At 56.2% G+C, this 115343-nt stretch carries 109 protein-coding genes, 1 tRNA gene and 3 pseudogenes (1 of these 113 running past the window's edge); 47 read left to right on the top strand and 66 right to left on the bottom strand.

The window, feature by feature from the left end; all coding sequences use genetic code 11:
* A protein-coding gene (locus AUC61_RS16890) for an amino acid ABC transporter permease (protein ID WP_243247338.1) crosses the window boundary here: on the bottom strand, positions 1-233 show its 5' end (the start). The gene continues 430 nt to the left of window position 1, outside the view; only the first 233 of its 663 coding nucleotides appear in the window; the start codon lies at positions 231-233; its stop codon lies off the left edge, out of view.
* 59 nt (positions 234-292) lie between these two features.
* On the bottom strand, positions 293-1126 hold the full coding sequence (locus tag AUC61_RS16885; protein WP_243247337.1) for a transporter substrate-binding domain-containing protein: 834 nt from the start codon (positions 1124-1126) through the stop codon (positions 293-295).
* 367 nt (positions 1127-1493) lie between these two features.
* Here AUC61_RS16885 and AUC61_RS16880 point away from each other — a divergent pair, with 367 nt between their 5' ends.
* Complete coding sequence (locus AUC61_RS16880) at positions 1494-2390, top strand: LysR substrate-binding domain-containing protein (protein ID WP_243247336.1); 897 nt, start codon at positions 1494-1496, stop codon at positions 2388-2390.
* Positions 2391-2399: 9 nt separating this feature from the next.
* On the opposite strand, the gene AUC61_RS16875 is transcribed toward AUC61_RS16880, so the two are convergent.
* Positions 2400-3479, bottom strand: coding sequence for a polyamine ABC transporter substrate-binding protein (locus AUC61_RS16875; protein ID WP_243247335.1), 1080 nt, complete (start codon positions 3477-3479; stop codon positions 2400-2402).
* Positions 3480-3682: 203 nt separating this feature from the next.
* Between AUC61_RS16875 and AUC61_RS16870 the strand changes: the two genes are divergently transcribed.
* A complete protein-coding gene (locus tag AUC61_RS16870) occupies positions 3683-3901 on the top strand; it encodes a hypothetical protein (protein WP_243247334.1) in 219 nt (72 codons plus the stop codon).
* A gap of 154 nt (positions 3902-4055) precedes the next feature.
* On the opposite strand, the gene AUC61_RS16865 is transcribed toward AUC61_RS16870, so the two are convergent.
* Complete coding sequence (locus AUC61_RS16865) at positions 4056-5297, bottom strand: PrpF domain-containing protein (protein ID WP_243247333.1); 1242 nt, start codon at positions 5295-5297, stop codon at positions 4056-4058.
* A gap of 480 nt (positions 5298-5777) precedes the next feature.
* Between AUC61_RS16865 and AUC61_RS16860 the strand changes: the two genes are divergently transcribed.
* The 4 genes from AUC61_RS16860 (at position 5778) to AUC61_RS16845 (ending at position 11470) form a co-directional block, all read left to right on the top strand.
* On the top strand, positions 5778-6563 hold the full coding sequence (locus AUC61_RS16860; RefSeq protein WP_243247442.1) for a transporter: 786 nt from the start codon (positions 5778-5780) through the stop codon (positions 6561-6563).
* Between the two features lie 649 nt (positions 6564-7212).
* The gene (locus tag AUC61_RS16855) at positions 7213-9240 is read left to right on the top strand and encodes an alkyl/aryl-sulfatase (protein ID WP_243247332.1); all 2028 of its coding nucleotides are present in this window, start codon (positions 7213-7215) and stop codon (positions 9238-9240) included.
* Positions 9241-9368: 128 nt separating this feature from the next.
* Entirely contained in the window at positions 9369-10037 is a 669-nt protein-coding gene (locus AUC61_RS16850) for a DUF3313 domain-containing protein (protein WP_243247331.1), read from the top strand.
* 185 nt (positions 10038-10222) lie between these two features.
* Positions 10223-11470: an OmpP1/FadL family transporter gene (locus tag AUC61_RS16845; protein WP_243247441.1), complete on the top strand. Its 1248-nt coding sequence runs from the start codon at positions 10223-10225 to the stop codon at positions 11468-11470.
* Positions 11471-12195: 725 nt separating this feature from the next.
* Here AUC61_RS16845 and AUC61_RS16840 read toward each other — a convergent pair.
* Positions 12196-13242: a GlxA family transcriptional regulator gene (locus AUC61_RS16840; RefSeq protein ID WP_243247330.1), complete on the bottom strand. Its 1047-nt coding sequence runs from the start codon at positions 13240-13242 to the stop codon at positions 12196-12198.
* Between the two features lie 24 nt (positions 13243-13266).
* Positions 13267-14187: pseudogene (locus tag AUC61_RS16835) on the bottom strand (MmgE/PrpD family protein); the annotation flags it as partial.
* Between the two features lie 31 nt (positions 14188-14218).
* On the opposite strand from AUC61_RS16835, the gene AUC61_RS16830 reads away from it, so the two are divergent.
* Positions 14219-14434 carry a DMT family transporter gene (locus AUC61_RS16830; RefSeq protein WP_243247329.1) on the top strand — a complete coding sequence of 72 codons (216 nt, stop codon included), beginning with the start codon at positions 14219-14221 and terminating at the stop codon, positions 14432-14434.
* A gap of 111 nt (positions 14435-14545) precedes the next feature.
* On the opposite strand, the gene AUC61_RS16825 is transcribed toward AUC61_RS16830, so the two are convergent.
* Complete coding sequence (locus AUC61_RS16825; protein WP_243247328.1) at positions 14546-15553, bottom strand: NAD(P)-dependent oxidoreductase; 1008 nt, start codon at positions 15551-15553, stop codon at positions 14546-14548.
* A 257-nt stretch (positions 15554-15810) separates the two neighbouring features.
* Between AUC61_RS16825 and AUC61_RS16820 the strand changes: the two genes are divergently transcribed.
* Positions 15811-16059 (top strand): hypothetical protein, encoded by a 249-nt coding sequence (locus AUC61_RS16820; protein ID WP_243247327.1) that lies wholly within the window; start codon positions 15811-15813, stop codon positions 16057-16059.
* Positions 16060-16639: 580 nt separating this feature from the next.
* Here AUC61_RS16820 and AUC61_RS16815 read toward each other — a convergent pair.
* The 10 genes from AUC61_RS16815 to thrS form a co-directional block, all read right to left on the bottom strand.
* Complete coding sequence (locus AUC61_RS16815; protein WP_243247326.1) at positions 16640-16897, bottom strand: DUF1652 domain-containing protein; 258 nt, start codon at positions 16895-16897, stop codon at positions 16640-16642.
* 1113 nt (positions 16898-18010) lie between these two features.
* Positions 18011-18087: transfer RNA gene (locus AUC61_RS16810), tRNA-Pro, on the bottom strand.
* Positions 18088-18172: 85 nt separating this feature from the next.
* Positions 18173-18529 carry a MerR family transcriptional regulator gene (locus tag AUC61_RS16805; protein ID WP_243247325.1) on the bottom strand — a complete coding sequence of 119 codons (357 nt, stop codon included), beginning with the start codon at positions 18527-18529 and terminating at the stop codon, positions 18173-18175.
* Positions 18510-18812 carry an integration host factor subunit alpha gene (gene ihfA, locus AUC61_RS16800; RefSeq protein ID WP_002553164.1) on the bottom strand — a complete coding sequence of 101 codons (303 nt, stop codon included), beginning with the start codon at positions 18810-18812 and terminating at the stop codon, positions 18510-18512. Before ihfA ends, AUC61_RS16805 begins: the two co-directional genes overlap by 20 nt.
* A 3-nt stretch (positions 18813-18815) precedes the next feature.
* Positions 18816-21194: a phenylalanine--tRNA ligase subunit beta gene (gene pheT / locus AUC61_RS16795; RefSeq protein ID WP_243247324.1), complete on the bottom strand. Its 2379-nt coding sequence runs from the start codon at positions 21192-21194 to the stop codon at positions 18816-18818.
* Positions 21195-21273: 79 nt separating this feature from the next.
* Entirely contained in the window at positions 21274-22290 is a 1017-nt protein-coding gene (pheS, locus tag AUC61_RS16790; protein ID WP_122664527.1) for a phenylalanine--tRNA ligase subunit alpha, read from the bottom strand.
* A gap of 107 nt (positions 22291-22397) precedes the next feature.
* Positions 22398-22754: a 50S ribosomal protein L20 gene (gene rplT, locus AUC61_RS16785; RefSeq protein WP_007905879.1), complete on the bottom strand. Its 357-nt coding sequence runs from the start codon at positions 22752-22754 to the stop codon at positions 22398-22400.
* Positions 22755-22782: 28 nt separating this feature from the next.
* Positions 22783-22977, bottom strand: coding sequence for a 50S ribosomal protein L35 (gene rpmI / locus AUC61_RS16780; RefSeq protein ID WP_002553160.1), 195 nt, complete (start codon positions 22975-22977; stop codon positions 22783-22785).
* 60 nt (positions 22978-23037) lie between these two features.
* Positions 23038-23589, bottom strand: coding sequence for a translation initiation factor IF-3 (gene infC, locus AUC61_RS16775; protein WP_172435341.1), 552 nt, complete (start codon positions 23587-23589; stop codon positions 23038-23040).
* Positions 23589-25511, bottom strand: a complete 1923-nt coding sequence (gene thrS, locus AUC61_RS16770) for a threonine--tRNA ligase (protein WP_243247323.1) — start codon at positions 25509-25511, stop codon at positions 23589-23591. The genes infC and thrS overlap by 1 nt, the downstream gene beginning before the upstream one ends.
* Positions 25512-25892: 381 nt before the next feature.
* Here thrS and AUC61_RS16765 point away from each other — a divergent pair, with 381 nt between their 5' ends.
* Positions 25893-26195, top strand: a complete 303-nt coding sequence (locus tag AUC61_RS16765; protein ID WP_243247322.1) for a hypothetical protein — start codon at positions 25893-25895, stop codon at positions 26193-26195.
* 294 nt (positions 26196-26489) lie between these two features.
* Positions 26490-26702: a cold-shock protein gene (locus AUC61_RS16760; protein ID WP_003179963.1), complete on the top strand. Its 213-nt coding sequence runs from the start codon at positions 26490-26492 to the stop codon at positions 26700-26702.
* Between the two features lie 67 nt (positions 26703-26769).
* Here AUC61_RS16760 and AUC61_RS16755 read toward each other — a convergent pair whose 3' ends face one another.
* Positions 26770-27084 (bottom strand): I78 family peptidase inhibitor, encoded by a 315-nt coding sequence (locus AUC61_RS16755; protein ID WP_243247321.1) that lies wholly within the window; start codon positions 27082-27084, stop codon positions 26770-26772.
* A 309-nt stretch (positions 27085-27393) separates the two neighbouring features.
* Between AUC61_RS16755 and AUC61_RS16750 the strand changes: the two genes are divergently transcribed.
* Entirely contained in the window at positions 27394-27600 is a 207-nt protein-coding gene (locus AUC61_RS16750; protein ID WP_243247320.1) for a hypothetical protein, read from the top strand.
* Between the two features lie 20 nt (positions 27601-27620).
* Here AUC61_RS16750 and AUC61_RS16745 read toward each other — a convergent pair whose 3' ends face one another.
* The 8 genes from AUC61_RS16745 to AUC61_RS16710 all read right to left on the bottom strand — a co-directional run bounded on the left by AUC61_RS16745 (position 27621) and on the right by AUC61_RS16710 (position 35190).
* Entirely contained in the window at positions 27621-28661 is a 1041-nt protein-coding gene (locus AUC61_RS16745) for a nucleoside hydrolase (protein WP_243247319.1), read from the bottom strand.
* Positions 28662-28700: 39 nt separating this feature from the next.
* Positions 28701-29105 (bottom strand): D-ribose pyranase, encoded by a 405-nt coding sequence (gene rbsD / locus AUC61_RS16740; protein ID WP_243247318.1) that lies wholly within the window; start codon positions 29103-29105, stop codon positions 28701-28703.
* Positions 29102-30025 carry a ribokinase gene (gene rbsK, locus AUC61_RS16735; protein ID WP_340163298.1) on the bottom strand — a complete coding sequence of 308 codons (924 nt, stop codon included), beginning with the start codon at positions 30023-30025 and terminating at the stop codon, positions 29102-29104. The genes rbsD and rbsK overlap by 4 nt, the downstream gene beginning before the upstream one ends.
* 49 nt (positions 30026-30074) lie before the next feature.
* On the bottom strand, positions 30075-31088 hold the full coding sequence (locus AUC61_RS16730; RefSeq protein WP_243247317.1) for a LacI family DNA-binding transcriptional regulator: 1014 nt from the start codon (positions 31086-31088) through the stop codon (positions 30075-30077).
* A gap of 1 nt (position 31089) precedes the next feature.
* Complete coding sequence (locus tag AUC61_RS16725; RefSeq protein ID WP_422765425.1) at positions 31090-32085, bottom strand: ABC transporter permease; 996 nt, start codon at positions 32083-32085, stop codon at positions 31090-31092.
* The gene (locus tag AUC61_RS16720; RefSeq protein WP_243247315.1) at positions 32085-33635 is read right to left on the bottom strand and encodes a sugar ABC transporter ATP-binding protein; all 1551 of its coding nucleotides are present in this window, start codon (positions 33633-33635) and stop codon (positions 32085-32087) included. The genes AUC61_RS16725 and AUC61_RS16720 overlap by 1 nt, the downstream gene beginning before the upstream one ends.
* Before the next feature lie 55 nt (positions 33636-33690).
* The gene (locus AUC61_RS16715; RefSeq protein ID WP_243247314.1) at positions 33691-34653 is read right to left on the bottom strand and encodes a sugar ABC transporter substrate-binding protein; all 963 of its coding nucleotides are present in this window, start codon (positions 34651-34653) and stop codon (positions 33691-33693) included.
* A 147-nt stretch (positions 34654-34800) separates the two neighbouring features.
* Positions 34801-35190, bottom strand: a complete 390-nt coding sequence (locus AUC61_RS16710; protein ID WP_243247313.1) for a hypothetical protein — start codon at positions 35188-35190, stop codon at positions 34801-34803.
* 195 nt (positions 35191-35385) lie between these two features.
* Between AUC61_RS16710 and AUC61_RS16705 the strand changes: the two genes are divergently transcribed.
* From AUC61_RS16705 to AUC61_RS16690, 4 genes are all read left to right on the top strand, one after another.
* Entirely contained in the window at positions 35386-35637 is a 252-nt protein-coding gene (locus AUC61_RS16705) for a DUF1654 domain-containing protein (RefSeq protein ID WP_422765423.1), read from the top strand.
* Between the two features lie 4 nt (positions 35638-35641).
* Complete coding sequence (locus AUC61_RS16700; RefSeq protein ID WP_243247312.1) at positions 35642-36343, top strand: endonuclease; 702 nt, start codon at positions 35642-35644, stop codon at positions 36341-36343.
* Positions 36344-36654: 311 nt separating this feature from the next.
* Positions 36655-36897, top strand: coding sequence for a DUF6555 family protein (locus AUC61_RS16695; protein ID WP_243247311.1), 243 nt, complete (start codon positions 36655-36657; stop codon positions 36895-36897).
* Between the two features lie 67 nt (positions 36898-36964).
* A complete protein-coding gene (locus tag AUC61_RS16690; RefSeq protein WP_243247310.1) occupies positions 36965-37219 on the top strand; it encodes a hypothetical protein in 255 nt (84 codons plus the stop codon).
* A 43-nt stretch (positions 37220-37262) separates the two neighbouring features.
* Here the strand turns inward: AUC61_RS16690 and map are convergent, their stop codons facing one another.
* Positions 37263-38054 (bottom strand): type I methionyl aminopeptidase, encoded by a 792-nt coding sequence (map, locus tag AUC61_RS16685; RefSeq protein WP_243247309.1) that lies wholly within the window; start codon positions 38052-38054, stop codon positions 37263-37265.
* Complete coding sequence (locus tag AUC61_RS16680) at positions 38051-38305, bottom strand: ParD-like family protein (RefSeq protein WP_243247308.1); 255 nt, start codon at positions 38303-38305, stop codon at positions 38051-38053. Before AUC61_RS16680 ends, map begins: the two co-directional genes overlap by 4 nt.
* A gap of 222 nt (positions 38306-38527) precedes the next feature.
* Between AUC61_RS16680 and AUC61_RS16675 the strand changes: the two genes are divergently transcribed.
* Positions 38528-38722: a hypothetical protein gene (locus tag AUC61_RS16675; protein WP_243247307.1), complete on the top strand. Its 195-nt coding sequence runs from the start codon at positions 38528-38530 to the stop codon at positions 38720-38722.
* Here AUC61_RS16675 and AUC61_RS16670 read toward each other — a convergent pair.
* The 3 genes from AUC61_RS16670 to AUC61_RS16660 form a co-directional block, all read right to left on the bottom strand.
* The gene (locus tag AUC61_RS16670; RefSeq protein ID WP_243247445.1) at positions 38673-38870 is read right to left on the bottom strand and encodes a hypothetical protein; all 198 of its coding nucleotides are present in this window, start codon (positions 38868-38870) and stop codon (positions 38673-38675) included. The genes AUC61_RS16675 and AUC61_RS16670 overlap by 50 nt on opposite strands.
* 126 nt (positions 38871-38996) lie before the next feature.
* Entirely contained in the window at positions 38997-40025 is a 1029-nt protein-coding gene (locus AUC61_RS16665; RefSeq protein WP_243247306.1) for an Ldh family oxidoreductase, read from the bottom strand.
* 92 nt (positions 40026-40117) lie between these two features.
* Positions 40118-40549, bottom strand: a complete 432-nt coding sequence (locus AUC61_RS16660) for a GNAT family N-acetyltransferase (RefSeq protein WP_243247305.1) — start codon at positions 40547-40549, stop codon at positions 40118-40120.
* Positions 40550-40748: 199 nt separating this feature from the next.
* On the opposite strand from AUC61_RS16660, the gene AUC61_RS16655 reads away from it, so the two are divergent.
* Positions 40749-41780 (top strand): FecR family protein, encoded by a 1032-nt coding sequence (locus AUC61_RS16655; RefSeq protein WP_243247304.1) that lies wholly within the window; start codon positions 40749-40751, stop codon positions 41778-41780.
* A gap of 124 nt (positions 41781-41904) precedes the next feature.
* On the opposite strand, the gene pvdQ is transcribed toward AUC61_RS16655, so the two are convergent.
* A complete protein-coding gene (pvdQ, locus tag AUC61_RS16650) occupies positions 41905-44238 on the bottom strand; it encodes a bifunctional acylase PvdQ (RefSeq protein WP_243247303.1) in 2334 nt (777 codons plus the stop codon).
* A gap of 222 nt (positions 44239-44460) precedes the next feature.
* Here pvdQ and AUC61_RS16645 point away from each other — a divergent pair, with 222 nt between their 5' ends.
* Positions 44461-44850: a Fe2+/Zn2+ uptake regulation protein gene (locus tag AUC61_RS16645; RefSeq protein ID WP_243247302.1), complete on the top strand. Its 390-nt coding sequence runs from the start codon at positions 44461-44463 to the stop codon at positions 44848-44850.
* A 29-nt stretch (positions 44851-44879) separates the two neighbouring features.
* On the opposite strand, the gene AUC61_RS16640 is transcribed toward AUC61_RS16645, so the two are convergent.
* The gene (locus AUC61_RS16640) at positions 44880-45068 is read right to left on the bottom strand and encodes a hypothetical protein (protein WP_243247301.1); all 189 of its coding nucleotides are present in this window, start codon (positions 45066-45068) and stop codon (positions 44880-44882) included.
* Positions 45069-45315: 247 nt separating this feature from the next.
* Here AUC61_RS16640 and AUC61_RS16635 point away from each other — a divergent pair, with 247 nt between their 5' ends.
* Positions 45316-47124 carry a monovalent cation:proton antiporter-2 (CPA2) family protein gene (locus AUC61_RS16635; protein WP_243247300.1) on the top strand — a complete coding sequence of 603 codons (1809 nt, stop codon included), beginning with the start codon at positions 45316-45318 and terminating at the stop codon, positions 47122-47124.
* Positions 47125-47471: 347 nt separating this feature from the next.
* Here the strand turns inward: AUC61_RS16635 and AUC61_RS16630 are convergent, their stop codons facing one another.
* From AUC61_RS16630 to moaB, 3 genes are all read right to left on the bottom strand, one after another.
* A complete protein-coding gene (locus AUC61_RS16630) occupies positions 47472-48398 on the bottom strand; it encodes a glycosyltransferase family 2 protein (protein WP_243247299.1) in 927 nt (308 codons plus the stop codon).
* A gap of 99 nt (positions 48399-48497) precedes the next feature.
* Positions 48498-49700 carry a molybdopterin molybdotransferase MoeA gene (locus tag AUC61_RS16625; protein WP_243247298.1) on the bottom strand — a complete coding sequence of 401 codons (1203 nt, stop codon included), beginning with the start codon at positions 49698-49700 and terminating at the stop codon, positions 48498-48500.
* A 7-nt stretch (positions 49701-49707) separates the two neighbouring features.
* Positions 49708-50247, bottom strand: coding sequence for a molybdenum cofactor biosynthesis protein B (gene moaB / locus AUC61_RS16620; RefSeq protein ID WP_027898187.1), 540 nt, complete (start codon positions 50245-50247; stop codon positions 49708-49710).
* Positions 50248-50324: 77 nt separating this feature from the next.
* Here moaB and mobA point away from each other — a divergent pair, with 77 nt between their 5' ends.
* The gene (gene mobA, locus AUC61_RS16615) at positions 50325-50918 is read left to right on the top strand and encodes a molybdenum cofactor guanylyltransferase MobA (protein ID WP_243247297.1); all 594 of its coding nucleotides are present in this window, start codon (positions 50325-50327) and stop codon (positions 50916-50918) included.
* A gap of 95 nt (positions 50919-51013) precedes the next feature.
* Positions 51014-51238: a YgdI/YgdR family lipoprotein gene (locus tag AUC61_RS16610; protein ID WP_122664558.1), complete on the top strand. Its 225-nt coding sequence runs from the start codon at positions 51014-51016 to the stop codon at positions 51236-51238.
* Between the two features lie 73 nt (positions 51239-51311).
* Here the strand turns inward: AUC61_RS16610 and AUC61_RS16605 are convergent, their stop codons facing one another.
* The 5 genes from AUC61_RS16605 to AUC61_RS16585 form a co-directional block, all read right to left on the bottom strand.
* Positions 51312-52202, bottom strand: a complete 891-nt coding sequence (locus AUC61_RS16605) for a pseudouridine synthase (protein ID WP_243247296.1) — start codon at positions 52200-52202, stop codon at positions 51312-51314.
* Between the two features lie 94 nt (positions 52203-52296).
* On the bottom strand, positions 52297-52818 hold the full coding sequence (sodC, locus tag AUC61_RS16600; RefSeq protein ID WP_243247295.1) for a superoxide dismutase [Cu-Zn] SodC: 522 nt from the start codon (positions 52816-52818) through the stop codon (positions 52297-52299).
* 205 nt (positions 52819-53023) lie between these two features.
* On the bottom strand, positions 53024-53260 hold the full coding sequence (locus AUC61_RS16595; RefSeq protein WP_243247294.1) for a glutaredoxin family protein: 237 nt from the start codon (positions 53258-53260) through the stop codon (positions 53024-53026).
* 95 nt (positions 53261-53355) lie between these two features.
* On the bottom strand, positions 53356-53982 hold the full coding sequence (locus AUC61_RS16590; protein WP_422765418.1) for a hypothetical protein: 627 nt from the start codon (positions 53980-53982) through the stop codon (positions 53356-53358).
* 33 nt (positions 53983-54015) lie between these two features.
* Positions 54016-55107, bottom strand: a complete 1092-nt coding sequence (locus AUC61_RS16585; RefSeq protein ID WP_243247293.1) for an acyltransferase family protein — start codon at positions 55105-55107, stop codon at positions 54016-54018.
* Positions 55108-55552: 445 nt separating this feature from the next.
* On the opposite strand from AUC61_RS16585, the gene AUC61_RS16580 reads away from it, so the two are divergent.
* The 8 genes from AUC61_RS16580 to AUC61_RS16545 all read left to right on the top strand — a co-directional run bounded on the left by AUC61_RS16580 (position 55553) and on the right by AUC61_RS16545 (position 64591).
* A complete protein-coding gene (locus AUC61_RS16580; RefSeq protein WP_122664563.1) occupies positions 55553-55867 on the top strand; it encodes an ElaB/YgaM/YqjD family protein in 315 nt (104 codons plus the stop codon).
* 5 nt (positions 55868-55872) lie between these two features.
* On the top strand, positions 55873-56265 hold the full coding sequence (locus AUC61_RS16575) for a phage holin family protein (protein ID WP_243247292.1): 393 nt from the start codon (positions 55873-55875) through the stop codon (positions 56263-56265).
* Positions 56262-56600 carry a hypothetical protein gene (locus tag AUC61_RS16570; RefSeq protein WP_122664565.1) on the top strand — a complete coding sequence of 113 codons (339 nt, stop codon included), beginning with the start codon at positions 56262-56264 and terminating at the stop codon, positions 56598-56600. The genes AUC61_RS16575 and AUC61_RS16570 overlap by 4 nt, the downstream gene beginning before the upstream one ends.
* Before the next feature lie 131 nt (positions 56601-56731).
* A complete protein-coding gene (locus AUC61_RS16565; protein ID WP_243247291.1) occupies positions 56732-57889 on the top strand; it encodes an EAL domain-containing protein in 1158 nt (385 codons plus the stop codon).
* A gap of 63 nt (positions 57890-57952) precedes the next feature.
* On the top strand, positions 57953-59284 hold the full coding sequence (locus AUC61_RS16560) for a deoxyguanosinetriphosphate triphosphohydrolase (RefSeq protein WP_243247290.1): 1332 nt from the start codon (positions 57953-57955) through the stop codon (positions 59282-59284).
* Between the two features lie 270 nt (positions 59285-59554).
* Complete coding sequence (locus AUC61_RS16555; protein WP_243247289.1) at positions 59555-59953, top strand: response regulator; 399 nt, start codon at positions 59555-59557, stop codon at positions 59951-59953.
* A 352-nt stretch (positions 59954-60305) separates the two neighbouring features.
* Positions 60306-60932, top strand: coding sequence for a response regulator transcription factor (locus AUC61_RS16550; protein WP_243247288.1), 627 nt, complete (start codon positions 60306-60308; stop codon positions 60930-60932).
* Positions 60933-60940: 8 nt separating this feature from the next.
* Entirely contained in the window at positions 60941-64591 is a 3651-nt protein-coding gene (locus tag AUC61_RS16545; RefSeq protein ID WP_243247287.1) for a transporter substrate-binding domain-containing protein, read from the top strand.
* 54 nt (positions 64592-64645) lie between these two features.
* Here the strand turns inward: AUC61_RS16545 and AUC61_RS16540 are convergent, their stop codons facing one another.
* A complete protein-coding gene (locus tag AUC61_RS16540; protein ID WP_122664571.1) occupies positions 64646-64990 on the bottom strand; it encodes a YggL 50S ribosome-binding family protein in 345 nt (114 codons plus the stop codon).
* A gap of 316 nt (positions 64991-65306) precedes the next feature.
* On the opposite strand from AUC61_RS16540, the gene dacB reads away from it, so the two are divergent.
* Positions 65307-66773, top strand: a complete 1467-nt coding sequence (gene dacB / locus AUC61_RS16535) for a D-alanyl-D-alanine carboxypeptidase/D-alanyl-D-alanine endopeptidase (protein WP_243247286.1) — start codon at positions 65307-65309, stop codon at positions 66771-66773.
* 164 nt (positions 66774-66937) lie between these two features.
* Here dacB and AUC61_RS16530 read toward each other — a convergent pair whose 3' ends face one another.
* Positions 66938-69340 (bottom strand): sensor domain-containing diguanylate cyclase, encoded by a 2403-nt coding sequence (locus AUC61_RS16530; RefSeq protein WP_243247285.1) that lies wholly within the window; start codon positions 69338-69340, stop codon positions 66938-66940.
* Between the two features lie 151 nt (positions 69341-69491).
* Positions 69492-71762, bottom strand: coding sequence for a bifunctional 23S rRNA (guanine(2069)-N(7))-methyltransferase RlmK/23S rRNA (guanine(2445)-N(2))-methyltransferase RlmL (rlmKL, locus tag AUC61_RS16525; protein WP_243247284.1), 2271 nt, complete (start codon positions 71760-71762; stop codon positions 69492-69494).
* Between the two features lie 565 nt (positions 71763-72327).
* Between rlmKL and rmf the strand changes: the two genes are divergently transcribed.
* Entirely contained in the window at positions 72328-72543 is a 216-nt protein-coding gene (rmf, locus tag AUC61_RS16520; protein WP_002553055.1) for a ribosome modulation factor, read from the top strand.
* Positions 72544-72672: 129 nt separating this feature from the next.
* Here rmf and AUC61_RS16515 read toward each other — a convergent pair whose 3' ends face one another.
* Positions 72673-73698, bottom strand: coding sequence for a quinone-dependent dihydroorotate dehydrogenase (locus AUC61_RS16515; protein WP_243247283.1), 1026 nt, complete (start codon positions 73696-73698; stop codon positions 72673-72675).
* 789 nt (positions 73699-74487) lie between these two features.
* Here AUC61_RS16515 and AUC61_RS16510 point away from each other — a divergent pair.
* The 7 genes and pseudogenes from AUC61_RS16510 to cobA all read left to right on the top strand — a co-directional run bounded on the left by AUC61_RS16510 (position 74488) and on the right by cobA (position 84767).
* Entirely contained in the window at positions 74488-75699 is a 1212-nt protein-coding gene (locus tag AUC61_RS16510; RefSeq protein ID WP_243247282.1) for a CmpA/NrtA family ABC transporter substrate-binding protein, read from the top strand.
* A 13-nt stretch (positions 75700-75712) separates the two neighbouring features.
* The gene (locus AUC61_RS16505; RefSeq protein ID WP_122664634.1) at positions 75713-76288 is read left to right on the top strand and encodes an ANTAR domain-containing response regulator; all 576 of its coding nucleotides are present in this window, start codon (positions 75713-75715) and stop codon (positions 76286-76288) included.
* Between the two features lie 505 nt (positions 76289-76793).
* Positions 76794-78005: a nitrate/nitrite transporter gene (locus tag AUC61_RS16500; protein WP_243247281.1), complete on the top strand. Its 1212-nt coding sequence runs from the start codon at positions 76794-76796 to the stop codon at positions 78003-78005.
* A gap of 8 nt (positions 78006-78013) precedes the next feature.
* The gene (locus AUC61_RS16495; protein ID WP_243247280.1) at positions 78014-79672 is read left to right on the top strand and encodes a bifunctional protein-serine/threonine kinase/phosphatase; all 1659 of its coding nucleotides are present in this window, start codon (positions 78014-78016) and stop codon (positions 79670-79672) included.
* 373 nt (positions 79673-80045) lie between these two features.
* A pseudogene (locus AUC61_RS16490) lies at positions 80046-81245 on the top strand (NAD(P)/FAD-dependent oxidoreductase); the annotation flags it as partial.
* A gap of 29 nt (positions 81246-81274) precedes the next feature.
* Entirely contained in the window at positions 81275-84004 is a 2730-nt protein-coding gene (locus AUC61_RS16485; RefSeq protein ID WP_243247279.1) for a nitrate reductase, read from the top strand.
* A gap of 13 nt (positions 84005-84017) precedes the next feature.
* Entirely contained in the window at positions 84018-84767 is a 750-nt protein-coding gene (gene cobA / locus AUC61_RS16480) for a uroporphyrinogen-III C-methyltransferase (RefSeq protein WP_243247278.1), read from the top strand.
* Positions 84768-84856: 89 nt separating this feature from the next.
* Here cobA and AUC61_RS16475 read toward each other — a convergent pair whose 3' ends face one another.
* The 8 genes from AUC61_RS16475 to ppsA all read right to left on the bottom strand — a co-directional run bounded on the left by AUC61_RS16475 (position 84857) and on the right by ppsA (position 92948).
* Positions 84857-85891, bottom strand: coding sequence for an OmpA family protein (locus AUC61_RS16475; RefSeq protein WP_099268666.1), 1035 nt, complete (start codon positions 85889-85891; stop codon positions 84857-84859).
* Positions 85892-85998: 107 nt separating this feature from the next.
* Positions 85999-86589, bottom strand: a complete 591-nt coding sequence (gene sigX / locus AUC61_RS16470; protein ID WP_122664582.1) for an RNA polymerase sigma factor SigX — start codon at positions 86587-86589, stop codon at positions 85999-86001.
* Between the two features lie 86 nt (positions 86590-86675).
* Positions 86676-87500 carry a mechanosensitive ion channel family protein gene (locus AUC61_RS16465; protein WP_087265063.1) on the bottom strand — a complete coding sequence of 275 codons (825 nt, stop codon included), beginning with the start codon at positions 87498-87500 and terminating at the stop codon, positions 86676-86678.
* Positions 87501-87502: 2 nt separating this feature from the next.
* Entirely contained in the window at positions 87503-87751 is a 249-nt protein-coding gene (locus AUC61_RS16460; RefSeq protein WP_122664583.1) for a CrfX protein, read from the bottom strand.
* Positions 87752-87840: 89 nt separating this feature from the next.
* Positions 87841-88836, bottom strand: coding sequence for a zinc transporter ZntB (locus tag AUC61_RS16455; protein WP_243247277.1), 996 nt, complete (start codon positions 88834-88836; stop codon positions 87841-87843).
* Between the two features lie 11 nt (positions 88837-88847).
* Positions 88848-89336: a ribonuclease E activity regulator RraA gene (gene rraA / locus AUC61_RS16450; protein WP_243247276.1), complete on the bottom strand. Its 489-nt coding sequence runs from the start codon at positions 89334-89336 to the stop codon at positions 88848-88850.
* A gap of 146 nt (positions 89337-89482) precedes the next feature.
* Positions 89483-90475 (bottom strand): alpha/beta fold hydrolase, encoded by a 993-nt coding sequence (locus tag AUC61_RS16445; protein ID WP_243247275.1) that lies wholly within the window; start codon positions 90473-90475, stop codon positions 89483-89485.
* A 97-nt stretch (positions 90476-90572) separates the two neighbouring features.
* Complete coding sequence (gene ppsA, locus AUC61_RS16440; protein WP_243247274.1) at positions 90573-92948, bottom strand: phosphoenolpyruvate synthase; 2376 nt, start codon at positions 92946-92948, stop codon at positions 90573-90575.
* Between ppsA and AUC61_RS16435 the strand changes: the two genes are divergently transcribed.
* Together AUC61_RS16435 and ppsR are read left to right on the top strand one after the other, a co-directional pair.
* A complete protein-coding gene (locus AUC61_RS16435; protein WP_243247273.1) occupies positions 92895-93104 on the top strand; it encodes a hypothetical protein in 210 nt (69 codons plus the stop codon). The two genes, ppsA and AUC61_RS16435, sit on opposite strands and share 54 nt — an antisense overlap.
* Before the next feature lie 39 nt (positions 93105-93143).
* Positions 93144-93962 (top strand): posphoenolpyruvate synthetase regulatory kinase/phosphorylase PpsR, encoded by an 819-nt coding sequence (gene ppsR / locus AUC61_RS16430; RefSeq protein WP_243247272.1) that lies wholly within the window; start codon positions 93144-93146, stop codon positions 93960-93962.
* Positions 93963-94096: 134 nt separating this feature from the next.
* Here the strand turns inward: ppsR and prpD are convergent, their stop codons facing one another.
* The 6 genes from prpD to AUC61_RS16400 all read right to left on the bottom strand — a co-directional run bounded on the left by prpD (position 94097) and on the right by AUC61_RS16400 (position 102811).
* Positions 94097-95581 (bottom strand): 2-methylcitrate dehydratase, encoded by a 1485-nt coding sequence (gene prpD / locus AUC61_RS16425; RefSeq protein WP_243247271.1) that lies wholly within the window; start codon positions 95579-95581, stop codon positions 94097-94099.
* 252 nt (positions 95582-95833) lie between these two features.
* The gene (gene prpF / locus AUC61_RS16420; protein ID WP_243247270.1) at positions 95834-97015 is read right to left on the bottom strand and encodes a 2-methylaconitate cis-trans isomerase PrpF; all 1182 of its coding nucleotides are present in this window, start codon (positions 97013-97015) and stop codon (positions 95834-95836) included.
* A 139-nt stretch (positions 97016-97154) separates the two neighbouring features.
* On the bottom strand, positions 97155-99749 hold the full coding sequence (gene acnD / locus AUC61_RS16415; RefSeq protein WP_243247269.1) for a Fe/S-dependent 2-methylisocitrate dehydratase AcnD: 2595 nt from the start codon (positions 99747-99749) through the stop codon (positions 97155-97157).
* A 158-nt stretch (positions 99750-99907) separates the two neighbouring features.
* Positions 99908-101035, bottom strand: a complete 1128-nt coding sequence (gene prpC / locus AUC61_RS16410) for a bifunctional 2-methylcitrate synthase/citrate synthase (protein ID WP_243247268.1) — start codon at positions 101033-101035, stop codon at positions 99908-99910.
* A 133-nt stretch (positions 101036-101168) separates the two neighbouring features.
* The gene (gene prpB / locus AUC61_RS16405; RefSeq protein ID WP_243247267.1) at positions 101169-102062 is read right to left on the bottom strand and encodes a methylisocitrate lyase; all 894 of its coding nucleotides are present in this window, start codon (positions 102060-102062) and stop codon (positions 101169-101171) included.
* Positions 102059-102811 (bottom strand): GntR family transcriptional regulator, encoded by a 753-nt coding sequence (locus AUC61_RS16400; RefSeq protein WP_243247266.1) that lies wholly within the window; start codon positions 102809-102811, stop codon positions 102059-102061. The genes prpB and AUC61_RS16400 overlap by 4 nt, the downstream gene beginning before the upstream one ends.
* A 335-nt stretch (positions 102812-103146) precedes the next feature.
* On the opposite strand from AUC61_RS16400, the gene rloA reads away from it, so the two are divergent.
* The 4 genes from rloA to pabB all read left to right on the top strand — a co-directional run bounded on the left by rloA (position 103147) and on the right by pabB (position 107678).
* A complete protein-coding gene (rloA, locus tag AUC61_RS16395) occupies positions 103147-103683 on the top strand; it encodes a retropepsin-like aspartic peptidase RloA (RefSeq protein WP_122664594.1) in 537 nt (178 codons plus the stop codon).
* A 4-nt stretch (positions 103684-103687) separates the two neighbouring features.
* Entirely contained in the window at positions 103688-105241 is a 1554-nt protein-coding gene (gene rloB / locus AUC61_RS16390) for an osmotic stress tolerance membrane protein RloB (RefSeq protein ID WP_122664595.1), read from the top strand.
* Entirely contained in the window at positions 105241-106218 is a 978-nt protein-coding gene (locus tag AUC61_RS16385; RefSeq protein WP_243247438.1) for an alpha-L-glutamate ligase-like protein, read from the top strand. The genes rloB and AUC61_RS16385 overlap by 1 nt, the downstream gene beginning before the upstream one ends.
* A 107-nt stretch (positions 106219-106325) precedes the next feature.
* The gene (gene pabB, locus AUC61_RS16380; RefSeq protein ID WP_243247265.1) at positions 106326-107678 is read left to right on the top strand and encodes an aminodeoxychorismate synthase component I; all 1353 of its coding nucleotides are present in this window, start codon (positions 106326-106328) and stop codon (positions 107676-107678) included.
* A gap of 85 nt (positions 107679-107763) precedes the next feature.
* Here the strand turns inward: pabB and thrH are convergent, their stop codons facing one another.
* Positions 107764-108381: a bifunctional phosphoserine phosphatase/homoserine phosphotransferase ThrH gene (thrH, locus tag AUC61_RS16375; protein WP_243247264.1), complete on the bottom strand. Its 618-nt coding sequence runs from the start codon at positions 108379-108381 to the stop codon at positions 107764-107766.
* Positions 108382-108513: 132 nt separating this feature from the next.
* Here thrH and AUC61_RS16370 point away from each other — a divergent pair, with 132 nt between their 5' ends.
* Complete coding sequence (locus AUC61_RS16370; protein WP_243247263.1) at positions 108514-109248, top strand: phosphoadenylyl-sulfate reductase; 735 nt, start codon at positions 108514-108516, stop codon at positions 109246-109248.
* A gap of 136 nt (positions 109249-109384) precedes the next feature.
* Here the strand turns inward: AUC61_RS16370 and cysB are convergent, their stop codons facing one another.
* From cysB to AUC61_RS16345, 5 genes and pseudogenes are all read right to left on the bottom strand, one after another.
* Entirely contained in the window at positions 109385-110359 is a 975-nt protein-coding gene (gene cysB / locus AUC61_RS16365) for an HTH-type transcriptional regulator CysB (protein ID WP_122664599.1), read from the bottom strand.
* 122 nt (positions 110360-110481) lie between these two features.
* Positions 110482-110994 (bottom strand): universal stress protein, encoded by a 513-nt coding sequence (locus tag AUC61_RS16360; RefSeq protein ID WP_243247262.1) that lies wholly within the window; start codon positions 110992-110994, stop codon positions 110482-110484.
* A 93-nt stretch (positions 110995-111087) separates the two neighbouring features.
* Positions 111088-111174, bottom strand: a pseudogene (locus tag AUC61_RS16355) (5'-nucleotidase); the annotation flags it as partial.
* An 8-nt stretch (positions 111175-111182) separates the two neighbouring features.
* Positions 111183-112139 carry a putative 2-dehydropantoate 2-reductase gene (locus AUC61_RS16350; protein WP_243247261.1) on the bottom strand — a complete coding sequence of 319 codons (957 nt, stop codon included), beginning with the start codon at positions 112137-112139 and terminating at the stop codon, positions 111183-111185.
* A gap of 38 nt (positions 112140-112177) precedes the next feature.
* The gene (locus AUC61_RS16345) at positions 112178-112513 is read right to left on the bottom strand and encodes a YbbN family protein (protein ID WP_243247260.1); all 336 of its coding nucleotides are present in this window, start codon (positions 112511-112513) and stop codon (positions 112178-112180) included.
* A 243-nt stretch (positions 112514-112756) separates the two neighbouring features.
* Here AUC61_RS16345 and AUC61_RS16340 point away from each other — a divergent pair, with 243 nt between their 5' ends.
* Positions 112757-113833 (top strand): 3-deoxy-7-phosphoheptulonate synthase, encoded by a 1077-nt coding sequence (locus AUC61_RS16340; protein ID WP_162874239.1) that lies wholly within the window; start codon positions 112757-112759, stop codon positions 113831-113833.
* A 73-nt stretch (positions 113834-113906) separates the two neighbouring features.
* On the opposite strand, the gene AUC61_RS16335 is transcribed toward AUC61_RS16340, so the two are convergent.
* Complete coding sequence (locus AUC61_RS16335) at positions 113907-114188, bottom strand: GNAT family N-acetyltransferase (protein WP_122664603.1); 282 nt, start codon at positions 114186-114188, stop codon at positions 113907-113909.
* 605 nt (positions 114189-114793) lie between these two features.
* Between AUC61_RS16335 and AUC61_RS16330 the strand changes: the two genes are divergently transcribed.
* Complete coding sequence (locus AUC61_RS16330; protein WP_027902232.1) at positions 114794-115045, top strand: Lpp/OprI family alanine-zipper lipoprotein; 252 nt, start codon at positions 114794-114796, stop codon at positions 115043-115045.
* Positions 115046-115343 lie beyond the last annotated feature (298 nt).

The raw sequence follows: 115343 nt of genomic DNA, 5'->3' as shown, positions 1-115343 counted from the left end.
GCGTAGTAAAACCAGATCAGCTGCACCAGCACGGGTGTGCAGCGAAACACTTCAGTGAACATCAGCGCGACGGCGCGCACCGGCATAAAGCGCGACAGCAGGCCCATCGCCGCCAACAGACCAATAACCAGCCCTCCAACCACGATGGCAGCGGTAAAAGATACCGTCAGCCCCAGGCCTTCCAGCAACAGCCAGCGGTATTCCCAGAGTGCAGAGAAATCCCACTCATACATGTCAAAACCCCACGTCACATAACCAGGTTTGCAAACGGCCCATCAGCAATGAGGGGTTATCAGATTTCGAAGCCTTCAGGGAAATCCTTCTGGGTGACATTAACCAACGCCATGTTGCGCATGATCGCGTCCTTGATGAAGCCGTTTTCACGGTGCTCGGTTATCCATGCATCAACGAACTCGCGCCAGGATGTATCCTCCTCACGACGGAAGCCCGCGTTGGAGGTCGTGGAGTTCAATGGGGTTGGCACGATCAACTGACCGATCGCCGGGTTCTTCGCGCGCAACGCAAGCGCGAGCACCATCACCAGACACTGGGCGTCTACACGACCGGATTGCAGGGCCGCCGTCGCATCACTGGCGGTTTTCAGACGGGAGACCGTAGCGTTCGGCGCCAGGCGGGTCACGGCGCTATCGTGTGAAGAGCCCGCATCGACACCTATGCGCATCTCAGCGGTATTGAAGTCTTCCCACGTCTTCGCAGTCACCGACTTTTTGGCAATAAAGGTGAACGAGTTCTTGAACACCGGACCCGAGAAATCGATGACTTTCTGGCGCTCTGGGGTGGGGTTCAACCCAAAGAACACATCAATCTTGCTGGCCTGCAGGTCCAGCACCGAGTTGCCCCAGGTGGTTTCCAGAATCGAGAGTTTAACGCCCAGATCATCTGCAAGCTTCTGGCAGATGTCGATGTAGAAGCCGCGCCATGGCCCCCCGGTCAGGCTTTTCTGATAGTAAGGCGCGCCATCGGCGATGGAGCCGATACGCAAGACGCCCGACGACTTCACACGCTCAAGCGAACTGGCTGCTTTGGCACTCAGTGAAACCAACCCCGTCGACGCACTGATGACAGTCGCCCCAAAAAGCTTGGTAAATCTTCTGCGCGTAATCATGAAAACGTTCCTTTTTTCTGGGCCACTTGTGATGTTTTGGACTCATCATCTCGCGAAAATCTGGTTGGCAGTCGAAAAAAGACAGGTGAAGCAAATGTCGATTGGACAACGCACCTGACCGAAACCAGGTGCTGTTCGACTTATTGTTGGCAGATGACTTCTGCTCAGTGCAACGCAAGAAAACTGTACTCAAGGTCGCTGTTACCGGACACCGTAGAATGCTGCATGCACGGCGTATGACGAAGCGTCCTAACCAGATGCAGATTCTTACGACATATTGATGACACAAAGCTTTTTACAACTGAAGCCTTGAAAAATGGGGTCGTCATGACTAAAAATCATGCCGCCCTCACTCAGGATCAATGCCATGCGCCGATTTCTACCCTCGCTCTCCGCGCTTCAGGCATTCGAAGCCTCGGCACGGCATTTGAATTTCACTCGAGCAGCGGAAGATCTGTCCGTGACGCAAAGTGGGGTCAGCCGCCAGATCACCAATCTGGAACAGTTCCTGGGCATGCGCCTGTTCGAGCGCTCGGGTTCGCGCCTGATCCTTACCGATGCAGGCAGCAAGTACGTTCAGGACGTGGTGCCTATGCTTAACCGGCTCGAAGAAGTCTCCATCGATCTGGTCCGCGGGCGCAAAGCGGATGCGTCGCTGATGATTGGTGCCAACCCTACATTCGTCTCGCGCTGGCTAGCGCCGCGACTGGAAAACTTCGTTCAGCAGGCGCCTGAGATCCCCGTCGAGGTTAACCCGATCGAAGCCGACGTTGACTTCAAAACGTGCGGTTTCGATATCGCCATCATGCGCGGCGCGGGTGCGTGGAACGACGCCAGAGCGCTGGAGCTGTTTGCCGAGGAGCTTGTGGTAGTCGCTTCACCCAGGCTGATCAGCGTGGGTGACAAGCGTGATCAGCTGGATTTTTCCACAATCCCCACCCTGCAGAACGCAAGCCGACCGAGCCTTTGGCTGCAATGGCTGCGCGCCTCGGGATGCGTCGGCACGGGGCTTATTCAGGGCGTACGGTTTTCTCAGAGCGAAATGCTCATCAGCGCGGCGGTCAGCGGCCTGGGTCTTGCGGTCGTACCCATCCATTACGTCGAACGAGAGCTGCAACGCGGCGAGCTTCATATGCCGTTTGGCAAACCGGTGCGTTCGGGGGAGTCGTATTGGGTGGTCAGCCCAGAGCGCAAATCGCAAAAGCAGCATGCGCTGCTTTTTCGCGACTGGCTGATGCAGCAGACGCGGCAGAGTCGAAGCTGATCCAGCGTATCACTGCTCTGCTTTGACTTCCGCCCACACCTGCGATCTGAGCGTTTCGATATCGGCGGGGATGGCCTGGAGTGCGAACAAGGTACTGAGCGTTTCCGCGTCGGGATAGATTGCGGTGTCGTTGTGAACGGAAGCCTCCACCAGCGCCTCAGCTTTCTCATTGCCATTCGCGTAATGCAGGTAATTAGAAATGCCGCTGATCACCTTGGGGTTAAGCACGTAGTTCATGAAGGCATAGGCCGCTTTTTGATTGGGCGCGTCTGCGGGGATGGCCATCATGTCAAACCACATAGGTGAACCTTCCCGCGGTAGCGCGTAGTTGATTTCTACGCCCTTGCCTGCTTGCTGCGCCTGATGCTGCGCGAGCATGACGTCCCCGGAATACCCTACCGCCACGCAGATCTTGCCGCTGGCCAGATCCGTTATGTAGTCGGTGGAGTTGAAATAGCGAACGTAGGGCCGTACCGCGCGCAAAGCTGCTTTGGCCTTGGGGTAATCCGCAGCGTTTGTGCTGTCGGGAGGAAGGTTCAGATAGTTAAGCGCAATCGGCACAACGCTCGCGGCACTGTCGACCATTGCCACGCCGCATTGAGAAAGCTTTTTCAGGTTTTCGGGTTTGAAGATCAAATCCCAGGAATTCAGGGGCATGTCCTTGCCCAATACCGCTTGGACCTTGGCCGCGTTGTAGCCGATGCCGGTGGTTCCCCATAGATAAGGGAACGCGTATGCATTGCCGGGATCGACGTTTGCCAACGCCTGAAGTAAAACCGGATTAAGGTTCTTCCAGTTCGGCAACTGGCTCTTGTCCAGTTTCTGCAGGTTGCCGCGCTCAATCTGGCGAGCCAGAAAATGACTCGACGGCACCACGATGTCGTAACCGGAATGTCCCGTCTTCAGGATTTCGTCCAGCGTCTCGTTGCGCTCGTAGGTGTCGTAAGTGGCGGCAATACCCGTTTCTTTCTGGAAATTAGTCAGCGTGTCTGGTGCGAAATAATCCGTCCAGTTGAAAATCTTCACCGTTGGCGCAGCCTGACTCATCGACGTAACCAACATCAGCGGAACGAACGCTTTGGCGAACATCTTGTAGTCCTTGTTAAGTGTGAGAGTCCCACTGCGCGTGGCTGCACCGATGCTAACCGATTGACCTCATGCGGGAGGACAATATTTTAACTATCGCGGGGTGTTAAATAGCAAATACAGGCCTGATGCCGGGGCTCTCCTGCTTCTACTGGAGTTACAGTAGGGTTTTTAAAGCTGATCAATCGCGAAGGTAAGCTGAGCAGATGGCCGAATGGGAACGTAACAGAGGGACGAAAAGGACTCAGAATTGGGCGTTGCTGATTGGCCTGCTGATCATCGGTTTTTTCATTGATGGACCATGGCCCGACAGCGACTCATCGAACCGCAAGCGGGTTTTCAGCCCGGGTTTCATATCGCTGTGCGTGATCGTGGCGACACTTGAACTGGTGATCTTGAACGGGATGTATGGCGAGGGTCGCTAACGGATTAAGGCTTACCAGAAAGAAGTGAAGACATTTGCCGTTTTCATTCACGTTTTTTTCACGCCCTGCCCCGTATGGTTAACCCAGCTCCTTCATGACTTTAAGCCCGTTGATCCCCATCGCGGGCTTTTCTTTTGCCTAAAATTCGGCTCTTTCAGCCCGGAATAACACTCTCCAGTGCCTCAATCAGCTGGGCGGAAGCTCTGTACAAGGGTGCGTGCCCGCGCATCAGTATTTGCGCGCTGCGACGGTAGGCAGCAGCCTTGACTTCGATATGTCGGCCTTCAGTTCTCACACTGACGGTGGTATCCAGTTTGCCCGCCGGATTCTCGATGCTCACCTCGATATCTGAAAACGAGGCAACAGGCTCAGCAATACCCACTGCGATCTTATGAGCAACAGTCCCCGGTAACAGACACGCAGCGGCAAGACAGCAGCCGCCTGAAACAGCCATCGACGCATGCCCCGTTTGCGGCGTGAAATATCGCACCGCAATATTGCCTCCATGACGTGGAGCGCCAACGATACAGACCTTGGGTATGGTCTCGCTTCGCTCCAAATCTGCAAGGCTCATAAGCTCACCATCACGGCGGCGCAGGCGCATCTTGAGCCCTGCCTCAATCCAGACTTGACGTAGCTGCGCCATGAACGTTTTGTCAGCCTCAAGCACCGAAATGGGCTCATGCCCCGTTTTGCCAAAGCCCGCCGCATCAGCGATGACCATCGGCACCGCGACATCGACGCACGAAACGTCGTGCCCGGCGACCCTGTCGAGAACATTTCCGGTCGGCAAGAACGCGCCAGTCTTGTTCCCTACGGGCGACTGCAGAAACAGATCGACGCTGGGAAAGGCGCCATGAACGCCCGGAATTTCAGCATTGATGAAACGCCCTTGCTCATCGCGATACATCCGCGCAAGCGTCACGACGCCAGTGTTGGTGTTCTTGATTGGTACTTCAAAGGTTCCGCTGGCAGGTGCCGGTATAAGCCCTGTATCAAGAGCCCAGAGCGGCAACGCAGAAGACATGTTGCCGCAGTTCACACTCCAGTCGATAGCGCTATGATCGCTCGCCAGCTGGGCAAGCGTGCTGATGATCTGTGGCCCTGCCGACGTTTCTTCGATCCGGGCCAGGAACACTTTATTGCTGGTGGCCGGGCCTCTGCCGAGGCCGGTGATCTGCCGATTCCCTGGCTGATCGCCTGACAGTGGAACGCCCATCAGATGACGCAGCACCTCTGCACGCAGTTCTTCATCGCGGGGCAACAAAGGCTCCCAAATCACTACGCCAGTCGAAGTGCCGCCACGCATGTAGTGCACAGGCAGCTCGACGACGCCGCACCGAAGGTGACTGCGAAGCGTGAACTGACTGGAAGGTGAGGATCGGGATTCGTGCATGGAGTACTCCATAGCTATCGGTGCGTACGCTGAATGAGCAGCCTTGTTCAAAGACTCGCGCCCGATCATCTGACCGGACCTGAACAAGCGCTGAGATAGCGCATCCTACAGACTTGTACCCCTGAAAATCGAGTCTCCCCCGACGTCCAGACTGCTTTAAATATGGAGTTGAATTATCTGGCCGCCGAGTGCGTAATTGCATTTAATTGACCATTTATTTCCAATCTAACCAGTCAATTGCATTCGACTTGACCAGTAACGCTAATAGTAGCTATGTCGTAATGGGTACCAAGTTGATGTCTGATGGAGCGTCTTGATGAGCACATGGCGACCAGGGGCGTTCTAAAATCGTTTCATTTCAAGCTTCACCGCATTTAGAGGCCTACGCTATTGAGGGTAGAAAATTGACTTAGCGCAGCTATCCGGACTTGCCGGACAAAGGAGCGAAATGTGTTCAGTAAACTCAGCGCATTCGTATTACTGGCCTCTGGCATTTTGTCGCAGAGCACTTGGGTTCATGCTGAAGATTCAGCAGAACTTGCTAAACAAGCCCTCAACCCCGTTGCAGCGATGTACAGCCTGCCTGTGCAATACAACTGGGACCAGAAAATGGGTCCTAGTGGAGGCGGCATGCGCAGTCTCACAAACATCCAGCCTGTGCTGCCTTTCACTTTGAACGACGACTGGAACCTGATATCTCGCACGATTCTGCCGGTCATTGATCAACATGGACTCGCGCCTGGAGGCGCAGCTGATAAATCCGGGGTGGGCGATGTCACTCAGAGCTTTTTCTTTTCTCCGAAGAAGCCAACCGACAGCGGGTGGATACTAGGCGCTGGTCCAGCTATTTTGATACCAACCGGGAGTGACGACCTACTGAGCAGTGAACAATGGGCCTTGGGACCAACAGTCGTGGCGCTCAAACAATCTAATGGATGGACACGCGGAATTCTCGCCAATCACCTATGGGGCTTAGACGACAGCCCGCCAGACGAGAAGGACAAGGTTAATTCAACCTTTCTTCAACCCTTTCTGTCATTCACAAACAGCCAGTTCACTACCTACGGAATCAACACTGAGTCGACCTACAACTGGCAGTCTCGTGAGTGGTCGATACCAATCAACCTGATGGTCACCCAGCTGTTGAAAATCAAAGGCCAGCCTCTGACTGTGCAGGCTGGCCCCCGCTATTGGATAGAGAGTCCCGATGATGGCCCGCAGGGCTGGGGTTTCAGGGTTGCGGTAACGTTCCTGTTCCCAAGGTAAAAACCAGTAACCATTTCATCAGCCCTATAACTAGTGTCGTTGTGGCATCTACTAAGCTCGTCCCCTACTTATTGTCACCTGTTATGAGCATCACACAGGCTTAAGTTCATTAAAACAAGCAACCGGTGCTTACACTGTTTTATGCCAAAGGTATTAATCCCTGACATAGTGTGTCTCGCAGTTGAAACACCGGAATACTGGCTAGAAACATATTAATCAGATAGTTGACCAACGGACAGAAACGCAGGTGACGTACTGCTGCACCTGCGTTTTATATGATTATTAAAAATGTGAAATATTTACCACTCGTCGATTAAATACAGAGGCGCAAACGCTACGCATTTGATTTGTTCACTCATGACTGACGAAAGCTGAACCGCTTTAGCACTCCTGCACAACTTTGCGATCTCAAGTGCAACCGTCTAAAAAATATCGGTAAATAGCCGAAAGATGGCTAACTGCTCTCATTCGTAGATTTGATAGATATTAAAAGTTTATTAGCAAGCTAACTAACAGCCTCTTCCTCTTTCAACCTCCGTGAATTGATTAAGGGCTCTCGACTATTCCCCAATCGCTACTACTTTTATTTTTGCTTGTCAGTAGCGCTTATGGCCCTAGCGCGTTCCGTCGTATAGAAGGAGCTTGGAAAATGACGTCCAAAATGAAGTTAGGTGGGCAACTGTTTGCCCCTAGCAGTCGGCGAACCCTGAAGTCAGTCGGTATCTTCTCACTCGTCGCAGCAATGGCAATGGTTAGCCACGCGTTAGCAGCAGAGGTGGACAAACCCAAACCCGCCTCCGTCGCCACCAAGGAAGCTAATGATGCCCTGCTCAAGGAACTACCGTTCAACGATAAAACGTCTTTCGAGCTTGCGCACAAAGGATTCATCGCCCCACTACCTTCCACGGTTATCAAGGGTTCTTCGGGCAACGTCATTTGGGACCCGGCCAAATATTCTTTTATCAAGGAGGGTGAGCAAGCGCCGGACACGACCAATCCAAGCCTCTGGCGTCAATCTCAGTTGATCAATATCTCTGGTCTGTTCGAGGTCACAGACGGTATTTACCAGGTGCGTAACTACGACTTGTCGAACATGACTATCGTTGAGGGCAAGGAAGGCATTACAGTTTTTGACCCGCTGATTTCTACTGAAACCGCTAAAGCGGCATTGGATCTCTACTATCAGCACCGGCCGAAGAAACCAGTCGTGGCAGTAATCTACACCCACAGCCATATTGACCATTACGGCGGCGTACGCGGAGTAGTCAACGAAGATGATGTGAAGGCCGGTAAGGTCAAGATCTACGCACCGCTGGGCTTTTTAGAGCATGCGGTAGCCGAAAACGTCATGGCGGGCACAGCCATGAGTCGCCGTGCCAGTTACATGTACGGCAACCTGTTGCCACCAGCATCGACCGGCCAGTTGGGTGCGGGACTGGGAACCACGACTTCAGCAGGTACCGTGACCCTGATCCCCCCGACTGACATCATCAAGACGACCGGCGAAACGCACATCATCGACGGCCTGACCTACCAATTCCTCTATGCGCCAGGCAGTGAAGCACCGGCTGAAATGCTCTATTACATCAAAGAGAAAAAAGCGCTCAACACCGCTGAGGACTCGACGCACACGCTGCACAACACCTACTCGTTGCGTGGAGCAAAAATACGCGAACCGCTCCCTTGGTCGAAATACCTTAACGAATCGCTGAAGTTATGGGGCGACGATGTCCAGGTGATGTACGCCATGCACCATTGGCCGGTCTGGGGCAACAAGGAGGTTCGCGAGCAATTGTCGTCGCAGCGCGACATGTACCGCTACATCAATGACGAGACACTGCGCTTAATCAACAAAGGCTACACCATGGTCGAGATCGCAGAGCAGTTCAAACTGCCCAAGGAGATCGCTAACAAGTTCTCCAACCGTGGGTACTACGGCTCGGTGAATCACAACGTTAAAGCCACCTATGTGCTGTACCTAGGCTGGTTCACCGGCAACCCTGCCTCGCTGAACGAATTGCCTCCAGAAGAAGGTGGCAAACATTACGTCGAGATGATGGGCGGCGAAGAGGCGGTACTCAAGAAGGCCAAAGAGTACATGGACAAGGGTGAGTTTCGTTGGGTCGCTGAGGTGGTCAACCATGTTGTGTTCGCGAACCCGTCGAATCAGGCGGCCAAGAACATGCAGGCCGATGCACTCGAACAGTTGGGCTACCAGGCTGAAAGTGGTCCATGGCGTAACTTCTACCTCACGGGCGCTAAAGAACTTCGTGAAGGCGTAATGAAGCTCCCCACCCCCGATACAGCTAGCCCCGACACTGTCCGTGCTATGGATCTGGATCTGTTTTTCGACTTCCTTGCAATGCGCCTGAACGGCCCGAAAGCTGACGGCAAGCGTCTGTCATTGAACTTCGATTTTACCGACCTTAAGCAGCAATATTCGGTGGAGATGGGGAACGGCGTGCTCAACCATACCGAAGGTGTTGTAGCAAAAGATGCCGACGCCAAAGTAACGCTGACACGCGACACGCTTAACAAAATCGTGTTGAAGGAAACCTCTTTGAAAGATGCGCTGGCCTCTGGAGGGATTAAGGTCGACGGCACGCAAGGCAAGCTGGAAGAGCTGGTCTCTTACATGGATGACTTCGACTTCTGGTTCAACATCGTCACGCCATAAGCAATGCACCGTCGCCGCGCCACGGTGAACGAATAACGGTTCGCAATCCGCTTCCTGCCTGGCCGATACCACTTCAGCTTTGGCATCGACTTATGGGTGGCTTTAGCCGCTAGAAATTGGAGCATCCAATGCAAACAAGAATTCTCGTTGCATCAGTATTTGTATTGAACTTGGCGCTGTCCGGCTGCGCCAACAAATATGTAGAACCTGACCAGTACTCAGGATTCCTCAAGGACTACAGTGTACTCAAGGAGGAGAAATCACCTTCCGGGGAAGCGGTCATGCGCTGGATTGATCCCGACGTGAAAGCAAACCAATATACCGGTGTTTACGTCGAGCCAAGCCAGTTCTATCCCAAACCTCAACCCACCGCGAAGATTCCGCTGAAAACCCTTAAAGGGATTACGGACTATTACGATCAAACCTTGAAAAACGCGTTCTCCAGGGAGCTGCCACTGGCGACCGGGCCCGGGCCTGGAGTATTGGTCGTTCGCCCAGCCATCACCGCAGTGAGTGCCAAGACCAAAGGCTTACGTCCCTACGAGGTAATTCCTATTGCACTGGTTGCCGCAGGCGTCAGCGCGGCTACCGGTATACGCGATCAGGATACGACACTCGCGACCGAAGCGGCGTTCCTCAATAGTGACGATAACAAGGTCGTGGCCCAGGTAGTCCGTAAAGGCGCCGGTGATGACTTGGATGGTGCCTCCCAAGAAATGGAAGCAAGTGATTTCAAGGCGGTGCTCGATGTCTGGGCAAAAGACATTGCCAACTCATTCCACCAACTAAAGAAATAGTCGTAAGCCGGACTGGCTGAAAGGATTGTTTCCACGCCGCTTGGCTACTAGCTTAGCGGCGGGGGGATGATCCTGACGGCTTCGGTTGAACTTCAATATCGGTTTAATTGACCTGACGTATCGCAAGAGGAAACGGCATGTATCCACGCGCCCCCTTTCACAGATACTTCGTCGCCATCCTGGCTATGAGCTTGGGCTTGTTTGTTGGCAAGGCATTTGCCGGAGGCATTCTCATTTACGAAGCAGGACAAGAGAGTAACGGCCTTGCCAATGCCGGTTCCGCTGCATTGGCTATCGACCCCAGCGTGCTGATGAGCAACCCAGCGGGTATCACCGCACTGTACGGCACTCAATTAAGCGCTAATGCGCAGGTGATTTTGGGTGACATGCGCTTCTCTCGAAACAGCAATAATCAGTTCGAGGGCAATGAGGGCGGCAATGCCCTGCAATACCTACCGGGAGCCAGCCTGTTTATTAGTCATCAGATTGACGAGAAATCGGCCATCGGTTTTGGCATGTACGGAAACTTTGGTCTCGCCCTTGATTATGATGATGACTGGGCCGGTCGATACTTCAATCAGGAAGCGGCGATTATCGGTGTTTCATTCCAACCGACTTTGGCGCATAAGTTTACTGATGATCTGTCGATTGGCATCGGCCCGCGCATCATGTACGCCTACTACCGCAATGAAACGGCCATCAACAATAATCTGCTTGGTCTGCGCGATAGCCCCGACGGGCAACTCGAATTCAAAGACACTGACGTCGGTGTGGGAGTCAATGTCGGTCTACTTTATCAATTAAGCGAACGCACCCAGCTCGGCTTGGCCTACACCAGTAAAATTGATCTGGAGTTCAAGGACAGTCCCAAGATACGTAATGTCGATAATCCTCTCATCAACGCCGCGCTGCGTCGCCTGGATGTGGACTCTTTGGAGCTGGATATGTCGGTACCTCAGACCGTCTTGTTCAGTGTTGCCCACGACCTCAATTCAGAGTGGAAGCTACTGGGCAGCCTAGGTTGGCAGGACTGGAGTGAATTCGGGGACATTGGCGTTGAGATCGACGCCAATGCTGCTGACGTCAGTCGTACGGCCGACCGCAAGTACAAGGATACGTGGCACGTGTCCGTCGGGACACAATACCAAGCTTCGCCGCGTCTTCGCTGGAGCATGGGGTTAGGTTATGACAGCTCTGCGGTAGACGACAAGGACCGCACCGTTGACAACCCGATGGGAGAAGCCTGGCGATTTGCAACCGGATTCAATTATAAGATCGACGAAGGGCTGGACGTACATGCGGCCTACACTTTGGTCTGGCTGGGAGACATGGATGTCAACCAAACGAAAGCACGCTCGGGCGATACCCTCTCTGGGACTTATCGTAACGCAGCCTTACACATCATAGGCGGCGGAGCCACTTGGCGTTTTTGACCCCTCATGACTCTGATCACACAAGTAAAGTTAAGCCTTCAAACCATCGACCTGTCAGGCGTTAGCTTTGTGGAAACACCGGCCTTTGGCTGCCGTCCTTAGCACTTACCAGTATTGTTTTGATAAGCCATTCCAAAGGGTTCAATGGATGGCCCGGGCTCCACAGAATCACGAACCTCCCACAACGCGGATTTTCCAGAATATCAGCATGAAGGCATCAGATAAGCATCGACACTACCTAAACTGATCAATACGCGAAGGGAAGAAAATGCGAACCTCCACAGTTTTACCTGTGTAGAGGACGGCCCTGAGCTTGTCACCGGAATGAGCGAGCACTTTGAAGGCGCAGGGTATCGAAAATAGAATGTCGAGCTCAGGTATCGGGGCTGGACATGCATATACGATGGAAATCCACAGGTCACGCCACCAGCTTGAATTTAAACATCACCATTGGGCGACTCACAGGCTTTTCTTCTCTAGCGTGAGCCTGCTAAACCACGCGTGCCGAGCGGAGGTGGTCAGGTAGAATGCAAACCACTGGTCAGTGGTAATGCAATCGGGGGTCAGGTACGGTGCAATTTCCTAACGAAGGCTGCGGTGGCGATATGTCAGGGTCAATGCTTCGCAGCCTTCGGCAGCTCCTACAGAAAAGCATTCCAATTATGGAATTATTCTTTGATAGCAGCAGAAGCATCAAAACATTCGTTTTTTCAAGCCGGGCGATGCTAACCGCTCGCTCGCTTGCGTAATTCGTATGTCGCCCGGTAACTGCCGGGGGCGGCGTCAAAGAAGTCTCGAAAGCGTTTGTGAAAATGCGGCATGCTCACAAAACCGGTGGCCATGGCAATATCGGTGATGGATCGATTGGTCTGCAGAACAAGCTGTCGAGCCCGGGTCAATCGCAGTTCCAGGTAATACCGACCGGGAGCGGCTCCGACAAAGCGAAAGAACCGGCGCTCAAGCTGGCGCTTTGAAATTCCGGCGCAAGCAGCTAGGTCATCGAGGCTCAACGGCTCTTCTATGTTGTTGTGCATCAATTCCAGCGCCAGCTTCAGGGCTTGCGGCAGCGTCGGATCAGAGTCCACCGACACAGTGGACACACCGCTTACACGCTCATACTCGTCACACCCGAGAATTTCCTCCACTGCCCGGGTCAACGAACTGCCTTGGGTGCCGCGGATGTACTCCAGCATCATCCGCAAAGCGCTGCTCGCGCCTGCACACGTCATCCGCTCGGAATCAACCACATGGCTCCGGTCACAGATACGCAGATTGGGAAAAGTATCCGCCATCATTGCGCGCCCGTCAGGGTGGAAAGCACAGAGGTACCCGTCCATTACCCGGGCATCTGCAAGAAAGTAGGCGCCATTCCACAACCCGCCCATGCTCGTGCCGCAGGCCGCGGCGGCAATCAGCTTGCGTCGCAGACACGGGTTGCTTTTCAACTCGACACGCAAGCCGCCAACCACAACAAGCAAATCATGGCGCGCACGCAGTTCCGAAAGCTCCAGGTCAACGGGAACGACGACCCCCAAATCACTCAAGACTGCATCGCCTTTGAGGCTGATTTTCTGGATATCGAAAATCGGCGCCTCGCTCATCAGGTTTGCAGTCACCAGTGCGTCCATCGCGCCGCTAAACGACATCAGGGAAAAGTTATCCAGCAGGATAAATGCAACCCTTACCACTGACTGCGGCTTTGACAGGGTTTTGGCAGAGGACGAATAACGCAGGTTCTGATCCCTGAGCACGCTTTCAAAAACGTAAGTCATCAATTTCCCCCCTTGGCTGGGCGTTCACTTGTAAGCAGCTTCAGTGCAGGGAGACAGAAGAAGGTTAAGCAGCCCTTCGCAATCAGTCTTTTCTGCCAGGCTGGCGACTGCCTGCTCAAGCAACCGGCTGCGAGAGCCTCCGAGGCTTTGCTCTGAATACAGCCGATATTTTTCGATGAACTCGGCGGCAGACATCGGGTTGGCCGGATCCCCCTTGGCAGAGGTCGTCGGACTGACAATGCGATTGCCGTTTTTAAGTTCAATCGTGACACGAGACAGGATCTCTTCCGGAAAACGCGCAGATAGATCAGCCGCCTCACTGATGCTGACTTTCTCGCTGATAGCCAGAATATCCGGAGCATCAATAGCCGTACCTGTCACTTCATCTGCAGTGACGCGACCCCGCGCCACCAGGGCGGCAACCGGAAATGCCAACGCGTATTGCGCTTCATCGGCATTTTTGGGGAAATGCCCCTGCAAACGCACTGATTCGTGAAAGGTCTCAATCTGGATCGCTTCGATGTTCCCGGGGGCGATCTCCGGGTGCACGCTCATCAGCTGCGTCATGGCAGTCAATGCTGGCTGGGCCCAGCGACAGACCGGCCAGGGTTTGAAGTATTGCTCGTCGATTTCCCAGGTTTCGCCCAAGCCCTGCCAGTAAGGGAGCCCTCCCACCAATTCGATGGTTTCGGCGGGAGCACCCGTGACGCCAGCCTGGGCCATCAGCAGCGCATGTATGCCCGCATGAGCGCCAGCGCCATGGGCATCACGCAGCATCGACGGGTAATCCACCACGCGCATCATCGGACAGCGCGGGCCAAAATATTCCGCAATACCGAGGGCGTGCCTGAAGGTTTGCTCGTCCAGCTTGAGCAGGCGCGCGCCGGCACACACCACCCCAATCCCGGCGAAAGCCCCTGAGGCATGATTACCCGGCTGGGTAGATCCAACTGTTGACCAATGGTTGTTGATTGGCGTGCTCTCAACGACCGGCATCGTCGCCCAGCTACTGCTCATTCAGTCACTCAAACTGGCCACGGCGGGCAGCCTGCAACCGTTCAACTACACCCTGCTGGTATTCGCCACCCTCATCGGTGTTTTTGTGTTCGGCGAAGTCCCGGATGCGTGGACGATTGCAGGAGGTTTATTGGTGATTGCGGGCGGGTTATATGCGATCAAGGCCAAATCCTGACGGCGCAGTTACCGGCGTGGCGTCCTCCTCCACAAGGAGGACGCGTTAGCTTACGCATTGGTATTGCCACCCTCGATCAAGAACGCCACCTACAGTGAGCGTCGCGCTGACTCATTCCGATTGCAGTTCGCGCAATTCGCCGCCCTCTCGCTCCAAACGTTGCAGATACGTTTTGGCGTCGAGAATCTGATAAGGGAAGTACAGACCGGGCGGAGTCGGTATCTGGCCGTCCAGCCCGAGCAGTCGCTCAAGAATCATTGCCACACTAAGCCCTGTCAGCACAGCAGCGCCTGCCGGATGCACAACGGCATGACGCGTACGCAGTGGCTTGCCCTTCAGATCCTCGCCAGCGAGTTCAATGACGATCTCCGTCGACATCGCCCCACCCTGACGACGGGTCGAACTTACGCCGGTCGCCAGGTTGAACTGCACGTTGGACGCCCCCGTTGCAGTCGCCAAACCAACGACATCAATTGAGGAAAATCCAGAGGATTCGAGAACCGTACCATCCACAGCGTGGAAACTGGCCTTTGCATCATCTCCTTCACGCCAGACATACACACCTTTCCGGCGAGTCAGCGCAGCGGGCAACATTCTGTTCAAGTGTTCAAAATCGGTGGCAACGGTCGGCCCGCCGGTGTCCTGCTCATCGACCAGTGCGTTGATGCATATCTCGTCCACCCGGCCAAACGACCGGGCGACTTCAAGCGTAGGCACGGTCGTGGCACCCACCAGCCATTCGTAACCGAGAACGATGGGCGCAGCATCAGGCGTGTGCATGTAGGCGGCTATTTCCGGTGCAATCTCGAAGATGCCTGAAGAGATACTGAGGTGCGGCACGCCACGCTTCTGCGCATAACGCAGCCCGGAAAGCGAGTGATCCATGTAAAACACCACCACGGCGCTGACCTGACGGTCGCCGAGCCCGAGGTCCTCTGCACCGGAATCAATCTGCACGCCCTGCGCGCCACCCATCTGCTCCGCTGCTTGCTGAGCTTTGCCAAGGTCTCGGCCGCCGATCAGCAGCGGGATATCGGGATGGGCCGTGCGCAATGCCTGCGCGGCGCGATGGCCAATAGCGCCAGAGCCGCCCATGAACAAAATAGGATTGAGTGACATCATCGGTTCTCCTTTAGGGGTTTACCTACCATTCGTAGATAGCCTAGCAAGAACCTTATTCGTCGTAACCTACCATTGGTAGGTTTAGTGGTTTCGAACATTTCCAGGTCGAGCAGCCAAATATAAGAGAGGTATCGGGCAGCTCAAGCACACGGATGTCCCGTTTCGCGGATAGGGCTTTGTGAATGGCTGGAGCAGTCGCCCGAAAAAGAACGAGCTGAAGCTCAGCCATAAGAAAAATCGCCGATGGGGCGGGAATGACGCCGGCTGCCGTGAACTTGTATTTCAAGGGCATCAATCCCCTGAACACCAAGTTCGCAGCCGGCCTGTCGCGCATGCTCCAAGAGCCAATGGAGAAATTCAGCAAGCGCCTGGCTGATGAGATCGAGTCACTCACCAGCACTGCGAGACCGATTGCGCCCCAGTCATCCGCGGACATCGTTCAGCAGATGCTGGCAGAGCACGGGGAAAAACCTGTCAGACGACGCTCGGCAAAAGATCGCTGACGCAGCCGAGGAAGTGGCTTCCAGCACCAACGGCTCGAACGTCATTACCGTCTGGGGAAATACCTACGACTTGACCACCCAGCATAGCCTCTGACCGACCATTTCCATCTCAAGATGATTACCGCTGGGGTCATTCGATGGCTCCGAGGGCTAAGGACCGCGCCCCCCTGCTGGTTGACGGATCGCTTGACCCAGAGGAGATCCGGGTCGACGATACCCACCTCTTGGGTCGGGTGCTGTATGTGTAGAATGGCCAGTCGGTGTGAACCAGTGCTACGCGCGGATATCGAGTTGTAGCAAAAGGGAGAAATTGGCATTGCGTGCAGACATCGGAGATGTTTTTGAGCTGCTAAGGATTCTGGACCTTTGGGATTGGTGGAAGGATGCCAGGAACGCACCTGAAGGGACCCGCCTCTATCGCTGGAGATACCTTGTTCAGGGTTTAGTCCTGCTCGTCGGGGTGCCTTTGGTCCTCGCCCTCCCATTGTGGGTAATGTTTCTGTTTTTGAAGCCATGAGTTTGGATTATCTGAGGATAGGGATTTGTAGGAGCCAGTTTGCCGGGCTTGTTCGTGTCAGCCCTACCCCAATCGCTTCATGGACAGCTCCATCTTACCCATAAGGTCCCTCTGTTCTTTCAGCGAGAGCACCAGCTTGGCGATGGACCTGCTGGTGGAAAGCTCAGACCAGGAGATCGCTGCTACATACAGCTCGATATCACCTGATGCGGGATTGATGAGCTTCACCGAGAAACTGTCGTTTGCACTGACAACGCATTCGCACTTCGAGGGCAAAAACGCTGTTTCAAGAATTCGCTGGATATCTGGTTTTGAATACATCGTGCGCCCTCTGCTGACCCGATAGTTTCATGAAGAGTAGACAAGCTTGGGCGGATTTGTTGCAGATTTTGGTGCGGCCAAGCCTAGCGCCGAACATTTTCAGTCAGACCTTCACGCTTTTTTCACGAGCAGCCTCGTAATTTGAATGCAGGCACTATCAGGCCTTAGCCCGCTCCCCCATCGCGGGCTTTTTCATGTCTGAGATTTGGCTCTGAGGCAAGCGGAGTGTGCTCGCCAGTGGTGGCAAGGTAGAATCACCTTTCACCTATGGAGGGGATATGAAGAACGTAATTCAGGGATTTTTAGCTGCCGCGCTTGTTCTGGGGATTGGCGTGTTTGGCTGGACTCGCTACGAGACTCAATCTGAGGTCGACGCGGGGGCTGCGTACGCCTTCGCATTGAAAGGCACTCAGAAGAGGTCAAAAGCGAAAGGGCATTAGCGGCGATATCCAAACGCAAAAAGCAGCTATGAGATTGAGCGGCTAACCAAGCGAGCGACCGAAGCTTTCGACGAAGAAATGAAGGGTATTGAGCAAGAAATTACCAACATGCCGCAGAATCGAGAGCGCGTTCAAGCCATGCTGGTCGCAGATTCCCGCGCCGTCCAGGTGCCAGGAGTGAACGGCTTGAACCAAGATGTAAGATCCCTGCTTGGAACCCTATACCCAGAATAATAGGGTATCCCCCGCCAAACGAGGCCCGCCACTAAGTGGCCTTTTTTTATGCCTGATCAGAAAGGCACGGACTCCTCTTCCCTCTCCTCGACAGCTTCAATCGGGCGATCTCCGAGCGATATCGGTTCCCATCTCACCGTCACCGCGCCATCGTCTTCGAAGGGAAAATCCAGCTCGTCCGTAGCGCATAGCCCCCCCATCGCTGCATCTGTACAGAAAGGACGGGAAGAATGGTCGGAAGATCGCGGGGCACGCGACGGAGGAGTTGACGAAAACTACCAGCGCGACCACTAGGAAATCGTCTGGTCTGAAGCGATTCCGGCCTGAATATCAGCGAAATCATCGGATGGTTTTGCGCCAGTTTTGCGCATATATTGCGCAGGCACAAAAAAGCCGGTTGAGATAACCGGCTTAAGTGTCTGATTTTAGTCAGAGAATATGGTCGGGACGGAGTGATTCGAACACTCGACCCCTTGCACCCCATGCAAGTGCGCTACCGGGCTGCGCTACGCCCCGACTAGGCGTGTATCAGTTTCAATGCTGCGGAAACTTCGAGGAATATAACCTAAGCTTTTGAATTATGGAAGTATCCGGGCCCTTTCTACTTGCCCAATACCACCAGAACGTCTTCCAGCTCGACGATCATCTGCCGGATCAATTGCTTGTAATCCTGAGTGTCATCCTTGGGTTCGCCAGCGGTCATACGCAAACGCGCACCACCGATGGTGAAACCTTGCTCGTAGAGCAAGCCGCGGATCTGCCGGATCATCAGCACGTCTTCGCGCTGATAATACCGGCGGTTACCACGTCGTTTAACGGGGTTGAGCTGAGGAAACTCCTGTTCCCAATAGCGCAAAACGTGCGGTTTGACCGCGCAGAGTTCACTGACCTCACCAATGGTGAAGTAGCGTTTGCCTGGGATCGGCGGTAACTCGTCGTTATGACTTGGTTCCAGCATAAGCCTCAACTCGGGCCTTCAACTTCTGCCCTGGACGGAACGTGACAACACGGCGAGCCGTGATAGGAATTTCTTCCCCTGTCTTCGGATTTCTACCTGGCCGCTGGCGTTTATCTCGCAGGTCAAAATTGCCGAATCCGGACAATTTGACTTGCTCGTTATCTTCCAGAGCGTGCCTGATTTCCTCGAAGAACAGCTCCACCAATTCCTTGGCTTCTCGTTTATTCAGGCCCAGCTCTTCATACAGACGTTCGGCCATCTCAGCTTTCGTCAGAGCCCCCATACGCTACTTCCTTAACGTGGCGTTTAACCTTTCCTCGAGTGAGGTGAGGATTTTATGCGTCGCCGCATTGACCTCATCGTCGTTAAGAGTGCGCGATGGATGCTGCCAGGTCAAGCCAACTGCAAGGCTTTTTCTATGCGGATCAATGCCTTTACCCTGATAAACGTCAAATAGCCTGAGGTCTGTGAGCCATTCGCCTGCATTTTCTCGAATAACGTCGAGAACGGCAGTCGCTGGAACACCTTCATCAGCCAGCAGCGCCAGGTCACGTCGTACTTCAGGAAAGCGCGACAACTCCTGGAATTTAGGCATTTTACCCAGTGCAACTTCTGCCAGAACCAGCTCGAAAACAAAGACTGGACGATCCAGACCCAGGGTTTTCGACAATTCAGGGTGAATGGCACCGACGTAGCCTACTTCACGACCGTCGCGTTCGATGCGCGCAGTCTGGCCAGGGTGCAGTGCTGGATGCTTGCCCGGTACAAAAGTGAAAGCGTCGAGCGCACCGGCAAAACCCAGAACAGCCTCTACGTCCGCTTTAACGTCGAAGAAATCGACCACGTCACGACCTTGCGCCCAACCCTCAGGCAAGCGGCTACCGCAGACCACGCCTGCCAGCATCGGCTCTTGCTTCAGGCCATCGAGTTGACCGACGAAGCGCAAGCCGCTTTCGAACAGACGAACGCGATCCTGCTGACGATTGAGGTTGTGCTGCAACGATTTGACTAGGCCTGGCCACAACGACGCACGCATGGCGGCCATGTCGTTGGAGATAGGGTTCGCCAACAGCAATGGCTCAGCACCGGGGCTGAACAGTTCGAACTGTTTAGGATCGATGAAGCTGTAGGTAATTGCTTCCTGATAACCACGAGCGACCAATAGACGACGTAATTCAGGCAGATCGCTACGGGCTTCAGCTTTGGCTTGAGGCGCAAGACGCGCCTGCGGGTAGCGAACTGGCAGACGGTTGTAACCGTAAAGGCGCGCCAGCTCTTCGATCAGATCAACTTCAAGGCTGATGTCGAAGCGATGGCTTGGCACTTCAACACGCCACTGCCCTGCTGCTTCAGCAGAAACGGTCAAACCCAGGCCGGTCAAAAGCCCTTCGATTTCCGCAGGGTCCATTTTCAGACCCAGCATCTGCTCGATACGCTCGGCACGCAAAGTGACCGGTGCGATCGACGGCAGATCTTTTTCGCTGACAGCTTCGATTACCGGACCGGCTTCGCCACCGGTGATTTCCAGCAGCAGGCCAGTGGCTCGTTCCATCGCCTTGCGAGCCAACTGCCAGTCAACGCCACGCTCGTAGCGATGTGAAGCGTCGGTGTGCAGGCCATACGAACGGGCTTTACCCGCAACGGCGATCTGGTCGAAGAACGCACTCTCCAGGAACACATCACGAGTGGAGCTGGAAACACCGCTGTGCTCCCCTCCCATCACACCGGCGATTGCCAAGGCGCGCTGGTGGTCAGCAATCACCAGAGTGTCGGAACGCAGGCTGACTTCCTGACCGTCCAGCAGAACGAGCTTCTCGCCCTCTTCTGCCATACGCACACGGATGCCGCCATTGATTTCAGCCAGATCAAACGCATGCAATGGCTGACCCAGCTCAATCATCACGTAGTTGGTGATGTCGACTACTGCGTCGATGCTGCGAATATCGGAACGACGCAGACGCTCAACCATCCACAAAGGCGTGGGACGAGACAGATCAACATTGCGAATCACGCGCCCGAGGTAGCGTGGGCAGGCGTTGGTCGCCAGCACGTCAACCGGACGTACTTCATCGTGTGTTACCGCAACAGCAGCAACAGCCGGAACAGCCACCGGGGCCGCGTAGAGCGCGCCTACTTCGCGAGCCAGACCAGCCAGCGACAGGCAGTCGCCACGGTTGGGGGTCAGGTCAACTTCGATGCTGGCGTCATCCAGCTCAAGGTACACACGGAAGTCTTCACCCACCGGCGCATCGGCTGGAAGTTCCATCAGGCCGTCGTTGCCCTCGCCTACCTGAAGCTCGGATTGGGAACACAGCATGCCGTTGGACTCAACGCCACGCAGCTTGGCTTTCTTGATCTTGAAATCGCCCGGCAACTCGGAACCGATCATGGCGAATGGAATCTTCAGACCCGGACGCACGTTTGGCGCGCCGCAGACAACCTGAAAGGTTTCCGAGCCGTTGCTGACCTGGCATACGCGCAATTTGTCAGCATCGGGGTGTTGCTCGGTGCTCAGCACTTCGCCGACGACCACACCGCTGAATACACCCGCAGCCGGGGTGACGCTATCGACTTCAAGGCCGGCCATCGACAAACGAGCAACCAGCTCGTCGCGGGATACTTGCGGGCTTACCCAGCCGCGCAACCATTGTTCACTGAATTTCATCCTGCTCTCCAAAAAAATGCGTTACGGGCGACTCCGGTGCTCTGCGACAGCGGCTACTGGCGGGCTGCCGCGAAGCGCCTCAGCGAAATTGCGCGAGGAACCGCAAGTCGTTATCGAAGAACAGACGCAAGTCGTTGACGCCGTAACGCAGCATGGCCAGACGCTCCACGCCCATGCCGAAAGCAAAGCCCGAGAATTCTTCAGGATCAATGCCGGACATACGCAACACGTTTGGGTGAACCATGCCGCAACCCATTACTTCCAGCCAGCCAGTCTGTTTGCAGACACGGCAACCTTTACCGCTGCACATCACACATTCCATGTCGACTTCAGCAGAAGGCTCGGTGAACGGGAAGTAAGACGGGCGGAAACGCACGGCCAGTTCTTTTTCGAAGAACACCCGCAGGAACTCTTCGATAGTCCCTTTCAGGTCAGCGAAGTTGATATCGCGATCGACCAGCAGGCCTTCAACCTGGTGGAACATCGGCGAGTGAGTGATATCGGAGTCGCTGCGGTATACACGGCCCGGGCAAACAATGCGGATCGGCGGGCGCTGCGATTCCATGGTGCGGACCTGTACCGGCGAGGTATGGGTGCGCAACAACATGTTCGCATTGAAATAGAAGGTGTCATGCATCGAGCGGGCCGGGTGATGGCCTGGGATGTTGAGCGCTTCAAAGTTATGGTAATCGTCTTCCACCTCAGGGCCTTCGGCGATGCCGTAGCCAATGTGGGTGAAGAATTGTTCGATGCGCTCCAGAGTACGGGTAACCGGATGCAGACCGCCCGAGGTCTGGCCACGGCCAGGCAGGGTCACGTCAATGGACTCGGCGGCGAGTTTGGCGGCGAGATCCGCTTCCTCGAACGACGCCTTGCGGGCATTGAGAACCTCTGTGACACGCTCCTTGGCGACATTGATCAGGGCGCCGACTTGCGGACGCTCTTCTGCAGGCAAATTCCCCAGGGTCTTCATCACCTGAGTCAACTCGCCCTTCTTGCCAAGGTATTGAACCCGGATTTGCTCCAGGGCATTGATATCTTCAGCGCTCTGCACAGCCTCAAGAGCTTGCGAGACCAGCGCGTCCAGGTTTTCCATGTACAGACTCCAGATACGAAATAGGGGAAGAGCTTTAAGGCTCTTCCCCTATTTATGACGTTTAACACCGAGCCCCGGAAAACCGAGGCCCGGTGATTGTCGGGGACTTAGGCCAAAGTGGCTTTAGCTTTCTCGACAATCGCAGCAAACGCCGCTTTTTCGTTCACTGCCAGATCAGCCAGAACCTTACGGTCGATCTCGATGGACGCTTTTTTCAGGCCGGCGATGAAACGGCTGTAGGACAGACCGTTGATACGAGCACCAGCGTTGATACGAGCGATCCACAGAGCGCGGAACTGACGTTTTTTCTGACGACGGTCACGGTAGGCGTACTGGCCTGCCTTGATTACCGCTTGCTTGGCAACACGGAATACGCGTGAACGCGCGCCGTAGTAGCCTTTAGCAAGTTTCAGAATTTTTTTGTGACGCTTACGGGCAATGACGCCACGCTTTACACGAGCCATGAGTTACTTCCTCTATTCTTGATCAAAATTAACGAAGGCGCAGCATGCGCTCGACTTTTGCCACGTCAGACGGATGCAGCAAGCTGCTACCGCGCAGTTGACGCTTACGCTTGGTCGACATTTTGGTCAGGATGTGGCTCTTGAAAGCGTGTTTGTGCTTGATGCCGTTAGCAGTTTTCAAAAACCGCTTAGCTGCACCACTTTTAGTCTTCATCTTTGGCATGTTCGGATACTCCGCATTCAGTTGATAAACATAACCGCAAGGCCTGCCGTGCCCTGGTGGTTATTTCTTCTTTTTCGGGGCGATGACCATAATCAGCTGGCGTCCTTCCATCTTAGGATGCTGCTCAACGGAACCGTATTCGAGCAGGTCACCTTCAACCCGCTTCAACAGTTCCATGCCCAGCTCCTGGTGGGCCATCTCACGACCACGGAATCTCAACGATACCTTGGCCCTGTCCCCGTCACTCAGGAAACGTACCAGGTTGCGTAGTTTTACCTGGTAATCCCCTTCCTCCGTCCCTGGACGAAACTTGATTTCTTTAACCTGAATCTGCTTCTGGTTTTTCTTCGCGGCAGCAATCTGCTTCTTCTTCTCGAAGATCGATTTGCCGTAGTCCATCAGCTTGCAAACAGGGGGTACTGCATCGGCGGAAATTTCCACCAAATCCAGTTTGGCCTCTTCAGCCTTAAGAAGCGCGTCTTCAATTGACACAATCCCAAGCTGCTCGCCTTCAGCTCCAATTAACCGAACCTCGCGTGCCGAGATATTCTCGTTGATCGGGGCTTTCGGTGCAGCTCGTTTATCTTGTCTCATTTCACGCTTAATAATAATTACTCCGAATCTTGGCGACCACGCCGGGAAACCGCTTGTGCGAGAAATTCAGCGAATTGGGCGACCGGCATCGAGCCGAGGTCTGCACCTTCACGTGTCCGCACAGCGACAGTTTGCATTTCAACTTCCCGATCTCCAATCACGAGGAGATAAGGAACCTTGAGCAAAGTATGCTCACGGATTTTAAAGCCGATCTTTTCATTTCTCAAGTCGGACTTGGCACGAAACCCGCTTTCCGCGAGAATTTTTTCCACTTCAAGGGCAAAATCTGCCTGTTTATCAGTGATATTCATAATCACTGCCTGAGTGGGCGCCAGCCAGGCCGGGAACGCACCTTCATAGTGCTCGATCAGAATTCCGATGAAACGCTCGAAGGAACCGAGAATCGCCCGGTGCAACATGACCGGATGCTTACGGCTGTTGTCTTCGGACACGTATTCCGCGCTCAAACGGATCGGCAAGTTGAAATCGAGCTGCAGGGTACCACATTGCCAGACACGACCCAGACAGTCCTTCAACGAAAACTCGATTTTCGGACCGTAAAACGCGCCTTCGCCCGGCTGCAGATCATATGGCAGACCAGCACTGTCCAGAGCCGACGCCAACGCGCTTTCAGCGCGATCCCACAGTTCGTCGGAACCTACACGCTTCTCTGGACGAGTTGAAAGCTTCAGTTCGATGTCCTTGAAGCCAAAATCAGCGTACACATCCAGGGTCAGCTTGATGAACGCTGCGGACTCGGCCTGCATCTGATCTTCAGTACAGAAGATGTGCGCATCATCCTGAGTAAAGCCACGTACGCGCATGATCCCGTGCAACGCACCGGACGGCTCGTTACGGTGGCAGGCACCGAACTCGGCCAGACGCATTGGCAGCTCGCGGTAGCTTTTCAGGCCTTGATTGAACACCTGCACGTGGCAAGGGCAGTTCATCGGCTTGATTGCGTAGTCGCGGCTTTCTGACTCGGTGGTGAACATGTTGTCGGCGTAGTTCGCCCAGTGACCCGACTTCTCCCACAGGGAGCGATCGACGACCTGCGGAGTTTTGATCTCCAGATAACCGTTCTCGCGCTGCACCTTGCGCATGTACTGCTCAAGCACCTGGTACAAGGTCCAGCCCTGCGGATGCCAGAACACCATGCCTGGCGCTTCTTCCTGGGTGTGAAACAGGCCGAGGCGCTTGCCGATCTTGCGGTGATCGCGCTTCTCAGCTTCTTCGATCCGCTGGATGTAAGCAGCCAGTTGCTTCTTGTCAGCCCAGGCAGTGCCGTAGACACGCTGCAACTGCTCGTTCTTGGCATCACCACGCCAGTAGGCGCCCGACAGCTTGGTCAGCTTGAACGACTTTAGGAAGCGAGTGTTCGGCACGTGCGGGCCGCGGCACATGTCGACGTATTCTTCGTGGTAGTACAGACCCATGGTCTGCTGCTCTGGCATGTCTTCAACCAGACGCAGCTTGTAATCTTCATGGCGCGCAGTGAATACTTCGATCACTTCGGCACGCGGAGTGACCTTCTTGATGACGTCGTAATCTTTTTCGATCAACTGCTGCATACGCTGCTCGATCGCTGCCATGTCTTCAGGCGTGAACGGGCGCTCGTAAGCGATATCGTAATAAAAGCCGTCATCAATGACTGGGCCGATAACCATTTTTGCAGTCGGGTACAGCTGCTTGACTGCATGACCTACCAGGTGGGCGCACGAGTGGCGGATGATCTCCAGCCCTTCCTGGTCCTTGGGGGTAATGATCTGCAGACTGGCATCTTTTTCGATCAAATCGCTGGCATCGACCAGTTGGCCGTCGACTTTACCGGCGACGGTGGCCTTGGCCAGACCAGCACCAATGGAAAGCGCGACCTCGGCTACGGAAACCGGGTGATCGAATGAACGTTGACTGCCGTCGGGAAGAGTAATGGTGGGCATGGCGCCTCCTCTCCTAGTGGTGACCCCTACCAAAGGTCACGTGGGTTGGGATGAGCCAGTACGTGATCCGGTGGTATGCCTGCCTCACAGTGGCAGGAGCCTCGCGGCCAACCTTGAACCGAACCAGATGACTGGATTGAACAATAAAAAGCTGAACGACGAGGTTAGACAAGCTCTAGCCAGCAGCGAACAGATATAAAGGACGCGCATCCTATCACAGCTCAGCCCGAGCACATGCACGCCATATCACTTAATCACCGCCTCCAACACCCAGCCCAATAAAAAGCGCACTGAACTGGAGCGCCTCAAGGCCGTCAGATGGTTGTGTAACTCATAGCAATCCCGCTGTGCCTTATCGCTGTGCCTTATAAGGAGAACGCCATGAAGTTAAGTCTTTTCGCCCTGCTCGCCCCTATCGCACTCGCAGTGCCACTCAGTACCCAGGCAGCCATGAGCGCGCCAACCAAAACAAAATTTATCAACGACTGCGTCGCAACCGCGGGCCAGACGCTGGATCAGAAATCCGCAAAAGCCCATTGCGAGTGCGGCGCCGAACAAGTCAGCAAAAATTTCACCAGCGCTGAAATTGAAAAGATGAGCAATGCCAATCCGCCACCAACCCCTCAGCAAACAGCAAAAATGCGGGATTTAGTGGCTAAAAACTGCGCCGGACCAAAAAAATAATTGATATAGATGAATCTGGACTGTGACGCGGGGCGTACTACCCGCAAGTTAGCAGCGCTTTTCTGAAAGCCACGTAATACGTGCCTTGCAGCCCCGCTGTCGCAGCATGGACCTATGATTAATGTAGTTGAAAAGGTAAGTTCTAGGGACGTTATGCGGTTCCTTCTTACGACACTGACTCAAAGTTCTTACTGAAAAAGTTCTACATTCCCGCATTTCGACTATGATAGGCCGGTGTGCCCAGTTGGCCTGAGCAACACGTACACTGAAAAATTATGTTCTTGGAGATTCACCATGTCTAATCGCCAAACCGGCACCGTAAAATGGTTCAACGATGAAAAAGGCTTCGGCTTTATCACCCCACAGGGTGGCGGTGACGACCTGTTCGTACACTTCAAAGCTATCGAAAGCGACGGTTTCAAAAGCCTGAAAGAAGGCCAGACCGTTTCCTTCGTGGCTGAGAAAGGCCAAAAGGGCATGCAAGCTGCTCAGGTTCGTCCGGAGTAATCCGAGCGGTCTAAAAAAACCCCGTCACTGACGGGGTTTTTTTATGCCTGTAGCAAAACCACTCGACTCAACCGCAGTTAACCCGCACTACCTTGCCATTGGCGTCGGTATTCAGATTGACGCGATTAGAACGGTATTCCAGCGTGACCATGTCATTGGCACCGATGAATCGCGCATCCTGCGCCCCGGCCTTGGCCCGGGCTTGAGCCAGCAATGCAGCTGAAGCTTGCTGACCTACAGCGAACTGAGCACCAGCAGCGTCACAACGACCACTGGCGACGGGAGCATTCGGCTCTTGAGCTGCTGGCTCAGGCGTGCTGCTGCACCCTGCCATTAACGACAAAGCAACGACCAACCCGACTGACGATATTTTCCACGGCATACAGACTCCTTGACCGATAAACAAAAGCTGAACCCTTGCGACAGCATCCCAACCTATTCGTTGCAATACATGGCCAGTTAAATGCCATCAGGCCAGCCAGCTGAGCAGTCTGCCCGACCCACTCTGTGCACGCGAAAGCAAATCGTCACAAAACATGAGTAAACAGGCCTGAGGATTCCACGGCCACCAGTCAGCCCGCCTTAGGTAGCAGTGCTAAAAAGAATCTGAAGTGCTTTACTGCGCTCAGCGTTTGGCCATGCAGGTCACGCAGTTCATGGATCCCCTTACAGACGACGAGAAGAGGCAGTAATGGCAGTCGTATCTATCGATGCAGACATCAAGGCCAAATGGCCGCAGGGGCATTCATCACACAGCCCGGGAAACCCGGAAGAGCTGGCGATTATTGCAGTGGACTTGCTGGTGAAGGAGCTGGGAACTGAGGGCGCCCTTGCGTTCATCACTCAAGTGCTCGCCCGATACCCCAGCGAAACCGGTACAGCACAACGAGTGTCCTGAACCGGCCAGCCAAATGGCCGCTATTTGAGGCGTGATAACCGACTGGTCAGTAAGTCGAAAAAGCCCTGTGCGTCGCCGCTTTCGACCCAGAACACATTTTTATCCAGGCCCAGCGTGTCATACCAGTCAGCAACGGTCTGACCAAAACCTAAACCTTCGCGGCTGTCGATTGCCACGTTGATCTGCCTGCCGCTGAACAGCTCAGGCTTGAGCAACCATGCAATGACACTCGCGTCATGAACCGGTCCGCCTGGCAAACCGTAGTGAGCCATATCCAGTTTTACGTATTCGTTGAGAATACTGCCGACCAGTTTGCCTGCCTGATTATCCAGCGCAGCAATCTGCGCCAGACGCTGTTCGCTAGTCAGGATTTTGTGGGTTACATCCAGCGGCAGATAGGTCAGTTTGACACCGCTGGCCAGGACAACCTGAGCCGCATGGGGATCGGCGAACAGATTGAACTCGGCAACCGGTGTGATATTACCGCCATTGAAATGCGCGCCGCCCATCACCACGACTTCCTTGATGCCTTGGGTGATTTCCGGATCCTGCACCAGCGCCAACGCCAGATTGGTTTGCGGCCCGAGCATGGCAATGGTGATGCTGTGCGGCCTGGCCTTGCGCAACGTATCAATCAGATACTGCACCGCGTTACCCTGCGCCAGCCCTTGCGTTGGTTCATGCACGGGGACGCCGGGCAGCCCTTCCTGACCGTGAACATTCTCCGCGTAAATCGGTTTACGCACCAAAGGCTTCGAGGCCCCGGCATACACCGGCACGTCCTCACGGCCGGCCCACTCCCTTGCCAGCCGGGCATTGCGCGAAGTTTTGTCCAGCCGCACATTGCCCGCCACGGTCGTAATCGCCAGGACGTTCAACTCCTCGGGCGACGCCAGCGCAAGCAGCAACGCCACCACGTCATCAGCCCCAGGGTCAGTATCGATAATCAAATCGCGCTTTTCCGCGGCCTGGGTAACGCTCGCACTGAGAATGGACAATAGCAGCAGGCTCCGAAGCAACTGTGTGAAAGGTAACTGTTTGACGAGATGCAAAAGGTGCATAAAGAACTCCCTGTTCCAGAAAAGCGTCCTTGCGGACAGTCAGAAAACCACACCGGCAACCAATGCAATGTTGCTGTATGGCTCAAATTCGCCAGTACGGACGATTGCTCTCGCGCTTTTGCTCAAGGCCTTCAGCGCCTCGTGACTGAGCAGACGCTGCTCACCCAGATCACCATCCAGATTCAAACCTTCGATAACACTCAGGGCTGGCGGCTTCTTGAACATGATTTCCTCAGCCAGCACATGGCTTTCGACCTGCATTTCACTCAGGACGGTATCCAGCACGCTGGCGAAATCGGCTACGCCACGGGTGAGCGCCAGATCAATCAATTCAACGCCTGCCGGGATTGGCATGCCTGCGTCGACAATCATCAGGATATCGCCATGCCCCAGAGAGGCGATGACTCGGGACAGTGCGATGTTGAGCAGCGGTGTTTTTTTCATGTAAAAGCGAACCTTTGGACTTCAGCGCTATCGGGGATGGAGGGCTGCGCGCCAGCACGGGTTACAGATATTGCCGCAGCCTTCTGCGCGAAACGAATCGCGTCAGCTTCGGTGTGGCCTTGAGCGAGCGCAGCAGCGAAACCGCCAACAAATGTATCACCAGCAGCCGTACTGTCGACCGCAGTAACGCGCGGCGCAGGAAAATGCTCGCTCCCCTGTCCTGACGCCAGCAATGCCCCCTGCTCCCCCAGCGTGATGATGACCTTGCTCGCACCCGAAGCCAGCAGGGACTGTGTTGCGCGCTCTGCCGACGCCACCGAGTCCACTGCGATACCGCTCAGAATAGCCGCCTCGGTTTCGTTGGGAATCAGATAGTCGATCAACGAATACCACTGATCAGGCAATGCAGCGACCGCCGGAGCGGGATTGAGGATCACTGTCTTGCCCAACTCCCGCGCTCGACGCAGTGCATGCGCAACGGTAGGCAATGGCACTTCCAACTGACAAATAACGACCTGTGCAGCGCCGAGCAGAGCATCGAAGCGGTCAATGACATCCGGCGTGAGGCGACCGTTGCCCCCCGCGACAATAATGATCGCGTTCTGGCCATCGGCATCCACCACGATTGAAGCAATGCCAGTAGAAACATCAGCGACAGTGGTCAATCCTTGGCAGTCAATCTGCTCAGCCAGCAGAGCATTACGCAGTTGCTCGCCATAGGCGTCATCACCGACGCAGCCAATCATTGCCACACGCGCACCCAGCCGGGCCGCCGCAACGGCCTGGTTGGCGCCCTTGCCGCCCGATACGGTGGCGAATGAATCGCCGCTCAGGGTTTCCCCAGGCCCCGGCAATCGTTGCGCACGTGTGACCAGATCCATATTCAAGCTGCCGATCACCACTACCTGGGCGGACGACACGTCAGAATTCTTTTTCGCATTCATCGTTATGACTCGACGTAGTTATGACTCAACGTAATTCATAGAGCGGCGGTGCCGTAGACTCACGCAGCACGATGCTTGGCGCAACGACACGCTGCTCGGTTGCATCCTCGAACACGCCAGTGATGCGCCTTAAAAGCATCTGCGCGGCACTCTCGCCCAGCGAGACAATCGACTGCCCGACCGTCGTCAAGGCTGGGTATACATAGCGGCTCATTTCTATATCGTCGAACCCCACCACGGAGAGATCCCTTGGCACGCGGACATTACGCTCGGCAGCGGCGCGCAATACGCCGATTCCGATCATGTCATTTCCGGCAAAAATAGCGGTCGGTGGCTTACCTGCCAACAGGCTGACAGCCGCCTGATAACCACCCGGGCTGGTGTAGTCGCTTTCGATGACCCAATGAGGATCGACGTGAATGCCCGCCTCAGCCATCGCCCGCTCGTAACCTTGCAGCCTCAACCGTGCCACGCTGGTTTGCGCGGGACCATGAATACAGGCGATATGGCGATGCCCCAAATCAAGGAGATGACGAGTCGCCAGATAACCGCCCAGTTCGTGATCAATACGCACGAGATCAGCGTCGATACCTTCAAGTTCGCGGTCAACCACCACCATGGGCGTACGCACACCTGCGAGACCGCCGTCCAGCCCGGGATCCCCGCCCACCGAGGACACGATCAGCCCGTCGACGCGCTTCTCCAGCAACACCCGCAAATAGCCACGCTGTTTATCTGCATTGTCATCGCAGTTGCACAGGATCACGCAGAAACCGTTGCGCTCGCAGTAATCCTCAATGCCTCGGGCCAGCTCGGCGAAATACGGGTTGACACCATTCGGTATCAGCAAGCCGATGGTCGATGTGGACTTTGCCTTGAGGGAGCGCGCCACGGCACTGGGTACATAATCCAGCTGCCGAATGGCCGCCTCGACCTTGATCCTGACTTGATCGCTTACAGGCCGGGAATTGTTCAAGACATGAGAAACCGTCGTGTAAGAAATACCGGCCAGCGCCGCCACATCCTTGATTGTTGCCATGTCAGACCTGGCGCTTTGCGCGGTGACTGCGATAAGTGTCGAGCACTACGGCGATGACGATTACCGCACCGGTGATAATCCGCTTGGTTGGCTCCGTGGCACCGATTTGCGCCAACCCGGCTGCCAGCACCGAAATGATCAACACACCAAAGAAAGTGCTGATGATCGAACCACGTCCGCCCATCAAACTGGTGCCACCAATGACCACCGCGGCGATCACCTGCAACTCCAGCCCCGAGCCCGCGTTGGGATCGGCGGCTTCCAGACGGGAAATCTGGAACAGCGCCGCGACGCCCGCCAACAGGCCCATCATTGAGAACACCAGAATCTTGTATGGCTTGGGGTTGATGCCCGCCAGACGCACGGCCTCTTCGTTGGTACCAATGCCGATCAAGTAGCGTCCAAATACGGTGCGGGTGAGTAGCGCCTGCGCGGCAAAAATCACCAGCAAGGCAATGACAAACGAGGGGGAGATACCGAAGGCGAACGGGTTAGATAACCAGGCGTAGGCATCACCAATGTAGGCGGTGCGCGAATCGGTCATCTGGTAAGCAACACCGCGGGCCATCTCCAGCACACCCAGAGACACGATAAATGAAGGGATTCGCCAGGCGACCGTGATCGAGCCGGTAAGCGTGCCCGCCAGTGTGGCGCAGGCCATGCCCAACAACGCAGCCGGGAAAATACTCCAGCCCCAGCCAAGAATCGCCACGCTGACGGCGGAAGCTGCCAGAGCGAGCACCGACCCCACGGACAGATCAATGCCGCCGATAATCAGCACGAATGTCATACCTACCGCCAGCACCATCAGATCAGGAATCTGATTGGCGATGGTGCTGAACGTGTTGTACGAGAGAAAGTGATCGCTGAGCAGTGAGAACAGGACGATCATTGCCAGCAAGGCACCCGCAAGGCCCAGGTAGGTTCCCAGACCGAAATAAGTACCGCCACGTTTTGCCGGTGCGGAAAGAGCCTGTGAAGGGGTAGAGGTTTTCATCAAGCAGTCCTCGGCGCCGCTTCACTGAGCAGCGCGTCGCGTTTTTGATAGCCGGCAAATGCGGCGGCAAGCAGTTCGTCCTGGGTCCAGCTGTCGCGTTCGAAGGTATCGATCAGACGCCCTGCAGACAGCACGCCGATGCGATCACAGATCAACATCAGCTCACGCAGATCACTGGAGACCACGATCAGTGCCCTGCCCTGACGGGTCAGTTCGCCAAGCAGGCCGTAAATATCGAACTTGGCCCCTACATCAATGCCGCGGGTGGGTTCATCAAACAGCATGATCGGGCAATCGCGCTCCAGCCAGCGCCCGATAACCACCTTTTGCTGATTGCCCCCGGACAGCTCTGAAACCAGTTGCGCCGGACCAGAACTGCGAATACGCATGGCATCAATCTGCCGTTTTGCCAGGCTCGCTTCATCGTGAGCGTTGACCAGCCCGCCAGCCGATACCGCATCCATATTGCCCAAGGCGATATTGGCGCTGATGGACTGAGTCAACAGCAGCCCTTCGCCCTTACGATCTTCGGTAATCAGCGCGATGCCCTCGCGAACTGCGTCAGCAGGAGAGCGAATCGACACCACCCGAAGCGGGTTACCCAGTTCGATGCTGCCGCTGTCGGCCAGATCTGCGCCATAGATCAGGCGCAAAAGCTCGGTACGCCCAGCGCCGATCAACCCGGAAATGCCGAAAATTTCACCTTTGCGGACCTGGAATGAAACGTCCCGGACCTTTCCGCCACGCCCCAGACCTTTGACATTCAGGGCCACCTCACCAATCTGACGGGTTCCCAGATCAATCTTGTCACCCAGCTCCCGGCCGACCATCAACGTCACCAACTGCTCACTGCTGTAATTGGCGATAGCATCGACGCACACCAGCTTGCCGTCACGCAGCACGGCAATACGTTGCGCAACACGCTGCAACTCTTCAAGGCGGTGAGAGATGTAAATGATCGACACGCCGCGCGCCTGCAGACGGGTGATCTGCTCGAACAACATCTCGACTTCCCGGGCCGTCAGCATGGCCGTAGGCTCATCCAGTATCAGGACACGACAGTCACCGATCAGGTTGCGGGCAATCTCCACCATCTGCTGATGACCGATGCCTAGCTCACTGACCAGCGTATCCGGATCAATAGCGTCCAGCCCGACTTGAGCCATGGCCTTGATCGCGTCTTCACGCAGACGCTTGCGATTGATCCAGCCTGCACGACGCGGCAAGTTGTCGAGAAACAGGTTTTCTGCAACAGACAGGGTGGGCAGCAGATTGAGCTCCTGCATCACCATGCGCACGCCAAGCTTCTCTGCCTGCGTACGGTTTGCTGGCTGATAACTTTCCCCTTGAAATTGCATCTGCCCGGTAGTCGGCGTTTCCAGCCCGCCTATGATTTTCGAAAGGGTACTTTTACCGGCGCCATTCTCACCCGTGAGAGCGAGCACTTCACCACGCATCAACGTCAGGTCAATGTCGCCCAGCACGGGTTGCGCGTAGGTCTTACCTATACCGCTGACAGACAGCACGGCGGTTTGATCAGAAACCGACATAAAACTCTCCATGCACCTGCCCGATACGGGCAGATGCAGTCATTCGGCGAAGGGGTTACGGTTTGGATTTGGTGATCAGAGTCACCGGCGTTTCGATGACGCCATTAACAGTCTCGACCTTTTCACCCTTGAGAATTTTCAGGGCTGCGTCGATGCCGAACATGGCTTGCCTGGCGGCGAATTGATCGGCGGTAGCCAGCACGCGGCCGTCTTCGATCATAGGTTGAATCGCCTTGATGTTGTCGTAGCCAACCACTTTGACCTGCCCCGCCTTGCCTGCTGCACGAACGGCAGACACAGCGCCCAGCGCCATGCTGTCATTTCCGGCCAGCAGGGCTTTGAGATTCGGATGCGCATTAAGCATGGCCGAGGCAACCGCGTTGCCCTTGTCGATCTCCCAATTGCCAGACTGTACCGAGACGATCTTCATCTGCCTGGCTTCCATGGCGTCCTTGAATCCAGCTGTGCGCTGTTGAGCATTGGTGGTAGTCGGAACACCTTCAATAATCCCGACTTCATCACCCGGATTCAGGTCACGGGCCAGGTATTCACCCACCAGCTTCGCTCCCTTGCGGTTGTCAGGGCCCACAAACGGAACACTGATACCCTTGCTTTTCAGCACATCGGCATCAAGCTGGTTGTCGATGTTCACTACGGTAATACCCGCATCCATGGCCTTCTTGATGACCGGCACCAACGCTTTGGAATCTGCCGGGGCAATAACCAGCGCGTTGACCTTGGAAACGATCATCTGCTCGACGATGCGAATCTGATTGGACGTGTCCGACTCGTCCTTGATGCCATTGGAAATCAGGTCAAACTTGTCGGCGTTTTCTTTCTGATAAGCCTTGGCGCCATCTTCCATGGTGCGGAAGAATTCATTGGCAAGGGACTTCATGACCAGCGCGACTTTGGGCTTGTCCGAAGACTCAGCCGATAAAGCCGGGAGAGAGGTACTAGCGGCAACAGCAGCGAGCATAGCGACGGCAAGAACGCGTCCAGCAAATGGCAGCTTCATAGGTACACTCCGATCTTATGATTATTGTGTCGGGCAACACTTGACGCCCCCGGTCACGGACCATGGCGCAAACGTTTGCGAGATACGAACTATGAGAACCGGCGAAGGGATTGTCAACGCCCGGAAAAGCTAAAATCGAGGAGGGATTTATACCGTGATGTTCAGACCACCGCTTCGGTCCAGCTCTTTGAACAGCGAACCGGACATCAGCAATATGGTCCCGGTGATGGCTGATATCTGATTTTGAAAGCTCGCCACAACCGCGTTCCGGGCGGCGAGATTTGAATAGGAGGCGTTTTCCGCGGCTCGCATTTTACTTCGCAGATCACGCAACTGCGATTGAAGTTCGGCCAGACGCTTGAGCATCTGTTTTGCCGATGCACTCAGATTATCGGAGATATCGCCGCTCACCTGTTTGTCCCCGAGGGCGGTGCTATCGACCTTCTTCTCGTCTTCTGACAAGGCTTCTGCGCTTGCTGCGGAGCCTGCATTGACACTGAATGTAGATGCTGAGAAACCAAGCTCGGAAATAGTCATTACCGTCATCCTGAAAATTCGAGTCCTGCTTCAGCAATCGGCCTGTTCAGATTTTTCTTGAGGATTGAATGCCCAGCGGCGACCGCCAGACTATGCGCAATCACACAAACCCAAGAATTTGTTCCTACAGCAGAGTTGCGAAACGGCCCACAGTGAAATACTGTATGCTCGTACAGCAACCCAAGGAACCTTTCCGTGGCAAATCCAGGCGCAGCAACTCAATCCCTCCCCAACTCTTACGAACGTCTAGGCGTGCGAGTGCAAAAGATCATCAATTCGCCGACGGCGCAAAAAGCCAAAGCAGCATTGATATTCCGCCTGCCGGACGAAGTTGAGGACGAATGGAATCAGTTGCTTGAAGAGATCGCGGAAAACGACAACGTAACCCTCGCCTATCGGGATGATGGCGGCGTGCAAATTTTCTGGACAGTGCCGAAGGAAGATTGACGGCATGATTGTGCGATTTTTTACCCTGCTTTGTACGACACTGCTCCTCACCACTTCACTCACTGCTACTGCCGAAGCGCCCCACACCTTCAGCCAGGCTAAAAAGGTTGCCTGGGGTCTCTATTCGGCTCAGTCCACCGAGTTTTACTGTGGCTGTAAATACAGCGGTAATAAAGTCGATATCGCTGGCTGCGGTTACGTTCCGCGCAAAAATGCAACTCGGGCCAAACGCATTGAGTGGGAACATATTGTCCCCGCATGGCAGATCGGCCACCTGCGCCAGTGCTGGCAGAACGGTGGACGCAAGAATTGCACGAAAAACGACAAGGTTTTTCAGCAAGCCGAAGCCGACCTGCACAACCTGGTGCCTAGTATTGGCGAGGTCAATGGCGACCGAAACAACTTCAGTTTTGGCTGGCTTCCAACCCAGACCGGTCAGTACGGTTCCTGCTTGACGCAGGTTGATTTCAAGGCCAAGAAGGTCATGCCACGGCCTTCCATTCGCGGCATGATCGCGCGCATTTACTTCTATATGAGCAAGCAGTACAACCTGCGTTTGTCACGTCAGGATCAGCAGTTATACCAGGCCTGGAACAAGACTTATCCCGTCGAAAGCTGGGAGCGCCAGCGCAATCAGCGAGTCGCCTGCGTGATGGGTCGAGGCAATGAGTTCGTGGGCCCGGTGGACCTGAAAAGCTGCAGCTAAACGACTATCACGAAGGGCGTTGAGGGGCTTGTCCAGAGCCCCTTGAGCCACGTGAAAAAACACATCACCGCTCATCGGAGATGTGTACAAATATGTCTAAATCAGTGTAATTCTCGTCTTCCCTTTTTCAGACAAAAGGACATCTGGAGCAGCAGTACGATTCATGGCCGCTTGAAGTTCTTTGCAAGCCTGTATCGATCTCTAAATGAACTGGTAGCACGCTGTTGAGCCTCCTCGGCTCAAGCTTCCAGGTACCAGGAAGTACGCATTTTCAGAGATGTATCTCGACATCCCACAGGCAGGGGGCAATGATGAACGATCAGACGGATTTTGAAATTCATTATCAGTTTCGCGGCGAACCTCGGCACTTTTCTCATCAGGCACTACAGCTCTGCGAAAGCGATGCGCTGCACATTGCAACGCTGCACGCGGGCGTCTGGCAGCTAGACGACAGCGTTGCTACAGGACCGATCAGACCGGCGCTTCTTCAGGCAGAGATACTGGGCGTAACCCAGGTGCACTGGAAAAAAACACGCAAGGAAGAGAAAGTCTAAACAAAACGATTTCGAGGCGGTCCCACTTATCAAGCAGCGCTCATCAAACCAGCAACGCGAGGTAAGCATGACCATCGATAAAGACCTTGAAAAAGAAGTCCTGACCCGACTACTGCACGCCCACCCCACTGGCCTGGGCAAAGAAGTGCTGGACAACTATCGGGGGGAGAACGCAGTCGCGGACACCCTGGAGCATTTGCAGAAAGACGGCCTTATCCATGATGGCAGTGTTGATTCGACGGGCAAAGCGGGCCGCTCGTTGCATTACCCGATCAAGCTCAGCTCTGCTGGAGTTGTTGCGGCAAAGGCCTACGACGCGTAGCAGTACATCTAGCCCGACCTGCTCCAGGTCGGGCTTTTTTACGTCAGATTTCCGGGTATTCGCCCGTGCCTTCCGGCCATGGAGTCAACAGCTCAAACCCCGTCTCGGTCACCGCGACCATATGTTCCCACTGGGCAGACAACGACAAGTCTCTGGTCAGGACTGTCCAGCCATCCGGCAGGACTTTGGTGCCTGGCTTGCCTGCGTTGATCATGGGCTCGATGGTGAACACCATGCCTGGTTTGAGTCTCATCCCCTTGCCCTGAGCGCCGTAATGCAGGACTTGAGGATCTTCGTGATAATTACGTCCAATCCCGTGCCCGCAATACTCACGAACGACACTGAAACCTTCGCGATGCGCAACCGTCTGGATGGCATGCCCGATATCACCCAGCGTTGCACCTGGACGCACCGCGTGAATGCCCGCACGAGTAGCTTCATAGGTGGTATGTACCAGACGCTTTGCCAGCGGGCTGACCTCGCCCACGAAATACATCCGGCTGGTATCGCCATACCAACCGTCTTTGATAACAGCGACATCAATATTGATGATGTCGCCATCCTTGAGAATGTCTGACGCCGACGGTATACCGTGGCATACCACTGCGTTGGGTGAGATGCAGGTCGTTTTGGTAAACCCGTGATAGCCAACATTGGCAGGAATCACTTTCAGCTCTTTGACGATGTACTCATTACAGATATCGTCCAGCGCCTCGGTACTGATGCCTGCTTTTACATGCGGCGTGATCATGGCCAGAACGTCAGCAGCCAACCTGCCGGCGATTCGCAACTGAACCAGATCTGCTTCACTTTTGATGCTGACAGGGCCGCTCATCGAGAAGCTACCTGTGGCTGGGACTGAACAGGCGAGATATCGAAGGTCTGCGCACTCAAAACAATGCCATCGGCATTTTCAGTACGAATCAACATCTGGCAAATCTCGCTGTAGTTCAGCGCCGGGTGCAACTCGCTAAGCATGCCGACACGCATCCAGTGCTCAGCCTGAGCATTGATCGAACGGCTAAGCGCGGCACTTGCCGCGCGAATATTGGCGTGCATATGTTCGGAAATCTTGACCAGACCCATAATTCACCTCGAATGGAATATATGAAGCATATACGTTTCATATACAGCCAATCAAGTACAGGTGAGCTCCCTGACTCTCTGCCAGCCTCGATCACGACACCTGGCGAACCTCATCATTCGTCTCACAGTGGTATAAAGCTCAAGAGCCACTTCCATCAGGTTGAAAAAAGCTCAATCATTCGCGCCTATGCTTTGCATCAGGCGCGGTCTGGAGAATCAAGCGTGGCAAATTTCCTGCTGGGCTGGTGCGTGGTTTCGCTGTTCGGCACACTGCTGGCGTTGCGCTTGATACGCAGCGGGAAGAGTCGTCATGCCCGCTCGGCCGAAATAGCTGAAACTGAGCAGGATGCACCTGCAGACACTGAAGTCAGTCAGCCGCCAGCCGACTATGACATTCAACCGGGTGCCGGGCGTTGACGATAGCCATGGATACCAGAGGCTCGTAGACGTTGAACTGACGAAGCGCCGCCGCCAGGGCCAGAAAATCCTCGCGCTGCATTTCATCCATGCCAGCGATGATGGATATGTGATCAGTTGAAGTATTTGCAACGCATTCAAGGGACATGGCGACCGCCTCTTTCAAATTACTGTTTAAACATACAGTATTTGGATCAGCGTCATAACGCAAGCCAGAGGACGACGAACGGCGATGCTGCCGATCAGTCGCCCCGTCCGTTTTTGGGCTGAACGCCTACACAGCGGCGAGTGCTTGCAGGTTTTCCCACTCCGCGAGCGAAATCTCGATGCCGCCCGCAAGCGATTTTGCCCGTTCCACATATCGCCGATCACCCGGCATGCGCTCCTGCCCCACACCTTGCATCTGCCTGACCAGCTCCTCGCTACGCATTGCGAAGTGTTGGCCGCTGCCTTTATCCGGGTCTATCACAATCAGCAATTGCCCGGTCCAGGGAGTTTGCGCGCCCGGGTGTCCGGACCAATCGAATTCGAACGAGAAATTGCCGCCGGTGAGCGCAGCTGCAAGCAACTCAACCATCATCGACAGTGCAGATCCCTTATAGCCTCCGAACGGCAGAAGCGCCCCGCCCTCCAGGATCGCTTTGGGGTCTTGAGTAGGTTGCCCGGCGCGGTCAACGCCCATTCCGGCAGGCAAGGTGCGACCCGCTCGCGCAGCAATCTGCACGTCGCCGTTGGCAATGGCGCTGGTCGCCAGATCAAAAACAATCGGCTCCCCGCCTGCGCGAGGCGCAGCGAAGGCTATCGGATTAGTGCCAAACAGAGGTTTCTGTGCGCCATGGGGCACCACACATGTCATGCTATTGACCACGCTCAGCGCAACCAGCCCCTGTTCGGCAAAAGGCTCTACATCAGGCCATAACGCCGCAAAGTGGTGAGAGCTACGAATGGCCAGGATCGCGATACCGGCACTTTTTACTTTTTCGATCAGCAATGGCGTGGCAGCCGCCAACGCTGGCTGCGCAAAACCGTTGGCCGCATCCACGCGGATAAACCCAGCCGCTACGTCTTCGACTACCGGCACCGCCTTACCGTCGACCCAGCCACTGGCCAGTGATGACAAATAACCGGGAATGCGAAAAATGCCGTGGCTGTGAGAGCCGTCGCGCTGGGCACTTGCGCAGTTTTTCGACAACACCTTAGCCACTTCCTCCGAAGTGCCATGGCGCACAAATATCTTCCGCAGTACCTCGGTTAACTCGGTGAAGCCAAGGGTATGCATCTGATTGTCATGGGGTGCAGACATTGAAGACTCCAGAGGTCAGCGTTAACAACAGGAAGAGTGTCGTGACGATTGTCGAGGTTAACGCTCACCCTTGAAGAGGTGAATCTACACCATCAGTTTTGATCCAGACGCTTCTGAAAAAAGTAACGTCGATGCCCCGGTGGATAATCGTTAATTTGACCGCACTCGTTATAACCGAGGCTTCTGTAAAATTCAGGCGCCTGAAAATCGAACGTATCAAGCCATATACCTGTGCAGTTTTTCTCACGCGCCAGGTCTTCAGCCATTGCCATCAGACGCACGCCAAGCCCCTGCCCCCGGGCTTGTTCCGGCACTACCAGCAACTCGATGAACATCCAGCTATAAAAAATGCTGCCCTTCAACCCGCCGAGAACCTCGTCGCCTTGTTCATCCTTGACTAGCAGTGCGAACTTCTCCGCCCCGGACTGGCCTGCCTTGGCGACGTTGTAGGCGCGCAAGGGCGTTAGGATTGCCGATACTTCTTCTTCAGTAGGACTGGAGGTGTGTTCGATACGCACGTTCATCCATGGCTCCGTGAGAGGTTGTATATGAAAACCGACAGTTTAATACCGCAGAGCACTTAACAGGAGTGCTTAAACAATGCGTTAACGCGAATCGACCGCTATTACCCAAAAAATGGGCTGATGCGTTGATATTCAATAGCCACAACTGTTCTCCCCCGCTCCCACGCGCATGTAGAATACTCCTACAGCCGGAGTACCAATGAGCGACCCAATTCTCAGCGAAGCCGAATACGATGCCATCACCGATGCCGCAGCACATTGGTGCATGCGCATGCACGCCAGTGATTGCACGGCAGACGAGCGCCAGGCGTTTGAACAATGGCTACATGCGCATCCGCTGCATACCGTTGAATATGAAGCGATGCTGGAAATCTGGGATATCTCCGAGCAGGTGGTGCCGGTCAATCCATTGCCTGCCGACAACAATGTCGTGCGATTGCGCAATAACCCGGCAACCAAAGCGCCCGGTAAAACCTGGCGTAATTATGCCGTTGCAGCCGCCATCGTTGCGCTCGCCGTGCCAGTGGCAGGTTACATAGGCTGGAATCAGGGCTGGCTGCCGAATGCTTATGACAGTTATGAAGCCAACGGCAGTACCCGCCTCGTCACCATGGCAGACGGTAGCCGTGTGGAACTGAACCTGGGAACCCGTCTGACTTTCGCCAACTACAAGGATCGACGCAGTGTAGTGCTGGACAAGGGCGAGGCGTTCTTCGAGGTCAGCCACGATGCCCAGCATCCGTTTGTGGTGAAAGCGGGCCAAGGCAGCGTCAAGGTCACCGGCACCAAATTCAACGTCTGGATGTATCAGGATCAGGTCCGGGTGATGCTGCTGGAAGGGTCAGTGCAAGTGGTCAGTGACAGCTCCCAACCGGGTAGCGGGTATCGCCTTGAACCCGGCATGCAGGCGAGCTACAAGAGTGGCGACTTCGAACCGCAGATCAGCGAAACCTACGCCAATGACAACATTCTGGCCTGGCGCAACGGCAAGCTGGTGATCAATAACCTGCCCTTGGCGCAGGCGCTGCCACTGATCAACCGCTATCTGCCACAACCGGTTTTGCTCGCTGACAATGCCACCGGCGCGATCCGCATCGGCGGCAGTTACAACACGCAGGACATGGTCGGTCTGGTGGCGTCGCTGCCCAAGGTCTTGCCCGTGACAGTGACCCGAAACAACGAAGGCAACCAGGTCATCAACAGACGACCTGGTGTTACGCCGAGGGGCTAGCCTGACAATCCCCTGAAGCAGGAGCAGCTCCCTATGGGAACTGAGCCTGGTTTGGGCGGCATTCCGACGATAAGACTGGACGCGATCTAAACAGATCCGAACCAGCCTTATCGCCGCCCTGAGATTACCTCTGCCCTTCCTTGATCACTTGCAACTGATAAGCAGGGTCTGCCGTGATCTGCTGCTCGGTGAATGGCAACACAGCCCATTGTTTTTTAGAGAACGCCTCGGTCTGATCCCGACGATGCGGCGATGTATCACGAGTTGACTCCGAGGGCGCCAGCAAGCCCTGAGCCTGCGGGCCGCGCTCATCGAAACTCACCACTTGCAAATAGCTGCTGCCACTGACGACTTCACGCTTGCCATCAGGACGCGGCACGGTCTGCATCGCGTTGTAAACGCCCAGAACAGCCGGACCACCGTGGATTGGCGTCTGCTGCTGGCCCGCAGTAGAGACTTGAATATCGCCCCAGTGAGTTTCTTCGGTCACACCAGCTTTACTCAGCTGTTCCGCCGACGCCAGCACCGCTGCATGCAGCGCATGCGTTACACCGGCTTGACGCAAATCCAGACCGCGAGGTGTGTGGACCGGATTGGCCGGGTCAAAGGCAATTCGCCAGGCATTCGGAACAGTCTGCAGCGCCTTGGCGATGTTTTGAAAATGCACGAACCCCACGCCTGCATCCAGATTGGCACTGCGATCCCACTGACGCATGCTCGTGCAAACACTTTTGACCGTTGCAGCGTCAGGTCCGGAGTAACCAGCACAGTACTGCAGCAGATCATCCAGCACTCCACCGGCCTCGGCGAGATACACCCGGTTATCCATGACCATGGCCTGCAGGTCCGCGATGCTAACCTTGCCAGCCTGCTGCAGGCTGCCGAGCCGATCCACGGCAAAACGTGTACGCGGCCCAAGCGGCTGGGCATCACGGCTGATCAGTGGCGAAAAGCCCGTCAATGGCTGTGCCGGGTTGGTCATCCACGCCGAATCATTGGAGTTCTGCAGATAATCGCTACGGCTTAACATTGGCAAGGCTGAGCTTGGGAAGATCCCCGGCTGTGCGGCTGACATATCGTTGTCCCAGGCGCAGGCCTTGCGCGAGCCATCCAGCACGATCATCTCCAAACCAGCAGAAGGATCGCTGCATTGCGCCAGCTTTTGGCTGCTGACATTCGGGACAACCGAAAAATTGGTGTAGAGCGTCTGCCCCTGATCGTCTACGGCTAACGTATTGACCCAAGGGATGCCCTGAATTTTCTGCAACGCGTTTTTCAACTCCGCAAGGTTTCTGGACCGGTTCATCGCATACCACTGCTGCATGACCCGATCATTGCCAAGGTTTGCGTCGCGTAAGCTATAGGCATATTCACGGTTCCAGTCCAGCTTGCCCGGCCACTGCACCACGGGGCCAAACTCGGACTGATAAATCTCGCGGGTTTGCTGCTGCGGCTTGCCATCCTTGTCGCTCAGCATGACGCTGACCCGGGTCTTTTGCAGCGGGCGCGATTGCCCGTCAACCAGATAACGAGTGGGGTCCTTGGGATCAAGCTTTAGCCGGTACAGGGTGAAGTGTTTGGAGGTGTCCACCGTATGGGTCCAGGCCAGGTGCTGGCTGAAGCCGATATTGATCAACGGCAACCCCGGCAGCGCGGCCCCCATGACATCGAGCTTGCCGGGTATGGTCAGGTGCATCTGATAGAAACGCATGCCGCCCACCCACGGGAAATGTGGGTTGGCCAACAACATGCCTCGGCCATTTTCAGATCGGTCACGACCAATCGCCACAGCGTTACTCCCCCTCTCCAGAGCAAAGTCCTGATCATGGGCGAGAGCACTGGTGAACGACGTCGAATCCATTGAGTGACTGGCGACGCTAGCAGCGGGCGGTGCGGCGGCGGCAAGGGCTTCGGCAAAACGCCCTACGCCGCCTTCTACCAGAAGGCGGCGGGTGAGTTTGACCTGATCGTCGGTGGTGATCGGACGCAACCACTGCGCCTGCAAACATTCGCCCTGATTACCGGCTTGTCGCGTCTCCGTCAGAAACCGGTTATACCCCGCGACATACCCCTCGACCAATTGCCGGACCTGTGGCGTCTGGGCCTTCCAGAACGCGGCCACAGCCTGAGGCGTATTCAGCCAGTTGAAGAACACATCGCTGGCCATGTTATTGCGCTGCTCGGTGGTCTGCTTCTCGGGACCAAAGTAACGCGAGCGCTCGCCGTTTACCGTGACCACTTCATTGGCCAGCAGGCAGAGGTTGTCCTGCGCGTAGGCGTAACCAATTCCGTAGCCAAGACCGCGCTCGTTTTGCGCGCGGATATGCGGCACCCCGAACGTCGTCCGACGAATCTCTGCGCCAGCCTGACCCTTAGGTAACTGCGCATGAGCACTGAGACTCAGGCCAAACAACAATCCGCAAATACACAACGTCGGCACGCGCTTGAAAATGATCACTCTGACTCCTGATGGCTGGCTTGTGGACAGGCACAGCCTTGACGGGCTGTCGCTCAGTTAAAGACGAAGAACATCAGAAAAATTTAAGGATTAACGGCTCACTGGGAGAGGCTTGAAACGATGATCGGTAAACTTTTTTTCGGAAAATGTTGAGGATTTTCAGCGCTCATACGTCTTAGTAAGTGAGGCAAGTATTTTTAGAGCCTGAAAAGGAATTTGCGCATGTTTAATCGTCAAGCCACCACCACCCGAACGATGCTGCGCCAGTCAGCCATTGCAGCGCAGGCCCAGGCGCCAGCGATCGATACAGAGCGTCAGGGCAATGAACCCATCAGGAAGCTGCTGAAAAGCTTTGGTCTGCGGACCAGTCTGGTCCGCCTGAAGGTCCTGGATGCGCTGCTGCACGCCACCAGCGAAGGGCAACCTCTGGGCGTTCGTGGCGTACACAGCCAATTGCTGAAGCTGGATATCCCGTTGTCATTTCTGAGTGTGCGGGAAGTATTGAAACGCCTGTGCGACGAAGGCGTTATTTTTCTCAATCCGGACAAGAGCTACAGCCTGCATCCTCAGGCGATGGAACAGCTCAACGAACCGGACAAGTCGGCACAGTAACTGCCCGGTTTGCACTGAGCCGCAAGCGCTCAGCGTTTGACCTTGCGGCGTATCACGCCGTTGATAACCACAACCAGCACGGCAACGGCGATGGCGATGTACTGGAAAGTCTTCTCGGTGATGACACCGCTGGCCTGCAAACGAGACAGGCCCAGCATGATCGCCAGTACCGCCAGGGCAATCAGCAGCGAATAAATCAAACGTTGTTTATTGGTCATTACAAGGTTCCTGAAATCTTCATGGACTGCACTCGTTGCGCACAAATGCGCGCCCATCTTACGCTGATGTGCCAAGCCTGACACCGGCATCCTGCATGCACTGGCCCTACAGCCAATTCGCCTCCCACACCTGACAGATACCCACGCCAGAGCACATCCGGACAACGCTGGTTACAATTCGCATGGTTTAATAGCCTCTATTCAAGGCCGCTCATGCGGCCTTTTCGTGATTAGCAAGGAGTCAACCATGCCCCATGAAGGCAGCCTGTTGCAGGCCGCAGTCGTGTTTCTGTTTGCCGCGGTTTTGACCGTTCCACTGGCCAAGCGGCTGCAACTGGGGGCCGTTATCGGCTATCTGTTCGCCGGCGTAATCATCGGCCCTTCAGTACTGGGGCTGATCGGCAATCCGGAGAGCGTCAGCCACATCTCTGAACTGGGCGTCGTACTGCTGTTGTTTATCATCGGCCTCGAACTTTCGCCAAAACGCCTATGGGTGATGCGTAAAGCAGTATTCGGCGTAGGCATGGCGCAGGTACTGTTGACGGGACTGGTCATCGGCGCTATTGCCCTGCTCGCCTTCGGTCAGCCACTGAATACTGCCGTTGTGCTGGGCCTGGGGCTGGCGCTGTCTTCCACAGCGTTCGGCCTGCAGAGCCTGGCCGAACGCAAGGAACTCAATAGCCCTCACGGTCGACTGGCGTTTGCCATTCTGCTGTTTCAGGACATCGCGGCCATTCCACTGATTGCCATGGTGCCGCTGCTCGCGGGTACCGATGACAAGCTCAGCGCCAGTGATGGCCTGACTCACGGCCTCGAAGTACTAGGCGTTATTGCGATTGTGGTGGTAGGTGGCCGTTACCTGCTGCGGCCGGTATTCCGTATCGTGGCCAAGACAAAAATCCAGGAGGTGTCCACGGCGACCGCATTGCTGGTGGTCATCGGTACCGCGTGGCTAATGGATCTGGTGGGCGTGTCCATGGCGCTGGGCGCTTTCCTCGCCGGGCTGCTGCTGGCCGACTCCGAGTACCGTCACGAGCTGGAGTCACAGATCGAACCCTTCAAAGGGCTGCTGCTCGGGCTGTTTTTCATGAGCGTGGGCATGGGCGCCAACCTGAGCCTGCTGCTCAGCGAGCCGCTTGTTGTGCTGGGGCTGACGCTGCTGCTGATCTTCATCAAACTGCCACTGCTGTTTGTTGTTGGCCGTCTGGCAGGTGGGCTGGGTAAACAAAGCGCTTTACGACTGGGCATCGTGCTCGCCGCGGGCGGTGAGTTCGCCTTTGTGGTGTTCCAGATCGGCAGTGATCAGGGTCTGTTTGATGCCCGTCTATACGACACGCTGGTGCTGACCATCACCTTGTCCATGGCGTTGACCCCACTGTTGCTGCTGGGAATTGCGCACTGGCTCAAACCCAAGCCGGTTACCGTGGAAGTGCCGGACGAATACCGGGATATCAACACCGATTCACCTCGGGTAGTCATTGCGGGCATGGGCCGTATGGGGCAGATCGTGGCGCGGATTCTGCGTGCGCAGAATATCCCCTTCGTTGCGCTGGATACGGCAGTAGAGTCAATCGAATTTTCCCGCAGCTTCGGCAACGTTCCAGTGTTCTATGGAGACCCGTTGCGCCCTGAGATCCTTCGCGCGGCAAAAGTCGAACAGGCCGAGTTTTTCATCATTGCGACTGATGATCCCGACATCAATATCAAGACGGCCGAGCTGGTCAACAAGCTGTATCCGAACATCAAGATCATCGCTCGTGCCCGTAACAGACAGCACGTGCATCGCCTGCTTGATGTCGGTGCGCAGGCCGTTCGGGAAACGTTTTATTCCAGCCTGGAAATGAGTCGACGTACGCTGGTAGGTCTGGGCCTGAGCCAGACCCAGGCCGATGCGCGTATCAGTCGCTTCAAACGTCACGATGAACAGGTTCTGGCAGCGCAACATCTGGTGTATGACGATGCGGCGAAGGTACTGCAAACCGCTCGCGAAGCCAGGAAAGAACTGGCGCAGTTGTTTGAAGCAGACCGGCAGGAAGAGGAAGCCGGGAAGGATTGATTGCGAATGCAATCGCTTTTAAAGCTTTTGCATGCCGTGCCACGCAGTTCGCAACGACGCGAGATTAGCGTCGGCAGGCCGAGTGGAGGTGTCGTGGTGGGGTGCGCTCGGCATGGATGCCGAGCGAGCGCCGTTGGGCCATGGATGGCCCGTCGGCGCGTCGCCCCACCACGGCACCGGAAGGAGGGAACCGCCGCGCAGCGGGGGCCGGACGTCAGCGCAAAATGGTTTCGCCCCTTTGCCGTAACAAAGGGGCCCGTCCGTTAGGACGGAACAAATATCAGCAGCGCAGCAATTGCCGCTGATTCAACGCGCCTCAATAACCCTCCAACACAGATGCATTCGGTTTACGCATACGGCCCATCCCAATACCGCCCATGCATGCCCAGTTTTTTCTTCAAGCGTTTAGGCAGACGCTTTTCCTGCTTGCTGAGTTTGTAAGCAACCAACTTGGCAGCATTGCGAATAAACGACAGTGGCCAAAGCAGAAAGCGCCGAGGGCCAAGGAACTTGAGCTCTGATTTGACGTAACGCATCCCCTCCCCAGCCACGCCACCAAAGGTGTCGTAGATCCAGGCCTCGCGAGACTGGAACACGCCAATATCAAAATAGCGCCGAAACTCTTCCCACACGGTGTAGTTGTGCGAGTGACGGCACACCGCCGAGCCTTCGTAGGCCACCTTCCAGCCAGCCAGAAGCATTTTGGCTGTGACATACATGTCTTCAGAGAGGATCACATGCGGCGGAAAACCACCGACATCCAGCAAGGCCTCGCGGCGATAGGCCGCAAACGAGTTGGACATGAACGGAGTCTTGATGCCTAGCACCGGAGCATCTTCCAGAGTCTTGATCTGTGAAACCGGCGGATAGTTGAACAGGCGGGCATGCTGCGCGAGCAAGCTGGCATCTTTGTGAGGCAACTGACGCCCGCAGACAGCCCCCACCTTTGGGTCAGCGAAAGGCAGCAAAATATTGGCAATGGCCTCGACGTCCTCGACGTAGGCGTCCTGAGTCATATAGACATAGACGTCATAATCGGGATTGAACTCAACCATCATTTGCCGTGTGCCGCCGTGGTTGAAATCCTTGCTGTCGACGCGGATCACATTGGCGCAACGCGAACGCGCCAACTCAAGGGTTCCATCACGGGAACTGGAATCGACAATCAGCGTGTCAAAAACGGCTGTCTGAGTTGCCAGAGAATCCAGTAACCGCTGTAAATCGTTTCGCCCGTTATAGGTCGGGATGACACAAGCCACTCTCAAAGACGGCATAACAAAACTCCAGGGCGAAATTCGAATGCCCAACTTGTCAGCGTTTTTGAGGGTAGCTCATGCCTCGCGGATAGACCATGCGGATGGGTAAAAACCCAATCAACCGAGCACTTCACTCAAAGGAATGAAGTTGACCCATTCCCCCTCTGCCACTGTACTACCCTCGCGCACCTCGATCAGGCCATCGGCCCAGGCCGCACTGCGCAACACGCCAGAGCTTTGGTTTTTGTAAAACACTGCACGCCCTTGCTCCAGTCGTCCGCGTAAATACTCGCGGCGATTACCGGGCTTGGTCCAGACGAAACCAGCCGGTACTGGAAACTGTAGAGGCGTGACGTCGGCCACACCCTGACGGCGTAACAGATAAGGACGAGCCAGCAGAGCAAAGGTCACCAGCGTCGAGGCAGGATTGCCTGGCAAGCCAATCACCGGCACGCCCCGAAAATGCCCGAATGTCAGCGGTTTTCCAGGCTTGATGGCAAGCTTCCACAGCGACAACTCGCCCTCTTCACGTAATGCGTGCCCGAGAAAATCAGCCTCACCCACAGAAACTCCGCCGGTAGACAGGATAAGATCCACATTGCTGAGCGCGCCCAACGCTGTGCGCGTCTTTTCCAGATCGTCGGGCAGAATCCCGGCATCGACCACGTCGCACTCCAGTCTTTTCAACCAACTGCATAGCAACACGCGGTTGCTGTTGTAGATCTGCCCCGGCCCCAACGGCTGCCCCGGCTCGATCAGCTCATCGCCGGTCGAAAGCACGGCAACCCGTATGCGTCTGACGACTTGCAACTCAGCCAGCCCCAATGAAGCCCCCAGCCCAAGCTCGATAGGGCCAAGGCGTGTACCGGCGGCGAGCACCTTGTCGCCTGTTCGGGTTTCCTGACCCTGTGGACGAATGTTCTGATCAATCTGCAGAGGTTCGGTAAAACCCACGCGCTGATCGGGAAAGACCTCAGCGTTTTCCTGCATTTCGACACAATCAGCCCCCGCGGGGACCGGAGCCCCCGTGAAGATTCGTGCACAGGTACCAGCGGCCAATGGCTCTGGTGCCTGCCCGGCAAAAATCCGCTGGCTGACCACCAGTGGCTCGCCTTTCCAGTCCGCCAGACGCAACGCATAACCGTCCATGGCGCTGTTGGGCCAAGGCGGAAGGTCAAATGTCGCAATCATGTCCTGGGCCAGCACACGGCCTTGGGCTTGCGCCAATGGCACTGTTTCGGACTCGGTTACTGGCGCTGCTTCAGCCATTTCCAGCAAACGTGCCAAGGCCTGTTCGACCGGCATCAAGGGCTTGTTCATTGGCGCTTTATCCACGTGTTGCGCAAGGCTCGGCTTGCTTCAAATGCGGCACGAAGTTGCAGGGGCGAAAACGGTTGTCCAGTTGCTGGGCGAGAATGCCGTCCCAACCGGTACGCACCGCATTGGTCGACCCGGGCAGACAGCACACCAGCGTACCGTTGGCCAGACCCGCCAGCGCGCGGGATTGAATGGTCGATGTGCCGATATCAGGTACTGATATCTGACGGAACAGCTCACCGAAACCATCGACCTGTTTGTCCAGCAGGCACGCAACCGCTTCCGGCGTGCTGTCACGACCTGTGAAGCCCGTACCGCCGGTAATCAACACGACTTGCACTTCATCATCGGCAATCCAGCCAGCGACCTTCGCACGGATCTTGTACAGATCATCCTTGAGCAGAACGCGCTCGATCAGGCTGTGACCGGCCTCAGTCAGGCGATCGACAAACATCTGGCCGGAGGTGTCAGTTTCCCGGGTGCGGGTGTCACTGACCGTCAAAACAGCAATATTCAGCGGTACAAAGGGGGTGTCAGCCTTGGCTTTCATCGCTCAGTCCAGTTGTAGAGAAAACAGGCCGGTGTTATATCACAGCACCCCATTTCACTGCTTCGGTCGAGTCGCTCATGCCAGATGCCATCACCCTTCCCGCCTGTTCAATCCTGCTGCTGGCCGGTGGTCAGGGTCAGCGTATGGGCGGCAGGGACAAAGGCCTGATCCCGTGGCAGGGCGAGCCGCTGATACAGCATCTGCATCGGCTGACCCGGCCGTTGACCGACGACCTGCTCATCTCCTGCAATCGCAACCTGGAACACTATGCGGTTTACGCCGATCGACTGGTGCAGGATGGCAACGACGAGTTTCACGGGCCATTCGCGGGCATACGTGCAGCCCTGCCCCTCGCACGCAATTCGCATCTGTTGGTTTTGCCATGCGATGTGCCATCGATCGACCTCTCATTGCTGCAGAGCCTGCGGGAAACGTCGCTCAAGCACCCCGGGCAACCGGTGATGGTACGCAGCGGAACACACTGGCAACCCCTGCTTTGTATTATTCCGACCCACCACGCAGAGGCTTTTGAAGCCGCCTGGCAGAGCGGTGAACGCAGCCCGCGCAGGGTGATGGAACGTCTTCATGCAGTTGCCGTGCAGTGTGACGCTGACGATCCGCGGCTGGCCAACCTCAATACTCCGGAGTTGCTGACCCGGACCACCGGCTGACTCAAGCCTTGCGCAGCGACTAATATTGATTGAACTTGCTGAAGACAGTTACGTCTTAACGTCAGTTAACCAAGAATCGACCAGGAGACACCGTAATGAACCAACGGACCCTTCCCGCTGCCTTTTTGCTCGCACTGGGCCTCGCATCCCTTGCTGGCTGCGCATCGCCGACCGTGATCACCTTGACCGATGGCCGGGAAATTCAGGCCGTCGATACACCCAAGTATGATGAAGATTCGGGCTTCTACGAGTTCAAGCAACTTGACGGCAAGGAAACTCGCGTCAATAAAGATCAAGTACGTACCGTCAAGGACCTCTGATCTGGCTGCGGTGTAGTAGATCTAAAGAAACCCGCCAAGTGCGGGTTTTTTATGGGTTACGAAAAACACCGGATTACCAGTCCAGACGAATCTCGCTCTGAAATTGCCGCGGCTGCCCTGTGACCGGATCACAAAAGCGCAAGCTTTGAGCGAGCAATTTCAAGGGTCTGGCGTAATCGTCCACTGCGTCCTTGATTACATCCGGGTAAAAAGGGTCATTGCAGATACCGGCTCCCAGAGCGGCCATGTGCACCCGCAACTGGTGTTTTTTGCCCGTCACCGGGTACAACCCGTACCGCCAGAGATCGCCGTTGCGTTCGCAAACCTCCATGGCGGTCTCGGTATTACTGGCGCCGTGCCCTTCCTGCATGCGAAAGAAAGGCTCGCCATCGATCAACCGGCTTTTGTGCACGCGGGGGAATTCGATACCCGGCAATGCAGGCGCAATGGCTTCATAGCGCTTGTCGATCTGACGGGTCGGGAACAGTGACTGATAAGCAGAACGGGTCTGCTTGTTGGCAGAAAACAACACCAGCCCTGCGGTGTGTCTGTCAATCCGATGCAAGGGCACCAGATCAGGATTGTCCAGTCGACGGATCAAACGGCGCAGCAATGTCTGTTCGACGTACTCACCAGCGGGCGTCACCGGCAGGAAATGAGGCTTATCGGCAACCACCAGGTGCTCGTCTGCATAGAGAATGGATTCCAGAACCGGAATCGGCGTCTCATTGGGCACTTCACGGAAGTAATGAATGCGCAGGCCTTCCCTGTAAGCCAGATCTGCGGCTACAGGTTTGCCATTTGCATCCAGCACACGTCCCCTTGCGATACGATCAAGCCACTGCTCGCGGCTGATGGCGCTGAAATGCGCGCACAGACAATCAAGTACAGTCACCCACGTGCCGGGTGGCAAATACAGCGTGCTCGCTTGGCTTTTGGCGGCGGAAAAAACAGACTCGGACATACGGGGCTCACGGAGAAAGGCTCTTGGGACTGCTCTTGATGAGCCGCAGGCATTATCACCCAAGAGCCTGTTCATCGCGAATCGGCGGAGCGTATCAGATCACGCCGCACGCAACCCGATCACCACCCCCCCCTAGAGGTTTGGGCATATCAGAATGGTTGTCTGCGCCCGCATGGATCATCAGTGCATGGCCTTTGACGTCCTTGAGTTTTTTCAAGCGAGGTGCCAGAACCGGGTAATTGGCCATACCATCTTCAGTGACATAGATCGCTGGCAGGTCACCCAGGTGACCGTTGGCGTAAGGCCCCAGATGCTTGCCGGTTTTTTTCGGGTCCCAATGCCCACCGGCCGCCTGAGCGGCAATTTTCACACCGTCTTTGGTCGCCGTTTCACAGCTGGCATTTTCGTGGATATGAAAGCCATGAACACCCGCAGGTAAGGAAGTCAGGCTAGGCGTGAAAAGCAGACCGTATTCAGTTTCCGTGATGATGACTTCGCCAATCGGCTTCGCTGCGTCCGTAGCACTGACCAGATTCATCGGAACCGATAACGAATCGGCGAGTGCGGTATTCAGAGAAAATGCGCCAATAAGGCCAAGCCAGAGATAAGGTTTCATCATTCGTCCATTTGCTGAGAAAAATGCAAGGCAGTCAAAAAGGCCTGCCCGGATGAAGGTTTACCTAGTCTTTTACACACTCAACGGCGCAAAGTTCCACTCAATATCGTGTACGGATGTTTGCCAGCAGTCTGCGGTGTGCATATCGCAGGCAATCAGCGCTCAAAGGAAGCGCATATCCGTTGCCGCGGTTTGGTCTCGACACCTACGATAAAAAGCTGACAACCCGCTCCACACTGAACGGCCAGTCCAGCTCCGCGCCGGTATCAACACGACGCAGGACAGGGATACGCAACCCGTAGGTATCGACCAGGCGCTCGCTGTCACCGATGTCTACCAGTTCGACCAACAACCCATGCTCCACCAGCGGCATCAACTCAGCCTCGGCGACTTCACAAAGATGGCACCCCAAGGTGCCGAACAACTGGCATTCAGGAGGCATGCAGGCAACCCTCAATACAGGAAATTAGCCGCTATTTTAGGCCTGCTGCAGAGGGTCGTCGAGCAAGGCTCGGTTGCGAAAGCAGCAAGCTGGATTCAAAGCGGTTGCTCGGGAACCCGCCACTCTGGTGCCCTGAAAACCTGTTCAGCACCGGAGATACGCATTGATATACGGTCCAGAATCGATTCTGCGGTGTACTTGGGCGTAGTGGCATTGAAGGCAATAAGCAGCAACCCCACCAGCAAGGCTGCAGAAGGAATTCTGCCTGGCTGGATATTCTCCAGACCCAGTAAAAAAAGGCAGGCTGCCAGCGAGCCCAACAGTGCACCAGCAACAGCTTCGGGCAACGGATGGATGAATGGCGCAACGCAATAGATGCTGAACATCCAGCCCACCGCCAAGCCAATTGCTGCTGCGGGCCAGTTCAGTAGCGGATGAACCTGACGGGCGAGCAGACTCAATCCTACCGTGAGTACCAGGCACGTATTCATCGCATGGCCACTCAAGACATAAATGCCCAGACTTTCCAGTGCCACGCCCCAGCCTTTGAAAAGGATTTTGCTGACCGCCACGATCGAGTAGACCGCGAACACTGTGGCGATCCACAGAAGTGCCGAGCGTCGCGAACGGGTCATCCATAGCCAGCCGGTGATAACCAGTGCAGCAGGCAACATCACGGTGATGCCGCCGTAAGGGGTAATTGACGCGAGCTGTATATCCAACTGTCACTCCAACAGGGAGTTGCCGCCAGAATCCTACTGCGCCCGCTCCAGGCTAGATGAGCGAGCTCGAAAGTGTTTGCGGGCAAACGTGTTGGCCCGATCCAGCACCGGCTTCTCGAAACAGCGATAACCGACCCAGCCGTAACATAGCACCGCACCCATCATCAGTGCGCAGAAGAAAATATTGTCCATGAGGCTGGCAGGCCAACCGCCCAACAACTGCCAGATACGCCCGATAACGCCCAGCACCAATAGATGTGACAGATAGACGGTGTAAGACATGTCCCCGATTAACACCAGTCCCTTTGGCATCGAGACATGCCCACGACGCTCCAGCAACGCCAGCGCGAAAACCAGCGTAGCGAACACCACACCGACTATCACCATCCTCGAGAAGCCGTGTCCTTCAAACAACCCGTAAGCACCTATCACCGGAATCCCCAGCAGCACCGCCGCAGCCAAAAGCCCCCAGACAGCAGAACCAGGAATACGCGCGCTGTTCGGGCTGTAAAAGAACAGGGCCAGTAATGCTCCGGCGATAAATTCCAGTGCATAAGGGTGAAGGATCACCGCCAGCACCGGCGAATACTCCTGCCAATCCTCCAGCGCATTGAACACCAGTAACACCAACGCCCAGACAGCAAGCAGCCATGGCAAGCTGCGCTCTTTGAAAAACAGCAAAACACTGAAAACCAGGTAGAACCACAACTCGAACACCAGTGACCACGCCACCATCACCAGCAGCACCTTGTCACTGGGCAGGAGCAAGAATGACCGCCACAGGTTCGACTCGCCGTGAGCGCTGTTGACCATTCCTGGCTGAACCAGATAAACCAGCAAGGTGATGAAAAAATACAACCAGTACGTGGGGTATATACGCGATACGCGATTGAACAGAAAACGCTGCCGTTCAACGCCGTTCTGGAACCGCCCACGACTGACAATCACCATCACGAAACCACTGATGACGAAAAACAGATCGACACCTAACTGAAAAAAATCCAGCCAGCCCGGCAAGAGCCTGTCGCCCCCCGAATACTTCAGTTCGACGGCCGTCATGTGGAAAAGCACCACGCCCAGCACTGCAAGGCCCCTCAGCCCTTGAAGGGAATACAACCGCTCCATGCCACTCTCCAGCCCATGCCTGAACGCCACTGAACGGCGACAGTACTGCCATGATTTGCCAAAAGACAGTCCCTGTAAAACGAGCACCTCTTTCGGCGAGTAAACCAGCGGACTGTCGCCAAAGCAGTCCCCACGATTTAGCGTCGGAGTACAGCATAGCCAAATCCTGCCCCGATGAGGCCAGGTCTTGAAGGTGTCACAACAAACGGCACTGTCAGGACATGCCCCGAGACAGAGCGAATAAAATCGTGGAAACTCCGGGCACAGCGCTTGCGTCCAGATAACGCCTGCTCGAACGCGCTCCTGATAAGCGCACAGCTAATGGCCGCGCACCAACACACCGCAAAACAGGCCCGAACGGATACCTGGATTTGATGTGGCATTGAAGTGAACCTTCAGCAAGCCCCTGGACTCGAAAGCCCATACGCACCTAATGGAGAGAAAAATGGCACGCCAAACAGCACAGAACGCTCAGGAAATCTTGATGGCTGACTTTCAGGTCCTGGTTGCCGATACGGAGAAGCTCCTGGAACACACCGCTTCACTGGCAGGCGAGCAGGCTGACGAATTACGTAGCCAGATCAATGAAAGCCTGCTGCGCGCCCGCGAAACCCTGAAACTCACCGAAGAATCACTTCGTGAGCGGGGCAAGGCCGCCGTCGTAGCAACCGAAGATTATGTTCAAACCAACCCATGGCAGTCGGTAGGCATCGCGGCTGGCGTTGGTTTTCTGATTGGCCTGCTGGCAACAAGGCGCTAACGATTATGGCTCTGGGAACTGAATCCGGTCAGGCATCAGACCAGACCTCATCGTCGCCGCGGCGGCTTGGCGCGGCTGTCCTCGGGTTGCTGCACAGCCATGTAGAGCTGTTCGGTATCGAGCTTCAGGAGCAAAAGGCCCGTACTTTGAGCCTGCTCCTGTTCGCCGGCCTGGCGCTTGTCTTCGCCTTGCTGCTGCTGACGGGCCTGTCGGCATTACTACTGATCGTACTGTGGGACAGCTATCGTCTGGCCGGCATTATCGGTCTATGCGTGTTCTATACGTTGTGTGCGCTGTTTTGCGCCCTGCGTCTCAAAGCTGCCATATTCGACGAGTCCTCGCCGTTCAACGCGACACTCGAAGAACTGGCCAATGACCGTGAGCGATTGATGCGATGAGTCTGCCCGAATCTCACCAGAAACATTCCCGCCGCGAATTGCGCAAAGCGCTGGTTCGCCTGCGCATGGAAATGCATCGTCAGGAAATCCGGCAGGAGTCGAACAATCTTCTCCAGCCGTTGCGAAGGGTTCGCGGGATGGGTACCGACTGGCAGGGCGCGCTCGGCATCAAGCATGCCCCCTTGTGGGGTATGGGTGTCGTTTCGCTGCTGGGGTTCCTCGGCGGTAAAGGCGCAAAGGGCTCGCGTCCTGGCGGTCTGACCCGGATCATCAAACTCGGTGTAAGCCTGTTGCCTGTTATCAGAATGGCGTTAGGGTCCTCCCGAAAGCGCTAGTGGCAATTGGCTGCGTTCTTGCAAGCAGCACCTCCCTGTCAAGTTGGATCGATGGCTTCAGATTTCACTGAAGCCATCGATTTTGCTGTGGAAATTTTGATTTCAACTGCCGAGTTTACTGAGGAGGCCATGTGATTGATGGGCAACCTATTGCCTGCTTTCAGCCGTTCATTGATACCGCTACTGGCCGTATTGCTGGTGTTGAAGCATTGGGCCGTGTGCGCAAGGACGACGGCCAGCTAAAGTCAGTGGGTCCGCTGTTCGCAGATCCGAAAGTGCCTGCCGCTTCATTACGTCGCCTGGATCGCATCATCCGCGACAACGCTCTGAGCCGATTGCATGAGGCGCCCGACGACTGGTTTCTGAGCCTGAATATTTCACCCCGGTGGATTTCTCGCCTGCGCCCGGGGCAACCTCTACCCAGCCTCAAGCAACTGCAACGAAACGGCGTAGAGCCTCAACGCATCGTGTTTGAAATCACCGAACTGGATGGCAATAGCCAGCGTCTTGCGGAAGTAGTGAGCCGTTACCGCGAGGCAGGTGCACGAATCGCCATTGATGATTTCGGTGCTGGCTACTCGCAACTGGACCGCGTACTGGCTCTGCAGCCCGACATACTCAAGCTTGATATGCGCTTGTTTCAGGCAGCAGCAAAAGGCGGGCCGAGCAGCGACATTGTTAAAGCACTGGCCCAAATGGCAGAAAAAACCGGCTGCTGGATTATCGCCGAAGGAGTCGAAACGGAAGCCGAATTGCACTTTGCCCTGGAGTGCGGCGCACGCTATGTCCAGGGTTTTCTGTTTGCTCCCGGCGAGCAAACCTTCTTCCAGCCAGATGCATTCGTTGAACAATTCGCCCGTCTGCGCGACCGCTACGTGCAGAAAAAGCTGGCGGAGCGAGCACTGGTCATGGGGCTGCGCCAGCAACTGGCTTCGTTGATGTCTATCCTGCAACACTGGGACCAGAGCTCACTCAACCAGTTGCCACAACTGCACGATTACCCTTGGCTGCTGCGTTTCTACCAGTGCGACCGACACGGTACTCAACTCACGCCCAACCTCGAGTGGCGCAACGGTGAATGGCGGTCTGACGCTGCCTACATTGGCCACAATTGGTCCTGGCGCCCCTACTTCTATCATCTGCTTGCAGAAGGCTGGCATGAGCGCCGCCTGATCCTCTCCAATACCTATCGAGACGCTACCACTAACCAGTATTGCCTGACCGCTGGACAGTTTTTCGACAATGACCAACGCATTCTCTTGATCGATGTTGACGCAGCGGGCTTCTGACCCCCTTGCAGCCGGGTCCTGGAACCCGGAAGCTAGGCGGTCTTAACCGACGGAGTGAACGCCTTGGATTGGCAAACCCTGCTCAACCGCGAACGACTTGGCAAAACCCTGCACAGCCCGGAAGAACTGGGGCGCAGTCCTTTCCATAAGGATCATGACCGAATCATTTTTTCCGGGGCATTTCGTCGTCTCGGGCGCAAGACACAAGTCCATCCGGTGTCGAGCAACGATCACATTCATACGCGCCTGACCCACTCGCTGGAAGTCAGTTGCGTCGGTCGTTCATTGGGTATGCGGGTTGGTGAAACACTGCGCAGCGCCCTGCCCGACTGGTGTGATCCCAGTGATCTGGGCATGGTCGTACAGTCGGCTTGCCTGGCGCACGACATTGGCAATCCTCCGTTCGGCCATTCCGGCGAAGACGCTATCCGTAACTGGTTCAAACAAGCTGCCGGCCGGGGCTGGCTCGATGCGATGAGTGAGGTTGAACGCAACGACTTCCTCAACTTCGAAGGTAACGCACAGGGTTTTCGAGTCCTGACGCAGCTGGAGTATCACCAGTTCGACGGCGGCACACGACTGACTTATGCCACCCTCGGCACCTACCTGAAGTACCCATGGACGGCTCGCCATGCCGACTCCCTGGGCTATAAGAAACACAAATTTGGCTGCTACCAGAGCGAGCTGCCGATCCTTGAACAGATCGCGCAGAAACTGGGGCTGCCACAACTTGAAGAGCAGCGTTGGGCGCGGCACCCATTGGTCTATCTGATGGAGGCCGCAGATGACATCTGTTACGCCCTGATCGATCTTGAAGACGGGCTGGAGATGGAGCTGCTGGAGTACGCGGAGGTAGAGTCGCTGCTGTTGGGGCTGGTCGGCGATGATTTGCCTGACACCTATCGCCAACTGGGTCCTGATGACTCGCGTCGGCGCAAACTGGCGATCCTGCGCGGCAAAGCCATCGAGCATCTGACCAACGCCGCTGCGAGGGCCTTCGTCGAACAGCAGGACGCATTACTGGCCGGTACGCTCAGTGGCGATCTGGTCGAACACATGCATGGCCCGGCAAAGCGCTGTGTACTGAGCGCCAAGGACATGGCCCGCAAGAAAATCTTTCAGGACAAGCGCAAGACCCTGCACGAGATCGGTGCTTACACCACGCTTGAAATACTGCTCAACGCTTTCTGTGGCGCTGCACTGGAGCAGTTCGGCGGCCGGGCGCCCTCGTTCAAGCACAGGCGCATTCTCGATCTGCTGGGCAACAATGCGCCCGATCCTCATGCCCCCTTGCATGCATCATTCCTGCGCATGATCGACTTTATTGCTGGAATGACCGACAGCTATGCCAGTGAAATGGCCAGGGAAATGACCGGCCGCTCAAGCCCTATGTAAAGCAGGCACTGCCGCCCGGCGTCCTTGAACGATTGGGCGGCAGCCCCCCCTTCTCAGCAGCAAATCTTCGACAACTTCAGACGCTTCCTACATTTTTTTAGGAATCGTCTTATCGCAAATGTCTTCGTGCCTGCCTGATACTCCCCCGCTTGAGAGCCATTAATGGCCGCCTCCACTTACTCTTTCACTGGCCATTGTCGATGCTGCCCGACGCCTGCAGCTGTGCGCCGGTCGGCGCCAGGCCTGCGCCAGCTTCTGCCGGACTACCTGATGTTTAAACACAACTTACGCATTCTGCTCGTGGAAGATCACCCCTTCCAGTTGATTGCCACACAGATACTTCTGAATAATCTGGGGTACTTTCTGTTAACCCCTGCCCTTACCGCAGCGGAGGCCATGCAAGCCATCCAGCGAAGCGCCGAGCCATACGATCTGCTGCTTTGCGATCAGTGCCTGCCAGACGGTGAGGGTTTCGACGTCATCGAACAGGCCTTCAAGGCTGGAATGGCACGATACGCGATCGTTCTGAGCGGCCTGGACACGCCTCAACTGCAGGCCCTCGAACAACTGGCGGCTAAACGTGAACTCCCTTTGCTCGGTTGCCTCAACAAGCCGCTACACGGCCCGGATCTCTCCAGGCTGATGGCGTCATACTTCCCGGACAGCTAACCGCCCCCATGCACACACGAGGCGCGCTGATGGATCCGAAAAAAACGCTGCAGACCCGGCACCCTTTCGAGCTGTAGTGAACTATGCTGATACAACTACTGAAAGCGTATAAACTACCTGTAGGTTAATTCCCAATCGCAATAAACAGCATGATCATCGGCACTTAATAGCGCCCTGTATTCCCACTCATTTTAAACATTGCGCGTTACAAAAACGAGTTCCCGCGTACTCCAATACGCTAATTATTGTAGGAACTTTCCTATATATCACCTATAGCAGGGTCTCTTCATGTGCCTGCCTGAACATCTGAGCTAAGGTGCGCGCTTTCCTCGCATCTCGTATGGATTGAACTATGAACTCAGTTTTTATCATCGATGACCATCCGGTCATTCGTCTTGCCGTAAGAATGCTCCTGGAAAACGAAAACTACGAAGTCGTGGGCGAGACTGATAATGGTGTGGATGCAATGCAAATGGTCCGCGAATGCATGCCTGACCTGATCATTCTGGACATCAGCATCCCCAAGCTGGACGGCCTCGAGGTACTGGCCCGCTTCAATTCCATGGGGCTGGCTTCGAAAATACTGGTGCTAACCTCACAAACCCCAAGTCTGTTCGCGATTCGGTGCATGCAGTCAGGCGCAGCAGGTTATGTCTGTAAACAGGAAGATCTGAGTGAATTGCTCAGTTCGGTAAAAGCAGTATTATCCGGCTACAATTACTTCCCAAGTCAGGCACTGTCTACGCCCAGTGGTGAAAATGGAGAGCCCAGCGAAATAGAGCTTTTTAAACTGGTCAATGATCGCGAACTGATGGTATTGCAGTTGTTCGCTCAGGGTCGAACGAACAAGGAAATTGCTAAAGGCATGTTTCTCAGCAACAAGACCGTCAGCACTTACAAAACACGCCTGATGCAAAAACTCAGGGTCAAAACCCTGGTAGAACTAATCGAGATAGCAAAACGCAACGCGCTAGTGTGAGGAACAGGATGTCCAAGCGCTTTAATTACTACTTGATCCTGACCACGAGCATTTGCTTTGGCCTCGGGTGGCAGACCGCTGTCGTTGCGGCCGAACTGTATACCTTGCTGGGTCGCTCCAGCATTGGGCATATGGAGCTGCAACTGGACAAAGCGCAATGGCAGTGGATACGCGACAAGCGCGAATTGGTCCTGGGGACTTCGGCCCCTGACTATCCGCCTTTCGACATGACACTTAACGGTCGTGATTACGAAGGGCTTACCGCTGACTATGCGAGCATTATTTCCAGGGCGCTGGACCTGCCTGTCAGAGTCCTGCGCTTCGAATCCAGACAGACAGCCATTGCGGCCCTTGCGACCGGGCAGATAGACCTGCTGGGCAGCGCGAACGGTTTCGAAGCGACAGACCGGAACATCAAACTCTCAACGCCCTATGCCGTAGATCAACCCGTGCTCGTCACCCGGATTGGCGAAACGCGCGCACTCTCTGACGGCCTGGCGGAAATGCGCCTGAGCATGATGTACCACTATCTGCCCCCCGAAGAAGTTCAGAAGCTTTACCCCAAAACGGCAGTGAAAACCTATCCATCGTTTCAAAGCGCGATCAATGCCGTTGCATTCAATCAGGCGGATGTCTTTCTCGGAGACACCATTTCCACCCAATACATGATCAACAAGGGTTACCTCAACAACATCCAGATGGCTAATTTCAGCCGGCATGAGCCTGATGGTTTCAGCTTTGCGGTAGGTGGCGAAAACAGTCAGTTGCTGGACATACTCAATGCCACCCTCAAAGCCATTCCGGTCGAAGAGCGCATCGCAATATCTAGACGCTGGGGCGCCAGCGACCTGATGCTGACGGACCAGAAGCTCCAGTTGACCCAGCGGGAAGAACGCTGGATCCAACAGCATCCTACCGTCAGGGTTGTCATCAACGAGTCTTATGCGCCACTGACATTTTTTGATGCCAGCGGCAATTTTCGCGGGATAACCGCCGACCTGCTTGAACTGGTGCGCCTGCGTACCGGTTTACGCTTCGAGATCAACCGCGCGCCCAGCATGGCCGACGTGATGAGTCAGGTCAGCCAGGGTCAGGCGGACCTGATCGGTGCCCTGATCTCCAGTGAGGAGCGAGAGGATCAATTCAGTTTCAGTCGGCCCTACCTGGACAATTCATTCGTACTGGTCACCCGTAAATGGCCAGAAAACTCGATCAATCTGGATCAACTGAGCGGCAAGCGGGTCGCGATCCCGTTGGGCAGTCCAGTCATGGCGTTCCTGCGACGCGAGTTTCCCGCAGTGGTCCCTATAGAAGTTGATAATCCGTTTCAAACGCTGGAAATGCTTGCTCAGGGCCGGGTCGAGGCGGCAATTACCTCGCTGGTAAGTGCCAACTATTTTCTGGCATCGGGGATTTTTGAGAACAGACTACAGATCACGACGACGGTCGGTGACAAACCGGCTTTGATTGCGATGGCCACCTCCCGGAAAGCGACTGAGCTGAACAGTATTCTTGATAAAGCACTGTCGAGCATCGCCCCTCAGGAACTTGCGGCGATCAACAATCGCTGGCGATCTTTCACCCCGGCTGGCGGCAACTGGCAGGATTACCAGCGACAGATCTACCAGATTGTATTGGGTGCAGGTCTCTTGTTATTGGGCTCTCTGGCCTGGAACGCGTACATGCGGCGCCAGATCAAAAAGCGCGAACAGGCCGAACGAGCCTTGAACGACCAGTTCGAATTCATGAGAGCACTGGTCAATGGCAGTCCGCACCCTATCTATGTGCGCGACCGCGAAGGCTTGCTGCGCATGTGCAATGACAGCTACCTGAAGGCTTTTGATGCGCGACGTGAAGACATCCTCGAGAAAAGTGTCACTGAAGGCGTCCTGAGCAATGTTTTCGAGGCCAGGGAATTTGCCAGTGATTATCAGCAAGTCATGGCCAGCAATAGCCCGAAAATCCTCGATCGCACCCTGCAGATCGGAGAACGACAGCTCACGATATATCACTGGATTCTGCCCTTCCGGGATTCATTGGGCGAGGTAAAAGGCATTATTGGAGGCTGGATCGATATCAGCGAACGTCGACAACTGATCGAGGACCTGCGCGCCGCCAAGGACCAGGCGGACAATGCCAATCGAGCCAAAAGTACCTTTCTCGCCACCATGAGTCATGAGATACGAACACCGATGAATGCGGTGATAGGCATGCTCGAGCTGGCGCTCAAGCGCGCTGACCAGGGCCATCTGGACCGGCCGGCCGTAGAGGTCGCTTACAGCTCGGCCAAGGACCTGCTGGAACTGATTGGAGACATCCTCGACGTCGCACGTATTGAATCCGGTCGCCTGACCTTGAGCCCGGAACGCGCCAACCTGCGTCAACTGGTTGAGTCCGTAGTACGTGTGTTCGACGGGCTGGCCCGACAAAAGAGCCTCAGTCTTCTGCTCGACCTGGACAGTGGCATCAATACCGACGTCCTGGTCGACCCGCTGCGCTTCAAACAGATTCTTTCCAACCTGATCAGCAACGCGATCAAATTCACAGAAAAGGGCCAGATCAAAATCATCTTGCAGACCGAAAGCGAGACCGATTCCCGACAGTTGCAATTACACGTACGGATTCAGGACACGGGCATCGGTATCAGTAAAGAAGATCTCCAGCGGTTGTTCGAGCCTTTTGCTCAGGCTGACGACAATGGTCAACAGGCACGCACCGGGGCCGGTCTGGGACTGGTGATCTGTCGTAGCCTGTGCGAGATGATGGGCGGCACGCTGGAGTTGAGCAGTGAGCAGGGTCAGGGCACACAGGTCAACATGACCTTCAGCCTCACCACACTGGAACCTCTGGCGATATCCGCAGAACACCCTGCAAGCGCTGCACAGGCCAACGCTGCGCTGAATATTCTGGTAGTCGACGACCATCCAGCAAACTCCTTGTTGCTCTGCCAGCAACTTGAGTTTCTCGGGCATCGCTGTGCGGTAGCGGAACACGGCGCACAAGGCCTGGAACTCTGGCTGGCAGGCCATTTCGATGTCGTCGTGACTGATTGCAATATGCCGATCATGAATGGCTATGACTTGACCCGGGCGATCCGTAATCAGGAACAAGCGTCTCGCCAGGCGCCTTGTACCGTTCTGGGTTTCACCGCCAACGCACAACCGGAAGAGAAACAGCGATGTCGCGAAGCCGGTATGGACGACTGCCTGTTCAAGCCTATCAGCCTGAACTCCCTGAACGAGCGCCTGAGTAACATTCACCCACGGGATGAAACAGTGCCCGACACCGAACAGACTTCATCCGCAGAACTGCAGCCCGCTTTCAACATGGGCAGCATCAGTGCCCTGACCGGTGAACGCCCCGAGATGATTCGGCGATTGCTCGAACAGCTCCTGCACAGCAGCGAAGAAGATCGTATGGAGCTTGCCGTTCTGCTGCCAGCCAAGGACCAACACGAGTTATGCCTGCTTGCGCACAGGATCAAAGGTGCCGCGCGAATCATTCGTGCAACCCAGGTGATTGAGACATGCGAAGCGTTAGAGGATGCGTGCATGGAAACAACGACCGAAAGCGTCATCCAGGAACGTCAACGAGCCATCGAAGTTGCAATGCTTGATCTGGAACAGGCGCTGCGGGAGCAGCTGAACAGAGCGGCGTAAGGGAGGAATGAAGAAAGGGATGAGGCGGCAGGCATGAAGCCTGCCGCCCTGACATCAGGCTGCCGGATTGATCGGCGTTTCCGGGTGCCATGCGTCCATCAGCGGGCTGACTTCAACTTTGGTCAGTTCGCTGCGACCCTTGAGCCATGCTTCAACGATTGCACGCTGCTCTTCGCTGACAGAACCGCGTTTGGCGAGGCAAACCAGACCGAAGTCATCACCACCAACGTAATCAAGACCATTGGCGTCCATGGCTTCAGTCAGAAAAGCGTCGAGGAATGCGTCGATCGCCTGGTCATCCAGATCTTCCTTGAAGTCCAGGTTCAGCTCAAAACCCAGCTCCTGGAATTCATCAACGCAGAGTTTTTTGCGCAGACGACGGGAACGATTAGTGGCCATTGGAACAATCCTCTTGAGTAATATCGGGGCGCACTTTATCAGCTTGGCAAAGCAAATGCCCATAAAACCGGCGCAGTCAGACCAGCCAGCGCCATTGATAGCGACACTGTGCTGCATCGCAATGACAAAAATACTTGGCCCGGACGCCTGACCAAGGCACAACTCGCCCACGGTTGGGGCATAATGCCGCTCTATTCAGACGTATTACATATTGTTAACGAACCGTTTCGGCGTTCTATTTGAGTCATCTGTATTTTTTATCGAGGGAATCCATCCATGCCCTCTCGTGTCCCGTCTTTGTTGTAGGGGTTGTTGAATGATCAAATCATTGCGTCCATTGTTTTTTGCCTCGCTTCTTTTACCGCTGGCCCTGCCTGTCTACGCCGCGCCTATCAATACTTCACTCCCCCCCAAAGTTCAGCAAGCGCTCAAAGCCAGCAAGCTGGGTAATGACGCGCTTTCATTGGTGATGTTGCCCCTGAACGGGCCCGGTACGCCGACGGTGTTCAATGCCGATGTTTCGGTGAACCCGGCTTCAACCATGAAACTGGTCACGACCTACGCCGCCCTTGAAATGCTTGGGCCTACCCACCAGTGGAAAACCGAATTCTTCACCGACGGCACGCTTAATAACGGCGTATTGCGTGGCAACCTGTACCTCAAAGGCGGCGGCGACCCCAAGCTGAACATGGAAAAGCTCTGGTTGCTGATGCGTGACCTGCGTGCCAACGGCGTGCAGCAGGTTACCGGCGATCTGGTGCTGGATCGCAGCCACTTCGTACAACCGCAACTGCCTGTGTTCGATGATGATGGTAACGACAGAAACAAGCCGTTCCTGGTCAAGCCTGACTCGCTGATGGTCAATCTCAAGGCGCTGCGCTTCATCACACGCAACGATGGCGGCAAAGTCATGGTGTCGGTTGAGCCGCCGATCGCGACTATTCGCGTCGATAACCAGGTCAAAGCTCTCGCGTCCAAACAATGTGGCGATGTTCGTTACAACCCCGTCACCCAGCCGGATGGCACGGTTAACGTGACTGTCACCGGCCAACTTGGCGATGGCTGCAACTCGCAGACTTACCTGTCTCTGCTGGATCACCCGACTTATGCAGCAGGTGCCGTACGGGCGATCTGGCAGGAGTTGGGCGGCACCATTCAAGGCAAGGATCGGGTGGACGTAGTACCCGGCAGCGCCAAGTTGCTGGCCAAGGCTTTTTCACCAGACCTGGTTGAAGTGATTCGCGACATCAACAAATTCAGCAACAACACCATGGCTCAGCAGTTGTTCCTGAGCCTGGGCTCGGAGTACCGCAACGATGCTGATGGCGATGACGCCAAAGCAGCACAACGGGTGATTCGTCAGTGGCTGGCCAAGAAAGGCATTACGGCCCCTCATCTGGTCATGGAGAATGGCTCTGGGCTCTCTCGGGACGAACGCGTCAGCGCCCGGGAAATGGCCATCATTCTGCAAGCCGCGTGGAAAAGCCCCTACGCAGCAGAATTCATGAGTTCTATGCCGCTTGCAGGCATGGACGGCACCATGCGTAAGCGCCTGAAGCGCACTCCGCTGCTGGGTGAAGCGCATATCAAGACCGGCACCTTGAACAACGTTCGCGCTATTGCTGGCTTCAGCCGCGACAGCAATGGCAATACCTGGGCAGTGGTCGCCATCCTCAACGACCCACGACCATGGGGCGCTTCGTCAGTGCTCGATGAAGTGCTGGTCGAGCTGTATCGTCAGCCGAAACTGGGCGACAACACAGTCTCTATACGGCAGCAGTAAGGACAGGGAGAGTTGGCGGGTGATTCAGGTCGCCCGCTTGCCCCTATCAGACAAACAGCAATATGTGCTTTCTGTAGGAGCTGCCGAAGGCTGCGAAACATTTTTCCTGACACACCGCCATCGCAGCCTTCGGCAGCTCTTACAAGACCAATGTTTGCCAATCCTCACAAACTGGCTGCCTCCTGCCTCTCACACGCAACCCGATCCCGCCCCGCCTGCTTGGCCGCATAAACCCCGGAGTCTGCACGCAGCAGCAGCGCATCGGCCCCCTCACCTGCCCGCCAGCTCGCGACACCAAAACTGGCCGTGACCAGCCCGACACCCTCCACTGGATGGCTGCGCAACACAGTCCAGAGCTGAATCGCCAGTTCGTGAGCCTCAATGGCCGTGTTGCCTGGGCAAAGCACCATAAATTCCTCACCGCCCAGTCGACAGAAGACATCACTGCGGCGCAATCGAGTGGTGATTCTTTGGCAAATGGCCTGTAGCACCGTGTCACCGACCGCATGCCCATACTCATCATTGATGCGTTTGAAGTGATCAATATCGAGCATGATCAGCGACAACGACCCGCCATGACGATGGACACGGGCCAATTCAGCATTCAAGCGTTCCTGGAAATAACGCCGGTTGTAGGCACCCGTCAGCACGTCAGTTACCGACAGCGCACGCAACTCCTCCTCCACACGCTTCATGTCCGTGATCTCGGAGAGGAAACCATGCCAGATAACCGCACCGCCGGGCTGCGCTTCAGGCGTTGCGTGGCCGTGCACCCAACGCAGCCCATGCCCTGGAACATTGAGTCGGTACTCAGCGTGCCAAGGCGTCATTTGTTGCGCCGAGGCGTACATGGAGTCCTTCACGCGCTGCGCATCCAGAGGATGGACACGAGCAAATACCGATTTGAAATCCAGCAGCATCTGCTCATGAGTCATGCCATGCAGTTCGCACATCCCATCGTTGATGTAGTTGAAACGCGACTGACCGTCGGCGTCCATCTGGTACTGGTAGATACCGCCAGGCACATGCGCGCTGATTTTCTTCAGCAGAAGGTCTCGCGCTGCAAGTGCTTCATAAACCAGCGTACGCTCGGTGATATCAATACAGACAGCCAGATACCCTACCCACTGTTCATGTTCGTTGCGCACTGCGGTGACCAGCATGTTGACCGTCAGCGAACTGCCGTCATGGCGAACGAATGTCCACTCGTGGGAATTGTGACCATTCGCCTCGTTTGCCTCGACAAAGATCGCCTGACTGGCGGTAACCCGATAACCATAAGCCTGACTCAAATGCTGAGCATGGTCTTCCAGTTCGGCAGCCAATTGCAGGTCCTTGAGCTGGAAATGGCCCAGCACCTCCTCCTCGCTATACCCCAACATCTTCTGCGCGCCCACGTTGAACGTACTGATCACCCCGTTCAGATCCGTCGCAATGATTGCAACATCGGTTGCCGCATTCAGTACATTGCTGAGCTCCCCATGCGCACCACGCAACTGCCGCTCGCGCACACGCAGTTCGGCTGTACGCTCATCAACCAGGCGCAAGGCACGCTGGCGCTGACTGACCAGGTTGTAAAGCAGCGCGCTGAGTAGCAGGCTCAACAACCCACCCATGAAAATCACGCTGCCAGCCAGCGACTGATTACTGTTCATGAACATCTCGGTGGGCCGGATATCCAGCAGGTAGTCACGATTCGCCATGCGTAATAACGTGCTGACCCGTATTTCATCCGATGCGGCAGGCGTGGCCGATTGATAGAGCAACTGCGGTTCCGCTGGCGATGTCAGGTCCCGCATGGTCAGTGTCAGGTTGTCCTGAGACGGTAGCCCCTCAGTCATCAACTTGCTGAGGCTGATGACCGCCATGACAAAGCCACTGACCTCGCTTACCGGGCTATTTTCAGCGGACATGACGGGGCCCAATAGCAACACGCCGCTGGAATTTTCCGGCTCAAGACCGACAAGATTGACTCTTGGTGTTGCGACCATTGCGCCCAGCTTGCCAGCCAGATCGATGGCATCACGGCGCACACTTTCAGACCCGATATCAAAACCCAGCGGTAACGGCAGGCTGCTGCGCGACCGGGTAAAGAGCATCGGGAAATAGTCGGGTCGGATACCGGCCGTTTCGAGTGTCCCGTTTTGAGCTATCTGACGAATCGTAAAACCCGTTAACCCCTCGGCTACCGCCTGCTGCTCAAACGAGTGGCGCTGTGCGTTCAGCACTTTTGGCGCCCATGAATAAGCCTGAGTGCCGATCAGTAAAGGATCAGCGAACCCATTGAATTCAGCTCGGGTGACGGTATCGGAGAACGTGAAGAAGCGCCGCAGGCTATCCAGACGATAGGCCTGGCCATCGAGGCGCTCCTGAATACGACTGAAGCGTTCATTGGCCAGCAGATCGAAACGCTGACGCAATTGGCGCTGATAGAGATCGAAGTTGGCCACTGCCAACACTGCCGTCAGAACGGCACCCACCAGAAAGGCAAATGTCGCGACGACCCACGCAGAGGCCTGTTCATTGATAAAGCCAAGAATCTTGGGGCGAATCTGACTCGTAGGCATAAATCGGACTCGTGACGCTACAGCATAGAGAAGCGTCACGCTGGCTGTAGCTCAGTTATAGCTATTCGCCAGTACTTTGCCTAGCCTGAGCCTGCCCCATTTGCGCATCGATCCGCCACAAATGCGAACGGATCGATGCTCGCCGAGCCGATTATTTGGCTGTGATCTTCCACGCCCTGTGGATTTTGCTGTTGCGGGCGAAGTCAGGATCAATGGTCTGGCCAGTGATTTCTTCCACGGCATAACGCTGTGCAAGGTTTTCATCGAGGACAAACTTGCGGAAGTTGTTCGAGAAGTACAGTACGCCACCTGGCGCCAGGCGAGCCATGGCCAGGTCAAGCAACTGCACCTGATCACGTTGTACGTCGAAAATCCCTTCCATACGCTTGGAGTTGGAGAAGGTCGGTGGATCGATAAAGATCAGGTCGTACTCTTCACGGCAGGCTTCCAGCCAGGCCATGACATCGCCCTGCTCCAAACGGTTTTTGTCGGAGAAGCCATTCAGCGACAGGTTGCGACGCGCCCAATCGAGGTAAGTCCGGGACAGGTCAACACTGGTGGTGCTACGCGCACCGCCTTTGGCCGCATGCACGCTGGCTGTTGCGGTGTAGGCGTACAGATTGAGGAACCGCTTGCCCTCGGCTTCACGCTGGATACGCATGCGCATTGGACGATGATCAAGGAACAGACCGGTGTCCAGGTAATCCGTCAAATTGACCAGCAGCTTGATGCCACCTTCATTGACTTCAACAAACTGGCCCTGAGCACTTTGCCGCTCGTACTGTTTGGTACCGCTCTGACGTTCGCGGCGCTTTATCACCACGCGACTCTTGTCGACATTCAGCGCTTGAGGGATCGCTGCCAGGGCATCGAACAAACGGGCAGAAGCTTTTTCCGGATCGATGGACTTTGGCGCTGCGTATTCCTGAACGTGAACCCAGTCCTGATACAAATCGATAGCCAGAGAATACTCAGGCATGTCGGCGTCATACACGCGATAGCAATCGATGCCTTCACGACGCACCCATTTGCCCAACAGCTTGAGGTTCTTCTGCAGGCGGTTGGCAAACATCTGCCCGCCTTCGCTCAGGCGCGGCTGTTCGACAACCACTGGGGCCGGCTTGATCGGATTACCGTTCTTGTTGTACTTCTCGTACTTGCCTGGCGTGACCAGCGGGCTGGTGTCTTCCGGTTCGACTTGCTCACGCTCAACCTGACGCTGTTCGGCCGTGCGACGCTCGCCCGTCACGAACTGGTCGGGCAGGACTTTGATAAGCAGCAACTTGCACGGCAAGGCACCGTTCCAGAAAGCATATTGCTTGTGACTGCGAATCCCCATGCGCTTACCCAGATCCGGCGCGCCGGTGAACACCGCAGCTTCCCAGTTCAGGCAGGCCTGGCGCAAACGCTCGCCCAGGTTCTGATAGAGATACAACAAGCTCGCTTCATCGCCCAGTCGTTCGCCGTATGGAGGGTTACAGATGACCAGACCTTTCTGGTTCTGATCCGGACGCGGCTCGAATGTCGCTACTTCACCCTGATAAATCTTGATCCACTCACTCAGTCCCGCCCGCTCGACGTTGTTACGACCGGGCTGAATCAGACGCGGATCAGCTTCATAGCCGCGAATCCACAGTGGTGGTTTGGCCAGACCAGCCTCGGCCCGCTCCAGCGCTTCGTCATGCAACTTGCGCCACAACGCTGGTACATGCCCAAGCCATGCAGAAAAGCCCCAGCGCTCGCGCTTGAGGTTAGGCGCGATGTCGGCAGCGATCATCGCCGCCTCGACCAGGAAAGTGCCCACGCCGCACATCGGGTCAGCCAGCGCGCCGCCTTCCGCAGCAATGCGCGGCCAGCCCGCACGAATCAGAATCGCGGCAGCCAGGTTTTCTTTCAATGGCGCTGCGCCCTGCTGCAGACGATAGCCACGTTGGTGCAGGCTATGGCCAGACAGGTCCAGAGAAAGAATCGCTTCGCCCCGATCCAGACGCAGGTGCACACGCAGATCCGGGTTCAGCTTGTCCACGGAAGGACGCGAACCGTCTGGCATGCGCAACTTGTCGACGATGGCGTCCTTGACCTTCAAGGCGCCGAAATGGGTGTTGTCGATGCCCGAACCATGACCGCTGAATTCAACCGCCAACGAACCATCCGGCTCCAGATGGTCGTGCCAGTCGACATGCAGGACGCCGTTGTACAGGTCTTCCGCGTCCTTCATCGGGAAACGTTTCAGGACCAGCAGGACGCGGTTGGCCAGACGCGACCAGAGGCAGAGCCGGTAGGCAGTCTCCATGTCGGCACTGCCCCGGATGGCCGAGGTGTGTTCGCGGGTTTCCTCGAGGCCAAGCGCAGTGGCTTCCTCGGCAAGCAGCCCTTCCAGGCCTTTAGGGCAAGTGAGGAAAAGTTCGTAACGGTCCGACATGAGTCTTCCAGGGCCTGAGCCATAAGCGGCGGGCAACGCATTGCCCGACCAGATTTAAAACAGACGTCTTTCTTGGAGAACGCCTGCGTGGCACACAACTTGTGCCTGACCACCCTGTGAACATATGTCACCAAGGCAGTCATCTCCTGACCATCGTGGCCAGGGAACATTTAAAAATTACTATTCAGCACGACAACGGCGGTAATAAAAAGTCACATCGCGACCCTTCGTCGAATGACGCGTGCTTGCAAGCCGCCATCATCTGCGGTTGCGAAGCGGTCTCAATAATCGTCCCAAGCCTTACAGGAGCAGGGCTGCACAAATAATCAAGTTTGAAACACATCTTTGCTTATGTTCCAGTTATTACAAATATGACGTGCTTATGACAAAACGGTCATTCACAGCGTCCGATCCATTGGTTAGAAATCACCACAGGTTGTCACCGCAACGGTGAGAACACTAAAGCCCGCGACGCCGGCAGCGGGTACCAACGGCAGAAAATTTCTGCCCGACCTCGACATGAGGTCTCAGGGACATAACAGTCAACAAACGAGGGCAACACCCTATGAGAAGACTTAAGCGTGATCCGTTGGAAAGAGCATTTTTACGCGGATATCAGTACGGCGTTCATGGTAAATCCCGTGAGCTTTGCCCTTTTACTCTACCGTCGGTGCGCCAAGCCTGGATCAATGGCTGGCGAGAAGGACGCGGCGACAACTGGGACGGTATGACCGGCACTGCGGGAATCCACAGACTCAACGAACTTCACGCGGTCGGATAATCAGGTAATTTCCGACTAGTCCATCAAATCTCTGAAAGCAGTTCAAACCAGAAGCGTCCCATCCGGGCGCCGGGCGCAAGCCCAAGGGGTTCCATATGGAGCCCCTTTTTTTGGTCTCGCGCTCGGGTTTTAGCCCCGAGGCATTGCAGCAATGGCATCTATCGACTGACGAATCAGCGCCGGGCCTTTGTAGATAAAGCCGGAGTAGATCTGCACCAGACTGGCACCCGCAGCGATTTTCTCAGCCGCATGCTTGCCTTCGGTGATCCCGCCCGCCGCAATGATCGGCATACGCCCGGCCAGTTCGCCAGCCAGCACCTTCACGGTATGGGTGCTCTTCTCGCGCACCGGAGCGCCGGACAAACCGCCCGCCTCGTCACCGTGCGGCAAACCTTCGACGCCTTCGCGGCTCAGGGTGGTATTGGTGGCGATCACTGCATCCATGCCCGACTCGATCAGTGCCGCTGCCACCAGCACGGTTTCTTCATCGGTCATGTCCGGTGCAATCTTGATAGCCAGCGGCACTCGTTTGCCGTGCATCCGGGTGAGCGCTTCCTGACGAATGCGTAATGCTTCGAGCAGTTGCTTGAGCGAATCGCCGAACTGCAGGCTGCGCAGGCCGGGTGTGTTTGGCGAACTCACATTGACCGTTACATAGCTGGCGTGGGCGTAAACCTTATCCAGACAGATCAGGTAGTCGTCTACCGCGCGCTCGACCGGCGTATCGAAATTCTTACCGATATTGATACCCAGAATGCCTTTGTAGCTGGCGGCCTGAACCCGGGCGACAAGGTTGTCGACACCCAGGTTGTTGAAGCCCATGCGGTTGATGATCGCTTCAGCATGAGGCAAACGGAAAATTCGCGGCTTCGGATTACCGGGCTGAGGACGGGGAGTGACCGTACCGATCTCAACAAAGCCGAAGCCCAGTTGGGCAAAGCCGTCAATGGCGGCGCCATTCTTGTCCAGACCAGCAGCCAGCCCGACTGGATTAGGAAAATCCAGCCCCATGACATTAACCGGCAGACGCGCCGGAGCCTTGCTCAACAGGCCATTGATACCCAACCGGCCACCAGCGCCAATCAGATCCAGCGACAGGTCGTGGGAAGTTTCCGGGGAAAGTTTGAACAGTAACTGGCGGGCCAGGTTATACATGGGCGGGCGCGGCTCGTAAGAAGCTGAATTCAGGGCGGCGATTATAGACGTCTGAGCGATTGCGTGCGAGGCATGCCTGCAGGCTTTTGCATGAACTGATCGATTGTGATGCTGTGATTGGCATAGGTATATGCACATCATTCATGTAGCGATTCTTTGTGTACATATCCATTACCGCGGTCAGGGCTGATATTGGTTGCGCCCTTACCGCGCCTCACTTTTGCGCCGGAAGCCGGCCCAGCCAAAAGTAAGCAAAAGGCTTTTACCCCACCACTCGGCACCTCGCTGGTGCTCGATGTACCCGCCCGCAGATCAAAATCAAAAGCGCGGCGGCCTGACAGCCGACCTGATTCTTGGGTTTACTGCACAACTGTAGGAGCTGCCGAAGGCTGCGAAGCGGTGTGTCAGACGAGACCTTTGTTGGATTTGCGGACGTCTCGCGAACAAGTTCGCTCCTACCGGTTCGGGGTGTAACCGCTGTATTCGCTTTGCTTTTGATCTGAGGCGCCCCGTCAAACCACGTCGGCCGAGCGACAGCGAGGTACTCGATTTGAAAGCTGTCTAGATACCTATGCCACGATTAGGTGAGCATGACACTGGCATATCGCTTGCTTGGCTTAAGCTAATAGCAGCGCGCCAACGGTGGCGTCCTGCATCGACAACGGCGTCGTTCCGTCTTTGCTTTTGCGAAGGATTGAACGACGCTTTTTTTATGGAAGATTCCTGCCAACCCGAACCGGAAATCACAGGTTCACCCGCAGTCGTCATGGCAGAGGACAGATGACCTTTATGAACGAGCCCACTCGAAACCCCTTGGCCTGGGTAGCTGGCAGCGATGCGCCAGAGATGAACAGTCTGGACATCGGCTTCATGCCTTTGTCCGATAGCGCCTCTATCGTGGTGGCCGCGACGCAGGGCTTTGCCCAGCCTTATGGCCTGAGCCTGAACCTCAAACGTCAACCCTCCTGGGCCAGCCTGCGCGACAAACTGGTCAGCGGCGAATTGCACGCAGCCCACACTCTCTATGGGTTGATTTACGCAGTTCAATTAGGGATTGGCGGCAGCGCAGCCACCGACATGGCCGTGCTGATGGGGCTGAACCAGAATGGCCAGAGCATCAATCTGTCGCGCGCGCTGCAAGACGCTGGCGTGGTCACTCCTGAGGCACTGGATCGCCAGGCGCACCAAAGCGGCACAAAGCTGACCTTCGCGCAGACCTTTCCTACCGGCAACCACGCCATGTGGCTTTACTACTGGCTGGCAAGTCAGGGTATTCACCCCTTGCAGGACGTTACCAGTGTGGTGGTCCCGCCGCCGCGTATGGTTGAGCACCTGGAAGCCGGTCGAATTGATGGTTTCTGTGTAGGCGAACCCTGGGGCGCCAGTGCGGTGGATCAGCAATTGGGCTTTACCTTTGCCACTACCCAGGCAATCTGGCCGAACCATCCGGAAAAAGTGCTGGGCTGCACTCGTGAATTCGTCGAACAGAATCCGAACACGGCACGAGCCTTGGTCATGGCCGTACTGGAAGCCAGCCGCTTTATCGAATCCAGCGACGAAAACCGCCGCAGTACCGCGCAACTGCTCAGTGGCGCGGACTATCTCGATGCTCCCGCCAGCTACATCGAACCCCGCCTGCTGGGCGATTATCGAGACGGACTGGGTAACCAGTGGCACGATCACCATGCATTGCGTTTCCACGGTAAGGGCGAAGTCAATCTGCCGTATCTGTCCGACGGTATGTGGTTCATGACTCAGTTCCGGCGCTGGGGCTTGCTGCGTGAGGATCCTGACTACCTCAATGTGGCCAAGGGCGTGCATCAATTGGCGCTGTACCGACAGGCCGCCGAGGCACTGGGCATCGAGGTTCCCGCAACAACGATGCGCAGCAGCCAGTTGATCGACGGCAAGGTCTGGGACGGTTCTGATCCGGCAGGCTATGCGCGCAGCTTCAAGCTTCATGCGCTGGCCAGTTCGGCAACTGCCGACCTGACTCGATGAGGAGCTGATGACTATGCTGCGTATCCTCTTGATCAATGACACGGCAAAAAAAGTCGGGCGTCTGAAGGCCGCGCTCAGTGAGGCGGGCTTTGAGGTGATCGACGAGTCCGGGCTGATTATCGACCTGCCCGCCCGGGTTGAAGCGCTTCGCCCGGATGTGATTCTGATCGACACCGAATCACCTGGCCGCGATGTGATGGAGCAGGTGGTGATGGTCAGTCGCGATCAACCGCGCCCTATTGTGATGTTTACTGATGAGCATGATCCGGGCGTGATGCGCCAGGCCATCAAGTCAGGGGTAAGTGCTTATATCGTTGAAGGCATTCACGCCCAGCGCCTGCAGCCGATTCTCGATGTGGCGATGGCCCGTTTTGAGAGCGATCAAGCCTTGCGTGCACAACTTCAGGCACGGGACCAGCAACTGGCCGAGCGCAAACGCATCGAGTTGGCCAAGGGTCTGCTGATGAAGATGAAGGATTGCAAGGAGGAAGAGGCCTATACCCTGATGCGTCGCCAGGCCATGAGTAGACAGCAGAAGCTGATCCAGGTCGCGGAGCAGATTATTGCGATGAGTGAGTTGTTGGGTTGAGTCGTAGTTTTGTGGATTTGTGGGAGCAGAGCAAGCTCTTCGCCTATCAAAAACTGAATGTATGCCACTGAATTTAAAAGCTTTTGTAGGAGCTCACGAGCACCGCGAGGCAGCGATGGCGTCCTGCCTGATACACCGCCATCGCGGCCTCGCGGTGCGAGTGCGCTCCTACAGGAAACACCGGTTGGCTCGAGTCAGCGCAGTTTGATGGACCGTAGAACAACTCCCAAAAACCCTCCATCTTTCTAGATGGCCCAGCTTTTGCTAGTTAATCACCACAGGTAACCAACGGCGGTTGCCCCACTCTACGACAAAGACGTCGCACACCTCTTTCGCCAACGCGAATCGGGTTGCGGCGTTTTTTGCGTTTTGGCTCCAGTGACTGGAGTTGGTGGAGCTGCCGAGGTTATGGACGCCCACCTGCAGGTTTCTACAGATTCAAGCCCGTTACGGCTCAGGTCCGTGCCTGAACCGACAGATCTCCTTTTTGCAGATGAGGTGTTCAATGAATACAAGCTTCTGGAAGGCCGGTCACAAACCGACCCTGTTCGCCGCATTTCTGTATTTCGACCTGAGCTTCATGGTCTGGTACCTGCTCGGCCCAATGGCAGTGCAGATCGCAACCGACCTGCAACTCACCACCCAACAACGCGGCCTGATGGTAGCGACGCCGATTCTGGCGGGCGCCCTGCTGCGCTTTGTGATGGGGATCGTGGCCGACCAGCTGTCGCCGAAGACCGCCGGCATCATCGGCCAGGTCATTGTGATTCTGGCCCTGTTCACGGCCTGGAATCTGGGCATTCACACCTACGAGCAGGCGTTGCTGCTGGGCGTATTTCTCGGGGTGGCAGGTGCATCGTTCGCGGTCGCATTGCCGCTGGCCTCTCAGTGGTATCCAGCGGAGCATCAGGGCAAGGCGATGGGCATTGCCGGTGCAGGCAACTCGGGCACGGTGCTGGCAGCGCTGATTGCCCCGGTACTGGCAGCAGCCTTTGGCTGGAGCAATGTGTTCGGCTTTGCGGTCATTCCGCTGGTGCTGACGCTGATCGCGTTCTCGCTGATGGCACGTAACGCTCCAGAACGCGCCAAACCCAAGTCCATGAGCGACTACCTCAAAGCACTGGGCGATCGTGACAGTTGGTGGTTCATGTTTTTCTACAGCGTGACCTTTGGTGGTTTTATCGGCCTGGCGAGCGCCCTGCCCGGCTACTTCAACGACCAATATGGCCTTAGCCCGGTCACGGCCGGTTACTACACCGCAGCCTGCGTGTTTGGCGGCAGTCTGATGCGTCCACTGGGCGGCGCCCTGGCTGACCGTTTCGGCGGCATTCGCACCCTGGCAGGCATGTACGCCGTCGCCGCAATCTGCATCGCAGCAGTGGGTTTCAATCTGCCCAGCTCCTGGGCGGCATTGGCACTGTTTGTCGCCGCGATGCTCGGTCTCGGTGCAGGTAATGGCGCAGTGTTCCAGTTGGTGCCACAGCGCTTTCGCAAGGAAATCGGCGTCATGACCGGCCTGATCGGCATGGCGGGCGGTATCGGCGGCTTCCTGCTCGCGGCCGGCCTGGGTTCGATCAAACAACACACCGGCGACTATCAGATGGGCCTGTGGCTGTTTGCATTCCTTGGCGTACTGGCCTGGTTCGGCCTGTTTAACGTCAAGCGCCGCTGGAGAACCACCTGGGGCTCGGCAGCAGTAACCGCTGCACGCGTCTGAGGTCATTGATGAGCTTGCGACTGAGCCTTGCTCAATTCAGCGCCAGCGGGCCGCGGGCGGAGAATCAGGACGCCATGCGCCTGGTGACTCCCGCCCCGGCCCTTGCCGCCAGCAAGGGCTATCTGTTTGCCCTGGCCGATGGCGTCAGTCAATGCGTGGATGGCGCCCTCGCGGCGCAATCCACCTTGCAAGCGCTGGCGCTGGATTACTATTCGACGCCGGAAACCTGGGGCGTCGCTCAATCCCTTGACCGGTTGCTGCTGGCACAGAATCGCTGGTTGCAGGCCAATGGCTTGCTGACCACCCTTAGCGTGCTGGTGCTACGGGGCCGGCGCTTCACTCTCGCCCACGTAGGCGATTGTCGTGCCTATCGCTGGCACGCGGGCGAACTGCAACGCATCAGTGAGGATCATGTCTGGGAACAGCCAGACATGCAGCATGTGCTCAAGCGCGCGCTGGGCCTGGACCAATACCTGGTCATGGATTATCTGGACGGCGAATTGCGCGAGGGCGAACGCCTGCTACTGCTCAGCGATGGAGTCTGGGCAACATTGGGTGACGCGAGTATTCGTTCGATTCTCACTGAGCAAGAGGATCTGGATCGTGCCGTGCAGACGCTGGTCAGCGCTGCACACCTGGCCGGTAGTCAGGACAACGCCAGTGCCGTGCTGATTCGCGTCGACACGCTGGGTCAGGATGACCTTGGCGACGCTCTCATCCAGCTTCAACAATGGCCATTGCCGCCTCCTTTAAAGACTGGCCAGGCTTTTGAAGGCTGGCAGATTAACGGGTTGCTGGCGGAATCTCGGCAATCGCTGCTGTATCGGGTCACCGACCAGCACAATCAGCGCTGGTTATTGAAAACGCTCCCTGGCAATCGCCATGACGAACCCGGCGCTGGGCAGGGGTTGCTACTGGAAGAATGGTTTTTGAAGCGCGTGGCGGGCCGTTTTTTCCCTGAAACCCATCCCGTACCTGATCGCCAGCACCTGTATTACGTCATGCGTGAACACTCAGGCCGCAGCCTGATGCAACTTTTCAATGAGCACGGCCAACTGTCCGTGGCGCAATGGCTGGCGCATGCCACGCAGCTATTGAGAGCAGTCGGCTTGCTGCACCGGCGGAATATTATTCACAGGGATATCAAACCGGAAAACCTGTTGCTCGAAGATGACGGCGAATTACGTCTGCTGGATTTCGGCCTCGCCTACTGTCCCGGCCTTTCCACGCTGACACCGGGCGAGTTGCCGGGCACGCCAAGCTTCATAGCACCAGAAGCATTCAATGGCGACGAGCCCACTCCCCGCCAGGATCTTTATGCGGTGGGCGTGACCCTTTATTACCTGCTGACCGGACATTACCCGTACGGCGAGATCGAAGCGTTCCAGCATAGGCGTTTCGGTATACCAACCCCCGCCAGCCGCTATCGCCCCGACCTGCCTGACTGGCTGGACCAAAACCTGTCCAAGGCACTGCAGGCCGATCCGCAACAGAGCTACGAAACTGCTGAACAGTGGCTACTGGAGCTGGAGCAGGCGGAGCACCGTCCGCTGGTGAAACGCACTCAACCCCTGCTTGAACGCGAACCACTAAAGGTCTGGAGGACGGTGGCGCTGGTTTCTCTGCTACTGAATCTGATCGCCATCGTTTGGCTGATGCGTCACTGAGCAAAATCGCCCCGGTTCGGGGCATAGCGCACCAAGGTGATACTCCCCGATAAAATGCGACGCGGTGGGAGCAGGGCTTGGTTTGGGCGGCATTCCGACGATAAGGGCACCGCGCTATGAAGTGAACCGGGTCCAGCCCTATCGCTGGCAAGCCCTGCTCCCACAGTTTCTCCACCAGACAACTCTATCTGGCACACCCCCTGCATATCTTTCCTCAAGCAACTCATATCGCTCCAGCCTTCAAAGACGAAGGCTGAGCTTCCCGAGAGAACGGGACCGGACAAAGGCGTCCTCGCTAGTTAACTAGCGGGACGCCTTTTTTTGTTTGCGCAGAATTTGTCGAGCACCCTCTCGCGGGCTTCTCGGAGGCAAGATGAGAAAACTCAAACTGGTGATGATTGGCAACGGCATGGCCGGCGTTCGTACGCTGGAGGAGCTGCTCAAGCTCAGCGACGAACTTTACGATATCACCGTATTTGGCGCCGAGCCGCACCCTAACTACAACCGCATCATGCTCTCCCCGGTGCTGGCAGGTGAGCAGAAGTTCGAAGACATCGTGCTCAACGACCTCGACTGGTATCTGGGCAACAACATTCAGCTTCTGCTCAATCGCAGAGTGGTGAAAATCAACCGGGCCAAACGTCAGGTGATCGCCGACGACGGCACGGTAGCGCATTACGACCGCCTGCTGATTGCCACAGGCTCTACGCCATTCATGCCACCGATGCCGGGCAGCACCTTGAGCGGCGTCATCGGTTATCGCGACATCGCGGACACGCGAGTCATGATCCACACCGCCAAAACCCAAAAACATGCGGTGGTGATCGGTGGCGGCCTGCTCGGCCTCGAAGCCGCCAACGGGCTCAAGATGCGTGGCATGGACGTCACGGTCGTGCACATCGGTAAATGGCTGCTGGAACGTCAGCTGGATAAAGCCGCCGGGCAATTACTCCAAAGCGCGCTGGAGGCCCGCGGCCTGCACTTTCGCCTGAACGAACAGACCGAGGCATTGCTGGATAACGGCCGAGGCGCGGTCAACGCCGTGCAGTTTAAAAATGGCGACATTATCCCGGCCGATCTGGTCGTGATGGCTGCCGGTATTCGCCCGGCGACCGAACTCGCGGAACTGGCTGGATTGCCCTGCAACCGGGGCATCCTGGTCAACGATACGTTGCAAACCTACGATCCGAGGATCTACGCGATAGGCGAATGCGCCAGTCACCGTGGCACTGCGTATGGCCTGGTAGCGCCCTTGTTCGAGCAGGCCAAAGTCTGCGCCAACCACCTCGCCCAACTAGGTTTTGCCCGTTACAAGGGTTCAGTTACCTCCACCAAGCTGAAGGTGACCGGGATTGATCTGTTTTCCGCTGGCGATTTCATGGGCGGCGAAGGCACGGAAACCATAATCCTGCGAGACCCATTCAGCGGCACCTACAAAAAACTGGTGATCAAAGACGATCTGCTGGTGGGCGCGTGCCTGTACGGCGACACCACTGACGGCGGTTGGTACCTGCGCCTGATTCGCGGCCAGCAGTCCATAACCGCCCTTCGCGATCAACTGATGTTCGGTGAAGTGAGCCCATCGCAAATGGATACCGCGTTATGCGCCTGACCAGTATCCCCGCGCCCATCACGCAAACCACCGCATCCACCTGTTGCTATTGCGGGGTCGGCTGTGGCGTGCTGATAGAACACGACGGACGCAACATTATCGGTGTCACGGGCGACCCGACGCATCCAGCCAACTTTGGCAAGCTGTGCAGCAAAGGCTCAACCCTGCACCTCACTGGTGATCCAAGCGCACGGGCGCTATACCCGGAATTGCGCCTGAGCAAACAGCTGGGACGCAGCGTTACAGATTGGGACGCCGCCCTTGATCACGCCGCTAATGTATTCGCAGAAACCATTCGCGAACATGGACCTGACAGCGTCGCGTTCTACATTTCGGGACAACTGCTGACAGAGGATTACTACGCGTTCAATAAGCTGGCGCGCGCTCTGATTGGCACCAACAATATCGACAGTAATTCCCGGCTATGCATGTCGTCCGCCGTGGTGGGCTATAAACGTAGCCTGGGCGCGGACGCACCACCTTGCAGCTATGAAGACATCGAGCTCAGCGATTGCGTGATGATCGTCGGCAGCAACATGGCCTACGCCCACCCGATCCTGTTCCGACGCCTGGAAGAAGCGAAAAGCCAGCGTCCCGAGATGAAAATCATCGTCATCGATCCTCGGCGCACAGACACCTGCGATCTGGCGGACATGCATCTGGCGATTATTCCCGGAACCGACGTTGCGCTGTTCCACGGCATCCTGCACCTGCTGCTTTGGGAAGGCTGGGTCGATCAGGATTTCATCGAGCAACACACTGAGGGTTATACCGAGCTGAAAAGCCTGGTGCATCACTACTCGCCGCAAATGGTCACGCAGACCTGCGGCATCTCGCTGCAACAACTGCGGGAATGCGCGCAATGGATCGGCCAGGCACCCAGCTTTCTGTCGCTGTGGTGCATGGGCTTGAATCAGTCGACTGCTGGCAGCGCCAAAAACAGCGCGCTGATCAATCTGCATCTGGCCACCGGGCAAATAGGCCGCCCCGGTGCCGGCCCGTTTTCTCTGACCGGCCAACCTAATGCCATGGGCGGTCGCGAGACTGGCAGCCTCTCCAACCTGCTTCCCGGCCACCGGGAAGCAGCCAACGCCGAACACCGGGCTGAAATCGCACAGTACTGGGGGGTCGATACATTACCCGCCACCCCCGGTTTGTCAGCGATAGAACTGTTCGAGCAGATGCGCAGCGGCACGATCAAAGCCGTATGGATCGCCTGCACAAATCCGGCGCAATCGATGCCCGATCAGACTCGTGTTCGCGAGGCTTTGAGCGCGTGCCCATTCGTGGTCCTTCAGGAAGCTTTTCGCACCACTGAAACCGCCCGCTTCGCTGACCTGCTGCTGCCTGCGGCCAGTTGGGGCGAAAAAGAAGGCTCGGTGACCAACTCCGAACGGCGTATATCCCATGTGCGCAAAGCCGTCGCGGCGCCTGGCGAAGCGCGCCCCGACTGGGCAATCACGGTCGATTTCGCACAACGCCTCCAGGCTCGACTGCAACCTGATACCGTTGCCCTTTTTGATTTCCAGCAGCCCCAGGCGCTGTTCGACGAATACAAGCAACTGACCCAAGGTCGCGACCTGGACTTGTCCGGCATCAGCTACGACGTCATTGATCAGCGTGGACCGCAGCAATGGCCATTCCCGGCCGGTGCCACCAACGGCACAGCCAGGCTGTATCTGGATGGCGTGTTTCCAACACCATCAGGCAGAGCCCGATTCATCAGCGAACCGTACAGCGCTGCCAAAGAGCTACGCGACAGCCGCTTCCCGCTAACCCTGAACACTGGCCGCCTGCGTGATCAATGGCACGGTATGAGCCGCACAGGCACCGCTGCGCGCTTGTTCGGCCATGTGAGTGAAGCAGTACTGAGCCTGCATCCGGAAGATCTGCATCGCTACCGCCTGCAAGCGGGTGATCTGGTCAATCTGCAAAGCAGACGTGGCAGCGTGATCGTTCCCGTTGGCAGCGATGACGGCTTGCGGGCTGGCCATGCCTTCATCCCGATGCACTGGGGAGATCGATTCCTGAAGGGCGGAGTAAACGTGCTCACCCAGCCAGCGTTCGATCCGATTTCCAGGCAACCTGAGCTGAAGCACTCTGGCGTGCGCATCGACAAAGTCGACCTGTCGTGGCGGCTATTCATACTGATCGAAGGCGACGTGCAGCGCCGTCTGGATGCGTTGCGCTCGTTATGCGACGAGTTTGCGTACACCAGCCTGAACCTTGCAGGCCGCGAGCGTCCTGCCTTAACACTGCGTGCAGCCAATCACGAAGCGCCGGGTCAGGAGTTGCTGGATCGAATTGACCAATTGCTGGGGCTGGATCACGGCCCGGTGCTGGCTTATGACGATAATCGCCAAGGCATCAGCAAGCGCATTCGCCTGGACCAGGGCCGGATAACCGCCATCCGGTTATGCGGAGAAACCCTTGCCAAAGAATGGCTGCAAAGTCTGTGGCTGGAAGGGCGGGAAATCGACGACGAGATGCGTCGCTGGCTGCTCGCGCCGATAAGCCGCGCACCAGGCTCTGGGGCAGGCAAAACATCAAGCGGAAAAACCCTGTGCAACTGCATGAATATCAGTGAAAGCGCCGTGTGCGATGGCATCGCCAAAGGTATGGACCTGATTCAACTCAAGACCCAACTCGGCTGCGGCAGCATGTGTGGCTCTTGCGTGCCGGAAATCAAACGACTGCTGACGACCGTCGCGATCAACTAATGAGGTGAATAGCATGAATGCAAAAGTCTGGCTGGTCGGCGCCGGCCCCGGTGATCCAGAGTTGCTGACCCTCAAAGCCGTAAGAGCACTGCGCGAAGCCGACATGGTGTTGATCGATGATCTGGTCAACAACGCAGTACTGGAGCATTGCCCAACTGCGCGCGTCATTGCAGTGGGTAAACGCGGCGGTTGCCGCTCGACACCGCAAGCGTTCATCCATCGCCTGATGCTGCGCTACGTGCGTCAGGGCAAATGCGTGGTGCGCCTGAAAGGCGGCGACCCGTGCATATTCGGTCGTGGCGGCGAAGAAGCTGATTGGCTGCGTGCTCATGGGGTTGAAGTTGAACTGGTCAATGGCATCACGGCAGGCCTCGCAGGCGCGACGCAATGTGGAATCTCCCTGACCTTGCGGGGTGTCAGTCGTGGCGTGACGCTGGTGACAGCTCACACTCAGGACGACAGTACATTGAACTGGCAAGCACTGGCACAGGGAGGAACAACGCTGGTGGTGTACATGGGCGTGGCAAAACTGGGCGAAATACGCGAGAGCCTGATCAGTGGCGGGATGTCACTGAACATGCCCGTGGCGATGATCGAGAATGCTTCCCTGCCTCAGCAAAGGGAGTGCCGGAGTTCACTGGCCGATATGCAGCAGGACGCAGCCCTTTTCGAACTGAAAAGCCCGGCCATTCTGGTCATCGGAGAGGTGGCAGGCGCAATGGATGTTGCGGTGCTGGAAGCAGCAGCCAGTCAAACGGCTTGAAGGTACAGCGTAAATCGCAGGCAAAGAAAAGCCCGGCATTAGCCGGGCTTCTCTTTTACACCGCTATTGAAGCGAGTAAAGCAGGCTAATTACTTAGCTTGTGCTTCAACTTCAGCTTCTACGCGACGGTTAACAGCGCGGCCAGCGTCAGTTGCGTTGTCAGCAACTGGGCGGGATTCGCCATAACCAACCGAGTTTACGCGGCTAGCGCCAACACCGTACTGGTTAACCAGAACCTGTTTAACGGCGTTTGCACGACGCTCGGACAGTTTCTGGTTGTAAGCGTCAGGACCGACGGAGTCAGTGTGACCTTCAACAGTGGTGGTGGTTTGTGGGTACTGTTGCATGAAGTCAGCGAGGTTCTTGATGTCGCCGTAGCTGTTAGGCTTGACTACGGATTTGTCGAAATCGAACTTCACGTCCAGCTCAACACGAACCACTTCGGCAACTGCTGGGCAGCCATCAGCGTCAACGGTAACGTTGGCTGGGGTGTCCGGGCACTTGTCGACGTTGTCGCACACGCCGTCGTTGTCGCTGTCGGAGCACACTTCAGCTACTGGAGCTGGTGCTGCTTCAACTTTCTTGGAGCCGCCACCGAAGTTTACGCCGATACCGACGCTAGGAGCCCACTCGGTGTCGCCTTGGTCGATGTTGTACTGAGCTTCAACGCCAGCACGGGCATAGAAGTTGTCAGTGAAGTAAAGCTTGGCACCGCCGCCGATGTTGGCGAAGGTAGAACCGTTACGGCCGCCGCGAGCGTCTTGACCGATGCTTTGATCAGAGAAACCAGCCGAAACGTACGGACGCAGCATGTCGCCCGGATTGTTGAAGTGGTACAGAGCGTCCAGGGCAGTGTTGGAGCCCTTGATGTTCTTGCCACTGTCGCTGCGAACGTTATGAACTTCGTCGTAACCCAGACGTACTTCTACGTCGTCGGTCAGGAAGTAGCCAATCGAGCCGCCGAACAGGTTGCCGTCGTTTTTAAAGTTACGGGCGCTGTCGTAGTACTCTTTCTTGGCGAAGCCTTCGATTTCGACTGCGCCTTGGCCTTGTGCCAGAGCGCCGAAAGATGCCGCGGCAACAATAGTACCAATGGCCAAGCCCAAGGTGTTTTTCAGTTTCATCCGTTAAATCCCCATCTGGTGATTGTAAAGCAGTCCCACATCGCTGGGGACAACTCATCGGCAAGTCTATCAGAACTTGCCTGCTCGTTAGAGATATTTGCACCGAGTTAAGTTTCGGTAATGCCTGCAAATTTCTCACGTAATTTATCTAAAGCCCGCTTGTAGCGCATTTTCGTTGCACTCAAGCCCATGTGCATGATGTCTGCGATCTCCTGGAATTCAAGTTCTGCAACAAATCGCAGTACCAGAATCTCCCGATCGATCGGGTTCACATGCACCAGCCAGCGATCAAGCCCGCCCCGTTCTTCAGGTTTAGGCGTCTTTTCTTCCGACGCTTCCTCAAGTGGATCCAGACTCAAAGCGTCCATCAAGCGACGCTTACGCCGTTCCTTTCTGTACTGCGTGATGCATTCGTTGTAAGTGATGCTGTACAGCCATGTTTTGAATTTCGATTTACCCTCAAAATTCTTCAAGCCATACAACACCTTAAGCATCACTTCCTGACAGACATCATCAGCATCGCGATCGTTCCCTAAATAACGTGCGCAGACGTTAAAAAGTGTTCGTTGATAGCGACGCATCAACTCTTCGTAAGCCCGCGTCACATGAAAAAGTTCGACGTGGGCGCGCGCAACCAGCTCCTCATCAGAGAGCTCGCGGGGGTCGTAGCGCATCGATAGCGGTTGAGGGTTATTCAAAACAAGTCGTGCCGACAGTCAGGTCAATGGCCGCCACTGCCATTGAAACGGCAATTTGTGGCGGCATAGAGTAGCAGGTTAGCCGCTTAACGGCTGCTCACTCGCTGTTCCAGAAGGACGCGGTTGGACAATGAAACCAACTCCCCGTCATCTGTAAGCAATGTGGTTTTCACCGTACCAATCTCTTCAATCTGCCCTTCGACATCGCCAACACGCACCTCTTGGCCTACCTGATACAACTCCCGCACATAAATCCCTGCCAGTATTTGGCCAGCAAGCTCACGACTTCCCAGGCCCATGGCCAGCGCAATTGCCAGACCAACGGTAATCAAACCGATCACAATCACGTGGTTCAGCAGGTCAGTTTTGACCTCTAACTGACTGATCGCCACCGAAATACTGATGATAATGACCAGGCCCTGGGCGATTCGCCCCAGACCTGCGGAGTAATCCAGCCCTACTCCTTCCGCCGCGCCACGCACCAGACCGTTGACCAGTTGGGCCAGCAGTACGCCGACCAGCAGCACCAGAGCGGCACCAAAAACCTTGGGCAGATACAGGGCCAGCATGTCCAGCGTTGCAGAAACACGCTCAAGCCCCAGCGATTCAGCGGCCGAAACCAGAAAGATCAACAAGACGAACCAGTAAACAATCTTGCCGATCAGGGTGGAGATCGGCACCTGAACGCCCGCACGGCTGATCAGTTTGGTCAGGCCGGTGCCTGCCATCAAACGATCCAGGCCCAGTTTGGCGAGCAACTTAGACAACAGGGTGTCGAGCAACTTGGCAACCACGAAACCCAGCAGCACGACCACCAGTGCGCCGAACAGATTCGGGATGAAATTTGCAACTTTGGTCCACAATGCAGTCATTGCGGCAACCAGACTCTGAGTCCAGAGATCCAATTCCATGTTCAATCAGCCTTATCGACAGGACGAGCGGTAGAATTCTTTTGACGTGAAACCGGTGCAACGTGGGCTGAGCCATTGTTCAAGGCGATCATCATCGCTTCGGTCCAGCGTCCCAGCAGACTGAACAACACACCTGCGCCCACTTGGCGATTGGCGGTTTTCAATACGCGCCCCAGGCAGGCGTCATCATCCCGGCTGGAGGAGGACGACTTGAGCATGTCGCGCAATGATTCTTCAAACGGATCGTGCATAGGCACCTCTCGTAACGTCCAGAGAAGACGTGAACCAATCCGGGTGAGTCACAAACTGCCCCCTGGACGAACATTAAAAATTGTAACCATCAAACCCAGCGCAACCGACGGAACAACCACCACTGCCCTAACGCCAGTGCGGCAATCAATGCGCAGGCGATCAAAAAACCATAAGGGCTGTCAGAGCCTGGAATGCCGCCCACATTAATACCCAGCAGACCGGTCAAAAAGCTCATGGGCAGGAAAATCCCGGTAATGATGCCGAAGCGGTACATGGTGTGGTTCATGCGCTCGCGTAGCCGCCGGTCTTCGGACTCCAGCACCAGCCCCACTCGCTCGCGGGTCAATTCCAGCTCTTCAAGGTAACGCGTCAGGCTGTTGTTGAGTTCGTTCCAGTAATCGGCGTCATCGTCAACGAACCACGGCAGCTTGCTGCGACTAAGCTGGGCGTAAATTTCACGCTGCGGTGAGAGAAAACGGCGCAGCCCCGCGGCGCGGCGTCGAATATGGAGCATATCGCCATGTTCGGGGGTATACCGCTCGTCAGCGTCTATCTTTTCTTCCTCTTCATCGACCGATTCGGTGAGGTCGCCCACCAGCGCCTGAACCTTGTCTGTCAGGTACTGGGCGAGATAAAGAATCAGCTCAGATGCAGTTTTTGGCCCCTTGCCTTCGTTGAGCTGCTCGATCAACTCGTCGGTGGCACGCAGCGGACGCAGACGCAGAGAAATGACCTGCTGGGCAGCGGCGAAAATCCGCACCGAGACCATGTCTTCAGGCTCAGCCCCTGGGTTGAGATTCACTCCGCGCAGAAACAGCAGCAGTTTTTCGTCAGGCAATGGCAGCAAGCGTGGCCGGGTGTTTTCCTCGAGCAGCAAGTCACAGGCAAATTCACTCAGCCCACTGGCTGTGCGTAACCATGTGTGCGTCTGCGGATGACCGCGATCCCAATGCAGCCAGACACTTTCATGCGGCTGCAATTGCAGGCCATCCAGTTCGGTCCGAGCGATGAAACGCGCCCCGCCTTTACCATCCAATACGAGGGCATGAACCAGCCCCCACTGCGCGTTTGTCTCGTCGAACATCAATACTTCGCTTATTCGGGCATTTTCAGAGGCGAGGGAGAAACGATCACGCCATTATTGTCGGCATACACATATTCGCCGGGACGGAACGTAACACCCGCAAAGGTCACCACCACGTTCAAGTCACCGAGACCGCGTTTATGGGTTCTCAGCGGGTGACTGGCCAACGCCTGAACACCCAGATCAGTCTGCGCCAGCACATCCACATCGCGGATGCAGCCATAGATAACCATGCCTTGCCAGCCATTACGTGCGGCCTTCTCGGCGATCATGTCACCGAGTAATGCGCAGCGCAGAGACCCACCGCCGTCTACGACCAGAACCTTGCCCTTCCCGTCCAGTTCGGCCTGCTCCTTGACCAGCGAATTGTCCTCAAAGCATTTTACGGTGACGATTTCACCACCAAACGAATCACGACCGCCGAAGTTACTGAACATCGGTTCAAGTACCTGAACCAGGTCCGGGTAGGCGTCGCACAAATCGGGCGTGAGGTAATGCATGGCGATACTCCTGTCAGTGAAGGGTCGGTCTCTGCCTATGAACCGTAGCTCATAAGAGCAGGACGTAGCCAGCTTCATGACCTTTAACTGAACTGCATTTGCGTCGTAGCTTAATCGCTAGCCTGCAGCAGCGAAACACCTTGCGCTCAGTCCCCCACGGCCATCGGCGTTTGCGACAGCTCCTGTACAGGGACGCAACCTTCGTTCAGCCATTCGATGACCAGCGGCCAGACCTCTCGCTGGGCATTTTTGCTGACCAGCATCTGGACGTGATCGAAATCTTGCGAGAAACCCTGCTCACGTCCCAGGTTGATGAACTTGCGCTGTTGCGAACCCACCTGATCAAAAAGCTTGCGACAGGCCCAGACCGGATCCTGATGATCACCGACCGCGGCTACGGCGAGCACAGGAACTTCGACGCCTGGCAAGCCAGCCCACCAGTCAGTTTCCCGGTCACCGAAACGTCCGAACAGACCGTGCCAACGCATACTTTCAAGCACCAGCCCGACCGGCTCGTCTTCTGGACCGCGCTTGAAACGCGGGCCGGAAATATGATCGAACGGCTTGAGCAGCAAGCGGCCAGCCCATTGCACAGGGGGCATTTTCAGGGGCCAGTAATTGCGGCTGACCTGGCTCCCGAACAAGGCGACAGAGGCCGCGCCCGGTGGACCGAGATACTGCCCGCCCAAAGCAGCTGCCAGCGTGGTGCCGCCAAGTGAGTGGCCGATCCAGTGCGGAATCTGTCCGCTTTGCTCGCGAACGAACGCGGCGATGGCGGGCACGTCGTAGCGCGCATAATCCGCAACCCGGTTGTAGCGATAGGCTTCGTTGCGTGCCGACAATCCGTGCCCGCGCATTTCCGGTATCCAGACGTCGAAACCGGCTCGAGCCAGGTATGCACCCAGACCGATGCCTTTAGGCGAATACCAGAAGCGCCGGTTTGAAAAGCTGCCATGCATAAGGATCACCGGCACACCCCGAACATCGGGCTGCGCCACAAGGCCGAGTCGTGTTACGGCAATTTCAACACTGTAGTCGGGGCTGTTGGCAGGCTTCAGGCGGTATACGTCTTCGACCAGATCGCCACGACGCTCGGCGCTGATCAGAGCTACAGGAAAGAGAGTGCTGCTGCTTTGCATATTGCTCAAACAATCAAGGGTCGGTGTGGAAACCGTCCATGGTAAACGTAAAAAAGCCCCGGCTCACGTGAATGAACCGGGGCTTCACTCAGTCACATCAAACCGGAGCCTGAGCCTCAGCCAGGAAGAACCAGGTTTCCAGCACGGAATCCGGGTTCAACGAAACGCTTTCAATGCCTTGATCCATCAGCCAGCGGGCAAGGTCTGGATGGTCTGAAGGACCCTGACCACAGATACCGATGTACTTGCCAGCCTTGTTACAGGCTTGAATGGCGTTGGACAGCAGCTTTTTCACCGCTGGATTACGCTCGTCAAAGAGATGCGCGATGACGCCCGAGTCGCGATCCAGGCCCAGTGTCAGTTGAGTCAGGTCATTGGAGCCGATGGAGAAACCGTCGAAGTACTCCAGGAACTCCTCGGCCAGAATGGCGTTGGACGGCAGCTCACACATCATGATCACGCGCAGGCCATTCTCGCCGCGCTTCAGACCGTTCTCCGCCAGCAGGTCAATGACCTGACTGGCCTCGCCCAGCGTGCGCACGAACGGCACCATGATCTCGACGTTGGTCAGGCCCATTTCCTCACGTACACGCTTGAGGGCACGGCATTCCAGCTCGAAGCAATCGCGGAAGTTTTCGCTGATGTAACGCGAAGCCCCACGGAAACCCAGCATCGGGTTTTCTTCTTCCGGCTCGTACATCTTGCCGCCGATCAGGTTGGCGTACTCGTTGGACTTGAAGTCCGAGAGGCGCACAATGACCTTTTTCGGAGTAAATGCTGCGGCCAGAGTACTGATGCCCTCGACCAGTTTCTCGACATAGAAACCCACCGGATCGTCGTACCCGGCGATGCGCTTGTCGACGCTGTCCTTGATATCCAGAGGCAGGCTGTCGTAATTGAGCAGCGCCTTGGGGTGCACGCCGATCATGCGGTTGATGATGAATTCCAGACGCGCCAGACCGACACCGGCGTTGGGCAACTGGGCAAAGTCGAAAGCCCGGTCCGGGTTACCGACGTTCATCATGATCTTGAACGGCAACTCAGGCATCGCATCGACCGAGTTGGTCTTGATGTCGAAGCCCAGCTCGCCTTCAAAGATGTAACCGGTATCGCCTTCAGCGCAGGAAACCGTGACACCCTGACCGTCCTGCAGCAACTGGGTCGCGTTACCGCAACCCACGACAGCCGGGATCCCCAGTTCACGGGCGATGATCGCCGCGTGGCAGGTACGGCCGCCACGGTTGGTGACGATGGCACTGGCGCGCTTCATGACCGGTTCCCAGTCCGGGTCGGTCATGTCGGAAACCAGAACGTCGCCGGGCTGGACCTTGTCCATCTCGGAAACGTCTTTGATGATGCGTACCTTGCCTGCGCCGATACGCTGACCAATCGCACGGCCTTCAACCAGCACAGTGCCGGTTTCCTTGAGCAGATAACGCTCCATGACATTCGCCTGAGCGCGGCTTTTCACGGTTTCCGGACGCGCCTGAACGATGTACAGCTTGCCGTCATCACCGTCTTTGGCCCACTCGATGTCCATCGGTGCCTTGTAATGCTTCTCGATGATCATCGCCTGCTTGGCCAGCTCTGCGACTTCATCGTCACTCAGGCAGAAACGCGCGCGATCAGCAGGCTCGACGTCCACGGTTTTCACCGAACGACCGGCCTTGGCTTCTTCGCCATAGATCATCTTGATGGCCTTGCTGCCCAGGTTTCGGCGCAGAATGGCCGGGCGACCCGCAGCGAGGGTGCCCTTGTGTACATAGAATTCGTCAGGGTTGACCGCACCCTGCACCACCGTTTCACCCAAGCCGTAAGCGCCGGTGATGAACACCACGTCGCGGAAGCCTGATTCAGTGTCCAGGGTAAACATCACGCCTGCAGTACCGGTCTCGGAGCGCACCATGCGCTGCACACCCGCCGACAAGGCGACGAGCTTGTGATCAAAGCCCTGGTGGACGCGATAGGAAATGGCCCGATCATTGAACAACGAGGCGAACACTTCCTTGGCCGCGCGAATGACGTTTTCGACACCACGGATATTAAGGAAGGTTTCCTGCTGACCGGCAAAAGAGGCGTCAGGCAGGTCTTCAGCGGTGGCGGAAGAGCGCACGGCAACGGCAAGGTTCGGGTTACCTGCCGACAACTCGGCGAAGGCGGTGCGAATCTCGGCGTTAAGCTTCTCGGGGAACTCGGCTTCCATGATCCACTGACGAATCTGCGCACCGGTTTTGGCCAGCGCGTTGACATCGTCGACATCCAGAGCGTCCAGGGCTGCGTGAATCTGATCGTTCAGACCACTCAACTCAAGGAAATCACGGTAGGCCTGGGCCGTAGTGGCGAAGCCACCGGGCACCGAAACGCCAGCACCGGCAAGGTTGCTGATCATTTCGCCGAGGGATGCGTTCTTGCCTCCCACATGCTCCACATCATGGACGCCGAGCTTATCGAGGGAAACTACGTACTCTACCAAGGTGATCTCTCCACTAACTGTGTTGTTGTTGGGAAAAGCTCAGTCTGGGTCGCCCCGCTACAGCGTGGCCCCGAACACTTTCTGGCCTGGCCTCAAGCCGAAACCTGGAAAAAAGTTATGAATGCCAGCCACTCAGGCCCGCAAGCGCGCCTATGATATCCAACATTCGTCACCAGCTTAAGGCCAAAGGCGCAAATGAAACGATCTGCTTTTTTTATCTCCGACGGCACCGGGATTACCGCTGAAACCCTTGGCCAAAGCCTGCTAGCGCAATTTGAGAACATTACGTTCAACAAGTTCACCAGGCCCTACATCGATAGCGTCGAAAAGGCGCGGGCGATGGTACAACAAATCAACAATGCCGCCGACAAGGACGATGTGCGCCCCATCATCTTCGACACCATCGTCAATCAGGACATTCGCGAGATTCTGGCGACGTCCAACGGCTTCATGATTGACATCTTTTCGACCTTCCTGGCCCCGCTGGAGCAAGAGCTTAGTTCACACTCCTCCTACTCGGTGGGCAAATCGCACTCAATCGGTCACAACTCCAATTACATGGAGCGAATCGAGGCGGTCAACTTTGCACTGGACAACGACGACGGTGCGCGCACGCATTACTACGACAAGGCCGACATCATTCTGGTGGGGGTTTCCCGGTGCGGCAAAACCCCGACCTGTCTGTACATGGCCATGCAGTTCGGCATCCGCGCCGCCAATTACCCGCTGACCGAAGATGACATGGAGCGCCTTCAACTGCCGAACGCGCTGAAGGAACACCGCAACAAGTTGTTTGGCCTTACGATTGACCCAGATCGCCTGACTGCCATTCGCCACGAGCGCAAACCCAACAGCCGCTATTCCAGCTATGCGCAGTGCGAATTCGAGGTGCGTGAGGTAGAAGGCCTGTTCCGCCGCGAGAATATCCCGCACATCAATTCCACTCACTTCTCCGTAGAAGAAATCTCGGCCAAGGTGCTGGTGGAAAAAGGCGTCGAGCGGCGTTTCAAGTAATGCTTGAAATCTGTAGGAGCTGCCGCAGGCTGCTATGGCGGTGTGTCAGCGATAACTGATCGCAGCCTTCGGCAGCTCCTACAGAAAATGCATTTCAATCCAGTAGTTTAATGAGCGCACTTGGCCCCCGCGCCTCACCCCACCCACATTTCCATAAACCGGTTAACCGCCATCCCCTCCAGTTGCTCCTGATCTTTGCACAACGCAAAAATCTGCTCGCAGCGCTGAGGGGGGAATCGGCTTGCCAGGTTGCTCTTGAACTTCGCCTCCAGCAGCGGTATGCCATCGGCACGGCGGCGGCGATGGCCAATGGGGTATTCGATTTCGATACGGTCAGTACTGGTTGCATCTTTGAAGTACACCTGGATGGCATTGGCGATGGAGCGCTTTTCCGGATCCAGATAGTCGCGGCTATAGCGCTCCTCCTCAATGACCACCATTTTTTCGCGTAACTGGTCGATGATCGGGTGCGCGGCGTGAAAGCTGTCTTCGTAATGCTCGGCCACCAGGGTGCCGTAGACCAATGGCACGGCAATCATGTACTGCAGGCAATGATCCCGGTCGGCAGAGTTCGCCAGCGGACCTTCCTTGGAAATGATCCGGATTGCCGATTCATGGGTAGTGACGACGATTCGGTCGATCTCGGAAAGCCGGTTACGCACCAGCGGATGCAGGATCACCGCAGCTTCGCAAGCGGTCTGGGCATGAAACTCCGCAGGAAAACTGACCTTGAACAGCACATTCTCCATCACGTAGCTGCCGTACGGCTGGGACAGGCTGAACTGGCGTTTACCCTCAGGCTTGAGCGCCAGGTCTTTATTGGTCTGGCTAAAGGAAACGTCGTAAAAACCCCATTGCGCCGCGCTCAATGCGCCAGGTATACCCATTTCGCCACGCAGGGCAATATCCGCCAGCCGTACGCCACGACTGCTGGCATCTCCCGCAGCCCATGATTTGCGCGAACCTGCGTTGGGCGCGTGCCGATAAGTACGCAGCGCCTGGCCATCAACAAAGGCATGCGACAACGCCGACAGTATCTGCTCACGATTAGCGCCCATGAGCCTGGCACTGAGCGCCGTAGAGGCCACTTTAACCAGCACCACGTGATCCAGGCCCACTCGATTGAAAGAGTTCTCCAGCGCCAGTACACCCTGGATCTCATGGGCCATGACCATGGCTTCGAGCACATCACGCATGTTCAAGGGCGCTTCGCCATTGACGACCCGCTTCTGGGAGACATGGTCAGCCACTGCCAGAATGGCCGCCAGATTGTCCGAAGGATGCCCCCACTCCGCAGCCAGCCATGTGTCGTTGTAATCCAGCCAGCGGATGATGCAACCGATGTCCCATGCCGCCTTGACCGGATCCAGACGCAAGTTTGTGCCGGGGACCCGAGCGCCGAGCGGCACAATCGTGCCCTCGACAATCGGCCCAAGATGCTTGGTGCATTCAGGAAAGCGCAAGGACAACAAGCCACAGCCCAGCGCATCGATCAGGCTATTGCGAGCAGTATCCAGCGCCAGCGCGGACTCGACCTTGTAATTCAATACATAGTCAGCGATGTCCTGCAAAACCTGGTCGTAGTCCGGGCGGTTATTCAGATCAACGTTGGCGCTCATTGCTCTACTCCTCAGTGATGCCCTGCAGGTGCTGGAAAGCTGCAAGAGCGGTGATTCAGGGTTGATCGCTTCGCAGCCTTCGGCAGCTCTTTTCAAACAATATTCAAGCTACTTGATTGAAATGCATTTCTGTAGGAGCTGCCGAAGGCTGCGAAACATTCACGCTGACACACCGTAATCGCAGCCTTCGGCAGCTCCTACAGGCCGCATGTTTGCCGCGAGACAACCCGGAGGGCAGTTCCAGGTCGTGTGTTACTCGGGAACCCGCACCCACCCTTCCATTAACACCCGGGCGCTGCGACTCATGATGGCCTTGGTGACTTTCCACTCACCGTTAATTTGCTGTGCCTGAGCACCTACCCGCAATGTGCCCGAGGGGTGCCCAAAACGTACGGCCTCGCGCTCCACTCCGCCTGCGGCGAGATTAACCAGCGTGCCCGGAATCGCGGCCGCCGTGCCGATGGCTACCGCAGCAGTGCCCATCATGGCGTGGTGCAGTTTGCCCATGGACATCGCACGCACCAACAAATCGATACTGCTGGCCGCCACCGGCTTGCCGCTCGACGCAGTGTAGTCGGCAGGCCCGGCCACAAACGCCACTTTTGGCGTGTGCTGACGAGTCGCTGCTTCGTCCAGATGCTTAATCAGGCCCATGCGCAGCGCGCCATGGGCTCGAATCGCTTCGAACATCGCCAAGGCTTTCGGATCGCCATTGATATCGCCCTGCAACTCGCTACCGGTGTAGCCGATGTCGCGTGCGTTGACGAAGATCGTCGGGATCCCGGCATTGATAAAAGTCGCCTGAAACGTGCCGATACCCGGTACCGCCAGCTCATCCACCAGATTGCCAGTGGGGAACATCGAACCGCCCTCACCCTCCTCGTCGGCTGCCGGATCGAGAAACTCCAGACGTACTTCGGCGGCGGGGAACGTCACGCCATCCAGTTCGAAATCGCCGGTTTCCTGCACCACGCCGTCGGTCATCGGCACATGGGCAATGATCGTCTTGCCGATATTGGCCTGCCAGATGCGTACCACCGCCATGCCATTTTGCGGAGTACGCGAGACGTCTACCAAGCCGCTGCTGATCGCGAACGGGCCTACAGCCGCAGAGAGGTTGCCGCAGTTGCCACTCCAGTCGACGAAAGGCTTATCGATGGAAACCTGGCCAAACAGATAATCCACGTCATGATCCGCGCGACTGCTGCGCGATACGATGACGGTTTTGCTGGTGCTGGAGGTTGCCCCGCCCATGCCGTCGATCTGCTTCTCATAGGGATCAGGGCTGCCAATAACCCGCAGCAGCAAAGCATCACGTGCAGCGCCGGGGACCTGCGCGTTTTCGGGCAAGTCGGCAAGGTTGAAGAAAACGCCTTTGCTGGTACCGCCACGCATATAGGTGGCGGGGATTTTTATTTGTGCTTTATGAGTCATGAAATCGTTGTCCTGTGGGCGAGCCCGCCCCCTGTAGGAGCCAACTTGTTGGCGAAGCGGCCTGTCTGATGAAACGCCTCGCGAACAAGTTCACTCCTACAGGGAATTTGCGTCGCCTTTAAAAAGGGCCTGCCAATATTCAAACCACCTCGGCCGCCTCAAGAAAGTCCTGCGCAAACCGCTGCAAAACGCCACCTGCTTCGTAGATCGAAACCTCTTCGGCGGTATCAAGACGGCAGGTAACGGGCACTTCAACTCGCTCACCGTTCTTGCGATTGATCACCAGCGTCAAGGTGCTGCGCGGAATACGCTCGCCGATCACGTCGAAGGTTTCGCTGCCATCAATTCCCAGCGTATGCCGATCGACACCCGGCTTGAACTCCAGCGGCAGCACGCCCATACCCACCAGATTGGTGCGGTGGATACGCTCGAAACCTTCTGCAGCAATGGCTTCGACGCCCGCAAGCCGCACGCCCTTGGCTGCCCAGTCACGGGATGAACCCTGGCCGTAGTCAGCTCCGGCAATGATGATCAGTGGCTGCTTGCGCTCCATGTAGGTTTCGATGGCTTCCCACATCCGCGTGACCTGACCCTCCGGCTCGACGCGAGCCAAGGAGCCCTGCTTGACCTTGCCGTCGATACGGACCATCTCGTTGAGCAGTTTGGGGTTGGCAAACGTCGCGCGCTGGGCCGTGAGGTGATCTCCGCGGTGGGTCGCATAAGAGTTGAAGTCCTCTTCCGGCAAGCCCATTTTGGCCAGGTACTCCCCGGCAGCACTGTCGAGCATGATGGCGTTCGAAGGTGACAGATGATCGGTGGTGATGTTGTCGCCCAACACCGCCAGCGGGCGCATCCCCTTCAAAGGACGGGCACCGGCTAATGCGCCCTCCCAATAAGGTGGGCGCCGAATGTAAGTGCTCGGTGCACGCCAGTCGTAAAGGGGTTTGACCTGCTCGCCATTGTCCGCCTTGATCTCGAACATCGGAATGTAGACCTGACGGAACTGGTCCGGCTTGACGCTGGCCTTGACCACCGCATCGATTTCTTCATCGCTGGGCCAGATATCTTTCAGGGTGACCGGGTTGCCCGCTTTATCGATGCCGAGCACGTCCTTCTCGATATCAAAACGAATGGTGCCAGCGATTGCATACGCGACAACCAACGGCGGCGAAGCCAGAAAGGCCTGCTTGGCGTAAGGATGAATGCGCCCATCGAAATTGCGGTTACCGGACAGCACTGCCGTGGCGTAAAGATCGCGGTCGATGACCTCCTGCTGGATAACCGGATCCAGCGCACCACTCATACCGTTACAGGTCGTGCAGGCAAAACCGACGATACCAAAGCCCAGCGCTTCCAGTTCAGGTAGCAGGCCAGCGTCTTCAAGGTACAACTGCACGGCTTTGGAACCTGGGGCGAGAGACGACTTGACCCAGGGTTTGCGGGTCAGCCCAGCGGCATTGGCGTTGCGCGCCAGCAACCCTGCGGCGATTACGTTGCGCGGGTTACTGGTGTTGGTGCAACTGGTAATGGCCGCAATGATTACTGCGCCGTCAGGCATCAGGCCCGGTTCGTTTTCCACGACACCGGAAATCCCCATGGCCGCCAGCTCGGAGGTCGGCACGCGGCGATGGGGGTTGGAAGGCCCGGCGATATTGCGCACCACGCTGGACAGATCGAACCTCAGCACCCGCTCGTATTCGGCGGTTTGCAGGCTGTCTGCCCACAATCCCGTCTGTTTTGCGTAGGTCTCGACCAGTTTGACCTGCTCCGGATCGCGCCCCGTCAGGGTCAGGTAATCAAGCGTTTGCTGGTCGATGTAAAACATCGCAGCCGTCGCGCCGAATTCCGGGGTCATATTGGAAATGGTCGCCCGATCCCCCAGCGTCAACGCGTTAGCCCCCTCGCCGAAAAACTCCAGGTACGAAGACACGACTTTCTCGGCGCGCAGGAACTCGGTAACAGCCAGTACGATGTCGGTCGCGGTGATTCCCGGCTGACGCTTGCCCACCAACTCCACACCGATGATATCCGGCAGGCGCATCCACGATGCCCGACCGAGCATCACGCTCTCGGCCTCAAGCCCGCCGACACCAATGGCGATCACCCCCAGCGCATCCACATGGGGCGTGTGGCTATCAGTGCCCACCAGCGTATCCGGGAACGCCACACCCTCCAGCGCGTGCACCACCGGCGACATTCGCTCCAGATTGATCTGGTGCATGATGCCGTTGCCGGGCGGGATCACGTCGACGTTCTTGAAGGCTTTTTTGGTCCAGTTGATGAAGTGAAAACGGTCCTCGTTGCGTCGATCCTCAATGGCCCTGTTTCGCTCGAAAGCATCCGCCTCGAAGCCACCGTGCTCGACCGCCAGAGAATGATCGACAATCAACTGCGTCGGCACCACGGGATTGACCAGCGACGGGTCTCCCCCTTGTAAGGCAATGGCGTCACGCAACCCCGCAAGGTCTACCAGCGCGGTCTGACCCAGGATGTCATGGCACACGACACGCGCCGGAAACCAGGGAAAGTCCAGATCGCGCTTGCGCTCGATCAATTGCTCAAGGGAGGCACTCAGGGTTGCCGGATCGCAGCGCCGCACCAGATTCTCCGCAAGCACGCGCGAGGTATAGGGCAAGCCGTCATAAGCACCCGGTTTGATCGCATCGACCGCCTCACGGGCATCGAAGTAATCCAGTGAAGTGCCGGGCAAGGGTTTGCGGTGTTCTGAATTCATGGCGCAGGACAACTACCTAATTTGGAGTGCTTTTACTGTAGGAGTGAGCTTGCTCGCGATAGCGTCATGTCAGACGATAATTTATCAACCGATCTGCCGTTATCGCGAGCAAGCTCACTCCTACAAGTCCAGTGTTGGGTCAGCAATAACGTTTACGGTCAGCGCTTTTCTATGCTCACAAAACTGCGCTGCTCAACGCCGACGTATTCGGCGCTGGGCCGGATAATGCGGTTGTTGGCGCGCTGCTCGAAGACATGCGCAGCCCAGCCAGTCAGGCGCGAGCAGACGAAAATCGGCGTGAAGAGCTTGGTCGGGATGCCCATGAAGTGGTACGCAGACGCATGGTAGAAGTCAGCGTTGGGAAACAGCTTTTTCTGCTCCCACATGGTTTTGTCGATAGCTTCGGACACCGGATACAACACGGTATCGCCCGCTTCGTCAGCCAGCTGTTTCGCCCAGCCCTTGATCACTTCGTTGCGTGGATCCGACTCTTTATAGATCGCATGGCCGAAGCCCATGATCTTGTCTTTGCGCTCGAGCATACCGAGGGTGCCTTTGACCGCCTCTTCGGCCGAGCCAAACTTCTCGATCATGTCCATCGCCGCTTCATTCGCCCCGCCGTGCAATGGACCACGTAATGTACCGATGGCCGCGGTGATGCACGAAAACAGGTCGGACAGCGTCGATGCGCACACACGCGCGGTGAAAGTCGACGCGTTGAATTCGTGCTCCGCATAAAGGATCAGCGACACGTCCATGACCTTGCAGTGCAGCTCGCTCGGCTTCTTGTTCAGCAACAGGTGCAGGAAATGCGCGCCTATGGAGTTTTCGTCAGTCACGCAATCGATTCGTTTGCCGTCATGACTGAAGCGGTACCAGTAGCACATGATCGCCGGGAACGCGGCGAGCAGGCGGTCGGTGGAATCGCGCTGTTGCTCGAAGCCGGTTTCCGGCTCCAGGGTGCCGAGCATTGACGCGCCAGTACGCATCACGTCCATCGGATGCGTGTCGGCCGGAATTCGTTCAAGCACTTCTTTCAAGGCTTGCGGCAGGTCGCGAAGTTTTTTCAGCTTCGCCAGATACGTGTCCAGTTGCGCTTGAGTCGGCAATTCGCCGTACAGCAACAGGTAGGCAACTTCTTCGAAACGGGCTTCGGCGGCCAGCTCTTTCACATCGTAGCCACGATAGGTCAAACCAGCACCGGTCTGGCCCACGGTAGACAAGGCAGTCTGTCCGGCAACCTGGCCACGCAGGCCAGCGCCACTCAATACTTTTGCTTCAGCCATTGCTCTCTCCAATCTTGGATTTTTTAGGGATTTGGCAATTCAGATCATCATGTTCTGTAGGAGCTGCCGCAGGCTGCGAAGCTTTCATCCTGACATACCGCCATCGCAGCCTTCGGCAGCTCCTACAGGAAAATCACCCCTTCTTCTGCGCAAACAGCGCATCGAGCTTCTGCTCAAAGGTGTGGTAATCAATTGCGTCATACAGCTCCATCCGAGTCTGCATGGTGTCGACCACATTTTTCTGGCTGCCATCCCGGCGAATCGCGCCGTAGACGTTTTCCGCCGCCTTGTTCATGGCGCGGAATGCCGATAAAGGATAGAGCACCAGAGAAACATCGGCGCTGCGCAGCTCATCCACGGTGAACAGCGGTGTGGCACCAAACTCGGTGATGTTGGCCAGAATCGGCGCTTTGACCCGGGAGGCAAACAGCTTGTACATGTCCAGCTCGGTGATGGCTTCCGGGAAGACCATGTCGGCACCCGCTTCGATACACGCAGCCGCACGCTCAAGGGCTGATTCCAGCCCCTCCACTGCCAGTGCATCAGTGCGGGCCATGATCACGAAACTGTCGTCGGTGCGAGCATCGACTGCGGCCTTGATACGATCGACCATTTCCTGTTGGGTAACGATTTCTTTATTCGGGCGATGGCCGCAACGCTTGGCTCCCACCTGGTCTTCAATGTGGATCGCCGCCGCGCCGAACTTGATCATCGAGCGCACGGTGCGTGCCACGTTAAAGGCCGAAGAGCCAAACCCCGTATCGACGTCTACGAGCAAAGGCAGATCGCAGACATCGGTGATACGCCGTACGTCAGTCAGTACGTCATCCAGACCGGTAATCCCCAGATCGGGAATCCCCAATGATCCGGCAGCCACTCCGCCACCGGATAGATAAATAGCCTTGAACCCGGCGCGCTTGGCCAGCAACGCATGATTGGCATTGATCGCACCTACCACTTGCAACGGCTGTTCGCTGGCAACCGCATCACGAAAACGCTGGCCTGGAGTGGTTTTATTGGAATTCATTGTTCACCTCGGGTTGGAGCAGGCTTTTCTAGGGGCCGCTGATCTGAATGCGGGTCTAAATGCTGATCTAAATAGTGCCGTTCGATGTTGCGTTTGGACGCAGCGATGTGACGGCGCATCAACAGTTCGGCCAACTCACCGTCACGGTCGGCGATGGCGTCGAGAATACGATGGTGTTCGGCAAATGCCTGGCGGGGCCGGTTAGGCGTTGCCGAGAACTGGATACGGTACATGCGCACCAGCTGATAAAGGTCGCCGCAAAGCATTTGCGTCAGGGTGCGATTACCGCTGCCCTGAATGATCCGATAGTGGAAATCGAAATCACCTTCCTGCTGGTAGTAGCCAACGCCCGCTTGAAAGGCTGCGTCGCGCTCGTGGGTGTCCAGCACCTGGCGCAGCTCGTCGATTTCCTGTGCCGTCATGCGTTCGGCTGCCAGGCGACATGCCATGCCTTCCAGCGACTCACGGATTTCGTAGAGTTCGATCAACTCGGCATGACTCAGGGAAACGACCCGAGCGCCCACATGCGGTACACGTACCAGCAGACGCTGGCCTTCCAGACGATGGATGGCCTCACGCAAGGGACCACGACTGATGCCGTAAGTGCGTGCCAGTTCAGGCTCGGAAATCTTGCTGCCGGGGGCGATCTCGCCTTTGATAATCGCAGCCTGAATGCGACGGAAGACGTTTTCGGAAAGCGTTTCCGAATCATCTGTCACTGGAGCAGCACTTTCGGCCGAATCCAACATTGTCGACACCATTGAATTTATTTGAGCTAAAAGTAGCCTTGCAACGCCAATCAGTCAAAGAAAATCCTGCAGGTGTCGACAATACCATTGCAAGCTACGGCTTGTGGGAGCTGGGCTTGCCCGCGATGAAAGCACCACAACATTTAGATATTGAGGCGCTTATCGCGGGGAAGCCCGGCTCCCACAGAAGCAGTGCTCACAGGATCATCGCAGTGAGCGAGACGTACCTTCATGCTAGAATGCCGCCCCAGCTGATCGTCAGTGATAGCACTGCGCCAGCCACTAAATGACTCAGGGTCGACGTCTGGATGACCGCCCTTAATGTGCCAGGATCTATGACTTTCAAAGCCCTTCCCGCCCTGCTCTGTCTCCTTCTGTTATCCGTTAACGCTCTGGCGGCGGACAAGACCGTCTACGGTCTGAACGAGTACGCCCAGCTCAACGATATCGACCTGCAAGTCGCCGCCAAACTCGACACCGGCGCCAAGACTGCTTCACTGAGCGCTCGGGACATCAAACATTTCAAGCGCAACGGTGAGACCTGGGTACGCTTTTATCTGGCTATCGATGATGCCCATGCGCACCCCATTGAACGGCCACTGGCCCGGGTCAGCAAGATCAAACGGCGCGCCGATGATTACGATGCAGACGATGATAAAAAGTACACCGCGCGCCCGGTTATCAGCCTTGATGTGTGCATGGGTGCATCTTTACGCACGATAGAAGTGAACTTGACCGACCGAAGTGCTTTCCAATACCCGCTTTTGATCGGCTCCGAGGCGTTGAAACGCTTTGATGCGCTGGTCGACCCAAGCCTTAAGTACGCAGCGGGCAAGCCTGGCTGTGAAATCACTGCTCAAACCACCGAGTAAACCAATGCGCTCTCTGACTCTGCATCTGAAAATCCTGATTGGCGTCCTGGTGACCCTCGGAATCGCAATCACGGCCTATCAGATTCTGGCGCTCGGCATCCCGGTGACCGAGGACGAAACCGACGACCTGTGGAATATCGATGCCAAGGTCGAATTCGTCGCCAACAACAATAAGGATTCGGTAAAGGTCCAGATGTTCGTCCCGCCGCTGGCGCGAGACTTCATCAGCCTGAACGAAAGCTTCATCTCCAATAACTACGGGGTCAGCGTCAACCGTGTCGATGGCAACCGCAAGGTGACCTGGTCGGCGCGCCGTGCAACCGGCAACCAGACGCTGTATTACCGCCTGGTGCTGACCAAGCGCTATAGCGGAGAACGGCTGAAGACCAAAGGGCCGATATTCCGCGACAGCATTGCCGTCGAGGGTCCGGAAAAAGTCGCCGCCGAAGCGCTGCTTGCCCCTATTCGTCAGCACTCTGCAGACGTTGAAACCTTCATCACTGAAGCCATCAAACGGGTCAACAACCTCAATGATGACAACGTGAAATTGCTGCTGGCCGGTGATACCTCCAGCTCCAATAAAGCGCGCATCACCGAATTGCTGCTGTCCATCGCTCACGTACCGATGGAAAAAGTCCACACCATCCGCCTTGTCGCTGACCAGCCACAGAGTCCCGAGCTATGGTTGCGCAGTTTCAACGGCAAGGACTGGCTCTACTTCAATCCGGACACGGGTGAAAAGGGTCTGCCTGACGATCGTCTGTTGTGGTGGACGGGCGACGAGAACCTGATCACCGTCGATGGCGGCAGAAAAGCCGTCGTCACCTTCAGCCTCAACAACAGCGAGATGAACGCGATCCGTCTGGCTCAGTTGACCGACGCCAGCACTGACGCCGACTTTCTTGAATATTCGTTGTATGGTCTGCCGCTGGAAACCCAACAGACGTTCATGATCATGGTCATGATCCCGATTGGTGTGCTGGTGATTCTGGTCCTGCGCAACCTGATCGGCTTGCAAACGCTAGGTACCTTTACGCCGGTATTGATCGCCCTCGCCTTCAGGGAAACCCAGCTCGGCTTTGGCATCATCCTGTTCACAGTGATCACCGCGCTCGGCCTGTCTTTACGCTCTTATCTGGAACACCTGAAGCTGCAAATGCTGCCCCGCCTGTCGGTGGTCCTGACGTTCGTGGTGGTACTGATTGCAGCCATCAGCGTACTCAGCCACAAGCTCGGCCTGGAGCGCGGTCTCTCTGTGGCGCTGTTCCCGATGGTGATTCTGACGATGACCATTGAACGCTTGTCGATTACCTGGGAAGAACGGGGTGGCGGTCATGCCATGAAAGTCGCCATCGGCACGCTGTTCGCCGCCTCCCTGGCGCACATCATCATGAGCGTGCCGGAGCTGATCTACTTTGTCTTCACCTTCCCGGCAGTGCTGTTGATTCTGGTGGGCTTCATGTTGGCAATGGGTCGCTATCGCGGCTATCGCCTGACTGAACTGGTCCGTTTCAAGGCCTTCCTCAAGGAAGAATCCAAACAAGAAGAAGCCAAATGATCGGCCTCTGGAAAACCTGGAAGGCCCTGGAAGCCCGGGGCATCATGGGCATCAACCGGCGTAATGCCGATTACGTGCTCAAGTACAACAAGCGCAGCCTGTATCCGATTGTCGATGACAAGATCATCACCAAGGAACGGGCCATTGCCGCGGGCATCAATGTGCCAGAAATGTACGGGGTCATTTCCACCGAGAAAGAAATCGACAAGCTCGACGAGATCATTGGTGGTCGCAGCGATTTCGTGATCAAGCCCGCTCAGGGCGCGGGCGGCGACGGCATTCTGGTCATCGCTGACCGTTTCGAGGGGCGCTATCGTACCGTTTCCGGGCGCATCGTCAGCCACTCGGAAATCGAGCATCAGGTGTCAAGCATCCTCACCGGCCTTTACTCCCTGGGCGGTCACCGGGATCGGGCGCTGATCGAATACCGGGTCACCCCGGATCAGATTTTTAAAAGCATCAGTTACGAAGGCGTGCCGGACATCCGCATCATCGTGCTCATGGGCTACCCGGTAATGGCCATGCTGCGCCTGCCAACCCGGCAGTCCGGCGGCAAAGCCAACCTCCATCAGGGCGCTATTGGCGTGGGTGTAGACCTCGCCACCGGCATTACCCTGCGCGGCACCTGGCTGAACACCATCATCACCAAGCACCCGGACACCACCAACGCAGTGGACGGCGTACAGCTACCGAACTGGGATGGCTTCATGAAACTGGCTGCCGAGTGTTATGAGCTGTGTGGGCTGGGCTATATCGGCGTCGACATGGTGCTCGACCAGGAGCACGGGCCGCTGATCCTCGAACTCAACGCCCGCCCCGGCCTGAATATTCAGATCGCCAACGACTGCGGGTTGACTCACAGGACCCAGGCTGTCGAAGCAAGACTGGAACAACTGGCGCTCAACGGCGAACAGGAAACACCTGAACAGCGCTTGCAGTTTGTCCAGGAGTTGTTCGGTCACGTACCGCCACAATAAAAAGCTGGATACACGCGTCATGTGAAGGGCGATTCCGACGCTCCACTAGGAGTGGCCCCGACGGAGGACTACAATCCCCACCCCGCGCTCCGAACCGACACTCTCGAATGCCTGATTGCTCACTCTATCCGCTGCCCTACTCCCCCGACCCGGCAGCCTGGTTTCAACGTATCCGCCACGCGCCGGGCGCAGTGCTGCTGGACAGCGGCCGCCCCATTGCCGAACGTGGACGCTTCGATCTGCTGAGTGCCTGGCCTGTGCAGACCTTCCTGCCGGACGCCAGAGAAACCGGCAGTGAGTTTTTCCAGCGCTTGCGCACAGGCTTGAACAACCTGGGTCACGCCCAATTACCCTCGGACTGCGAGCTGCCTTTTGCAGGTGGTCTGATCGGCTATCTGAGTTACGACTTCGGTCGCCGTCTGGAAGCGCAATCCGGTGCGGCGCTTGATGATCTGCAACTTCCCGATGCGCGTCTGGGGTTGTACGCCTGGGCGCTGATCAGTGATCACCAGCAGCACACCAGCCAACTGGTGTTTCATCCATCGCTGGTGGATAGCGAGCGTCAGCGGCTGACTGAGCTATTCAGCCAACCGCATGAGTCCGGGTCAGGCATCTTCGGCCTGCAAGGTCAATTTGCACCGTCGATCAATGCCGACGCTTATCGTGCCGCCTTCGAAAAGATTCAGGCCTACATTCAGGCAGGCGACTGTTACCAGGTCAATCTCACCCAGCGTTTCCAGGCCCGATACCAAGGCGACTCGTGGACGGCTTATTGCGCGTTGCGCCACGCCTGCCCGACGCCCTTTTCCGGATACCAGGCACTGCCGGGGGGCGATGCGGTGTTGAGCCTTTCACCTGAACGCTTTGTCAGGGTCAGCCATGGCCACGTCGAGACCCGCCCCATCAAAGGCACACGCCCTCGCGGCCAGGACGCTGCGCAAGATCAAGCCTACGCGCAAGAACTGCTGTCCAGCACCAAGGATCGCGCGGAAAACCTGATGATCGTCGATCTGCTGCGCAATGATCTGGGCCGCAGTTGCAGGATCGGCTCAGTAAAAGTACCTGAGTTGTTCAGCCTGGAAAGCTATCCCAACGTGCACCATCTGGTCAGCAGTGTGGTGGGCGAGTTGGCGGATGATCACGACGCACTGGACTTGATCGCGGGCAGCTTTCCCGGAGGCTCCATCACCGGCGCGCCGAAAATACGCGCGATGCAGATCATCGATGAACTGGAGCCTACCCGGCGCAGCATTTATTGCGGATCATTGATGTATCTGGATGTGCGCGGCGAAATGGACAGCTCCATCGCGATTCGTAGCTTGCTGCTTAAAGACGGCAGGGTCTCCTGCTGGGCTGGCGGCGGCATCGTTGCCGATTCGGAGTGCGAGGCGGAATATCAGGAATCGTTTACCAAAGTGCGGGTTTTGCTGGATACCCTGGAAAAAATGATGCTCCTCTGATCCTGTAGGGGCTGCCGAAGGCTGCGAAGGCGGTGCACCAGGATAAATGCCTCGCAGCCTTCGGCAGCTCCTACAAAAAATGCATCTATATGTTCAAATCCCGATTCGACGCTTTGATGAACTCTGCCTTCAACGCATCAAAGCTCTGCACTGCCGGGAACTGCGGAAATTCGCGGATCACGTTGTCAGGCGCATGAAACAGAATGCCGACATCAGCCTCGGCCAGCATTGTCACATCGTTATACGAATCCCCCGCTGCAATGACCCGGTAGTACAGGCTCTTGAGTGCCAGCACCGACTGACGCTTGGGGTCTTTCTGACGTAGTTGATAACTCACCACTCGCCCCGTTTCATCAGTGACCAGCCGGTGACACAACAATGTCGGGAAACCGAGTTGGCGCATCAGTGGCTGGGAAAACTCGTAAAACGTGTCAGAAAGAATCACCACCTGGAAGCGCTCTCGCAGCCAGTCGACAAACTCGATGGCACCTTCCAGCGGCTGCAAGGTGCTGATCACCTCCTGAATGTCTGACAGTTTGAAGCCGTGCTCATCAAGAATGCGCAACCGCTGCTGCATCAACACATCGTAATCAGAAACATCCCGGGTCGTTGCACGTAGCGATTCAATGCCGGTCTTCTCGGCAAACTCGATCCAGATCTCCGGGACCAGCACACCTTCCAGGTCCAGACAGGCAATTTCCACAGCACGCTCCATGCATTCAAAAAAGAGACCGCACTCTAGACGATGCATGGCAAACCGGCCAATTCGCTGAAGGATTTTGTTAACATTCGCCTCATTACGAGCGCCTAAGCGCCATATTTAGGAAACCGCCTGATGAGCACACCCTTCGATGTCGCCGAACTTGCAGCGACCTACGCCAACAAGTCGGCCCAGGACATTCTCAAACTGGCCTTCCAGCACTTCGGTGACGAACTGTGGATTTCGTTCAGCGGCGCCGAAGACGTGGTGCTGGTGGACATGGCCTGGAAACTGAACAAAAACGTCAAGGTGTTCAGCCTGGACACGGGTCGCCTGCACCCGGAGACCTATCGCTTTATCGAGCAGGTTCGCGAGCATTACAAAATCGATATCGAGATCATGACCCCGGATCAGCAAAAGCTCGAACCGTTCGTCAAGGAAAAGGGCTTGTTCAGCTTTTACCGGGACGGTCATGGTGAATGCTGCGGCGTGCGTAAAATCGAACCACTGCGCCGAAAACTATCTGGCGTGAAGGCTTGGGCAACTGGTCAGCGTCGTGACCAGAGCCCTGGCACCCGCAGCCAGGTGGCGGCACTGGAAATCGACAGCGCATTCTCGACACCCGAGCGCACCCTGTACAAGTTCAACCCGTTGGCACAGATGAGCAGCGAAAAAATCTGGGGCTATATCCGGATGCTCGAACTGCCCTACAACAGCCTGCACGAGCGTGGCTTCATCAGTATTGGCTGTGAGCCTTGCACACGTCCGGTGCTGCCGAACCAGCATGAGCGCGAAGGTCGTTGGTGGTGGGAAGAAGCGACGCAGAAAGAGTGCGGATTGCACTCGGGGAATCTGATCGCCAAGGTGTGATGCCAACCTGTAACACATAGGATCTGTAGGAGCGCACGAGCACCGCGATGCCGCGATAGCGTTGTATCAGACAGTACGCCATCGCTGCTTCGCAATGCTCGTGAGCGGCTACAGATAAAGGGTGCCTGAACGACAATCAATGCACCGGCAATTCCACTCCGTCAAACAGCTCTTCCAGCTCCTGCTTATTGTGGCACTGGATCGCTTTGGCCATGACTTCACGGGTCAGGTGCGGAGCGAACTTCTCGATGAAGTCGCACATGAAGCCGCGCAGGAAAGTACCGCGACGGAAACCGATTTTGGTGACGCTTGATTCAAACAGATCGCTGGCATCAAGCATGACCAGATCGTTGTCCAGCTTGGTATCGACGGCCATTTTGGCAACGATGCCGACACCCAGGCCCAAACGTACATAAGTCTTGATCACGTCAGCATCAGCAGCGGTAAACACGACTTTCGGCGTCAGACCGCGATGGCTGAAGGCTTCGTCCAGCTTGGAGCGGCCGGTAAAGCCGAACACATAGGTCACAATCGGGTATTCAGCCAGCAGCTCCAGCGTCAGCTTGGGCACCTTGGTCAATGGGTGACCATGGGGCACCACAACGCAGCGGTTCCAGCGATAGCACGGCATCATCACCAGATCACCGAACAACTCCAGGGCCTCTGTCGCAATGGCGAAATCCACCGTGCCATCTGCAGCCATTTCCGCAATCTGCATCGGCGAACCTTGATGCATGTGCAGCGACACGTCCGGGTATTGCTTGATGAAATTGCTGATCACCGGCGGCAGCGCATAACGCGCCTGAGTGTGCGTGGTTGCGATCGATAGCGTGCCTTTCTTCTCGTTGGAGAATTCCTGGGCAATCTGCTTGATGCTTTCAACCTTGCGCAGAATCTCTCCGGCGGTGGTAATGATGCGCTCACCGGCCGGGGTAACGCGGGTCAGGTGCTTGCCACTGCGAGCAAAAACCTCAACACCCAACTCATCTTCGAGCAGGCGGATCTGCTTGCTGATGCCAGGCTGAGAGGTATAAAGGCTCTGAGCCGTCGCGGAAACGTTGAGGTCGTGGTGCGCCACTTCCCAGATGTAGCGCAATTGTTGAAGCTTCATATGAATCCCTCAAAGCAGGAAGACGCCCGAGGGCATCTGCGACGGTATATAACTGGATTAATGGTCAGGACGACTTAGCTAGAACTTTTTATCATCTTTAGGCGATAAAGGCACGCACGATTTCAATCGGTGAGCCCGTTGGACGTACGCACGCTTTTGGTACAACCCGGCACCATGTATACCGGCACCTGCGAGAGCTGAAGAACCCGTGCCGCCGTGCGACCTATCGGCGTGGTGGTTTCCGCCCCTCGGCTATGGCTGCCAACCACCAGCAAATCCACCTTGAGCTCATCCGCCTGCTCCAGAATCATATTGCACGGATCGCCCTGTACCACGCGGACGGTACTGATCAGTGCCAGATCCTGATGATCCGCCCCCAACTCGTCACGAAATCCATCAAGGACCTTCTGCTCGATCCCCTCCATGACCGAATTAAGACCCTGGCTGCGAAGATCTTTAAGCGCATCTTCACCCAGATAGCTTTGCAGCACCGACTCAGCGAACAACCCCATAGGCTCCACCACATGCACGACATAGAGCTCGGCCTTGAATGTTCGAGCCAGTGCCAGCGCGTGCTGCATAACATAGGGCGCATAGAGACCAAGGTCTGTGGCATACAGCATCGAACGAATCATGTGCATCCTCCCGAACAGCCAGAATGGCGGAGATGGATTCAGCTTAGCAGCGCACAAACGACTGCGACGGCAATTACCTGCAGGCCGCTGCCGTCAAGCCTTCAGCTCGTTACTGATGCCATGGGGCACCTGTCCGGTAGAGACCACATCACGAGCCTTCTCGCAGTGACCGGGCTGATCCTGAAGGTTCAGCGATTGCGTGCATCGAGAAACGCCAGAGCCTGATACAGCATGCGCACCTGAGGCATATCGCATCCTGCCTGCATTGCGGCACTCAACGGCTTGGCATAGATAGCCTCTAGCTCTAGCGGGCGCTGCGCCTGATAGTCCAGATACATGCTGGGGTGATAATCCGGCATCTTCTCGGTCATGGCGAACAGGTTTTGCGCATAGCCCTCAGGCAATACGTGACCGCACGCCTGCGCGCCTCGCCCCACTTCATCCATCAGCGCCAGAATCAATGCACGGGTATCAGTGTTCGTCATCAGTTCCGTGGTACCAGCCTGGAGCAAGGTTGATAAGCCGTTGTAAGGAATATTCCAGACCAGTTTCTGCCAGCGAGCCTGCTGCAGATTGGTCATGGCTTCGGAGTTCAGACCTGCTGCATGAAACAGGCTTGCGCCCTGCTCGACGATTGTCTGGCGAGCCACGTCATCAGCGGCCGGTCCACTGTGATAGCCCAGATTGACGCCGCCCAGCGCTTGATGCACTACTTTGCCGGGGCCAGAACGATGCACACAGATGAAACACAAACCACCCAGCAAATGCAGGGTGTCAGGCAGCCTGGCGCGCAAGCTGTCCTCTACGGCCAGACCGTTCTGCAAGACCAACACCTTGGCATCCGGCGCGGCCGCCTGAATGATGGCGGGCGCCAGCGCTGCATTGGCAGTGGACTTGGCTCCAATCAGCAGCCAGTCGCATGGCAGCATATCTGCGGCACTGGAATAAGCCTGAACCGGATTGAGCACCAGCTCGCCATGCACTGCGCTTTGAACATGCAGCCCTTCGCGTGCCACTGCGCTCAGCTCGCTGCGCAAGAGAAAATGCACATCAAACCCGGCTTTAGCCAGCATCACCCCGTAAAAACCACCGACGGCCCCAGTGCCGATAATGCCGATCCGTGGCTGCTTCAATTCACCCTTCATGTGATACCTCCTGTAAAGACTGTGTAGCCGCGTCGAATTCAAGGCAGCTCGTCAGGCTCGCGACCCAAGGCACCCGCCACTGCCTGGCGCAGATCCTGCCGGGTCAGTTTCGTACGCAACGCGCCGTAAAACTGCCCATCACTGATAAGGAAGAGCGCAGGTAAATGAAACACCTCATAACGCGCCACCGCGCCGCCGCTGTCGGCAGCATCGATCCAGCATATCCGGTCGATACCTAGATCCAGTAATGGCAGCTGTTGCCGGGCGTAACGACAACTGGCGCAGCCGACGCTGGTAAAGATCAGCAAGGAAGAGCCAGGTAGCTGCAATAACTGCTGGTCGACATCAAAGTCGCTAAGTTCAAGCTGATTCAAATACACCCCCGATCAAGGCGAACACTATCGTTGCCCGCACGGCAGCTTGCAAATGGTGGCAACACACCGCAGACGCGTAAACCGACCACCAATAGTCCGTGCTGCTCGATAAAGCAGCGTTTGCCCATTGTATCGGCAAGGCCTAACGCGCTAAGGTTCGGTCCCCCGTTTCGCTCAATCATGCCTGGCTTCGCCCCACGGGGTTCGTTGGCGGCCGGCATACGCGACCTGATGAGTAGCACGATGGCTGATTTACCGATTGACGACCTCAACGTTTCCTCCAACGAGACACTGATCACGCCGGATCAGCTCAAGCGTGAAATCCCGCTCACCGCCGCTGCACTGAAAACAGTGAGCCAGGGCCGTGAAGTGGTACGCGACATTCTCGACGGCAAGGATCATCGCCTGTTCATCGTGATCGGGCCGTGCTCGATCCATGACATCAAGGCTGCGCACGAATACGCCGAGCGCCTAAAGGCGCTGGCTGCCGAGGTTTCCGACACACTGTATCTGGTGATGCGCGTCTACTTCGAGAAGCCTCGCACCACCGTGGGCTGGAAAGGCCTGATCAACGATCCGTATCTGGACGACTCATTCAAGATTCAGGACGGCCTGCATATCGGCCGTCAATTGCTGCTCGACCTGGCTGAAATGGGCCTGCCGACAGCTACCGAAGCGCTGGACCCGATCTCCCCGCAGTACCTGCAGGATCTGATCAGCTGGTCGGCCATCGGTGCACGAACCACCGAGTCTCAGACTCACCGGGAAATGGCTTCGGGTCTGTCTTCGGCAGTGGGTTTCAAGAATGGCACCGACGGCGGCCTGACCGTTGCTATCAATGCACTGCAATCGGTCTCCAGCCCGCACCGTTTCCTGGGCATCAATCAGGAAGGTGGCGTGTCCATCGTGACCACCAAAGGCAATGCTTACGGTCACGTCGTACTGCGCGGCGGCAACGGTAAACCCAACTATGATTCGGTCAGCGTTGCCCTGTGCGAACAGGCGCTGAACAAGGCGAAGATCAAGCCTAATATCATGGTTGACTGCAGCCACGCCAACTCCAACAAAGACCCGGCCCTGCAGCCACTGGTCATGGAAAACGTCGCCAACCAGATTCTGGAAGGCAACCAGTCGATCATCGGCCTGATGGTTGAGAGTCATTTGAACTGGGGCTGTCAGGCCATTCCCAAGGATCTGTCGGAACTGCAATACGGCGTATCCGTGACCGATGCCTGCATCGATTGGGAAAGCACCGAAAAAACCTTGCGCAGCATGCATGCCAAGCTCAAGGACGTACTGCCGAAACGCCAACGCGGCTGATCAGCAGCAGAAACGAAAACGCCGAGCAAATGCTCGGCGTTTTTCTGAGTGCCTGCTTGAAACAGGACCCGTTTCAGATCTTGGCGGCCTGACGCTGGTTGCGCTCCATGTAGCGTTCTACATAAGAGCAGGACGGTATGACCGTGTAGCCGATGCTGTCGGCATAGTCGAGCGCCTGCTCAGTCAGCGCAGCGGCAATCCCCCTGCCCCGCAGAGCATTGGGGACGAAGGTCCGGTAGATATCCAGAGTCTGCTTACCCAGGTCCATGTAGGTCAGGTAAGCACGGTGACCGTCAATGCTGATTTCAAACTGGTGACCGGTCTCATCATGGTGGATGGACAACGCCTCGCTCATCACTACTCCTCGCGGGTCTTGGAATTTGACCCCTACCTTACCGATGTTTTTCCGGCGAAGGAACATCTACGCCACCCCGTGCCTGTTTTGGACACCGAGAAGAGCTTTGCTGATCCCAACAAAAGAGCACCTGCAAATAGTAGGCGTCATTTGGGAATATGCTCAAGCGTATCGACCGCAAAAAGCCGCGACCGAACATCTGATTGATCAGAGCGTTGAACTGAACATTGCCGGAGCTTGTCGATTGAGACGTCGGGGTGAATTGAAAGTCACCTCGACGTAAGCTAAACATGTGTATGTTCGGCATATACCAAGCGCCAATGGACACCCGCTGACGGGGTAGACGATCCTCGTTTACAACTGTCGGGCTGTTGCCCGCAAGCCTCTGGCTACAGGGGCTGCGCAGGCAACCGCCAGGACAGCTGGATACTTTTCATACAAAACCGGTGGGAAGTAACGCGGAACACTTTCAAAGCGCAGAAAATCTACCGCTTCTTGCGCTTCGTCAGTTTACTTACTACAAACAGTGGGTACTATGTACGCCGGTCATTTTCTCATTTTCGAGAGATGACTAATTTGAAAAAAAGTCCTTGAAGGGGAACACAATGAACAACGCTCTGAAATTTTCTGCTCTGGCTCTGGCAGCAGTTCTGGCTACCGGTTGCAGCAGCGTTTCCAAAGAAACCGAAGCTCGCCTGACCGCTACCGAAGACGCAGCTGCTCGTTCGCAAGCTCGCGCTGACGAAGCGTATCGCAAAGCTGACGAAGCTCTGGCTGCTGCTCAAAAAGCTCAGCAAACTGCTGACGAAGCCAACGAGCGCGCTCTGCGTATGTTGGACAAGGCTAGCCGCAAGTAATAATCCCTTCGGGATTGTTGTTGCAAGAAAGCCGACCTGGTTATCCGGGTCGGCTTTTTTATTGGCTGGGGTTTGGTCGTTTGGTTCTGGTTTGTGGTTTGTGGTTTGTGGTTTGTGGTTTGTGGTTTGTGTGAGCATATCCGTTATTAGGTAACGGCTGATATTGGTTGCGCTTTTACAGCGCCTCACTTTTGATGGATCCGGAAGCCGGCCCAGACAAAAGTAACCAAAACGCTCTTGCCCCACCACTGGGTGCCTCGCCTAGGCTCGGCATGCCCATAATCCGACCTTGCTGCGT

Origin of the sequence: Pseudomonas maioricensis, from assembly GCF_022790535.1 — a bacterium.
Taxonomy (GTDB): Bacteria; Pseudomonadota; Gammaproteobacteria; order Pseudomonadales; family Pseudomonadaceae; genus Aquipseudomonas; species Aquipseudomonas maioricensis.
This window is presented reverse-complemented; position numbering and strand designations above follow the sequence as displayed.

Excerpts from the sequence above, each read along its gene's own strand:
- AUC61_RS16460 (WP_122664583.1), bottom strand. The coding sequence starts at position 87,751 with ATGCACGATCCGTTTGAAGAATCATTGCGCGACATGCTCAAGTCGTCC.
- ihfA (WP_002553164.1), bottom strand. The coding sequence starts at position 18,812 with ATGGGGGCTCTGACGAAAGCTGAGATGGCCGAACGTCTGTATGAAGAG.
- AUC61_RS16875 (WP_243247335.1), bottom strand. The coding sequence starts at position 3,479 with ATGTTCGCCAAAGCGTTCGTTCCGCTGATGTTGGTTACGTCGATGAGT.
- AUC61_RS16695 (WP_243247311.1), top strand. The coding sequence starts at position 36,655 with ATGAACGATCAGACGGATTTTGAAATTCATTATCAGTTTCGCGGCGAA.
- AUC61_RS16855 (WP_243247332.1), top strand. The coding sequence starts at position 7,213 with ATGACGTCCAAAATGAAGTTAGGTGGGCAACTGTTTGCCCCTAGCAGT.
- AUC61_RS16515 (WP_243247283.1), bottom strand. The coding sequence starts at position 73,698 with ATGTATAACCTGGCCCGCCAGTTACTGTTCAAACTTTCCCCGGAAACT.
- AUC61_RS16820 (WP_243247327.1), top strand. The coding sequence starts at position 15,811 with ATGACGCCGGCTGCCGTGAACTTGTATTTCAAGGGCATCAATCCCCTG.
- prpB (WP_243247267.1), bottom strand. The coding sequence starts at position 102,062 with ATGAATTCCAATAAAACCACTCCAGGCCAGCGTTTTCGTGATGCGGTT.
- rraA (WP_243247276.1), bottom strand. The coding sequence starts at position 89,336 with ATGCATTACCTCACGCCCGATTTGTGCGACGCCTACCCGGACCTGGTT.
- prpF (WP_243247270.1), bottom strand. The coding sequence starts at position 97,015 with ATGACTCATAAAGCACAAATAAAAATCCCCGCCACCTATATGCGTGGC.
- AUC61_RS16640 (WP_243247301.1), bottom strand. The coding sequence starts at position 45,068 with ATGACCAATAAACAACGTTTGATTTATTCGCTGCTGATTGCCCTGGCG.
- AUC61_RS16500 (WP_243247281.1), top strand. The coding sequence starts at position 76,794 with ATGAATACAAGCTTCTGGAAGGCCGGTCACAAACCGACCCTGTTCGCC.
- AUC61_RS16825 (WP_243247328.1), bottom strand. The coding sequence starts at position 15,553 with ATGTCACTCAATCCTATTTTGTTCATGGGCGGCTCTGGCGCTATTGGC.
- AUC61_RS16445 (WP_243247275.1), bottom strand. The coding sequence starts at position 90,475 with ATGCAAAGCAGCAGCACTCTCTTTCCTGTAGCTCTGATCAGCGCCGAG.
- AUC61_RS16340 (WP_162874239.1), top strand. The coding sequence starts at position 112,757 with ATGGCTGATTTACCGATTGACGACCTCAACGTTTCCTCCAACGAGACA.
- AUC61_RS16750 (WP_243247320.1), top strand. The coding sequence starts at position 27,394 with ATGGCAGTCGTATCTATCGATGCAGACATCAAGGCCAAATGGCCGCAG.
- AUC61_RS16805 (WP_243247325.1), bottom strand. The coding sequence starts at position 18,529 with ATGCTGGAACCAAGTCATAACGACGAGTTACCGCCGATCCCAGGCAAA.
- AUC61_RS16435 (WP_243247273.1), top strand. The coding sequence starts at position 92,895 with ATGCTCCACATCATGGACGCCGAGCTTATCGAGGGAAACTACGTACTC.
- AUC61_RS16605 (WP_243247296.1), bottom strand. The coding sequence starts at position 52,202 with ATGTCCGAGTCTGTTTTTTCCGCCGCCAAAAGCCAAGCGAGCACGCTG.
- AUC61_RS16495 (WP_243247280.1), top strand. The coding sequence starts at position 78,014 with ATGAGCTTGCGACTGAGCCTTGCTCAATTCAGCGCCAGCGGGCCGCGG.
- AUC61_RS16725 (WP_422765425.1), bottom strand. The coding sequence starts at position 32,085 with ATGAAAACCTCTACCCCTTCACAGGCTCTTTCCGCACCGGCAAAACGT.
- AUC61_RS16745 (WP_243247319.1), bottom strand. The coding sequence starts at position 28,661 with ATGCACCTTTTGCATCTCGTCAAACAGTTACCTTTCACACAGTTGCTT.
- AUC61_RS16660 (WP_243247305.1), bottom strand. The coding sequence starts at position 40,549 with ATGAACGTGCGTATCGAACACACCTCCAGTCCTACTGAAGAAGAAGTA.
- rbsD (WP_243247318.1), bottom strand. The coding sequence starts at position 29,105 with ATGAAAAAAACACCGCTGCTCAACATCGCACTGTCCCGAGTCATCGCC.
- ppsR (WP_243247272.1), top strand. The coding sequence starts at position 93,144 with ATGAAACGATCTGCTTTTTTTATCTCCGACGGCACCGGGATTACCGCT.
- pheT (WP_243247324.1), bottom strand. The coding sequence starts at position 21,194 with ATGAAATTCAGTGAACAATGGTTGCGCGGCTGGGTAAGCCCGCAAGTA.
- rmf (WP_002553055.1), top strand. The coding sequence starts at position 72,328 with ATGAGAAGACTTAAGCGTGATCCGTTGGAAAGAGCATTTTTACGCGGA.
- acnD (WP_243247269.1), bottom strand. The coding sequence starts at position 99,749 with ATGAATTCAGAACACCGCAAACCCTTGCCCGGCACTTCACTGGATTAC.
- AUC61_RS16570 (WP_122664565.1), top strand. The coding sequence starts at position 56,262 with ATGAGTCTGCCCGAATCTCACCAGAAACATTCCCGCCGCGAATTGCGC.
- pabB (WP_243247265.1), top strand. The coding sequence starts at position 106,326 with ATGCCTGATTGCTCACTCTATCCGCTGCCCTACTCCCCCGACCCGGCA.
- sodC (WP_243247295.1), bottom strand. The coding sequence starts at position 52,818 with ATGAAACCTTATCTCTGGCTTGGCCTTATTGGCGCATTTTCTCTGAAT.
- AUC61_RS16550 (WP_243247288.1), top strand. The coding sequence starts at position 60,306 with ATGAACTCAGTTTTTATCATCGATGACCATCCGGTCATTCGTCTTGCC.
- AUC61_RS16580 (WP_122664563.1), top strand. The coding sequence starts at position 55,553 with ATGGCACGCCAAACAGCACAGAACGCTCAGGAAATCTTGATGGCTGAC.
- AUC61_RS16635 (WP_243247300.1), top strand. The coding sequence starts at position 45,316 with ATGCCCCATGAAGGCAGCCTGTTGCAGGCCGCAGTCGTGTTTCTGTTT.
- rpmI (WP_002553160.1), bottom strand. The coding sequence starts at position 22,977 with ATGCCAAAGATGAAGACTAAAAGTGGTGCAGCTAAGCGGTTTTTGAAA.
- AUC61_RS16400 (WP_243247266.1), bottom strand. The coding sequence starts at position 102,811 with ATGTTGGATTCGGCCGAAAGTGCTGCTCCAGTGACAGATGATTCGGAA.
- AUC61_RS16465 (WP_087265063.1), bottom strand. The coding sequence starts at position 87,500 with ATGGAATTGGATCTCTGGACTCAGAGTCTGGTTGCCGCAATGACTGCA.
- pheS (WP_122664527.1), bottom strand. The coding sequence starts at position 22,290 with ATGGAAAACCTGGACGCGCTGGTCTCGCAAGCTCTTGAGGCTGTGCAG.
- AUC61_RS16700 (WP_243247312.1), top strand. The coding sequence starts at position 35,642 with ATGATTGTGCGATTTTTTACCCTGCTTTGTACGACACTGCTCCTCACC.
- AUC61_RS16690 (WP_243247310.1), top strand. The coding sequence starts at position 36,965 with ATGACCATCGATAAAGACCTTGAAAAAGAAGTCCTGACCCGACTACTG.
- AUC61_RS16720 (WP_243247315.1), bottom strand. The coding sequence starts at position 33,635 with ATGTCGGTTTCTGATCAAACCGCCGTGCTGTCTGTCAGCGGTATAGGT.
- AUC61_RS16575 (WP_243247292.1), top strand. The coding sequence starts at position 55,873 with ATGGCTCTGGGAACTGAATCCGGTCAGGCATCAGACCAGACCTCATCG.
- AUC61_RS16710 (WP_243247313.1), bottom strand. The coding sequence starts at position 35,190 with ATGACTATTTCCGAGCTTGGTTTCTCAGCATCTACATTCAGTGTCAAT.
- cobA (WP_243247278.1), top strand. The coding sequence starts at position 84,018 with ATGAATGCAAAAGTCTGGCTGGTCGGCGCCGGCCCCGGTGATCCAGAG.
- AUC61_RS16540 (WP_122664571.1), bottom strand. The coding sequence starts at position 64,990 with ATGGCCACTAATCGTTCCCGTCGTCTGCGCAAAAAACTCTGCGTTGAT.
- AUC61_RS16330 (WP_027902232.1), top strand. The coding sequence starts at position 114,794 with ATGAACAACGCTCTGAAATTTTCTGCTCTGGCTCTGGCAGCAGTTCTG.
- AUC61_RS16880 (WP_243247336.1), top strand. The coding sequence starts at position 1,494 with ATGCGCCGATTTCTACCCTCGCTCTCCGCGCTTCAGGCATTCGAAGCC.
- AUC61_RS16665 (WP_243247306.1), bottom strand. The coding sequence starts at position 40,025 with ATGTCTGCACCCCATGACAATCAGATGCATACCCTTGGCTTCACCGAG.
- AUC61_RS16670 (WP_243247445.1), bottom strand. The coding sequence starts at position 38,870 with ATGTCCCTTGAATGCGTTGCAAATACTTCAACTGATCACATATCCATC.
- AUC61_RS16625 (WP_243247298.1), bottom strand. The coding sequence starts at position 49,700 with ATGAACAAGCCCTTGATGCCGGTCGAACAGGCCTTGGCACGTTTGCTG.
- AUC61_RS16555 (WP_243247289.1), top strand. The coding sequence starts at position 59,555 with ATGTTTAAACACAACTTACGCATTCTGCTCGTGGAAGATCACCCCTTC.
- rlmKL (WP_243247284.1), bottom strand. The coding sequence starts at position 71,762 with ATGTCGGACCGTTACGAACTTTTCCTCACTTGCCCTAAAGGCCTGGAA.
- AUC61_RS16760 (WP_003179963.1), top strand. The coding sequence starts at position 26,490 with ATGTCTAATCGCCAAACCGGCACCGTAAAATGGTTCAACGATGAAAAA.
- AUC61_RS16585 (WP_243247293.1), bottom strand. The coding sequence starts at position 55,107 with ATGGAGCGGTTGTATTCCCTTCAAGGGCTGAGGGGCCTTGCAGTGCTG.
- prpC (WP_243247268.1), bottom strand. The coding sequence starts at position 101,035 with ATGGCTGAAGCAAAAGTATTGAGTGGCGCTGGCCTGCGTGGCCAGGTT.
- AUC61_RS16545 (WP_243247287.1), top strand. The coding sequence starts at position 60,941 with ATGTCCAAGCGCTTTAATTACTACTTGATCCTGACCACGAGCATTTGC.
- moaB (WP_027898187.1), bottom strand. The coding sequence starts at position 50,247 with ATGAAAGCCAAGGCTGACACCCCCTTTGTACCGCTGAATATTGCTGTT.
- AUC61_RS16865 (WP_243247333.1), bottom strand. The coding sequence starts at position 5,297 with ATGCACGAATCCCGATCCTCACCTTCCAGTCAGTTCACGCTTCGCAGT.
- AUC61_RS16680 (WP_243247308.1), bottom strand. The coding sequence starts at position 38,305 with ATGGGTCTGGTCAAGATTTCCGAACATATGCACGCCAATATTCGCGCG.
- AUC61_RS16610 (WP_122664558.1), top strand. The coding sequence starts at position 51,014 with ATGAACCAACGGACCCTTCCCGCTGCCTTTTTGCTCGCACTGGGCCTC.
- AUC61_RS16630 (WP_243247299.1), bottom strand. The coding sequence starts at position 48,398 with ATGCCGTCTTTGAGAGTGGCTTGTGTCATCCCGACCTATAACGGGCGA.
- AUC61_RS16870 (WP_243247334.1), top strand. The coding sequence starts at position 3,683 with ATGGCCGAATGGGAACGTAACAGAGGGACGAAAAGGACTCAGAATTGG.
- rplT (WP_007905879.1), bottom strand. The coding sequence starts at position 22,754 with ATGGCTCGTGTAAAGCGTGGCGTCATTGCCCGTAAGCGTCACAAAAAA.
- AUC61_RS16485 (WP_243247279.1), top strand. The coding sequence starts at position 81,275 with ATGCGCCTGACCAGTATCCCCGCGCCCATCACGCAAACCACCGCATCC.
- AUC61_RS16845 (WP_243247441.1), top strand. The coding sequence starts at position 10,223 with ATGAGCTTGGGCTTGTTTGTTGGCAAGGCATTTGCCGGAGGCATTCTC.
- AUC61_RS16885 (WP_243247337.1), bottom strand. The coding sequence starts at position 1,126 with ATGATTACGCGCAGAAGATTTACCAAGCTTTTTGGGGCGACTGTCATC.
- AUC61_RS16815 (WP_243247326.1), bottom strand. The coding sequence starts at position 16,897 with ATGTATTCAAAACCAGATATCCAGCGAATTCTTGAAACAGCGTTTTTG.
- AUC61_RS16595 (WP_243247294.1), bottom strand. The coding sequence starts at position 53,260 with ATGCCTCCTGAATGCCAGTTGTTCGGCACCTTGGGGTGCCATCTTTGT.
- dacB (WP_243247286.1), top strand. The coding sequence starts at position 65,307 with ATGATCAAATCATTGCGTCCATTGTTTTTTGCCTCGCTTCTTTTACCG.
- AUC61_RS16510 (WP_243247282.1), top strand. The coding sequence starts at position 74,488 with ATGAACGAGCCCACTCGAAACCCCTTGGCCTGGGTAGCTGGCAGCGAT.
- AUC61_RS16360 (WP_243247262.1), bottom strand. The coding sequence starts at position 110,994 with ATGATTCGTTCGATGCTGTATGCCACAGACCTTGGTCTCTATGCGCCC.
- thrS (WP_243247323.1), bottom strand. The coding sequence starts at position 25,511 with ATGCCCACCATTACTCTTCCCGACGGCAGTCAACGTTCATTCGATCAC.
- AUC61_RS16370 (WP_243247263.1), top strand. The coding sequence starts at position 108,514 with ATGAGCACACCCTTCGATGTCGCCGAACTTGCAGCGACCTACGCCAAC.
- AUC61_RS16645 (WP_243247302.1), top strand. The coding sequence starts at position 44,461 with ATGTTTAATCGTCAAGCCACCACCACCCGAACGATGCTGCGCCAGTCA.
- map (WP_243247309.1), bottom strand. The coding sequence starts at position 38,054 with ATGAGCGGCCCTGTCAGCATCAAAAGTGAAGCAGATCTGGTTCAGTTG.
- mobA (WP_243247297.1), top strand. The coding sequence starts at position 50,325 with ATGCCAGATGCCATCACCCTTCCCGCCTGTTCAATCCTGCTGCTGGCC.
- AUC61_RS16765 (WP_243247322.1), top strand. The coding sequence starts at position 25,893 with ATGAAGTTAAGTCTTTTCGCCCTGCTCGCCCCTATCGCACTCGCAGTG.
- cysB (WP_122664599.1), bottom strand. The coding sequence starts at position 110,359 with ATGAAGCTTCAACAATTGCGCTACATCTGGGAAGTGGCGCACCACGAC.
- AUC61_RS16840 (WP_243247330.1), bottom strand. The coding sequence starts at position 13,242 with ATGACTTACGTTTTTGAAAGCGTGCTCAGGGATCAGAACCTGCGTTAT.
- AUC61_RS16475 (WP_099268666.1), bottom strand. The coding sequence starts at position 85,891 with ATGAAACTGAAAAACACCTTGGGCTTGGCCATTGGTACTATTGTTGCC.
- AUC61_RS16530 (WP_243247285.1), bottom strand. The coding sequence starts at position 69,340 with ATGCCTACGAGTCAGATTCGCCCCAAGATTCTTGGCTTTATCAATGAA.
- AUC61_RS16715 (WP_243247314.1), bottom strand. The coding sequence starts at position 34,653 with ATGAAGCTGCCATTTGCTGGACGCGTTCTTGCCGTCGCTATGCTCGCT.
- AUC61_RS16455 (WP_243247277.1), bottom strand. The coding sequence starts at position 88,836 with ATGTTCGACGAGACAAACGCGCAGTGGGGGCTGGTTCATGCCCTCGTA.
- AUC61_RS16730 (WP_243247317.1), bottom strand. The coding sequence starts at position 31,088 with ATGGCAACAATCAAGGATGTGGCGGCGCTGGCCGGTATTTCTTACACG.
- AUC61_RS16335 (WP_122664603.1), bottom strand. The coding sequence starts at position 114,188 with ATGAGCGAGGCGTTGTCCATCCACCATGATGAGACCGGTCACCAGTTT.
- AUC61_RS16505 (WP_122664634.1), top strand. The coding sequence starts at position 75,713 with ATGCTGCGTATCCTCTTGATCAATGACACGGCAAAAAAAGTCGGGCGT.
- rloB (WP_122664595.1), top strand. The coding sequence starts at position 103,688 with ATGCGCTCTCTGACTCTGCATCTGAAAATCCTGATTGGCGTCCTGGTG.
- AUC61_RS16350 (WP_243247261.1), bottom strand. The coding sequence starts at position 112,139 with ATGAAGGGTGAATTGAAGCAGCCACGGATCGGCATTATCGGCACTGGG.
- prpD (WP_243247271.1), bottom strand. The coding sequence starts at position 95,581 with ATGAGCGCCAACGTTGATCTGAATAACCGCCCGGACTACGACCAGGTT.
- AUC61_RS16755 (WP_243247321.1), bottom strand. The coding sequence starts at position 27,084 with ATGCCGTGGAAAATATCGTCAGTCGGGTTGGTCGTTGCTTTGTCGTTA.
- rloA (WP_122664594.1), top strand. The coding sequence starts at position 103,147 with ATGACTTTCAAAGCCCTTCCCGCCCTGCTCTGTCTCCTTCTGTTATCC.
- AUC61_RS16655 (WP_243247304.1), top strand. The coding sequence starts at position 40,749 with ATGAGCGACCCAATTCTCAGCGAAGCCGAATACGATGCCATCACCGAT.
- AUC61_RS16850 (WP_243247331.1), top strand. The coding sequence starts at position 9,369 with ATGCAAACAAGAATTCTCGTTGCATCAGTATTTGTATTGAACTTGGCG.